Genomic DNA, 83,099 nt, shown 5'->3' on the forward strand with positions numbered 1-83,099 from the left:
GGCGGCGGCCGCGGCCGGAGGTGGCCGCGGGGTGCGGGCGGCGCGGGGGGGGGGCGGTGGCGTTCCTTAGGCATCACGTGGCTGGGGGGTGGGCGGCCGCGCCCGCCCTCCCCCATGACACACCGCGGGGCCGGACAGGACCCCCCGGCCCGTCCGACCCCGCTGCGTCCCCCCGCGGACCCACCGCCTCCCCCGAAGCAGCGGACCCCCGCTTTCCCCCCGTACCCCCCGTTTCCCCCCGCTGCCTCAGGCCACCAGCTCGCCGAAGGACTCCTCCTCGTCACGGCCGAAGCTCAGCACCTCGTCCTCGCGCAGCCGCCGCAGCGACCGCCAGATGCTCGACTTCACCGTGCCGACACTGATGTCGAGTATCGACGCGATCTCCGGGTCCGTACGGCCCTCGTAGTACCGCAGGACCAGCATGGTGCGCTGGAGTTCCGGCAGCCGCGCCAGCGCCTGCCAGAGCACGGCGCGCAGTTCCGTACCGCGCATCGCGTCCGTGTCGCCCGCCGTCTCCGGCAGCTCCTCGGTCGGGTATTCGTTCAGCTTGCGCCGGCGCCACGCGCTGATGTGCAGGTTGGTCATGGTGCGGCGCAGATACCCGCCGACCGCCGCCTTGTCGCTGATCCGGTCCCACGCCCGGTACGTCGAGAAGAGGGCGCTCTGCAGCAGGTCCTCGGCCTCGAACCGGTCGCCGGTCAGGTGGTAGGCGGTCGCGTACAGAGAGGCGCGGCGCTCCTGGACGTAGGCCGTGAACGCCACATCGGCGTCCGAGCCCTCCGTCCGGGGCCCGCGCTCCCCCGTGCCCCCTCCGTACGCGGCTCCGCCGTCCGCCCCCGCGGCCGGCTCGACCACCGTCATGCAGGACGGGTGCTGACGGGCCCCGCGGACGCACGCCCGCCCCGCCCCGAGTTCCCGGCTCCGCTCGAGCAGGGAGGTACCCACTCCGGCGGCGGGCTTCTCGGCGACCCTGCCCACGTCGTGAAGACGCGTGACAACTGCGCTCGTGGTGCTGCTGTGCAGTGCGTTCATCTCGCGCCCCCCGTCGGTGGAGTCCGTCCGTTCCCTGTGCCAATGAGCTTGCACGGGCAGTTTCATGGCGTTGTCCGCCGACTGTCACAGACCTGTCACAGGGCCTCCCACCGGTGTGCCGGAGGTATGAGAGCGCATCAAGTGTCGAACTGAGGCTCCCCCATGGGCCAGAATGACCCCCGTGCCTTTCCTGTTGCTGATCGAGGACGACGACGCCATCCGCACGGCCCTCGAACTCTCGCTGTCACGCCAGGGCCACCGTGTGGCCACTGCGGCGACAGGAGAGGACGGCCTGCAGCTGCTGCGCGAGCAGCGGCCGGACCTGATCGTGCTGGATGTGATGCTGCCCGGCATCGACGGTTTCGAGGTGTGCCGCCGTATCCGGCGCACCGACCAGCTGCCGATCATCCTGCTGACCGCGCGCAGCGACGACATCGACGTCGTGGTCGGGCTGGAGTCCGGCGCCGACGACTACGTGGTGAAGCCCGTGCAGGGCCGGGTGCTCGACGCCCGGATCCGCGCGGTGCTGCGCCGCGGCGAACGCGAGTCCACCGACTCGGCCACCTTCGGGAACGTCGTCATCGACCGTTCCGCGATGACCGTGACGAAGAACGGCGAGGACCTGCAGCTCACACCGACCGAGCTGCGGCTGCTGCTCGAACTGAGCCGCCGCCCCGGACAGGCCCTGTCCCGGCAGCAGTTGCTGCGCCTGGTCTGGGAGCACGACTATCTCGGTGACTCCCGGCTGGTCGACGCCTGTGTGCAGCGGCTGCGCGCCAAGGTGGAGGACGTGCCGTCCTCGCCGACCCTGATCCGTACCGTGCGGGGCGTGGGCTACCGCCTGGACTCGCCGCAGTGACGGCTGCCGCCGGGCGCGGCCTGCTCGCCGGACTCCGCTGGACCAGCCTGCGGCTGCGTCTGGTGGTCGTGTTCGGGCTGGTGGCCCTGACCGCCGCGGTGTCCGCTTCGGGGATCGCGTACTGGCTCAACCGCGAGGCGGTGCTGACCCGTACGCAGGACTCCGCCCTCGGGGACTTCCGGCAGGAGATGCAGAACCGGGCGGCTTCGCTGCCCCTGCACCCCACCAAGGACGATCTGCAGAACGCCGCGGTGCAGATGGCCAGCAGCAGCCCGGGCTACAGCGTGCTGCTCGTCGACACCCGTGACGGCGGCAAGCCGATCGTGGGCAACTCCGATCTGGACACGTTCACGCTCGACAACGTGCCGGTCTCGTTGCAGCGGCAGGTGAACAAGAAGCAGCGGGTGGAAGCGGGCAACAAGTACCGGTATCACCTGTTCTGGCAGCGCACCTCGATCCGTGGCACGCCGTATCTGGTGGCCGGCACGAAGATCATCGGTGGTGGTCCGACCGGCTACATGCTGAAGTCCCTCGACCAGGAGCGCCAGGACCTCAACTCCCTCGCCTGGTCGCTGGGGATCGCCACCGGTCTCGCCCTGGTCGGTTCCGCGCTGCTCGCGCAGGCCGCCGCGACGACGGTGCTGCGCCCGGTGCAGCGGCTCGGCGACGCGGCGCGCAAGCTCGGCGAGGGAAAACTCGACACCCGGCTCGTGGTGTCCGGTACCGACGAACTCGCCGATCTCTCCCGTACGTTCAACAACGCCGCGAGTTCGCTGGAGAAGACGGTCGCGGACATGAGCGCGCGGGAGGAGTCGAGCCGCCGCTTCGTGGCGGACATGTCGCACGAACTGCGGACCCCGCTCACCGCGATCACCGCGGTCGCCGAGGTGCTGGAGGACGAGGCCGACAGCCTCGACCCGATGATCGCGCCCGCCGTACATCTGGTGGTCAGCGAGACCCGGCGGTTGAACGACCTGGTGGAGAACCTGATGGAGGTCACCCGTTTCGACGCGGGTACGGCCCGGCTGGTCCTCGACACGGTCGACGTCGCCGACCAGGTCACCGCCTGCATCGACGCCCGGGCCTGGCTGGACGCGGTCGATCTGGACGCCGAGCGCAACATGATGGTCCGCCTCGATCCGCGCCGGCTCGATGTGATCCTGGCCAATCTGATCGGCAACGCGCTGAAGCACGGCGGTTCACCGGTACGGGTCTCGGTGCGGACCGACGGCGACGAACTCGTCATCGAGGTGCGCGACCACGGACCCGGTATCCCCGAGGACGTCCTGCCGCATGTCTTCGACCGCTTCTACAAGGCCAGTGCGTCCAGACCCCGCTCGGAGGGGAGCGGTCTGGGCCTCTCGATCGCCATGGAGAACGCGCACATCCACGGCGGCGACATCACCGCCGCGAACTCGCCGGACGGCGACGGCGCGGTCTTCGTCCTGCGCCTGCCGCGCGACGCCGAGGAGCTCACCCGCGCCGCGGAGACCCGTGCGGCGGAGTGCCAGGACGAGAAGGGCGACGCGACGTGATGCGCAGGAACCGCGGTACGTACCGGGCGCGCCGCCCGGCGGGGGCGCTGGCCGGTGCCGTCGTCTGCGCCGTGCTGGCCGCCGGATGCGGGATCAGGACCACGTCGGTGCCGGTCGACGCCGGGGCCGCGCCGTCGCGCGTGCCGTGCTCGATGTCCGCGGAGGACGTCAGCGCGCAGGCGCTGCTGGGCATCCCGGTCCAGATCTATCTGGTCTGCGCCTCCCAGCTGGTCACGGTGGACCGTGCGGTGCAGGTCTCCGACACGAAGTCGGACCGGGTACGGGTGGCGCAGTCGCTCCTGCACGAGCTGCAGCAGGAACCCGACGACGCCGAGCGGCAGGCGGGGTTCTCCACCGACGTACCGGCCACCCTGCAGATCAACGGGGCCCGCCGGGGCGATCCGGCGGGCGCGCTGCGGCTCAGCGAGCAGCCCGAGGACCTGCCGTCGGAGGCGCTGGCGCAGCTCGTGTGCACGTACGCGGAGAGCGAGTCGCTCGTCTCGGACGGCAGCGTGCTGCTCGGCGGTCCGGGGAACTACGCGCCGCGCGGGTATCTGTGCACCTCGGAGACGAAGACCCGGCCGAAGGCCGTGCCGACGCTCGGCGTGTCCCAGCTGTCCTGAGGTTCCCGGCCGGTCCGCGTACCGCCCTGCCGGTTTCCCCGGCGGGGGCGGAACCGATCCCGCCGGTAGTGGCGTCTTGGGAAGCGTGCGTCAAGGTTCGGACGGTCAGGCCGTCATCCGCTTCCGCGCGGCCGGGGTGTTTCTCCTCCTCGCGCATCTGCTGCTGGTCGGGTGGCTGGCGCTGCGCCCGCTTGACGTGCCCTGGACGACCGCCGCGAATCTCCGGCCGTTCGCCGGCATCAAGGCGGACCTGTCCCTCGGCCCGTCCGTGGCGGCGCACCGGATCGGTGCGGGTCTGCTGCTGCTGGCGCCGCTGGGCGTGCTGCTGCCGATGGCCGGCGGCAGGCTCTACGTCTCCCCTTGGGCCTCGCTGGCACGTACGGTCGCCGCCGGGGCGCTGATTTCGTTGGTCATCGAGCTGGCGCAGACCGGGGTGCCGGGCCAGGTCGTCGACGTCGACTCGCTGCTGCTGAACACCGTCGGGGTGGCACTGGCCCACCTGCTGGTGGTGCCGACGTGCCGGACGCGGCTGCGGCGGCGGAAGCAGCTGCGGCGGGTACCGGCGGCACCCCGGCCCAGGGACGATGCGGCTCAGGGGTCGACCCCGACGATTTCCAGGGTCGGCATCGCACCGTAGAGCGATGTTTTGCCCCTGTTCGCGGAGCCACCATGGATGCATCGGGAGCGCGACGGAGCCGCTCCCCGTCCCACGCTTCCGAAGGAGCCCACCATGGCCGCACTTGCCCGCCCACGTGACGGACGCATGATCGGCGGAGTGTGCGCAGCGCTGGCACGGCGCTTCGGCACCTCCGCGGGAACCATGCGGGTGATCTTCCTGGTCTCGTGCCTGCTGCCGGGCCCGCAGTTCCTGCTCTACCTGGCGCTGTGGCTGCTGCTGCCGGCCGAGAAGTCGCCGGCCGCCACCGCCTGGTAGCCCCGGACGCACTCGTGGGGCGGACCCCCGACCGGGTGTCCGCCCCACGGGCACGACTACGGAGTTCAGCCGCCGAGCGGGATGCCGTTGGTCGACAGTCCGCTGCTCTTCACGCCACCGGCGGGCAGCCCGCCGAGCAGCCCCTTGGCCGGGGAGGTGACGTCGTGGATGACCTTCGTCTGGCCGCTGCCGAGCAGTTCGGTGGCCGCGTCCTGGAGCGGCAGGCCCTGGGTGGCCGTCCCCAGCACGGGGCCCGCGAGGGGCAGGGCTCCGGCCGCGGTGTCGACGGGCAGCGCGGAGGCGGAGGCGGTACCGGCGGCGGCAGCGGCGAACGCGGCGCCGAGAACGGCGACACCGAGAGTCCTTGCAGCAGACTGCTTCATGTGAAATTCATCCTTGGGGAAGGGGATGTGAGCGGCTCTGCAAAGTAGCCACCCCGTCTCCCGTTCCGCAAACCTCCCGGAACACGCCGAACGGCCGGGATCTGATCATCCCGGCCGCTTGTCACAAGAACGCGAATCAGCCCGCGGAGGAAGCGAAACCGCTGGTCGTGGCGGTCTGCTCGAAGAGCCACTCGGACTTCAGCTCGGCATATCCGGGCTTGATGACGTCATTGATCATCGCCAGACGTTCATCGAAAGGAATGAATGCTGATTTCATCGCATTGACTGTGAACCACTGAATGTCGTCGAGCGTGTATCCGAATGTCTCGGTCAACCGCTCGAATTCCTGGCTCATGCTGGTACCGCTCATCAGCCGGTTGTCCGTGTTCACGGTGAGCCGGAAGTGCAGCCTCCGCAGCAGCCCGATGGGGTGCTCGGCGTACGAGGCCGCGGCGCCGGTCTGGAGGTTGGAGGTCGGGCACATCTCCAGCGGGATGCGCTTGTCGCGCACGTACGAGGCGAGGCGGCCGAGCGTCACGCCGCCGTCCTCGGCGACCTCGATGTCGTCGATGATGCGGACACCGTGGCCGAGCCGGTCGGCGCCGCACCACTGGAGCGCCTGCCAGATCGACGGCAGCCCGAAGGCCTCGCCCGCGTGGATGGTGAAGTGGTTGTTCTCGCGCTTGAGGTACTCGAAGGCGTCGAGGTGGCGGGTGGGCGGGAAACCCGCCTCGGCGCCCGCGATGTCGAAGCCGACCACCCCCAGGTCCCGGTACCGGTTGGCGAGTTCGGCGATCTCCAGGGCGCGGGCGGCGTGCCGCATGGCCGTCAGCAGGGCGCCCATCCGGATCCGGTTGCCGTCCTGACGGGCCCGGCGCTCACCCTCCCGGAAGCCCTCGTTGACCGCCTCGACGACCTCTTCCAGGGTCAGGCCGGACTCCAGGTGCTGCTCGGGGGCGTACCGCACCTCGGCGTACACGACCCCGTCCGCGGCCAGGTCCTCGGCGCACTCGGCGGCGACCCGGAACAGCGCCTCGCGGGTCTGCATCACGGCGCAGGTGTGGGCGAACGTCTCCAGGTAGCGCTCCAGCGAGCCGGAGTCGGCCGCCTCGCGGAACCAGATGGCGAGCTTGTCCGGTTCGGTCTCGGGAAGGGCCTCGTAACCGGCGTCGCGGGCCAGGTCGATGATCGTGCCGGGACGCAGACCGCCGTCGAGGTGGTCGTGCAGCAGCACCTTGGGCGCACGTCGGATCTGGTCGGGGCCGGGCACATGGAGGGTCGGGCTCATCATCTGCGCACTCTAACGCCTACGCGCGTAGAACGGGGCCTGCCGATGCGTAACAGTGACCGCGAATACGGGTGGCGTACACCTCTCCTTCTGACACTGTTCTGTCATGGCACAGCGCGCACTCCCCCTGCCTGCTGCGAGGCTGGGACGGGCCGTGAAGACGGCCGGAGCACAACCTGCGGTCAGCGGCGTGGTTCTGCTGCTCCCGGACGGCGAGGCCGACTCGCTCCGCCGCCCTTCCCCTCTGTCGTACGCGCTCCAGCTGCCGCTCGCCCGCACCCTGGCCCGCGCGGGCCAGGACGACGGGCTCGCCGCGCATGTGGTGCACTACCGCTGCCGGGGCTGGAACGCCACGGACGCGCAGTTCGCGGCGGATGCCGCGTGGGCGGTCGAGGAGGTCGTACGACGGTACGGCGACGTCCCCGTCTGCCTGGCCGGGCACGGCATGGGCGGCCGCGCGGCGCTGCGCGCGGGAGGCCATCCGGCGGTCAACTCCGTGCTGGCCATGGCCCCGTGGCTGCCCGAGGACACCCCGGACGACCCGGAGCCGGTGAAACACCTGCTGGGCCGCCAGGTGCTGCTGGTCCACGGCACCAACGACTCCCGATCCGATCCCGAGTTGTCCTTCCGGCTGGCCGAGCGCGCCAAGAAGGCCAACCGGGACACCTGCCGCTTCGAGGTCCACTCGGACGGCCACTCGCTGCGCCAGTACCGGTCCGAAGTGACGGCGCTGGCGGCGGACTTCGTACGGGGCTCGCTGTTCGGCCGGGCCTACGCGCGCCCCGTTGCCGACGCACTGGCGGCGCCCCCGCCGCTGGGGCTGCGGATGCCGCTGGCGGCGGGGTTCGGACAGACGCTGCGCCGGTGAGGGGCGAAGCCGCCGGGGGACGGCGGCCCCGCCCGCGGGCCGGGAAGACCCCCGGACCGGCAGCTCCGGTCCGCCGGCGGCTGGATCACCTGGTTCACCGAGAACACCGAGCACGCCCGCACCTGCCAGAGAGCGTTCCTCAACTGGGCCATGCAGAGCCGCCGCTGCCCGCGGCGCCGCCATCCGGCAGCAACTCCTCGAACTGCCCGCCCCCTTCGTCGCAGATGCTCTCGGCTACCACGACAAAACCACCACCAGGTCTTGCAACGAGACCGGCGGGACATGGAGCCGATACGCCTCGGGGGATCATGCAAGGTCACCAGCGGGCTGGGTCCCTCGGGAGACCGGCGACAGTTGAATACGAGAGCCCACCAGGAGCACCAGGGGCAACCTTGTTCCGACGGCCCGCTCGGCCCGGTCGTTCAGCGGGCTGTTGCGATCAGGCGTCGCAGTGCAGCGTGAGCCGGTGGGCCCCAACTGGCCTTGCCCCCAAGGCGGCCGCGGACGCCGGCCTCTCCGATGCAGATGCCGCTGAAGGCGCGCAGCATCGCCCAGCCGCGGGCGCGGCGCAGGGCCGCGGCGTCCGCGGCTGGCCGGTAGGCCGCATAGAAGCGGTCGGCGGCGCCGTCCGGCAGCAGTATCCAAGGAGCGGCGAGGTCGATGGCCGGATCGCCCGCGCAGAGGGCGCCGAAATCGATCACGCCGCAGAAGGTGCCGCCTTCGGTGAGGATGTTGGCCGGATGCAGGTCGCCGTGGAGCCACAGCGCCGGGCCCGCCCAGTCGGGCGCGGCGACGGCGTCTTCCCAGACCGCATGGACGGCGTCCGAGTCGGGGATCAACCCCAACTCGGTGGCCGAGGCGAGCTGCCTCTCGAACTGCTCGGCGCGGTCGGCCAGTGGCCCCCCGCGGCCGTACTCGTCGGCGGGTGCCCGGTCGGGGGCGGGTTGGTGCAGCGCTGTCAGGAATGCGGCCAAGGTGTCGGCCGCCTCCGCGGCGCGCGTGGCGGGGGCGCGGTCGGCGGGCTCGCCCGGCACCCAGGTGGTGACGATCCAGGGCCGCGGAAACCGCTCGGAAGGCTCACCGAGGCGCTGCGGGACGGGGATCTGCAGCGGAAGTTGCGGGGCGAGAGCGGGCAGCCAGGCGTGCTCCTTGCGCAGTAGCGCGTCCGCGGACTGCGTCGCCCAGGGCAACCGGACGGCGAGGTCGCCGCCGAGCCGCCACAGCTGGTTGTCCCAACCACGCGCGCCGAGCTTCAAGGGATGATCGGCCAGGTCAGGGTGCTGGTCACGCAGCAGATCCCGGACCAACTCCGCTGTGATCTCGATCTCGGTGTGGGTCATGCGAAGCAACCGTAGCGTCGACGACCGTCCCACTCGGGTCTGCCCTCTCCACCGAACGCTCTGGGGGAGGACGCCGTCACAACAATCCCCGTTTCACCCGAGAACTGGCGACAGTTGAATACGTGGGCTCACCAGTCTCAAACCCATTCTCCGGCGCACACCGCAGCCGGCATCCGCCCGCCGCACGGCCGTAGCCGCCGCATCGGCCTCCGCCTGCACTCGATGCGGCCGCACCACCGACCGGGAGACGGTTGCCCGGGACATGGTTCGTGCGCGGTGGGGCAAAATCAACGGCCGGACAGGGGGCAACGACAACGAGGACGGCCGCCCCGGCTCCCGGTCCGCCCGGTCGGCCACTGCTCACCGCGGCGGATGCGGGTACCCGGGTCCGGTGATCGGGGCGCCACGGCCCCGGTTCACCACGCCGGGGCGGCAGCTCCACGGATCGCAGGAGGACTTGACGTGCGGAAGCCAGTCCAGGCGCGCTCGAAGGCGAAGCGGAAGGACGTCCTTGACGCGGCCGCGCTGGTCTTCGCCGAGAAGGGCTACGCCGGGGCCACGGTGCAGGACATCCTGGAGCTCTCGGGGGTGAGCAAGGGAGCCCTCTACCACTTCTTCCGGACCAAGTCGGAGATCGCCGAGGCGGTGGTGACCGAGGGCTTCACGATGGAGGCCGCACAGCCGCAGTCGCCGCGCCTGCAGAGCGTCGTCGACGCCTCGATCGCCCTTGCCGTACTGACGCCGCGGGTGCCGGCCGTGAAGGCGGCCGCACGGCTGGCGACGGAGCCGGACCATCCCCGGTTCTTCGGCACGCTGTGGAGGGCCTACATACCCCAGGTCCAGGAACTGCTGGCCCAGGCCGAGGAGCTGGGCGAACTGCGCACCGGCGTGGACCCGGCCCCGACCGCGCAGACGTGGGTCGCCGCCTATGTGGGGGTGGACCTCATGTGCCGGCTTTCGTACGACGAGCTGCCGGCGCGGATCGCGGCCATGAACGCGGGGGTGGCGCACGGCATCGCGACGCCGCAGACGTTCGGGCAACTGGATCTCTCGGTCGACCGGGGCCTGCGTCTCGTACAGCGGTCCCGGACGGCGGCCGCCCGTCCCGGCACCGTTCAGGGGGCGGCCGGGCCCGTCTCCGTGACGGCAGGGACGGCAAGGGCGGCGAGTGATCCGATCGGCCTTGCGGACGACGAGGTGGCGCGTCTCGGCACGGTGCTCCGTTCCTGGGAGAACGGGCCGGGAACCTGACTCCGCCGGGGCGGGGACCGGTTCACACCACCGCCCCGCCGGCAGGCCGCTCCGCTTCTTCGGCCTCTCCGGTGTCCTCGGTGTCCTCGACGTCTTCGGCGTCCTCGGCCAGCAGGACAGGAATCGTCCGGTAGCCGCTGGACATGAAGGCGTCCTCCTGACGCAGCTCGCCGGGCCCCACCGCCAGACGGGACCGCGGGAAGCGCCGGAACCACTGCGACACTGCCGTGACGACCTCCGCCCTGGCCAGCGGAGCTCCGGGGCAGGAGTGGGGGCCGTGGCCGAACGCGAGGTGCCGGTGCGCCGTGGGACGACCGATGTCGTACACGTCGGGGTCGGTGTGTACGGTCCGGTCGCGTCCCGTCGCCGCGAAGTGGATCAGTATCTCCTCGCCCTCCTCGAAGGTTTCCCCGGTCTCGTCGTCCGTGAAGCGCCCGACCGCGCGGCGCAGCGGCGCGGCGGCCACGGGCGGCTGGAGCCGGAGGCTCTCCTCCAGGGCGTCCTCCCACCGCAGTTCGCCCGCGGTCAGGCGGGCGCGCTGGAGGGGGTGCGTCATCAGGTGGACCGTCAGCGTGCCGATGGCGTGGGCCGTGGCCTCCGTGCCCGCGATGACGAGAAGCATCAGCTGGTCGCGCAGTTCCTGTTCGGACAGGCCCTCCGGTGACGTGTCCGCAGCCCGGATCAGGTCGCCGACCAGGTCGTCCCCGGGGGCCGCACGCCTGCTCGCCACGAGCTGGTCGAGCAGCGCCAGGAGCGACACGAGGTGGGCGGCCAGCTCGTCCGCGGTCGCCGTGGCGTCGAAGAGCCCCGCCGCCGCCGCCGCGAACGTCGGCAGATGCCCGGCGGGCACCCCCAGAAGGCTGATGATCACCCGCTGCGGCACGCGCAGCGCGTAGGCCCGCACCAGGTCGACGACGCCCGGATCGCCGGCCAGGTCGGCGAACGCGTCATCGACGGCCTCCTCGATCAGCGGAGCCGCGGCCCCGGTCCTCCGCCGCGTGAGCAGCTCGGCGATCGGCGCCCGCAGACGCCCTTGGTTGTCGCGGGAGCCGAAGGCGTGGTGGGTGCCGACCCAGGCGGCGATCACCCCGTCGGCGGAGCGGGCGTCTTCCCGGTGGCCCGGCCGGTTCCCACGACCCTCCCGGCTCACCTGGGGGCCGGCCAGCAGACGAAGGGCCAGGCCGTGGTCGACCACGGCACGTACCCGTGCGCCGTCCGGCAGCTCGACCACCGGGGCCCGCCCCAGGGCGCGCAGCTCCCGCCCGTCCATGGCCGCGGTGTTGCCGGGCACCGCGCCGAGCCTGAACGGACAGGAGCCGGCGGGTGACGGGGACGACAGGTCTTCGTTGGCGGTTACCAGCTTCCGGGTGAGGCTCACAGGGTGCGAACTCCCTTGAATGTTGAACTAGTCATGGCCGTCGCTCCAGCCCTACGTGACGTCAGACGGCTTGGACGGCGGGGGCGTTGACCCGGTGCGGGGAGCGACGAGGCAGGGGGTGCCCCTGCCGTCCCGTCCTTCCGGAGCGAACCATGCGCATGGTTTGATTCAGCTACATGTTTCAGGTCGACTGGGGGGAAATCAACGTCCGTGGAGTGTGCGCACCTCAGGTGCGTACATCGAGCGGAGCGCGGGGGGAGGGACGTTGACACGGGGCCGGGAGCGCGAGTACCAACGGCTGCTGGAGCACTACCGGGAGAGCCGTACACGCCCGGACGTGGGTCTGGCGGTACGCCCGACGGGCAGGGGCGGCCCCCGCCCCAAGGGGCTGCGGCAGGCCGATGTCGACGAAGCCCTCCACGGAGGATCCGGCGTATACCAGAAACTGGCGACGGGCCGGCTTCACCCGTCCCCGGATCTCTTCATGCGGGTGGCACGGCTCCTGCGCTTCAGCGATCACCACCTGCGGGTGGCCCATGTGGAGCTCTACCGGACGGATCCCGTACTGCCGAGCACGTCCCCGCCGTCGCCCCACTGGCGACGCGTCGTCGACGGACAGAGCGAGATGGCCTGCGTGCTGACGCCCGCGGGATCCCTGGTCGCCTGCAACGACGCGTTCTCGGGCGGCATGTTCTCCTCGGGCCGGGCCCCGTCCAATCTGTGGCGATGGGCCCTGTTCTCGGAGGAGGCACGGGATCAGGTGCTGGTGAAGTGGGAGGAGGAATGGGCTCCGCGCATCCTGGCCGAATTCACGCTCGCCCGCGTCCGGCATCCCTCCAGCGAAACGCTGCGAGAGATTCACCTAGCTGTGCGGAACGACCCGCGCCTGCGGGAGATGGAGGAGGCCGAAACGGGATTCACCGACACCGTTCTGGCGCTGCACCATCGGCAGTTCGGCCACGGCGAAGTCCGCTTCATGAAATCGACCGCAGACGGCTTGGGTGTCGTGACCGTCCTCTTCGATCTCGCGGGTCCGGCGTCCTGAACACGCGGCGACCGGAAGCGGGAGATGCGTGCCCCGGCGGCCGATCACCCGAGGCCCCCCGCCCGGCCCCCACGGACGAACCGTTCCCTCGTTCGCCGCGCGGAAGCGGATGGCGAGGCCCGAGCACACCGGGTGGCGGCCGCACCCAGGACCTCGGCCGCCGCCGTCGACCCGCTCATCCTCAGGTCCATGACACCAACTGGCCGGTTCCCTGTGTGGTGATGGGGTGGTCGAGCAGGATGTCCTCCGAGACGCCGAAACCGGCCGCGAGGGTCAGCGCGTGCGGCGCGAGTGCGGCGACGGCCGCGTCGATCACATCGGGAAGACCCCTGACCTGATCGGCCGTCAGCCGCCCTTCCGCCAGGAGGTCCCCGCTCTGGGCGGCCACCCGGCGCAGGACGAACAGCCGGTGCAGGCCGTGCAGGAGATTCCGGGACTCGGGACCGTCGGCCTGCTCGGCCGCCTCCAGCAGCGCGGCGGCGGCCAGCCGGTGGACGTGGGCGTCGACGAGTTCGAGGGCGGGCATGACGGCCTGGTTCCACCGGTTGAGCGGGTTGCCGGGCTCGGCGGCGCGCAGGCGGGTGCGGGCGCGCTGATGCCAGATCCGCTCGGTGTCCGCGAGGAGATCCTGGAGGAAGCCGGCGTCGGTGAGCGAACGGTCCCCACCGGGGATGCCGCTGGGCGGGCTGGGCGTGAAGTGGCCCAGGAGCAGTTCCCCGGCCGCCTTGACCCAGATGACAAGGTTGTCACCCTCTGCCGTGATCGTGCCCTCGTTGGCGGCGAGCTGGCCGGCGATGCCGTTGGCGAGGAACAGCCCCTGGGCACCGCACCGCTCCCGGCACTCGGTCATGACGTCGCGCACGCGCCAGGTGAGCCAGCCCTTCGCGACTGCGGCGAGCCGTTCGGCGTCCTCCCGGCCGGCTTCCGTGACCTCCGCCCACCGGCGCACCACGGTGCGGTGCAGCAGGGTCGCCGCATAGGTGGTGGCGAGGGCGTCGAGCAGCGGGGTGTGGTGGCTGCGGTGGGCGAACAGCGGGACCGTGCCCCGCGCCGTGACACCGGCGGTCCGACGGGTGTGGGCATGGCGCACCGCGACGGTGACGGCGTGGCGTGCGACGCCCAGGCTGTACGCGCTCATGCAGAGCTTGCCGGCCGTGACCCGGCCGATGCTGCTGAGGAAGCGTTTACGGGGGCTGCCGATGGAGCTGGTGAACGCACCGTCCGGAGCGAGACGCCCGTGGTCGGCCTGGAGCAGAGCGTCGTATTCCAGCCGTACGTGCTCGAAGCTCGTCGAGCAGTGATCCACGGGGGCCGTCGCGGTCTGCGGCAGTTTCCGTATGCGCACACCGGGCAGGGGATCCCCGCAGGCGTCGCTGAGCGGGGTGAGGAACAGGAAGACGCCGCGGTCGGTGCCCTCGCCGGTGATCAGGCGCGCGGCGACGACCGCGGTCTTGGGGCCGCCCGTGGAGCTCGTGTTCGGCATGAACTTCCGGGCCGCCGGCGTGGGCGTGTGCAGGTCGAAGGTGCGGGTGGCCGGGTCGTAGGTGGCGGTGGTCTCCAACTGGGACGCGGCGTTGCCGTGCCCCGCCTCGGTGCACAGGAAGGTTCCGGTGCGCCCAAGGCCGGTGAACTCCCGCAGGTCCCGCTCGCCGCCGTCGTGATCGAGGAGGCTCCCGAGGAACAGGTTGTAGTGAATGCTGGCCACCGTCCCCAGGCCCGCGTCCGCGGGGCCGACCCACTCGTGCAGGGCGGTGAGCCGCTCCACGTCCCGCACCAGTTGTTCCGGGCTGTCGAGAGACTCGTTGACGAGCCGCAGCCGCTGATAGGAAAGAGCCGCTCGTTCTTCCGGGGCAAGCCCTTCCCGATACCGAAAGGGCTCGGTACTGAAAAGTTTGCGCCATGGCTGGTGAATTTGTTCGAACTCATCTCCGAATATGATCCTCGTGAGATCCGCAGCGGTCGAGAGGTCCTGGTCAAACGGTAGTTGAGAGGTCACGTTCCGGTACGGTAGTTCATTCGATCGTTTGAATCGGCATGATCATAAACACGATTGAAACCGCGTCAGACGTGGTAGCTGCCCACCCGGAGCCGTTTGGATGCGGGCGCGGCCGCCTTGCACTCGGGCGCCCCGAACTCACGGGCGCCGGAACGGCCGAGGCCGGGTTGCGCCCGGTCACCGCGCTTTCCCGTCGGCCCCGGCGGCGGCCCGCGCGCACTCCTCCGCCCGTCAGTCCGGCAGCAGCCGCCCCCGGCGCGACAGCAGGAACTCCTTGAAGGCAGCCACCGGGGGCGTGTCCGGGTGGCCGTCCAGCCAGGCGACGCCGATCTCCCGGGCCGCACGCGGCGCCGTGACCGTCAGTTCGACGACGCCGGGGCGGGCCACCGCGGGCGGCGGCAGCAGGGCCACGCCGAGCCCGGCGGCGACCAGTCCGCGGAGGGTCTCGGCCTCCTCCCCCTCGAACGCCACCCGGGGCGTGAATCCGGCCTCCGCGCACAGGTCGTCGGTGATCCGCCGCAGGCCGTAACCGGGTTCGAGGGTCACGAACGCCTCCTCGGCCGCCTCGGCCAACCGGATGCGCCTGCGCGAGGCGAGAGCGTGGTCCTCGGGGACGACCAGGCGCAGCCGCTGCTCGTCGAGCCGGCGGGCGACCAGGTCGGGGGCGTCCGGGACCGGCGAGGTGAGGCAGAGGTCGAGGCCGCCGGCCCGGAGCCGTTCGATCATCGCCTCGCCGTAGTTCTGCACCAGCTGGAAGCGGACCCGGGGATGGTCGGCGCGGAACGCGCGGAGCAGGGCCGGCACGGTCTCCGAGCCCATGGTGTGCAGGAAACCGAAGGCGACCTTGCCCGCCGTCGGGTCCGCGTCCGCCCGCACCGAGTCCGCGGCCCGCTCGACCTCGGCGAGCGCCCGCTCGGCGGAGCCCAGGAAGGTGCGGCCCGCCGGGGTGAGCGAGACGGTACGGCCCTTGCGGGCGAACAGGGCGACACCCAGGTCGTGTTCCAGCCTCACCATCGCCCGGGACAGTGTGGACTGCGGGACGCCGAGCTCGTGCGCGGCACGGGTGACGTGCTCGTGGCGGGCGACCGCCTCGAAGTACGCGAGCCGCGGCGCGAGGACCGCACGAATGTCTTCTTCGTAACTACTTGGTGACAGTCGAGGCTGTGAGCTGCGTTCATGCGCCATGGGATTGATTATCGCAAGTCCGTGCATTGGACGCATGAATCAGGGCGATCTACTTTTCAGGTATGCCTCCTGCCAGTACCAAGGCGTCCACCCTCACGCTGGACGCCTCAGCCCCGCCATCGCCCGTCGCACCCGTTTCCGCCGCCGACCGGCTGGAACCCGGCCGCCCCGGCTACCGCCGGATGAGCTTCGCGCTCTTCGCCGCCGGTGTCGCGACGTTCGCACTTCTCTACTCCACCCAGGCGCTGCTGCCCGCGGTCTCCGCCGGACTCGGCGCCACGGCCGGACAGGCGAGCTGGACGGTCTCCGCGGCGACCGGTGCGCTGGCGCTCTGCGTGCTGCCGATGAGCGCGCTCTCCGAGCGGTTCGGCCGGCGGCAGCTGATGACCGCGTCCCTGACGGTGGCCGTACTGGTCGGGCTGCTGGTGCCGTTCGCCCCCTCGCTCGGCTGGCTGATCGCCCTGCGCGCCGTCCAGGGCGCGGCGCTGGCCGGGCTGCCCGCCTCCGCGATGGCCTACCTCGCCGAGGAGGTGCGGCCGAAGGCGCTGGTCGCCGCGATCGGACTGTTCGTGGCGGGCAACAGCATCGGCGGCATGAGCGGCCGTATCCTCACCGGCTGGATCGCCCAGATCTGGGGCTGGCGGGCGGCGCTCGGTTCGGTCGGGCTGCTCGCCGTGGTCTGCGCGGTCGTCTTCCACTTCATGATCCCCAGGGCCCGTAACTTCACGCCCGGCACGCTGAACCCGAAGGCCCTGGCGAAGACCGTGGGCGGTCACCTCGCCGACCCGCTGCTGCGCCGGCTGTACGCGATCGGCGCGCTGTTCATGACGGTGTTCGGCGCGGTCTACACGGTGATCGGCTACCGGCTGGTCGAGGCGCCCTTCGACCTCCCGCAGGGCGTCGTCGGTTCGATCTTCCTGGTCTACCTCGTCGGTACGGTGTCGTCGGCCACGGCCGGCCGGCTCGTCGCCCGGCTCGGCCGCCGGGGCGCCCTCTACCTCGCCGTCTCCACCACCACGGCCGGTCTGCTGCTCTCCCTCGCCGACCAGCTGGCCGCCGTGCTGCTCGGACTTGTCCTGATCACAGCGGGCTTCTTCGCCGGGCACGCGGTCGCCTCGTCGTCCGTGAGCCGGACCGCGACGCACGGCCGGGCGCAGGCGTCGGCGCTCTACCAGTCCGCGTACTACCTGGGCTCCAGCGCGGGCGGCACGCTCGGCGCGATCGCCTTCCACGCCGGCGGCTGGGCGGGCACGGTGTCGCTGGGTCTGCTCTCCGTCCTGGGCGTCGTCTCGATCACGCTGTACGGATCGCGGGTCGCCAGGGCCGAGCGGCGGCAGCTCGTACCGGTGGCATCAGTACAGAACTGAGACATACACCCGCACAACCACCGACTCCCCTTCGCGCGTCTACCAGGCGTACACCACGCATGGCGCGAAGGGGAGTTGGCGTACATGACACGCGTAGGGAACATACGGGGAATCCGGGGACGCCGCGTGCTCGCGCTGGCCGTCGCCGGGCTGACGGCGGCGCCGGCGCTCGTCCTGGGTGGCACCACCACCGCACAGGCGGCGTCCTGCACGACCTCGACGGGGCCGTACCAGAAGCAGGTCGAGAACTACCTGAAGCGGCCGGTCGACGGCAGGCAGTCGGCCGCCGACTGCAAGGCGATCCAGTCCTTCCAGCGCACCTACGGGATCACCCCGGACATCGGGTACGCGGGGCCGGTCACCTGGCGGACGATGAAGACGCTCACGGCCCAGAAGGCCGCCGGCAAGAACCCGAACAAGGACAAGAAGTGCCCCACGAACAAGGGGCGCATCGCCTGTGTGGACCTGACCCGGCAGCTGAGCTGGATCCAGGACGGGTCCAAGCTGAAGTACGGCCCGGTGCCGATCCGCAGCGGGCGCAACGGGTACGAGACGCGCACCGGGTCGAAGAAGATCTACCTGCGGCACATCAAGCACTGGTCGACGCTCTACCACCTGTGGATGCCGTACTCCCAGTTCTTCGACGGCGGGCAGGCATTCCACTCGGTGAGCCTGAAGATGTGGAACCCGCCGGGCTCGCACGGCTGCGTCAACATGCGGGACGCGGACGCGAAGGCGTACTGGAATCTGCTGAAGAACGGCGACGACGTGTACGTGTACGGGCGCAAGCCCGGGACGTGACCCCGAAGCGGGCCGCTTCGGCACTTCCCACCCCCGGTGTCAGCGGCCTGCGGTAGCTTCCGAGGTGCTGAAGTGTGCGGCGTCACAGCGCAACAGGGGTGGAGCGATGAGTGATCTGAAGGCACCTGCGGACATCGACAGCCGGCTGGAGGGGCACCGGGTCGAGCTGACGGGTTACTGCTACCGGATGCTCGGCTCGGCCTTCGAGGCGGAGGACGCCGTACAGGACACGCTGGTGCGCGCCTGGCGGAGCTTCGACAAGTTCGAGGGCCGTTCCTCGCTGCGCTCCTGGCTGTACCGGATCGCCACCAACGTCTGCCTGGACATGCTGAGCGCCGGGAACAAGCGGGCCCGTCCGGTCGATCTGACGGGCCCGACACCGCTCGACCGGGCGGCGCTCAACCCGCTGCCGGAGAACACCTGGCTGGAGCCGATGCCGGACGGGCGGATCCTGCCGTCGGTGGCCGACCCGGCGGAGGCCGCGGTGGCACGCGAGTCGGTACGGCTGGCGTTCGTCGCCGCACTCCAGCACCTGCCGCCCAAGCAGCGGGCCGTGCTGATCCTGCGCGAGGTGCTGGCCTGGAAGGCGAGCGAGGTCGCGGAACTGCTCGACACCTCGGTCGCCTCGGTCAACAGCGCCCTGCAGCGGGCGCGGGCGACGCTCGCGCAGAACGAGGGCGTGATCGCCGACACCGCCGATCCGCTCGACGAGGAGCAGCGCAAGCTCCTCGAACGGTACGTGGCGGCGTTCGAGGGCTACGACATGGCCGCCCTGACCGCGCTGCTCCACGAGGACGCGGTGATGACGATGCCGCCGTTCGACCTCTGGCTCCAGGGGCACGACGACATCACCGGCTTCATGCTCTCCATCGGGGCCGGCTGCGCCGGCTCCCGGCTGGTGGCGACCGCGGCGAACGGCACCCCGGCGTTCGCGCACTACAAGCCGGATCCGGAGGGCAAGGGCTTCGTGCCGTGGGCGGTGCAGGTCATCGACATCACGGACGGCGCGATCACCGGGATGCACTGCTTCCTCGACACGCCCCGCTGGTTCCCGCTCTTCGGCCTGCCCGACCGCCTCGAAGCCGACGCGGCGTGAGGCGGTACGCGCCGGCGACGGTGGGCGGCAGCCGGTCCGGCTGAGCCGACGGAGGGGCGGGGCCCCGTCGGCTCAGCCCCGCTCCCCCAGCTCCACCACGTCGGCCAGCCCCACCAGGTCCAGCAGGTTCCGCAGTGCGGGCGGCACGTTGCGCAGTCGCAGCCGTCTGCCGCCTGCCCGGCGCGCGATCAGCCCCAGCCGCGCCACCGCCTCGACCAACGCCAGATCCGGGTGCTCCACCCCGCCCACGTCGCAGTCCACCCCGGCGTCCGGGTCGCGGACGGCGCCCCCGGAGTCGTAGAGCAGCGCCTCCAGTTCGACGCAGAGTCCCGGCACCGCGGCGCGCGTGACGCGCCCGGTGACGACGAGAACGATCGGGGTCACGGCTTCCACACCAGAGAGACCGGTCCGGCGGCCGGAACTCATCGCTGAGTGGCCCCGCGCTTCGTGAGACCGCTCGGCCGTACCGGAGAGCTCCGGGTCAGGCGATGCGTTCCCGCACCACGGGGGTGGCGGTGAAGTCCGTGCCGGCCGGGGCGATGTCGAACGAGCCGGGCAGGGCCTTCAGCGCGTACTCGAACTTCTCCGGGGTGTCCGTGTGCAGCGTCAGCAGCCGCTGGCCCTCGGTCACCGTGTCGCCCGGCTTGGCGTGCATCTGGATGCCCGCGCCCGCCTGCACCGGGTCCTCCTTGCGGGCCCGGCCCGCGCCGAGGCGCCAGGCGGCGACGCCGATGTCGTACGCGTCCAGGCGCGTCAGCACGCCGGAGGACTGGGCCGTCACCACGTGCTGCTCGCGGGCGACCGGGAGCTCGGCGTCCGGGTCGCCGCCCTGCGCGGAGATCATCCGGCGCCAGACGTCCATCGCGGAGCCGTCCGCGAGCGCCTTCTCCGGGTCGGCGTCCTTGAGTCCGGCCGCGTCGAGCATCTCGCGGGCCAGCGCGAGGGTGAGGTCGACGACGTCCTTGGGGCCGCCGCCGGCCAGCACCTCGACCGATTCGCGGACCTCCAGGGCGTTGCCCGCGGTCAGTCCGAGAGGGGTGGACATGTCGGTGAGGAGCGCGACCGTCCGCACACCGCTGTCGGTGCCCAGCGCGACCATGGTGGAGGCCAGTTCACGGGCGTCCTCGATGGTCTTCATGAAGGCGCCGGAGCCGACCTTGACGTCCAGGACGAGCGCCCCGGTGCCCTCGGCGATCTTCTTGGACATGATCGAGCTGGCGATCAGCGGGATCGCCTCCACGGTGCCGGTGACGTCGCGGAGCGCGTACAGCTTCTTGTCGGCGGGGGCGAGACCGTCACCGGCTGCGCAGATCACGGCGCCGGTGGTGTCCAGGACGTTCAGCATCTCGGCGTTCGAGAGGTGGGCGCGCCAGCCGGGGATGGACTCCAGCTTGTCGAGGGTGCCGCCGGTGTGGCCGAGACCGCGGCCGCTGAGCTGCGGCACGGCGGCGCCGCAGGCCGCGACGATCGGGGCGAGCGGCAGGGTGATCTTGTCGCCGACACCGCCGGTGGAGTGCTTGTCCGTGGTGGGACGGGAGAGCGCGTCGAAGTTCATCCGCTCGCCCGAGGCGATCATGGCGGCGGTCCACCGGGCGATCTCCGTACGGTTCATGCCGTTCAGGAGGATCGCCATGGCCAGCGCGGACATCTGCTCGTCGGCGACCTCGCCGCGGGTGTAGGCGTCGATGACCCAGTCGATCTGCTCGGGGCTCAGCTCGCCGCGGTCCCGCTTGGTGCGGATGACGGAAATGGCGTCCATGTCCTGGGAGTCCTTCCGGCCGGTACGTACGCAAGAGTCCCGAATGACTCTACGCGCATAGAGGGTGGAGACGGGTGTGGCCCTCCCGAAAGACCGGGAGGGCCACGGCAGTTCTACTTCAGGTGATCCGGCCCGAAAGCCTGCGGCAGCATCTCGTCGAGGGTGCGCAGGCCGTCCGGGGTCTCCAGGACGAGCTCCGGTCCGCCGAACTCGTACAGCAGCTGACGGCACCTGCCGCACGGGACCAGGATCTCGCCCGCTCCGTCCACACAGGTGAAGTGGGTCAGCCGGCCACCGCCGGTGGCGTGCAGCTGGGAGACCAGACCGCACTCCGCGCACAGGCTGATGCCGTACGAGGCGTTCTCGACGTTGCAGCCGACCACCGTGCGCCCGTCGTCGACGCGTGCCGCGACGCCGACCGGGTAGCCGGAGTAGGGCGCATAGGCGCGGGACATGGCGTCCCGGGCGGCGGTCCGCAGGGCGGCCCAGTCGACGTCGGCAGCGGCGGTCACTTGCCCTGGCCCTTCCGGTAGCGCATGCCGTCCGCCTTCGGCATCCGCAGCCGCTGTGCGGAGAGCGAGAGGACGAGCAGCGTGACGATGTACGGGGTGGCGCTGACGAATTCGGTGGGCACCGAGTCCGTGGTGAGGTACCAGACCAGGACGACGGCCGCGATGACCGCGCTGACCCCGCCCTGGACGAAGCTCTTGCGGTAGAGCTTCCAGGCGGCCAGCAGCGCCAGCACGACGAAGAGCAGGAGCAGCAGGGCGTGGACGGACTCGCCGCCGTTGCGCAGCTGGAGCGCGTCGGCGAAGCCGAACAGGCCCGCGCCCATGGCGAGTCCGCCGGGCCGCCAGTTGCCGAAGATCATCGCGGCGAGACCGATGTAACCGCGGCCGCCGGTCTGGCCCTCGTTGTAGATGTGCGAGGTGACCAGGGAGAGGAAGGCACCGCCGAGGCCGGCCATGCCGCCGGAGACGATCACCGCGATGTACTTGTAGCGGTAGACGTTCACGCCGAGCGACTCGGCGGCCACGGGGTTCTCGCCGCAGGAGCGCAGCCGCAGCCCGAACGGGGTCTTCCACAGGACGAAGAACGTCACGACGAAGAGGACCACCGCGAGGATCGTCAGCAGCGACACGTTGGTGACCAGACCGCCGATGACACCGGCCAGGTCGGAGACGAAGAACCAGTGGTGCTTCTCGATCGAGTGCAGCCAGTCCGACAGGCCGGGGACCGTCACCGAGGTGATGTCGTCGGCCGGCGGGGACTGCTTGGGGCTGCCGCCCTTGGCCGCCGCGTCACCGGTGTTGAACCAGAGCTTGGCGAAGTACGTGGTGAACCCGAGCGCCAGGATGTTGATGGCGATACCGGAGATGATGTGGTCGACGCCGAAGGTGACGGTCGCGACGGCGTGCAGCAGCCCGCCGGCCATCCCGCCGACGATCCCGGCCAGCACACCGAGCCAGGGGCTGGTCTGCCAGCCGGCCCAGGCGCCGAAGAAGGTACCGAGGATCATCATGCCTTCGAGGCCGATGTTGACCACGCCGGCCCGCTCGGCCCACAGACCGCCGAGACCGGCGAGCCCGATCGGCACGGCCATCGCGAGCGCCGCGCTGATCTGCCCGGCCGAGGTGACGTCCTGGGCTCCGGTGATGGCGCGTACCGCGGACAGTGCGAGCAGCGCGCCCGCGACGATCAGCAGGACGACGGGGAACGAGAGGCGGGTGCGGCCGCCCTTGCCACCGGAGACCCTGGGGGCCGCGGGCGGCGGGGTGGAAGTCGCCGTGGCGGTCACGCCGACACCTCCTGCTGGTCGGAGTTACGGGCGGCCTGTGCGGCGAGTTCGGCGCCGACCTTGCTCTGCTGGCGCTTGATTCCGTAGCGGCGGACGACTTCGTAGGCGATGACGACGCAGAGGACGATGACGCCCTGGATGACGCCGACGATCTCCTTGTCGTAGCCCTCGAACTCGAGCTTGCCGGTGCCGCGCTCCAGGAAGCCCCAGAGCAGCGCGCCGAGCGCGATGCCGATGGGGTGGTTGCGGCCGAGGAGGGCGATGGCGATACCGGTGAAGCCGATGCCGATGGGGAAGTCGCCGCTGTACTCGAAGCTGTCGTTGAGCAGCGTCGGCATGCCGATCAGGCCGGCCACCGCGCCGGAGATCAGCATCGACGTGATGACCATCTTCTTGACGTCGACGCCGCTGGCCTCGGCCGCCGAGCCGGACTGGCCGACGGTCCGCAGGTCGAAGCCGAACCGGGTGCGCGAGAGCGTGAACCAGTAGGCGACACCCGCGACGACCGCGACGACGATGAATCCCCAGACCGGGGTCGGGGTGGTCGGGAACTCGAAGAAGTGCGAGGACTCCGGCAGCGGGGTGGTGGAGATCTTGGTGCCGGCCTCGTCGAGGTGGCCGAGGCGGCCCTGCTGGAGCAGATAGCCGATGACGGCGGTCGCGATGGCGTTCAGCATGATCGTCGAGACGACCTCGCTGACACCCCGGGTGACCTTGAGGACGCCGGCGATACCGGCCCACATCGCACCGACGATCATCGCGGTGAGGATGATCAGCGGGATCTGGAGGGCGCCGGGCAGCGTCAGCGCGCCGCCGACGGCGGCGGCGAAGAAGGCGGCGAGCCGGTACTGGCCGTCGACGCCGATGTTGAAGAGGTTCATCCGGAAGCCGACGGCCACCGCGAGACCCGCGAGGTAGTACGTCGTCGCCTTGTTGAGGATGTAGACCTGGCTGTCCGACTTCACGCCGTAGTCGAACATGATGCCGAACGCACTGAACGGCTGCTTGCCGGTGGCCGCCAGCACGAGGGCGGTCACCAGGAACGCGACCACGATCGCGAGTACGGGGGCCGCGATCCCCAGGAGCACCCGCTCCTTGTCGAACTTCTTCATCGGTCCTCTCCCCCGTCCCGGGGGTCGGTGTCGTCGGCGTCCGGTCCGTCCGGCTCGGCGGGCGCTTCGAGATGGCCGGTGGCCGCTCCCGTCATCGCCGAGCCGAGCTCCTCCGGAGTGATGGTCGCCGGGTCGGCGTCCGCGACCAGCCGGCCGCGGTACATGACACGCAGGGTGTCGGAGAGCCCGATCAGCTCGTCCAGGTCGGCGGAGATCAGGAGCACCGCCAGTCCCTCGTGGCGCGCCTCGCGGATCTGGTCCCAGATCTGCGCCTGGGCACCGACGTCCACGCCCCGGGTGGGGTGCGCGGCGATCAGCAGCTTCGGGGCGTGGCTCATCTCGCGGCCGACGATCAGCTTCTGCTGGTTGCCGCCGGAGAGCGAGGCCGCGGTGACCTCGATGCCGGGGGTGCGGACGTCGTACTCGCGCACGATCCGCTCGGTGTCCGCGCGGGCGGCCTTGAGGTCGAGGAACGGGCCCTTGCTGTTGGGCCGCTCGGTGACGTGGCCGAGGATGCGGTTCTCCCAGAGCGGGGCCTCCAGCAGCAGTCCGTGCCGGTGCCGGTCCTCGGGGATGACGGCCATGCCGTCCTCGCGCCGCTTGCGCGTCGGGACCCGGGAGATGTCGGCGCCGTCCAGCGTGAGCACCCCGTGGTCCGGGTGGCGCATGCCCATGACGGCGTCGACCAGTTCGGACTGGCCGTTGCCCTCGACGCCCGCGATGCCGAGGACCTCGCCCTTGTGGATGGTGAAGGTGATGCCGTCGAGCACGGCACGCACCACCCCGTCCGGGTCGGTGGCGGTCAGCCGCAGGTCGTCGACGGTGAGCATCGGCGTATCGGTGACGGTCGACTCGCGGGTCTCCGGCGACGGCAGTTCGCTGCCGACCATCAGCTCGGCGAGCTGCTTGGGCGTGGTGTTCGCCGGGTCGGCGGTGCCCACCGTCGTGCCACGCCGGATGACGGTGATCTCGTCGGCCACCGACAGCACCTCGCCCAGCTTGTGCGAGATGAAGATGACGGTCAGGCCCTCGGCCTTGAGTTCGCGCAGGTTGTCGAAGAGTGCGTCGACCTCCTGCGGCACGAGGACGGCGGTCGGCTCGTCGAGGATCAGCGTGCGGGCGCCGCGGTAGAGGACCTTGAGGATCTCCACGCGCTGGCGGTCGGCGACACCGAGGTCCTCGACCATGGCGTCCGGGCGGATCCCGAGCCCGTACGCGTCCGAGATCTCCTTGATCCTGGCGCGGGCCCGGTCGCCGATCCCGTGCAGCTTCTCGGAGCCGAGGACGACGTTCTCCAGCACGGTGAGGTAGTCGGCGAGCATGAAGTGCTGGTGCACCATGCCGATGCCGCGCGCGATGGCATCACCGGGGTTGTGGAACGAGACCTGCTCGCCGTCCACCGCGATGGTGCCCTCGTCCGGCTTCTGCATGCCGTAGAGGATCTTCATCAGGGTGGACTTGCCGGCGCCGTTCTCACCGACGAGAGCGTGGACGGTGCCGCGGCGCACGGTGATGTCGATGTCGTGGTTGGCCACGACCCCGGGGAACCGCTTGGTGATGCCGCGGAGCTCCACGGCATGGGGACTGCTGGACGCGTTGATGGCGCACTCTCCTTGGCAGGAGCGGAGGGCGGAGGGCGGAGGCGACGGGAGAAGGCGACGGGAGCGAAAAAAGGTACCGCGCCCTGCGCACGCTACGCGCGTAGCGCCACCGAATCGTTGGCCACCCGATAACAGGTGGCCGACCGTGTGCGTGCGGCTACGCTCCGGGGGGGGGAGCGCCGTGCCGCACCTGTCATGCGACGGGGCCCGGGCGGGCGGCCGAAGCCGCTCGCCCGGGCCCCGATCGACGAGTCGGATCAGGTCGTGGTCTTGACCGTGATCGTGCCGTCGACGATCTTCTTCTTCGCCTCGTCGAGCTGCGCCTGGATGTCGCTGAGGTGGTCACCCGTGGTGGTCAGCGAGACGCCGCCCTTGGCCAGCGAGTACGTCTGGACACCGGCCAGCGGCTTGCCGTCCTTGACCGACTTGATCAGGTCGAAGACACCGGCGTCGACGTTCTTGACGACCGAGGTCAGGATCGTGTCCTTGTACTTCGCCAGTGCCGGGTCCAGGGCCTGGTCGGAGTCGACACCGATCGACCAGGCACCCTTCTGGCCCGCGACGGCCTCGATCGAACCGGCACCGGAGCCGCCCGCGGCGGCGAAGATGACGTCCGCGCCCTTGTCGAGCATGCCCTTGGCGGCGGCCTTGCCCTTGTCGGGGCTGCCGAAGCCGGACAGGTCCGAACCGGTGGACAGGTACTGGATCTGCACCTTGGCCTTCGGCTTCGTGTCCAGGACGCCCTGCTGGAAGCCCGCGGCGAACTTCTTGATCAGCGGAAGGTCCACACCGCCGATGAAGCCGACCTGACCGTCCTTCGACTTCAGCGCCGCCGCGACACCGGCGAGGTACGAGCCCTGCTCCTCGGTGAAGACGATGGAGGCGACGTTCTTCGCGTCGGAGACCGAGTCGACCAGACCGAAGTTGACCTTGGGGTACTTCGGGGCGATCTTGTCGACCGCGTCCTTGTACGCGAAGCCGATCGCGATGACCGGGTTGTAGCCGCCCTCGGCGAGCGACTGCAGGCGCTGCTCCCGGTCGGCCGGGGTCTCACCGTTCTTGGCGGTGAGCTCCTTCGTCTGAGCCTTGAACTCGGCCTTGGCCTTGTCCAGACCACGGGCGGCGGAGTCGTTGAACGAGTTGTCACCACGGCCGCCGACGTCGTAGGCCATGCCGATCTTCATCTGGCCCTTGGCGGAGCTGGTGGTGCTCTCCTCGGACGACTCGCCGCACGCGGTGGCGGTGAGCGCGAGGGCCGCGGTGACAGCACACGCAGCGGTGATCTTGGATACGCGGCGCAAGGGAAGGCTCCTTCGACCTGACCGAAGCGCCTCTTCCGGCGCTGGTTTCGCCGCGATCGTAACGCGCGTAGATGTCAGATAAAGCCCTGTACGGAAGCCGTTATCGGATCGTCGCGAACCACAGGTGTCCGTGCCGGTTACGAACGGTTGCCGTCCAGTAGCGCAGCGGCTGTGAACAGCTCCACGCCGACGGTGATCGCCTCCTCGTCCGCGTCGAAATCACCGCGATGCAGGTCAAGACGGCGGGTGTCCCCGGGGGTTCGCACCCCGAGCCGCGCCATGGCGCCGGGGACGTGTTCCAGGTACCAGGAGAAGTCCTCGCCGCCCAGGCTCTGCTCGGTGTCCTCGATCGCATACGATCCGCGGCGCCCGGCCATGGCGGCGGCCAGCAGCTCGATCGTCTCCGGGTCGTTCACGACCGGCGGGACCCCCCGGACGTAGTCGATCACCGTCTTGGCCCGGTGCATTCCGGCCACCTCGTCGATCGCGGCGTGGACCAGGTCCGGCGCCTCCCGCCACGCGGCGAGGTCCAGGCAGCGGACCGTTCCGGAGAGCTCGGCGTGCTGCGGGATCACATTGCAGGCGTGCCCGGTCTCCAGCCGCCCCCAGGTGAGCGCGAGTCCGGCCCGCGCGTCGACCCGCCGCGCCAGCAGCGCGGGCACCTCGGTGGCCACCTTGGCGGCGGCGGTGACCAGGTCGGTGGTCAGATGCGGACGGGCGGTGTGCCCGCCGGGTCCGTCGAGTGTGATCTCCAGCCGGTCGCAGGCCGAGGTGATCGCCCCGACCCGCAGTCCGATCCTCCCCACGTCGACCTTCGGGTCGCAGTGCACCCCGATGATCCGTCCGACGCCTTCCAGCACCCCGGACCCGATCGCGTCGGACGCACCACCGGGCAGCACCTCCTCGGCGGGCTGGAAGATCAGCCGCACCGGGTTCGGCAGCAGACCCTGCCGGTCCAGCTCGGCGAGCACGAGCCCGGCGCCGAGGACGGTGGTGGTGTGGATGTCGTGGCCGCAGGCGTGCGCCCGCTCGGGGACGGTGGACCGGTAGGGGACGCCGGCCTTGGTGTCCGGGATGGGGAGGGCGTCGATGTCCGCGCGCAGGGCGAGCATCGGCCGCGCGCCGGCACCCGCCCGTCCCGATGTGCCCACGTCGCACATGAGTCCGGTCCCGGTGGAGAGCACCTGCGGGCGGAGTCCGGCCTTCTCCAGCCGGGCCTTGATGGCCGCGGTGGTACGGAACTCCTGGTTGCCGAGCTCGGGGTGCATGTGCAGATCTCGCCGGAAGGCGATCAGCTCGGCCCGCAGCGGGTCGGGCAACGCGCCGGGCAGGGCGGCACCCTCGGGCAGATCGGCATCGGACTCGCGGGACATCAACTGGTTCACCTTCTGAAGAGTAGGCCCCTTGCCCCCTCAACTGACCACAGATCAACAAAAGTTCAGCCGCATAGAGGAACAAAATGCGGCGCCGGAGCGTGTGGCATGAGAGAGAGGTGGGTAAACTCACCCGTTTTCACCCGATGGCGCTCCCCGGCGACCCGTCCGCGAGCCGCCCACCGGCCCGGGGGTCCGCATCACCCTCCACGCTACGTCGCCGCGCCCGCACGGCACGGATGCGTCGCACACCTGAGCGATGGCCCGGGTGGGCAGGGGCACGACGGCCGCGAGGCGCGGCTCCGTACCGAGGCGCTGCGCACTCCGCCGCCCGGGCTCCGCCTGCTCAGACGGTCCGGCCGGGCAGCACGTGTCGGTAGCCGCTGTCGGTCCTCTCGGCGATCCAGCCGTTGACGCTGCTCAGCCCGCGCTCGTTGATCTGGGCGTCGTGTATCCCGAACGCCCGCCCGGGTCCGATCGCGTTGACGAAGTCGATGGCCTCCGCCGTCCTCAGCCACGATCCCTGGACCGGGACCAGGAGCGTCTCGATGGGCTGCCCGGGTACGTGCAGCGAGTCACCGGGGTGGTAGACCGCATCGTCGACGATGTAGCCGGTGTTCGCGCAGTCCGGTTCGCCGCCGTGGACGGGCGCGTGACGGCCGCCGACCGCCCGTACGCGGAATCCGGCGGCGGTGAACTCCTCGCCGGGGGTCACCCCGGTCACCTCCAGCCCGGGCAGGTCCGCCGCGGCCGGGGCGTAGACCGGCACACCGAGGCCCGCCAGCCTGAGGACGTCGACGTGATCGGCGTGCTCGTGCGTCACCAGCACGGCATCGGCGCCGGTCAGGGCGGCCGGCTCACTCCATGTGCCGGGGTCGATGACCAGGACGCGGCCTTCGTGTTCGAGCCGCACGCAGGAATGGGTGTACTTCGTGATCCGCATGGTGTCCCAACGTACCCGCGGCCCGGCCCCGGTCGCCCGGTCCGCGGGCGGGGACGCGGGCGCGGGGGCCGCACATGACCACGGCCCCGGTGGATACCGTTCGCACGGCCGCCCCGGGGCGATGTCATGCGGGTCGGGCCGCGGCCTACACCTCCGTGATCGCTGTCGCGCGCCACGGGGCGAGGCGCTGTACGTCGCGGGCCGTCTCCGTGACGCCGCTCAGGAACCCCTGGGCGCGCGGCGACGCGGTGTCGCGCAGCCATTCCGGGGCGATGTCGCAGACCGCGACCTTGACCTCCGTGCCGGCCAGCGCCAGCGGCAGGGTGTGGACGACGGTGGACGGGAAGCTCAGGACCGTGCGGCCGATCGGGCCGCGGCGGGCGATGAGTTCCAGCGGGAGGTCCGGGCGGACGATCTCCAGGCCGGTGGCCGCCTCCAGGGCGTGGAGCTTGTCGGCGGACTCGCGCCGGTGGGCGAAGTAGCGGGTCGCGCCGTGGGTACGGGACAGTGCGGCGACCGCCTCCAGGTACTGCTCCTGGTCGATCACGCCCGTCTCGACCAGGGACGTGCCGACCAGGTCCGCACCCTTGGTCAGGAGCGGCGGGCCGAACCGGCCCCGGGTCCAGGCGAAGGTGTTACGCGTGACCGTGACGCCGGGCGGAGCCTCGACCGGCATGGCGGTGAACACCTCGACCTCGCGGTTCGCCGACGGGGTGAAGCGGCGGCGGGCGGTGGCCGCGACCGGGGCCAGGATCAGGTCCCGCGGCCCGGAGCTGCCCCGCCGGTGCCAGCGCACGAGCCGTTCGCCGCGCGCGAGCTGGGCGACGAACTCCATCGTGGCGGTGCCGTCGTCGACCACCGTGAGACGGCGGGCGCGGACCATGGACAGCAGGAGCTGTACGTAGCGGGAGAACGGATCACCGATCACGATCCGGTCCGCCCTGCGCAGCATTCCGGTCAGGGCGCGCAGGGTCTTGAGCGGGGCGCCCGGGCCACCGCGCGCCTCCTGCCAGCGGACGTTGACGCCCTCGTCGCGGGCCAGCTCCGCCATCCGGCGCAGCTGGCCGCGCGACATCGGGTCGACCGGGGGGAGGACGACGACCGTGGTGTCCGCCAGGACGTGGTCGTCGCCTCCCTCCACACAGGCCCACTCCAGGACGTTCAGGAGCTGGACCGGGCTCTCGACGAAGGCGAGGTTCACCGGTCGGCCCGTCAGACCGCGACCGGCTCGGCGGCCGGGGCCGCCTCGGTGTTCTCGGCGACGACGCCCGCGACACGGCGGAGCTTCTTCATCGGGCCGAGCTCGGACTCGTACACCTTCTTGACGCCGTCACCGAGGGACGCCTCGATGGTGCGGATGTCGCGGACCAGGCGGGTCAGGCCCTGCGGCTCGACGGAGGCGGCCTGGTCGGAGCCCCACATGGCGCGGTCGAGCGTGATGTGGCGCTCGACGAACGCGGCGCCGAGGGCGACGGCGGCGAGGGTGGTCTGCAGGCCCGTCTCGTGGCCGCTGTAGCCGATCGGGACGTTCGGGTACTCCTGCTGGAGGGTGTTGATGACGCGGAGGTTCAGCTCCTCGGCCTTCGCCGGGTACGTCGAAGTGGCGTGGCAGAGAAGGATGTTGTCCGAGCCGAGGACCTCGACCGCGTGGCGGATCTGACGCGGGGTCGACATGCCGGTGGAGAGGATGGCCGTGCGGCCGGTGGCGCGCAGGGCGCGGAGCAGCTCGTCGTCGGTGAGGGAGGCCGAGGCGACCTTGTGGGCGGGGACGTCGAACTTCTCCAGGAAGGCGACGGCCTCGGTGTCCCACGGGGAGGCGAACCAGTCGATGCCGCGCTTGGCGCAGTGGTCGGAGATGGCCCGGTACTCGGTCTCGCCGAACTCGACGCGGTGACGGTAGTCGATGTACGTCATCCGGCCCCAGGGGGTGTCGCGCTCGATGTCCCACTGGTCGCGCGGGGTGCAGATCTCCGGGGTGCGCTTCTGGAACTTGACGGCGTCGCAGCCGGCGTCCGCGGCCACGTCGATCAGCGCGAGGGCGTTCTCGAGGTCGCCGTTGTGGTTGATGCCGATCTCGCCGGTGACGTAGACGGGCCGGCCGGGGCCGGCGGTGCGGGTGCCGAGGGTACGCAGACGGGAGGTGCTCATGAGGGTGTTTCCTTACTTGGTGGTGGAGTTGGTGGGGGTGGAGAGGTGGCCTGTGAGGGTGGGGCCGAGCAGCCAGGCCGCGATTTCGCGGATGGCGCCGAAGCCGCCGGGGGTGGTCGTGACGGCGCGCGCCGCGGCACGAACCGAGTCGTGGGCGCTCGCCACGGCGACGGGCCAGCCGGCGAGCGCGAAGCAGGGAAGGTCGTTGACGTCGTTTCCGACGTAGAGCACCCGCTCGGGGGCGATGCCCTGCTCGTCGCACCACTGCTTGAGCGCGAGGTCCTTGCGGTCGATGCCGTGCAGGACGGGGATCCTGAGCTTGTTGGCGCGGGCGGCGACGACCGGGTTCTGTTCGGTGGACAGGATGAGGAGGTCGAGCCCGGACTTGCGCAGGGCCGCGATGCCCAGGCCGTCGCCGCGATGGACGGCGACGATCTCGCGTCCGTCGGCGTCGATCAGGACGCGGTCGTCGGTCTGGGTGCCGTCGAAGTCGAGGACGACGGCGTCGATGTCGTCGCGGGTCGGCAGCGGCGACGGGTCGAGGAGCGGCGCGAGGGCGCGGGCGCGGGCCAGGTCGTGCGGGTCGTCGATCTCCAGCACCCTGGCGGGGTCGGTGGTGACCAGCGCGGTGTGGCCGAAGAAGCGGTGCCGGTGGGCACGGAACCCCGCCGCGTCCATCGCGTAGGCGGCGCCGGTCTCCAGCAGGTCCTGGGGGCGGTCCTGGCGGCGCGGGCGGACGGCCTTGTCGTGGTTGACGCCGTAGGTGTCCTCCTCGACCGCGGAGCCGTCGCGCCAGACGAAGCCGTGGAACGGGGCGACGGTGACGGCGGTGTCGGCGCCGTCGCGGGCGACCGCGGCGGCTACGCCGTCGATGTCCTCGCGGGTGACGAACGGGCTGGTGCACTGGACGAGCAGCACCACGTCGACGGTGCGCCCGTGCTTCGCCTCGTACGCGTCGAGTGCGTGCAGGACCGCGGCCTCGCTGGTGGCGGTGTCGCCGGCGATGGCCTGCGGGCGCTCGACGCAGTGCAGCCGGCCGGCTGCGCCGAGCGCGTTGGCCGCCGCCCCGGCCGCGTCCGCGATCGCCGCGTCGTCGGTCGTGACCACGACGTCCGTGACCTCGCGGGCGGACAGGCAGGCGCGGACCGCGCGGGCGACCAGCGGTACCCCGCCGACCTGGGCGAGGTTCTTGGCCGGGACGCCCTTGGATCCGCCACGGGCGGGGATCACGGCGAGCACGGTCGGATTCGGTGCCGGGGTCGGCGTCATCTCTGCTCCTGGATTCGTTGTCACAGCTCGCCCATCCGCCGGATCACCGGGGCGACCCGCTGGACGCCCTGCCGGTACGCGCCCCGGGCCGCTTCCCGTACCGCGTCGCGGACCGCGCCCCGTACCCCGCCGGTCTCGCGCGGAGCCGCGGCGCCGGGCAGTGGACGGCCGTCGGGGGCCAGGTGGTGGCGGGCGAGGATGCCGGGGAGGTAGCCCGGGGCGGTGGCGGGTGTGTAGTACGGGGCGAGGTCGGGAAGTCGGGGCTCGGCCAGCAGCGCGTCGACGCGGGCGCGGGCGGTGTCGTAGGAGGTGTCGTACGTGCCGTCGGCGGCGACGCCCTGGCCGGCCAGCCACTTCTCGTCGGGCTCCGGGTGCGAGCCGCCGTCGAGCCGGTCCCACGAGGTGAGCAGGCCCGAACCGATGAAGTGGTGGTTGCCGAGCGTCTCGCGGACGCCGAGATCGGTGAGGACCGCGGTGGGGATGCGCCGGTGCAACGACTCCAGCGCGGCGGTCGAGGAGACCGTGACCAGCAGGTCGGTGCGGTCCAGGACCTCGCCCATGTGTCCGTACACCAGGCGGAAGTTGGGGGGCAGCCCACCGGGCAGCCGCTCCGCGAGCCGCTGGTACGGAAGTTCTTCGATGTGCGTGGTGTGCTCACCGGGCTTGGAGCGCAGCTTCAGCAGCACCTCGCGGTCCGGGTGCAGCCTGGCGTGCTCGACGAGCCTGCGCAGCAGGTACGTACGGTCCGCGCGGGATGCGGGTACGGACGGCTGGGCGGCGAACACGACCGTGTCGCGGCCCTCCTGCGGGAGGTGCGGGGCGCCGCCGAGGAACGGCAGCGCGGCCTCCGTGACGGCCGAGGCGTCCGCGCCCACTCCTTCGTACACCGCGCGGAAACGCTCCGCGTCGTGACGGGAGTTGGCGAGGACGACGTCCGCGCCGTGCCGCAGCAGCAGCCCGTCGGCGAGCTTCTCGTAGACGACGCCGACGTAGCCGGTGACGACGACGGGCCTGGCGGGCAGCCGCAGGGTGGCGAGGCCGTGCAGCATCGCCTGGACGGCGCCGCCGACCAGGGCGAGGACGACGACGTCGTACCCCTCGTCCCGCACGGTGTGCAGGAACTCGACGGCCGTCACCTCGCGCACCCGGCCGGTCTCGACCCCGACGTCACCGACCTCGGCGAGCTGGCGGGCGGTCGGGGTGGCCCGGCCGCGCAGCAGCAGTCCGCTGATCTCGACCGGCCGGTCCGCTTCCCGGGGCGCGTCCGGGGACCCGGCGGTCAGGCGGCGCGCGGTGAGCGCGCCCCATTTCCACCGGGTGTCCGAGTCGGCGAGTACGGCCACTCGGAGCGCCGTGGTCCTGCTGGTACGTGGGGGCACGTCCTAGAAGTTAGGAAGGCATTTCGATTCGCGGCCCAACGTGACGGCAACAACTGGTTAACAGCCCGCCGACGCTTGGCGAATCGACTCCACAAAAGGTCCACGACCACCATGGATTCGGTCCGGTTCATCATTTCGACATTCGTCGTTCACCTGTCGTCCCTCCAGGGGCCAGGGCAAATGACGAGCACCCGCCTAGCGTGAGACGGGTGGTCAAGCTCTCCGTCGTCGTGCCGTTCTACAACGTGCAGACATACGCCCCCGACACCCTGAGAAGCCTGCGGGCCAACGCCCGCGAGGACTTCGAATTCATCCTCGTCGACGACTGTTCTACCGACGGGACCGCGGACATACTGCGCCGCGCCGAGGACGAGATTCCGGGGGTGGTCGTACGCAGACACACGCAGAACGGCGGGCTGGCCACCGCCCGGAACACCGGTCTGGACGCGTCCCGGGGCGAGTACCTCGCCTTCCTGGACGGCGACGACTGGCTCGCCCCCGGGTACCTCGCCGGGCTCCTCGCCCGCACCGAGGCGCTGGGCTGCGACTTCGTCCGTACCGATCACGTCCAGACCGAGGGCAGGACCCGTACGGTGCATCGCGTCCCGCACGGCAGGCGGGACGTGGTCATGGACCCGAGGGACGCGATCCTGCCCGCCGGGCGGACCACCTCGGTCGACTACCCGTACGCCTGGGCGGGCCTCTACCACCGGCGTCTCCTGGACCGCGGGCTGCTGCACTTCACCGACGGTCTGCGCACGGCGGAGGACCGGCCGTGGATCTGGCGGCTGCACCGCGAGGCGGATTCCTTCGCGGTGCTGGGACTTCTCGGAATTTTCTACCGGCGCGGCGTCGCCTCGTCACTGACGCAGATCGGTGATGTGCGCCAGCTCGATTTCATTCGCTCATTCGACCAAGTGGTACGGGAAACGGCGGCGGACCCCGAGGCACCGGCCCTGCTGCCCAAAGCGGTCCGCACGTATTGCGCCATCATTTCCCATCACATGGCCTCGATGGAGAGATTCGAACCCGCTGTGGCCCGTGCACTGAAGTCGATGAGTGCGGCTGCACTCAAGCGAATGCCGCAGGACGTGCTGGACGATGCCCTGGACTCGATGGACGTGCAGCGGGCGACCCTGCTGCGCCGGCTGCGCCGCCGCCCGGCCACCGCGAAGGAGGTGACGGCCGCATGAACAGCAGCCGGACCCGTACGACACAGATCTTCTTCGCCTCCACCCTCTACGGCGCGGCCACCCTCACCGCCGCGCTGGACGCGGGCGTCTTCGCGGACGCCGGCCGCCGCATCCTGCTCGTCTCGAACAACGCGGCGATCCCGGAGACGACACCGGCGCTCGACGCGATGCCCGGGTTCGACGCACTGCGCGGCCGGTTCGACGACGTGGTGTCGTGGAACGGCGCCATCGCCCCCTTCCACCCGAGCGGCTGGTCCCCGCGCCCGGACGATCTGCCGCTGTGGGAGCGGTATCTGCGCCTCGCCTGGGGGCTCGGCGACGACACCGTCGAGCTCGCGGTCGAGTCGATCCAGGTCAACCCGGCCATGGCCGTCGCCCAGATCTTCACCGGCGCCCCGATCGAGGTGTACGCGGACGGGCTGATGAGCTACGGCCCGACCAGGAACAAGATCGACCCGCTGATCGGCACCCGGGTGCGGCGGCTGCTCCATCTCGACCTCGTGCCGGGGCTGAAGCCCTTGCTGCTCACGGAGTTCGGGGTGGCGTCGCAGACCGTGCCGACCGAGGCGTTCCTGAAGGTCCTCGGTGAACTGGGCGACGCGCACGACGTGGTGGGGAGCGTGCCGTCCGTGGAGGCCCCCGCGCTGCTGCTCGGCCAGTACCTCTCCGCGCTGGGACTGATCAGCGCGGCGGAGGAGGAGAAGCTGCATCTGCGGATGATGCGCGGGGCGGTCGGACGGGGCCACACCCGGCTGGTGTTCAAGCCGCATCCGACGGCGCCCGCGCAGTGGTCGCGGGCGATGGAGGCGGAGGCGGCGGAGCTCGGCGCGGAGCTGACCGTGCTGGACTCGGGGGTGCTGACCGCGCCGGTCCTGGCCGAGGTGCTCTATCAGCGGATGCGGCCGGCCCTGGTCGTCGGCTGCTTCTCGACCGCGCTGCTCACGGCGTCCGCGTTCTACGGGCTGCCGGTCGCCCGGGTGGGCACGGAGATGCTGCTGGACCGGCTCTCGCCGTTCGAGAACAGCAACCGGGTTCCGGTGACGCTGGTGGACGCGCTGGTGCCGGACCTCGTCGACGGGGTCACGGCCGCGGACGCGGTGGCGCCGGCCGCGCTGAACGAGCTGGTCACCGCGGTCGGCTTCACGATGCAGCCGAAGATCTACCCGGAGCTGCGGGCGGCCGCGGAGCAGTATCTCTCCACCCGTCTCACGGCGTCGACCTGGCGCTACTTCAAGCGCAAGCGGCTCACTTCGCTCGGACTGCCGGGCGGGGTGCCCGCGCAGTTCGCGTTCCTGCCGCGGAGCGCCGCGGTGCGCAGGGTCGCGCGGCGGGCGAAGTCGTTGCGGCGGGTGGTGCTCCGGTAGGCCGGAGCGGCCGAGGACGGACGAAGGGGGCGGGGCGCCCGGCCGGCGCCCCGCCCCCTTCGCAGTGCCGTCAGACGCGCACGCCGCCCTGGATCACCCGGAGGTCCGCGGCGTTGGCCTCGGTGACCTTCCAGAGTTCCTGCTGCCGGCCGTGCACGTCGGCGACCGTCGCCGCGTGGTCGTCGAGCAGCCCTGCCGCGCGCTCCGCGAGCCGCGCGCCGAGGTGGCGGTCGTGGACGGAGATGCCCCACTGCGGCCGGTCGATGTCGGACAGGAAGTACGCCATCTTCGGGTGCGAGATGAGGCTGATGATCGGCGTACCGACACCGAACGGAATCATCCCCGCGTGCCCGCGCATCCCGATGACCAGCTTGGTCCGGGCGTACGTGGACCGGATCTCGTCGTTCTCGAAGTCGTACATCGGGATCACCGGCAACGAGATGCCGTGCTCGCGCCGCAGGTCGAAGGCGATCCGCTCGTCGTCCAGCGAGTGCGCCACGCACCGCACCTCGGCGTGCTTGCCGATCTCCTTGACCGCGGTGGCCATCTCGGCGAGGAAGTGCGCGTAGTCATGGCCGAAGCGGAGTCCGGACCGGTCGTAGGCGGCGTTGATCAGCACGGTGTTCTCGCGCTGCGCGGGGTCGGTCCACCCCTTCACCAGCTGCCGGGTGACCGTGGTCGGGCAGGGCTGGAAACGGACCTTGTCGTGCAGCGACGGCGGCAGCAGCTCCCGGACCTTCTCGATCGATCCGTGGTTGCGCAGCCCGAAGAACGAGGCGCGTTCGACCAGCTTCCGCAACGAGGAGAGGAACCGGTCCCGGCCGTGGCCGTAGGCCTGTCCGTCGAAGGCGTTGAACCCGACCGCGTACACCATGACGGGTACGTCGATCCGCTCCAGCAGCGCGTCGGGGACGTTCCACTGCCAGCCGCTGTTGCCGTTCGGCGCGGTGTCCGGGATGAAGAGGCCGCCGCCGCCGATGACCAGTCCGCGCCGGGCGTTGACCCGTTCCAGCGCGGCCTCGTCGAAGAGCCGGTGGGCGTGGACCGAATGCCAGCGGGCCGGCCCGGTGTCCTGGCCGAAGGCCAGCCGGACGCTCTCCGGGAGGAGCTTGTCCCCGGCGTTGCCCTGGCGGTCCATGTAGAAGGCGACATGCGCGAGCTGATCGGCGGCCGGTCCCTCCACGGGGGTGGCCGCGTCCTTGGTGCGCTTGTACATGAGGCGGTTCGCCCGGTGGGTCGGGTCGACCCCGAGCCCTTCGAGGGCGTACTCCGCGGCCGTGGCGTCGTCGCCGTGGATCCAGGCGATCTGGGCGAGCCGCGCGAAGGAGGTCGCCGCCCTGTTGGGGGCGGCGGTGGCGAGGAGGAGCTGGGCGCGGGCCTCCTCGTAACGCGAGACGCTCATCAGCGCGTGGCCGAGCACCTCGTGCGGCCAGGCGTCGTCGACCGGTATCCGGACGCCGCCGAGCAGGTCGGCCGCCTCCTGGTACTCCCCCGCGGCGATGTGCGCGGCGGCGACCCGGCGGGCGCTCTCCGGGTCGGCGGTGCGGCGGACGTGCGGGGTGCCGTAGTGCACCAGCAGGTCGTGGTGCTTGGTGCCGGGCAGCGCCACGTACGCGGCGTGGAACTCGGCGTCGGACAGCTCGAATTCACGCCAGCGGTCCTCGGCCTGCGCGTAGCCCGCCTCGCCGCCCTGCCAGGGCTTGTGCCGCCCGGTGAAGTGCAGGATCGCGGTGTCGTCGGGCACCGGGAGATCGCCGGAGAGCCGCCGCTTGACGAAGTTGTAGCGGGCGTCGAGCTGTACGAAGCCGCCGTCGAGAACGGCGTTGAGGATGCCCTGGTCGTGCTTGTCGAGCTCGTACGTCCCCTTGCGGCCGACCTCGTCGATCCGCGCGCAGAACTCGTCGCTCAGGTACTCGCGCTGGATGACCAGCAGCCCGCTGTTGAGCTTGTGCTGCCCGTAGAAGAACTGCGGCACGGCGGCCAGCCCGTCGCGCAGCTGCAGCAGTTCGCCGAGATCTCCGAGGACCACCATGTCGGTGTCCAGGGTGATCACGGTGTCGTATTCACGCACCCGGAACACGTCGAGGATGAAGTACGCCTTGCGCACCAGGTAGTTGTCCTGGTCGCCCTTGGCGTACGAGTCGTAGTGCTCGGCGTCGACCCGGCGGAAGTCGACGCGCGGGTGCAGCGCCCGGATCCGGGCGACGGAGTCGGGGCGCAGTCCGTCGTGCAGGACGAGGAAGTCCTCGCAGACACCGGGGTTGGACAGGGCGAGACTGCGCAGCAGGGCGAGGAAGCCCGGCAGGTAGTTCTCGTCCACGAAGCTCGCGAAGGCGACCCGGCGCTTGCCGGTGAGGGCGTTCGCGGGGGCGGGGGCCCGGAGTGCGGGCGCGGGCACGGTGGGCGTCGTCATCGCAGTCTGATCCTCATATCGGTGACGCTCTGGGCGCGTTCCATGACCCACGCCTTTTCGCTGGTGTACTCGTGCACGGAGGTGATGGGCATCTTCATCGCCGCGGGCAGCCGGTAGGCACCGCTTTCGTAGAAGTCGAAGCCGATCAGGTCGAGTTGCGGGCTGACGTCCAGGTGGTCCAGCAGCCACAGCATGTTGAAGCCGCTGGTGGGGATGGCCGGCCAGACGTCGGCGCCGACCTTGCCGATGTCGCGCAGCGGCCAGCGCAGCGATTCGTCGCCGAGGTACTGCTGGGCGCCCGGCACCAGCCGGTTGCGCAGCGAGTACTTCCAGTCGCCCGAGAGCCCGCCGAACACCAGCCGGGTGTGGACCTTCTGGTCCCAGTTGAAGCCGTGCTTGTGGATGGTCGCGTGGATGTCGGTGCGCCGTCCGGTGGCCGACGGGTCGATCCGGTACGAGTTGAAGCGGACGACCAGGTCGTACGCGTCGATCTCGGCCCCCATGGAACTGGTCCCGACGCGCTGCGAGTTGGCGATCAGGCAGATCGACTTGCCCGCGATGCGGTTGCGGAACTCACCGAGCGTCGTCCATTCGACGTCCCCGAAGGTGGGGTCGCCGATCGGGCCGCGCATCCGGGCCCTGCGCTGCTCGGCGTAGAGCGCGACCAGGTCGGTGAGAAGTGCCGGTCCGGTGGGGTCGGCGGGTCCGGCGGCGCCGCTGCCCGCCATTCCGCCCGCTTCCATCGCGAGGGCCAGGTACTGGGAGGCGGCCTCCTGGATCTCCGGCACCGGGGCACCGCTCCGGGCCTGCGCCATCAGGGCGCCGATCAGCCGCGGCCGGGCCGCCTGCCAGTCGCCGCGCTCCCGCAGCGCCAGACCCTCGGCCCAGGACGCGGTGACGGACCGGCCGGCGAATGCGGCGGCCTCCGGGCAGTCGCGCTCCAGCTTCCGCAGCAGCTCGTTCTGACGCTCGGCGCCCACCCGCAGGCCGGCGATCTTCGCCGCCACCCCGAAGCCGTCGTCCTCGGTCAGCGCGAGGTAGTGCTCGTACGCGTCGACGGCGGCGGCCTCCGCGCCCATCGCCTCCAGCGTCCGGGCCCGCAGCCGCCAGCCAGCGCGGGAGCGCTTGCGCTGCGTCAGGACGGTGTCGGTGATGAGGATCGCGAGCTTCAGCTCGTCCTCGTAACCGCAGTCCAGCGCCTTGTTGCCGACCGCGAGCAGCGGGTTGAGCAGGGCGTCGCCGAGGACGAGCGCGGAACCCGGTCCGCCCTTCCCTGGGCGTCGCAGCAGCGGCACCGGGGAGGCCGCGGGGGCCGACTGCTCCATGGTGGCGTGGGTGGCCAGCAGGCTCCGCAGCGCCTCCGCGAGCGCGGCGCGCCGCCGGTCGAGCCCGGCGACCAGCTTCCCGCTGTGCGCGGCGCACGCGCGCAGGCAGGTCTCCAGTTCCGCCGGCCGGACGGTGGCGAGGTGGGACGTGCCGCCTTCGGGCGGGGCCGCGTCCTCCGCGTCACGTTGCCGTGGCCAGCGGGTGCGGGCTTTCGTCATGGCGCTCCAAGCGTCTGGGTGCCCGTGGGGGGAAGGGGCGTAGGAAGGGGTACGGATGTTCGGCGACCTTCGAGGTTCCGTAGCACGTTAAGAAACCTGAACGGCCGCGAGATGAACTCGCCCTGTCAGCACGGGAAACTGCTTCCCTCCGCGCGTTTCCGGGCCTTCCGGCGTCCTAGCCTGACCCTTCGCCACCGTGGGAAGGGACGTCAGTGACCATCACACCGGAGATACCGGGCAGGACCGTCGAACGGGCTCCGGCCGGTCCGGCGCAGGACGGAATCCGGCCGCCGCGGCCCCGCGCCAGGCCGCGGCTGCGTGCGCTGGACGGGCTGCGGCTGGTCGCCGCGCTGATGGTCGCGGCGTACCACTACGGCGGCCGGGGCGGTGAGATCACGAAGGCGTGGGGGGTGTCCGCCGCCTCCCTGTTCCCCTCCGCGCACACCTGGTTCGCCTACGGCTGTCTCGGGGTGCAGATCTTCTTCGTCATCAGCGGCTTCGTGATCTGCATGAGCGGCTGGGGCCGCAGCCTGGCTTCGTTCTTCGCCTCCCGGGCCGCCCGGCTGCTGCCCGCGTACTGGGTGTCGGTGCTGCTGGTGACGCTGGTCTTCGCGCTGCCCGCGGTGGTGTACGAGGCGGTCTCCCCCAGCGACGTGCTGGTCAATCTGACGCTGCTGCAGCAGCCGCTGGGCGTGGACCGGGTGCTGGGCGTGTGCTGGACGCTGTGGGCGGAGATCCGGTTCTACGCCCTGTTCGCCGTGTGCGTCGTCCTGCCGGGGGCCGGCCGGCGGCGCATCGTGCTGTTCTGCGCCGTGTGGACGCTGGCCTCGGCACTCGGCAAGGCGTCCGGCGAGCCGCTGCTCGACGTGGTCCTGATGCCGGAGTACGCCCCGTTCTTCATCGGCGGCATCGGGCTCTACCTCGTCCACCGCAACCGGCGGGACGCCACCGCCTGGGGCATCGTCGGGGTCAGCTGGCTGCTCGGCCAGCACTACGCGGTGGCCGATCTGTGGCACCCGGCGGGTCCGCACGACTTCTCGTACCGCTCCTCGCTGGTCATCATCGCGATCGTGACCGCGGGGTTCTGCGCGGTCGCCGCCATCGCGGTCGGCGCCCTCGCCCGATTCGACCATCCGTGGCTGACGGTCGCCGGAGCGCTGACGTACCCCTTCTACCTCGTCCATGAACATCTGGGGTGGGTGGTGGTGGGCACGCTGCACCGCCGCTTCGGCATCCCCGCCTGGGAGACGGCGGCGCTCACCGTGGTGCTGATGCTGGTACTGGCCTGGCTGATGCACCGGTACGTCGAGCGTCTGCTCACCCCGCGGCTGCGTCGCGCGCTGTCGGGCGGGACGGTGGCCCGCTCCGCCTGATCGCCGCTCAGCGCACCCCGTACCGGGCCTCGATCGGCCAGGACGCGTACAACCTGGGCTGGAAGCTCGGCCAGGTGCTGCGGCACGGCGCACCTGCGGCGCTGCTCGACAGCTACGAGGCGGAGCGCCGGCCGGTCGCCGCCGGCATGCTGGGGCTCTCCACCCGTATCCACCGCGGCGAGCAGGAGCGCGGCGCGGCCGCCCAGCAGCTGGGTCTCGGTTACCGCGAGGGGCCGCTGTCGACCGGGCGCGCGGGGGCGCTGGAGGCGGGCGACCGGGCCCCGGACGGGCCGGCCGGCGACGGCCTGCGCCTCTTCGACGTGTTCCGGGGGCCGCACTTCACGCTGCTCTCCGTCGGCACGGACGCCGGGCTTCCCGCGTTCGACGACGCCATGGTCCGCGTCCACCGCATCGACGCCTACGAGGCGTACGGGAAGGGCCTCTTCCTGATCCGGCCCGACGGGTACGTGGGCTGGGCGGGCGACGACGCCTCGGGGCTCGCCGACTGTCTGGCACCGCTCGGTCTCGGCGCCACCCGCAGCTGAGTCCCCGCGGCCCGGGTCCCCTCCGGTGCGGTGTGTGAGACCGACGGCCGGCCCGCCGGTCTCACACGCTGCTGAGCGAGAGCTTCGCCGCGAAACCGAGGAACAGCACGCCCGCCGCCGAGGTCGCACCCGCCGACAGCCTCTTGCGTCGGCGGAACGCGGCGGACAGCCGGGTGCCGCCGAATATCAGCGCCGACAGGTAGAGGAAGCTCGCGGCCTGCAGCAGCGTCCCCAACAGCAGGAAGGAGAGGGCCGGATAGGCGTACCCGGGGTCGACGAACTGCACGAAGAACGAGATCAGGAAGAGGATCGCCTTCGGGTTGAAGAGGCTCACCACCAGTGCCCGCCGGTACGGCCGCTCCACCGTCCCGGACGCCGTCTTCGCCCCGTCCGGCCGGGCGGTCTCGGCCGCCAGCTCGACCATCTGCCGGTGCCGCTCGCGCCACATGGACGCCGCGGCCCGCAGCATGCCGATCGCCAGCCAGGTCAGATAGCCCGCGCCCGCGTACTTGACGATCGCGAAGAGAATGGGAGTCGTCTGCAGCAGCGAGGCGGCGCCGAGCGCGGCCAGCGTCATCAGCACGGTGTCACCGGTCCACACTCCGGCCGCCGCCACATATCCGCTCCGCACACCGCGCCGGGCGGAGACGGAGAGCACGTACAGCGAATTCGGCCCCGGCAGCAGAACGATCAGCACGAGGCCGACGAGATAGGTCGGCAGATCAGTGACACCCAGCATGAGAGCGAGTGTCGCACAGGGGTACGACAATGCGGTCGGGCGTCCCGCGTACCGGTCAGGGCCTCAGCGGCCGCCGCGACGGCCTCGTTCCGGGGCCGCCCCCACTGACCCGTCCGTGGCTGCCGGCACCCCGCGGGAGGACATCCGCGCCGGCGCTCAGAACGCGTCCGTCGGGACGTACGTCCCCCAGACCTCCCGCAGCGCGTTGCAGACCTCGCCGACCGTCGCCCGCGCCGCCAGCGCGTCCTTCATCGGATACAGCACGTTGTCCGTCCCCTCGGCCGCCTTCTTCAGCCGGCCGAGCGCCTCGTCGACCGCCGCACCGTCGCGTCCGGCGCGCAGCTTCGCCAGCCGGGCCGCCTGCTGCGCCTCGATCGCCGGGTCGACGCGGAGCGGCTCGTACGGCTCCTCCTCGTCGAGCTGGAAGCGGTTGACACCGACCACGACGCGCTCCGCGCTGTCCGTCTCCTGGGCGATGCGGTAGGCGCTGCGCTCGATCTCGCTCTTCTGGAAGCCGCGCTCGATCGCGTCGACCGCGCCGCCCATGTCCTCGACCCTGCCCATCAGCTCCAGCGCGGCCGCCTCCACGTCGTCCGTCATCCGCTCGACGACGTACGAACCGGCGAACGGGTCGACGGTGGCCGTGACGTCGGTCTCGTACGCCAGTACCTGCTGGGTCCGGAGCGCGAGCCGGGCGGACTTGTCGGTCGGCAGGGCGATCGCCTCGTCGAACGAATTGGTGTGCAGCGACTGCGTACCGCCGAGGACCGCGCCGAGCCCCTGGATCGCGACGCGCACCAGGTTCACCTCCGGCTGCTGCGCGGTGAGCTGGACGCCGGCGGTCTGGGTGTGGAAGCGGAGCATCAGCGACTTGGGGTCCCTGGCCCCGAACTCCTCCTTCATGACCCGGGCCCAGATCCGGCGGGCGGCGCGGAACTTGGCGACCTCTTCGAGGATCGTCGTGCGGGCGACGAAGAAGAAGGAGAGCCGGGGGGCGAAGTCGTCGACGTCCATGCCGGCCGCGACGGCGGTGCGGACGTATTCGATGCCGTCCGCGAGGGTGAACGCGATCTCCTGCGCGGGCGAGGCGCCGGCCTCCGCCATGTGGTAGCCGGAGATCGAGATCGTGTTCCACTTCGGGATCTCGGCCTTGCAGTACTTGAAGATGTCGGCGATCAGCCGCAGCGAGGGCTTGGGCGGGAAGATGTACGTGCCGCGGGCGATGTACTCCTTCAGGACGTCGTTCTGGATGGTGCCGGTCAGCCGGTCGGCCGGGACGCCCTGCTCCTCACCGACCAGCTGGTAGAGCAGCAGCAGGAGCGCGGCGGGGGCGTTGATCGTCATGGACGTGGAGACCTTGTCCAGCGGGATGCCGCCGAACAGGATCCGCATGTCGTCGATCGAGTCGATCGCCACCCCGACCTTGCCGACCTCGCCGGAGGCGATCGGCGCGTCGGAGTCGTGACCCATCTGGGTGGGCAGGTCGAAGGCGACGGACAGGCCCATCGTGCCGTTGGCGATCAGCTGCTTGTAGCGGGCGTTCGACTCCGTCGCCGTACCGAAGCCCGCGTACTGCCGCATCGTCCAGGGCCGGCCGGTGTACATCGTCGGGTACACGCCGCGCGTGAAGGGGTAGGCGCCCGGCTCTCCCAGCTTGTCGCCGGCGTTCCATCCGTCGAGTGCGTCCGGCCCGTACACCGGCTCGATGGGCAGTCCCGACTCCGACTCGCGCGTCATCTGCTGTACCTCCCATGAAGCTACCTACTGGTAACCAACGATCCTCGCGACGGACTGTAGCGGCGGGCGTGCGACCGGTGCAGGGGCACCTGCTGGGACCTTGCTCACAGCGTGCGCCCGGGGCCGCCGCCACCGCACTGACCATCATGCGGGGGCTTTGGCAACCGGGCAGAGCGGGAATCCGTCTTCATGGAGACCGAAGCAACCAGGGGGCCGCGATGGCAGGCATACGCAGGACCAGGATCGGTTCCGGACCGGTGCGCCGGGCAGGCGGTACGGCGGTGGCCGCCGTCACCGTGCTCGCACTCGGCATCACGACCGCGGGCTGCCGGGCCGACGCCTCCAGCGGTTCCCCGGCGCGGCACCCGTCCGCGCCGGAGGCATCCGCCCCGGCGACCGACGACGCCAAGCCCGCCGCGTCCCCCTCGCAGCCGGAGCCGTCCCCCTCGAAGTCGCCGGAACCCGGTCCGCAGAGCACGACGCTGATGGCGAGCGGTGCAGAGGGCAAGCAGGTGCGCGAGCTGCAGGCCCGGCTCCGTCAGATCGGCCACTTCGACCGCAGCCCGACGGGCTACTACGGCACGCTCACCGTCGCCGCCGTGCAGTCCTTCCAGGGCAAGCGCGGGCTGTCGCGTACGGGCAGGACGGACAGCCTCACCTGGCAGAAGCTCCTCGCCATGACGCGGAAGCCGACGGCCGCCGAGCTGAACCCGCCGACCTCACGCCCCCTCGGCAGTCCCGACCCGCGCTGCATGACCGGGCGGGTGCTCTGCATCAGCAAGAACAGCCGGACCCTGGCGTGGATGATCGACGGCCGGGTCGTCTCGTCGATGGACGTGCGGTTCGGCTCCGAGTACACCCCGACCAGGGAAGGCACCTTCTCCATCTACTGGAAGTCCCGCCACCATGTGTCGACGATCTACCACACGGCCATGCCGTACGCGATGTTCTTCAGCGGCGGCCAAGCGGTGCACTACTCGTCGGACTTCGCGGCCCGCGGCTACAGCGGCGCCTCGCACGGCTGCGTGAACGTCCGGGACGAGGGGAAGATCGCCGCTCTCTTCGACCAGGTCCGCACCGGCGACAAGGTCGTCGTCTACTGGTGAGGGGCGCGGGCGGGACCGGGGGAACGTGTCCCGCCCGCGCCTGGTGCGCCGAGCCGAAGGTACGGGGGGAACCCCGGCTCTGTGCGCGGCCGATGACCAGTCGGCTCACTCCGTACAGCGCCCTTGCGCCGAAAAGTGTCACACCCGGCGACGACACGGCCGCCCGTGCGGATCATCCGAAGGGCGAGGAGGTGTGCAGCGCGGCCGGAGACGTCGTCGTCGCAGCGGCCGTACCGCCCGGGTGAACCGGCACCGAGGGCTCCGCGGAGGCGGGACCGAACCAGAGCGAACGAACCGCGTCCGAGCTGCTGTTGCCCCGGCCCGCGCCGCCCTCGCCCTGTCCGTCCATGCCGTTGCCGCCCTGCTCGCCGTCGACCAGCCGCCGGCAGAACCGGTCCAGGCCACCGCCCCCGCCGGCCAGGGTCTCGAGCCTGCGCCTGCGCTCCGGGTCGAGCTTGCCGTCGCGGTAGTCGCGGCACGCCCGCAGGGTCCGCTCCAGCCACTCACCGGACCGGCCGGCCCGGGCATCGCCGGGCGTGCTGTCGCTGCCGGCCCCGACCGAGGCGTGCGAGCCGTCGTCCCGGCCGCCGTCGCCGTTCCTGCCGCCCTCGCCCGACCGGTCGTTCCGGTCCCCGTCGCCACCCGTGCCCCTGCGGGTTCCGTCGGCGGCGCGCGGGGGTGGTGCGGCGGTGTCCGGGGCGGTGTCCGAGCCGCGGGACGGCGGGGCGGACGGCTCGCCGGACGCGCCCCCCGAACCCAGTTGTTCGGGGACCGCGGACGCCGACACGGAGGATGCCGGCAACGGGCCGGCGTGCCCGCCGAACGGTCCGGGAAGGATGCCCGCACCCGCGGCGACGGCCACTCCGCCGAGCGCGCAGCCCGCGAGCGACGCGACCAGGCCGTACCGGACCGGCCGGCTCCAGCGCGGCGCGGGCCTGCCGCCTGACGAGGCCGCGGCGGCGCGGCCGATGCGTACCGGCCCGAGCGGCGCGGGCCGCCCCGGCCCGCCGTGCTCCGTATCGCGATCGCGGGCCGCCGGCTGTGCACCTTCCGGCCGCGCGTCCGCGGGTGCCGTCGCCCCGGCCCTTCCGCGCGCGGCGCGCGAATTCTCCCGGAACGCGGCCAGCGCGGCGGCCTCGCCCGGCAGTTCGGCGTCGGCCGGACGGGCGTCGCGGGCGGCGGCGGCCAGTGCGGCGGCGAGCCGTTCGGCGTCGGTGCGGGCGTGGCCGTCGGCAGGTTCGACCGGTTCACCGCGGAACAATCGCTCCGCGGCTTCCCTGTCGAGCCATGCATACTGCTCGTCGGCCATCACATGTCCCTCTGCGTTCATGGACGCGAATGCGTCACACCGGCGGACGCCGTCAGACCGGTGTGGGAGAGGCGCTGGGCGGGCACCGCACCGAACCCCGGAGCCTGGCCTGCCGTACTCCCGCGCGACAGGGAACCCCCTGACGCGCCGTCACCCGCACCGCTGTCCGCGCCGCTGTCGTCGCCGTCCGCGCGGAGCAGCTCCGCCAACCGCTTCAGCCCGCGGTGCGCGGCGGTCCGTACCGCCCCCGGCCGCTTGCCCAGCGTCTGCGCCGCGCTCTTCGCGTCCAGTCCGACCACCACCCGCAGCACGACGGCCTCCGCCTGGTCCTGCGGCAGCTGGGCGATGAGGGACATCGTACGGCCGGTTGCGAGGGCCTCGATCGCCTCGTCGGCGGTGTCGGACTCGGCGGGCTTCTCGGACAGCTCCGTCTCGTCGCCGCCGATCGCGGGGCGCCTGCTCCGCATCCGCAGATGGTCGAGGGCCCGGTTACGGGCGATCCGTGCCGCCCAGCCGCGGAAACGGTCGGCGTCCCCGCTGAAACGGTCGAGGTCGCGCGCGATCTGCAGCCAGGACTCGGACGCCACGTCCTCGGCGTCCGGCTCCCCCACCAGTGTCCGTATGTAGCCCAGCAGCCGCGGCTGCACTGCGCGGTACACAGAACGGAAGGCTTCCTCGTCCCCGTCCTGTGCCGCGAGCACCGCGGCGGTCAGCTCCGCGTCGTCCCCCAGCACTCCCTCAACCCGCCCTGCTGTCCTGAATCGCAGCTGGTCACCACTGCCGCGCCACCCTGCGCGACTCAGCACGCTACGTCCTCCGCGGGGGCTGCGTCCATGACTTGTACAACCCGCAACTTTCTTCGGATGCGGTCCGGTGTGACAGAAAACGCGCTCATGGCGCAGAGATGAGTACGGGGTCGTCCTGCGGCCCCGCGGAAGACGACCGGGGCCTCTCCTGTGGGGGGTGGCGGCCCCGGTCGTCCTCGTTGCTCCCGGCGTCGTTCCCCGGGAACTCTCCGGCTTCCTGCCCACCCGGCACCCGAGAAGCGCGCCGCGACCGGGCATCCGCCGCCCCGGGACCCACCGTCCGCGGTCACTCCGTGTCCGGCCCGCGCCCCCGCGCCCTGCGCGCCGTCGCCGCGCGCAGCACCCGCTGCCCCTCGGTCGAGGCGTCCAGCACCTGACGCAGACCCGCAGCTGCCGCGCCGGACTCCGCCAGCATCTCCAGGATCCGGATCTGCCGGCGCACCTCCCCTGCCACCAGCGGTCCGGCACCGGCCGGATCGCCCTCCCGGCAGCGCCGCAGCAGTTCCGCCCCGGCGCCGGGCGTCGCGTCCTGGCCGAGGTGGACCTCCAGGGCCAGGGACGAGCAGGCGTCCGCCCATGCCCGCAGCCCCGGATCCGTCCGCTCCGCAGGCGCTTCGCCGAGCAGCTTCCGTATCGCCGGTACCGCTCCGTCGGTCCCTGGCGGCAGGTCGTCCAGCGCCGCGCGGGCCTCCGCCAGACGGTCCTGCCACTCGTCTGCGACGGCGCAGCCGACCCAGAGCGGACGGAACGGGTCCTGGTCGGCGCCGTCCGCGGGCTGCGGCAGGCACCGGTCGAGGCAGGCGACTCCGCTCGCGGCCAACGCCCGCTCGTCAGCGGCGGCGATCAGTTCCAGCAGGCTCATCGGCTTCTCCCCGTCGGCCTGTCCCCGTGCGGGTCCGCACGGGGACGCGGCACTTCCCGCTGCCGCATACCGCTTTCAGCGTCGGATGGCTCGAAATCGTCACTGCCGGAGTCCGAAATAGCACCCCATGGCGATCACGCCTCCCGCCGGGCCCTGCGGGTCCGCTCCGGCCTGCCGGACGGCCGGTGGGACACCGGACGAGCGGACATCAGCAGACCGGATGGCCCAGCGCGGCCCGCTCCCCCTGCATCCGGGTCAGCTTGCGCACGAAGAGGATCGCGAGCCCCGCTGCCACCATGTCGAGCACGTCGGCCGCCAGCATGGGGCCGACGGCGTCCACGATCTCCTGGGCGTTCCCGGCATCCGAGTACTTCTGGGAGGCGTACCGGGAGAAGAACGTCGAGAAGATCCACGCCCCCCACCACAGGTTGACCGGGGCCAGGGAGACCGAGCGCCAGGTGCCGTCGGTGTTGGTCTGGGCGCTCGTGGTCCAGATGCCACCCGCGATCCGGCGCGGCAGCACCAGGTTGGCGACCGGGACGAACCACGCGCCCACCGCCCACCCGGGCTTCATCGGCTGCGCACCGGCGTCGAACACCTCGGCGTTCAGCCGCACCCGCCGGAACCAGATGATGAAGACGGCGGCGGTGGCCAGCAGCACCAGGACCTGGAGGACCCCCGTCGCCGCGTACAGGTTGTCGGCGCGACTCGCCTCGGCGCCGTCGGGCATCGCGATGCCGTTGAACAGGCTGCGGATGTTCAGCCCCGCGAGCACGGAGAGCAGGTCGGCCACGACGGCGATCACCAGCAGGACCACGACGGCCCTCGCGAGCCCGTCGGGTGAGCGCAGCCGCTGCTGCGGCGCAGTGAAGAGCGGGGCGGCAGGTGCCGGTGCCGCTGTCGCGACCGGCCCGGCACAGGAGAGGCAGCGCCCCTCCGCAGTGACCGACGGTCTGATTCGGCAGGTCGAGCACAGCATGAAGTGGAACCCCCCAGGATTCTGATCTGTCCGCAGAACACACGCATCTCTCACCGAGCGCGCGGCAAGCGGAATCTATCCCTGGCCCACTGTGCTGTCCATTGAGATCCGGTACGGCCCGTTCAGCCCGCCTTGTCGATCTTCCCGGCCAGCGACTCGAACTGCGCCCAGCTCAGCGCCGGTTTGCCCGGATCCCAGAGCTTCTGGGCGGTTGCCCGCAGCGGCATCCGGATCCCGGCCGCCACCTGCTCCGGGGTCTGCGCCTGCGGAAGGTCGCCCCAGACCGCGAACCGTCCGCCCAGGATCTGCTTGGAGTAGCGGTCCGGGACCGGCCGGGTGCCGCGCAGGACGAGCGGGGTCCACTGCTCGTAGATCCGCTTGCCCGTCGGGTAGACGAAGTTGTTGGGCTGGCCGAGGACGTAATAGAGGAACTCGTCGTTGAGGTTGACCACGCGACGCCCCTCGGCCAGGTACTCCTCCGGCGGCCGGGCCCCGTACTCCTTGCCCGTCCAGTACTCGACCTGGATGCTCTTGTCGGCCTTGACGACTCCGCCGCGGAACAAGCCGTCGTTCCACGCCTTGGTCTGCTGCCCGTGCGGACGCACCACCGCCGCGCGGTCGTTGAGCCAGCCGGTGGCGAGGTCCTTGATCCCGGCCGCCTGCCCGTACTTCTGCTGGGCGGCACGCTGGAGCTGCGGGTACGAGGCGGCCGGGTTCTGCACCGTCAGCGCGCGGTACTCGTCCCCGCCCAGATGCCAGTACGCGCCGCCGAAGAGCTCCGCGAACTCCCCGATCAGCTGGTCGATGAGTTTCGCCGCGCCCGGATTCGAGATGTCGATCGATCCGGCCGAACGCACCCCGGCCGTGTTGCGCAGCTGCAGGTCGGGGTGGGCGCGCAGGACGGCGCCCAGATGGCCGGGGGAGTCGAGCTCGGGGACCACGTCGATGTGCAGTCTGCCCGCCAGGTCCAGGATCTGCCGGACCTCGGCCTTGCTGAGGTGCTGGGGCGACACCACCTCGGGATGCGTGTCGGACTGGATCCGGAACGCCTGGTCGTCGGAGAAGTGCAGGCCGAGCTGGTTGAGCTTGAGGTCGGCCATCTCGCGCATCCGGGCCTCGATCCAGCCCACGGTGTAGTACTTGCGGGCGATGTCGAGATTGAGTCCGCGCTGCGGCCGGTCGGGGCGGTCGCGCACCTCGCCCTCGGGCATCGCACCGTCCGCGCGCAGCGACTGCTTCAGGGTGCGGGTCCCGTAGAAGACGCCGGCCTGGTCGGGCCCGGTGATGGTGACCCGCCGGTCGTGGGTCTTCAGGGTGTACGACTCGGGGCCCCCGCTGCCGGGGGCGCCGAGGGCCAGCTCCACATCGCCCGCGCGGGCCGGGACAGCGCCCCCGTAACGGATCTTCAGTTCCTTGGCGAGGAGCTGCGCCTCGTCCGCGAGCGGCTGGCTGCCCGCGGCGATCACCACGGCACTGGTCCCCTCCGGCCGCCAGCCGGGGCCGTGGGCGGGGACGTGCTCACGGACGGCCGGGATGGTGCGGGGCGCATGGGAGAGCGGGTAACTGCGGGTCGGCGAGGGTGAGGCGTGCGAGGCCGTGCCGGCCACGGACGCCTCGCTCCGGTGTCCGGTGCCGGAGCCCTCCGGCCAGACGACGACGGTGACCGCCACGGCGGCCGCGGCGGTGAGAGCCGCGCCGGTCGCAAGCGCTCGGCGTGAGGGCGACATCGGTCAGAAACCTCCGGATTACATCGAGAAATAGTCGGTCAGGGAAGAAGTGAGGAGATAGCTGGGCATTCTCCTCGAAAACTCGTCATCAGGTGTTCCGAAACTCTCCTTCCGGGTGACATTCGTGCATCCGTCGGACGGCCGTCGCCCCGCCTCGCTAGCGTTGGGCACATTCGTCTCTCCCTTCACCCTGCATCTCCCTGGCATCTCCTGCCCCTCGGCCCACGAGGCACGGATGCCGATGCCGATGATTCGAGGAGTCCCACGCTGTCCAGGCCAAGCGAGTCCCCCGCCGGCCTCCCGGAACCACCGCGGCAGCGGCGGGGCCGCCCCGCCGCGCCCGCCCGCACCCGCGGCCGGACCCCGGCCGTCGTCAGCGACCGCACCCCCGGACTCGACCGGTTCAACTCCGCGTCCACCGCAGCGGCCGAGGACGCCCTGCTCGGCTGCTTCGCGAGTGTGCGCTGGGCACAGCGGCTGGCTGCGCACCGCCCCTACCCCGCGCTGGACGCCCTTCTCGCCGCCGCCGACGAGGCGGCGTACGACCTGGCCCCCGAGGATCTCGGCGAGGCGCTCGCCGCCGAGGTCTCCCCCGGACTGCACCGGACCGCGCCGCACTCCGCACACCTCGCGCTGAGTGCAGCGCACGCCGCGTACGAGTGCCGCTTCGGCCATGTCTTCGTGATGTGCCTCGACTCCTTCCGGCCCTCCGAGCACCCGGACCAGGTGCTGGCGGGCATCCGGACCAGGCTGGGCCACGACCGGGACGAGGAGCGCGTGGTCACGGCCGACGAGATGCGCAGGCTCGCCCGGGGCCGCATCATCGAGCTGGTGACGGGCACGCTCCGAGCGGACGAACCGACTGGAATCCGGGCAGAAGCCTGGACGGAAGGTCGGACGGAAGGTCGTTTCTAGCCCGTCCGTGCCTGTTTGATTGCCACTTTGATCACACCAGAGGCCCCGGCGCGAACGAACCGACAAACCGTCGCTACGATGGCCGGGGCCGGTGGACCGTACCCGGCCGGGTCAGACCGACAGTCAAGCCGGCCGACCCCAATCCCCGCTCCCGGAGGGTTCTTCCGTGCCGGCTGGAACGCTGTACCGCGGCCGGGAAGGCATGTGGTCCTGGGTGGCTCATCGAGTCACCGGTGTCCTCATTTTCTTCTTCCTGTTCGTACACGTCCTGGACACCGCTCTCGTCCGCGTCTCCCCCGAGGCCTACGACAACGTCGTGGCCACGTACAAGACGCCGATCGTCGCGCTCCTCGAATACGGCCTGGTGGCCGCCATTCTCTTCCACGCGCTGAACGGTCTCCGCATCGTCGCCGTGGACTTCTGGGCCAAGGGCCCGCGCTACCAGAAGCAGATGCTCTGGACCGCCGTGGGTATCTGGGTCGTGCTGATGGTCGGGGCCCTGTACCCCGTCCTCGGCCACGCCGTACGCGAACTGTTCGGGAGCTGAGGCCAATGTCCACCGACTCTTCCGCCGCGATCGGCTCCGTCGAAGGCGTCAGCCTCTACGACGTGGACCACCCGGCCCCGGTCATCGAGTCCCCGCGCAAGCGGACGGGCAAGAGCCCGAAGGGCTCGCGCACCAACTTCGAGATGTACGCCTGGCTCTTCATGCGCCTGTCGGGCATCGTGCTCGTCGTCCTGGTCCTCGGCCACCTGCTGATCCAGCTCGTGCTGGACGGCGGCGTCTCCAAGATCGGCTTCGCCTTCGTGGCGGGCCGCTGGGCCTCGCCGTTCTGGCAGGTCTGGGACCTGGCGATGCTGTGGCTGGCCATGCTCCACGGCGCCAACGGCCTCCGTACAGTCATCAATGACTACGCCGAACGGGACAACACCCGCTTCTGGCTCAAGATGCTGCTGTACACCGCCACGGTGTTCACCGTCCTGCTGGGCACGCTGGTGATCTTCACCTTCGACCCGAACATCCGCTAGGCGCCGGGCCAGAGGGACCAGAGGAAATCATGCAGATCCACAAGTACGACACCGTCATCGTCGGCGCCGGCGGCGCCGGCATGCGCGCGGCCATCGAGTCGACGAAGCGCAGCCGTACCGCCGTGCTCACGAAGCTGTACCCGACCCGCTCCCACACGGGCGCCGCGCAGGGCGGCATGGCCGCCGCGCTCGCCAACGTGGAGGAGGACAACTGGGAGTGGCACACCTTCGACACGATCAAGGGCGGCGACTACCTGGTCGACCAGGACGCCGCCGAGATCCTGGCGAAGGAGGCCATCGACTCCGTTCTCGACCTGGAGAAGATGGGCCTGCCGTTCAACCGCACGCCCGAGGGCAAGATCGACCAGCGTCGCTTCGGCGGCCACAGCCGTAACCACGGCGAGGCCCCGGTCCGCCGGTCCTGCTACGCCTCGGACCGTACCGGCCACATGATCCTCCAGACGCTGTACCAGAACTGCGTCAAGGAGGGCGTGGAGTTCTTCAACGAGTTCTACGTCCTGGACCTGCTGCTGCAGGAGGACCCCGAGACCGGACTGAAGAAGTCCGCGGGCGTCGTCGCGTACGAGCTGGCGACCGGCGAGATCCACGTCTTCCAGGCGAAGGCGATCATCTTCGCCTCCGGCGGCACCGGCAAGTTCTTCAAGGTGACGTCGAACGCCCACACCCTGACCGGTGACGGCCAGGCCGCCGCGTACCGCCGCGGTCTGCCGCTGGAGGACATGGAGTTCTTCCAGTTCCACCCGACGGGCATCTGGCGCATGGGCATCCTGCTGACGGAGGGCGCCCGTGGTGAGGGCGGCATCCTCCGCAACAAGGACGGCGAGCGCTTCATGGAGAAGTACGCGCCCGTCATGAAGGACCTCGCGTCCCGTGACGTCGTGTCCCGCTCCATCTACACGGAGATCCGTGAGGGCCGCGGCTGCGGTCCCGAGGGCGACCACGTCTACCTCGACCTCACGCACCTGCCGCCGGAGCAGCTGGACGCGAAGCTCCCGGACATCACCGAGTTCGCGCGTACGTACCTCGGTATCGAGCCCTACACGGACCCGATCCCGATCCAGCCGACCGCGCACTACGCCATGGGCGGCATCCCGACCAACGTCCAGGGCGAGGTGCTGGCCGACAACACCACCGTCGTCCCGGGCCTGTACGCCGCCGGCGAGGTCGCGTGCGTCTCGGTGCACGGCGCCAACCGTCTGGGCACCAACTCGCTGCTCGACATCAACGTCTTCGGGCGCCGGTCGGGCATCGCCGCCGCCGAGTACTCCGCGAAGCACGACTTCGTCGAGCTCCCCGAGAACCCGGCGCAGCTGGTCATCGACCAGGTCGAGCGGCTGCGCAACTCGACGGGCAACGAGCGCGTCGCGACGCTCCGTCTGGAGCTGCAGGAGTGCATGGACGCCAACGTGATGGTGTTCCGTACCGAGCAGACCATCAAGACGGCCGTCGACAAGATCGCCGAGCTGCGCAAGCGCTACCTCAGCGTGTCCATCCAGGACAAGGGCAAGCGGTTCAACACCGACCTCCTGGAGGCCATCGAGCTGGGCAACCTGCTCGACCTGGCCGAGGTCATGGCGACCTCCGCGCTGGCCCGCAAGGAGTCCCGCGGTGGTCACTACCGCGAGGACTACCCGAACCGCGACGACGTCAACTTCATGCGCCACACCATGGCGTACCGCGAGGTCGCCGACGACGGCACCGAGTCGATCCGGCTCGACTACAAGCCGGTCGTCCAGACCCGCTACCAGCCGATGGAGCGTAAGTACTGATGGCAACCCCGACTCTGGACAAGGTGGAGGCGGAGTCCGCCGCCTCCCCGTACATCGCGGTCACCCTCCGGATCCGCCGCTTCAACCCCGAGGTCTCCGACGAGGCCCAGTGGCAGGACTTCCAGATCGAGATCGACCCGAAGGAGCGCGTCCTCGACGCCCTTCACAAGATCAAGTGGGAGACCGACGGGACGCTGACGTTCCGCCGTTCCTGCGCGCACGGCATCTGCGGCTCCGACGCGATGCGGATCAACGGCAAGAACAGGCTCGCCTGCAAGACGCTGATCAAGGACATCAACCCGGAGAAGCCGATCACGGTCGAGGCCATCAAGGGCCTCACGGTCCTCAAGGACCTCGTGGTCGACATGGACCCGTTCTTCCAGGCGTACCGCGACGTCATGCCGTTCCTCATCACCAAGGGGAACGAGCCGACGCGCGAGCGTCTGCAGTCCGCCGAGGACCGCGAGCGGTTCGACGACACCACCAAGTGCATCCTGTGCGCCGCGTGCACCTCGTCGTGCCCGGTGTTCTGGAACGACGGCCAGTACTTCGGCCCGGCGGCGATCGTCAACGCGCACCGCTTCATCTTCGACTCGCGTGACGAGGGCGGCGAGCAGCGGCTGGAGATCCTCAACGACCGTGACGGTGTGTGGCGTTGCCGCACCACCTTCAACTGCACGGACGCCTGCCCGCGTGGCATCGAGGTCACCAAGGCGATCCAGGAAGTGAAGCGCGCGCTGATCACGCGTCGCTTCTGACCCTTCCCGCAGGCCAGTCGTACCGGAGGCCCCGTCCCCCGCAGGAATGCTGCGGGAGGCGGGGTCTCCTGCTGCGCCGGGCTGACCGGTTCGGTACGGTCGTGCGGAGCCGGAGACCGGTTCACCGCCCGGGGCGGCGACGCGCGGGGCGCACAGGCTTGATCGAGAGCGGGGGAACGTTGAGCGATCCGAATCCGTACGCGGACGACTCATACAAGTGGGGACCGCCCCAGCAGCCGGGCAATCCGCCCACCTTCGCGGACGGCCGGACCTACGGCTACCCGGAGCAGCTGCCGGACTCCGCGGCCCGGCCGGGCCCGGCCTACGGCTACCCGGCCGTCCCCCCGCCGGTCCCGCCGACCCTGCCCGGTTACGGGTTCCCCCCGCAGCTGGGCCCGGGGCCCATGGGCGGCGGTGCGCCGATCCTGTCGCTCGGCGACATCACCGTCATGAACGACTCGATCGTGACGCCGTCCGGCACCATGCCGCTCAAGGGAGCGGTGTGGACGGCCACCGACATGTCACGCACCGAGGAGAGGATTCCGCCGGTCGCGATCGTGCTTGCGATCATCTTCGCCCTGTTCTGCCTGGTGGGGCTGTTCTTCCTCCTGATGAAGGAGAAGAAGACGACCGGATTCATCCAGATCTCGGTGATCAGCGGCGGTCGCCACCACTCGACGATGATCCCGGCGATCGGCCCGGAGACGTTCCATATGGTGATGGCTCAGATCAACACGGCCCGCTCGCTGAGCATCTGACGGCCCATCGACTACGGGGAGAATCGGGGCGGAGCCAAGAGGGCGGGCAACGCCCCTCTTCACGCGAGCGGTTCGGATCCGGGCCGCGCCCGGTCCCACTCCGCGCCGGTCCGGCCCTCCGCCACGACCATGATGCGCCGCAGCATGTCGTTGAGCACGGTGCGTTCCTCCGGCCGGAGGACGCCGAGCAGCCGGTACTCCTCGTGACCGAGGAAATCCATCGCGCCCAGCCAGGTCGAGCGGCCTTCGTCGGTGAGCTCCACGTCGACGCGCCGCCGGTCCCTGGTGGAGGGTGAGCGCCGGACGAAACCGCGGCGTTCGAGCGCGTCCAGCCGGCCGGTGATGGAGGCGGGGGCGAGATCCAGGTCGGCGGAGAGCTCCGACGGAGCCGCCTTCCCACCGCGCCCGGCGAGCTTGTGGAGCGTGTCGAACTCCTGGCGGTCAAGATCGAAATCGACCAGGGACTGTTCGCGCACCCGGCGCAGATGCACCGAGAGCTTCTCCATGCGGGTCACCGCACCCTCGACCTCGGGGTCGAGATCGGGAAGCACGGGCTTCCACCGCTCGACATGCCCGTCGGTCCAGTCGCGTCGCTCCATGAGGAAAGCCTACGCCCGGGGCTCAACTCCGTTTCCCCCTCCGGTACTTCGTTGACGAATAGTTCGTTTCCGAAATAGATTCCCGCGCATGCCACATCCTCTGCGCTCGCGCGCCTTCCGCCTGCTCTTCATCGGACGCACCCTGTCCCAGCTCGGCGATGCCGTCATCCCCGCCGCCCTCTCCCTCGCCGTCTATCTCGCCACCGGCTCGACCGGCGCCCTCGCCGTGGTGCTGGCGTGCGCGATGGTGCCCAAACTCCTCCTGCTGCCGCTCGGCGGTGTCGTCGGCGACCGCTTCAACGCCCGTACGGTGGCGCTCACGACCGATCTCGTACGGTGCGCCACTCAGCTCTTCGTCGGCGTGGAACTGCTCGGCGGCACACCCGAGCTGTGGCGGATCGCGGTCGCCGAGGTGCTCGGCGGCGCCGCGGGCGCCTTCGCCATGCCGACCGCCTCACCCCTGGTCCGGGGCACCGTGGACCCGCCGGGGCTGCTGCGCGCCAACTCCCTGATGGCGGTCGCCGCCGGCGCGACCCGGCTCGGCGGTCCCGCCGTCGCCGGGACCCTGATCCTCACCGCGGGCCCCGGCTGGGCGTTCGTGCTGGACAGTGCGAGCTTCGCGGTGAGCGCCGCGCTGCTCTCCGTCATCGAGGTCCGGCACGTGCCGATCCCGCGCCGCTCGGTGCTCACCGACCTCAAGGACGGGTGGAGCGAGGTCCGCGGCCGTGACTGGTACTGGACGAGCCTGCTCGCCCACGCCTCCTGGAACGGCGCCGCGGCCGTCCTGATGACCCTGGGCCCGGCCCTCGCGATCAGCGAGATGGGCGGCAAGGACGCCTGGATCGCCCTGCTCCAGACGGGCGCGGTGGGCCTCCTCCTCGGCTCGCTCCTGGCGGGCCGGGTACGCCCGCGCCGTCCGGTCCTGGTGGCGAACCTGGGACTCGCCACCTATGCGCTCCCGCTCGGGCTGCTCGCCGCGGACGCGCCGACAGCACTGACCGTCGCCGCGTACGGCCTCGCCCTGGCCGGCCTCGGCTTCCTCGGCCCCGTCTGGGACACCTCGGTCCAGGCCGCCGTACCCGCTCACGCACTGGCCCGCGTGACCTCGTACGACTGGCTGCTCTCCCTCGGCGCGATGCCGCTCGGCTACGCCCTCGCCCCGCTCGCGGCCGCCGCCTGGGGTGCCCAACTCCCGCTGGCCGTGGCGGCGGTGACGGTCGGCGCGGCCTGCCTGGCGACGGCGGCGGTACCGGGCGTACGGGGCTTCGTGGCACCGGAGCGGACGCCCGGCGCGACCGAGGACGAGCACTCCGGAGTCCCCTCTTGAACATGTTCAATTACGGGTCTACAGTTCATGACAACAGCTTTTGAACGCGTTCAAGGGAGGGTGGGGCATGGACCTCACTGTTGTCGCGTACGTCATCTACCTGCTGGTCAGCGTGGCGCTCACCGTCTGGGTCGCCCGCACGCTGAGCCGTAACGGAAAGGTCTTCCTCGCCGACGTCCTGCACGGGAACGCGAAGCTCGCCGACGCCGTCAACCACCTGCTGGTGGTCGGCTTCTACCTGGTCAACCTGGGCTTCGTCACGCTGTACCTGAAGAACTCCGACGCGGTCGCCGACGCCCGCGGTCTCTTCGAGGCTCTCTCGGTGAAGGTCGGCGTCGTCCTGCTCGTCCTCGGGGTGATGCACCTCGGCAATGTGTACGTGCTCAACAGGATCCGCCGCCGCGGCCTGATGGAGCGCGAGCAGACCCCGCCGGTGCCGCCGGAGGCGTGGACGGGCCCGGGCCCCTGGGCCGCGCCCGCGGCCGGCCGGTGACGGGACGATGACTGCCACCGCAGCGGGGGCACGGACACCGGTCGAGCGGCTGACCGTGCTCTACGACGCGCAGTGCTCGCTCTGTGTCCATCTGCGCAACTGGCTGATGAAGCAGCGTCAGCTCGTCCCGCTCGACCTCGTCCCGGCGGCTTCCGATGAGGCGCGCCGCCGCTTCCCCGGGCTCGATCACTCCGGGACGCTCGACGAGATCACCGTGGTCGGCGACCGGGGGCAGATCTACCGCGGAACCTCCGCCTGGATCGTCTGCCTGTGGGCCCTGGCCGAGCACCGGCCCAGGGCCCACTGGCTGGCCACTCCGGCGGGCATGCCGTTCGCCCGGGCCTCGGTGCTCGCGGCCGCGAAGTACCGGTCCGTGCGAGCCGCGCCCTGCGGCCCCGGGGATACGAGCTGCACTGCCCCGGCCCCCGGCCCCTGACGCCGGAACGGGCGGATACCCTCGGGACTGTGGCGAAGGAAGCGAAGGACGTGAAGGATGTCAAGGCTCCCAAGAGCGAGCAGACCCGCACGCTGATCCTCGAAACCGCGCTCCGGCTCTTCGAGGAACGCGGTTACGACAGGACGACGATGCGGGCCATCGCGCAGGAGGCCGGTGTTTCCGTCGGAAACGCCTACTACTACTTCGCGGGCAAGGAACATCTCGTCCAGGGGTTCTACGACCGGCTCGCCGCCGAGCACGAGGCGGCGGTCCAGCCGGTCCTGGCGGGCGACAAGGACCTGGCCGTACGCATCCGCGGGGTTCTGCTCAGCTGGCTCGACGTGGCCGAGCCCTACCACCGCTTCGCCGCACAGTTCTTCAAGAACGCCGCCGACCCGGAAAGCCCGCTCTCCCCGTTCTCCGGGGAGTCGGTCGCGGCCCGGGAGGCGGCGATCTCCATACACGAGCGGTGCCTGTCCGGCTCCAGCACCAAGACCGACCCGGACCTCGCGGAGACGCTGCCGCAGTTGATGTGGCTGATGCAGATGGGGCTGGTGCTGTACTGGGTGTACGACCGGACGGAGGGCGCCGAGCGCAGCAGGCGCCTCGTCGAGCGGACCGCACCGATCGGCGCCCGGGCGATCGCCCTCTCCCGGTTCCGGGTGCTGCGACCGCTCGTACGGCAGGTCCACGACGTACTCGCGGAGTTCCTGCCCGGTCCGGCGGCCGGGGGGCCGGCCGGGAAGGTCCAGGACCCGGCGGAGGCATGAGACGGCCGGGGCCGGCCGGAGACCGGCGCACGAGGTGCGCAGTCTCCGGCCGGCCCCGGCCACAGCTCTTCCCGGATCCGGGGATCAGATCCAGTGCAGTTCCCACAGCCGCCAGATGCCCGTGCCGTCCGACAGGTACTGCGAGCCGGAGACATCGGTCGTGCTGACGACGTAGTCCTTCTTCTGCCACAGCGGCACGAGCGGCACGTCCTCGCCGACCAGCGCCTGCAGCGCCTTGAAGTCCGTGGCGGTGCGGCTGCGGTCGCTGTACTGCAGCGTGGACGAGATCAGCTGGTCCATCTTCTTGCTGGTGTAGCCGTTGTGGAGGCTGGTGTCGCGGCCGACGAGCGGCTGGCTGAAGGTGTCGGGGTCCGGGTAGTCGGGCAGCCATCCGACGGTGTACGCGTCGTACTTGCCGGCCGCGTAGCCCTTCTGGAAGTCCTTCCACTCCACGGCCTTGACCGAGACCTTGAACAGACCGTCCGCCTCCAGCTGACGGCGGATCTCGGCGGTCTCCTTCGTGTACGCCTCGTCGGCCCGGTAGGCGAAGTTGATGTGCAGCGGGAGCTGCACCCCCGCCTCCTGCATCAGCTTCTTGGCGCGCGCCGGGTCGGGCGACGGGTAGGCGTCGAAGAACGGCGTGCTGTGCCCGATGTACCCCTGCGGGATCAGCGAGTAGAGCGGCTCGACGGTGCCCTTGTAGACGTCGGTCACCAGCGGCCCGCGGTCGATGATCGCCGCGATGGCCTGCCGGACCTTCTTGTTGGCGAGCGGTGCGCCGGGCCGCACGTTGAACACCAGGTTGCGGATCTCGGCGCTGTCCGCCTCGGTGACGCGCATGTCGGGGTCGCCGGGGTTCAGGGCGGCGAGCGTGGCGGGCGGCAGCTGCCGGTGCGTCACATCGACCTTCCCGGACTTCCAGGCCGCCAGGAGTTCGTCCGACTCCTTGTAGTAGCGGACGGTGACCGGGACACCGGTCTTCGTCAGTGCGCCCTTGTACCGGGTGTTGGGGACCAGTTCGGCCTTGCCCGCCGTGTACGACTTCAGGATGTACGGGCCCGAGCCGTCGACCTTGTTCCCGGTACGGAGCTTGTCCGCCGGGTACTCGTTGCGGTCGACGATCGAGCCGGCGCCGGTGGCGAGCTTCTGCGGGAAGGTCGCGTCGCGCGAGGAGAGGTTGAAGGTGATCGTGCGGCCTTCGGACACCACGTTCTTCAGGCTGGGGAACAGCACCGAAGGACCGACGTCCGTCTTGATCCTGATCATGCGTTCGATGGAGTACTCGACATCGGCGGCGGTGATCTTCCGGCCGTTGGAGAAGGTCAGGTCGTCACGCAGCTTGCACTGGTACGTCTGCAGCTTCTGACCGATGAACCCGCAGCTCTCGGCGGCGTCCGGCTCGGGGACGATCGCCCCGGACTTGAACGTCATGAGGGACTGGTACACGTTGCTGTACATCGCCCAGGAACCGGCGTCGTACGCGCCGGCCGGGTCGAGCGACGTCACTTCGTCCGTCGTGCCGACCGCGATCGGATCGTTCTTCACCTCGTCCGACGGAAGCAACTGCCAGGCGACGACGCCTGCGATGACCAAAACCGCGAGAATCGCGAGAATCCGTAGCCGGATCGACCGCATTGCCGTGCTCTCCCTTACCAGCCCCACCTGGGCAGATGTGCTCAGGAACGCACATCACCGCATGCTCGCGGTCAGCAAATCACACGAAATTCACATCCGGAAGAGGAAATCCATATCTCATAGCCTTTTGTTCGGCAGTTGAAACCTTCGCGGGACCGATCGACCGAAACCCGCGCGGTTGTCACGTAGTTGAACGTCCCTTTTGCGTCGTTACGCCTGCCGGGAGGCGAGTTGCACGACGGTGATGTCGGAAGGGGCGCCGACCCGGACGGGCGGGCCCCAGGCGCCCGCCCCGCGCGAGACGTACAGCTGCGTGTCACCGTAGCGTTCGAGCCCGGCGGCGGTGGGGTTGGCCAGTTCGGCGAGGTAGTTGCCGGGCCAGAGCTGGCCGCCGTGGGTGTGACCGGAGAGCTGGAGGTCCACCCCGCACGCGACGGCGTCGTCGATGACGACCGGCTGATGGGCGAGGAGGACGGCGGCGCGGGTCCGGTCCCGGCCACCGAGGGCGCGGTCGAAGTCGGGGCCCTGCCCCTCGCCCTGCCCGGCGATGTCGTTGACCCCGGCCAGGTCGAAGCCCTCGATCTCGACCCGGGTGTTCTCCAGCGGGTGCAGCCCCAGCTCCCTGACGTGTTCGATCCACGGGGCGGCGCCGGAGTAGTACTCGTGATTCCCGGTGACGAAGAAGGAACCGTGACGGGCGCTCAGCTGTGCGAGCGGCTCGACGGCCGGGCCGAGGTCGGCGACGGTTCCGTCGACGAGATCGCCGACGACGGCGATCAGATCGGGCTGGGTCCGGTTGATCGTGTCGACGATCCGCTGCGTGTGGGCGCGGCCCAGGACCGGGCCGAGGTGGATGTCGCTGACGACGGCGATCCGGAAGCCGTGCGCGGCACGGGGCAGCTTGGCGAGCGGGACGGTGACGCGCTTGACCTGGGGACCGCGCAGCACGCTGTAGGCGCCGTATCCGACGGTGCCGAGTCCGGCGACGGCCGCGGCGCCGCCGACGGCGCGCGCCACGAACAGGCGGCGTGACGGCCCGGCCGTGACGGGGGCGGCGGGGGCCGGACCTCCGTGCGCCGCGAACGGGGATACATCCCGCGCGGCAGCCTCCCGCGCGACGGTTCCGGGCCGGGACGGAGCGCTTTCGGCCGGGCCGGGCCCGACTTCCGCACCGCGGCCCTCCCGGTGCGCGAGGAACCGTCGCAGAACCGGCCGTACCGCCTCACCCACCAGCAGGGCCAGCGTCAGATACAGCAGCGCCGCCAGCCACAGGTAGCCCGGCCACGCCAGTGCCCGCTGCAGCCAGAACGGGGCGCCCACCCGCCCCGAGACCAGCGCGCCCAGGCTCAGCAGCGGCAGCAGCCAGACCGCCACCGTGCCCGCTCTGCGCGCCATGCCGCCCGGGGCCGTCGTGTCGCCCACGAAGCGGCGCCACACGTAGCGGTGCACCGCCACGAGCAGCACCAGGACCGCGACCGCCATCAGCACGAAGACCACTGCCACTTGCGCTACCCGCCCGTCTCTCCGGCCGCGTCCGGCTTCCGTGCAGCTGTGTTCCGTACGTCTGTTTCCGGTCGACGTGCGGCCGGTTACGCGCGTTCGCGGCGCAGCGCCCTGAGCCCGCGGAACCCGATCACACCGACTGCCGTCCCCAGGAGAAAGGACGTGATGGCGAGCAGCAGATGCACCCAGAAGTAAGCAGTCGGGTCACCCGCGTCATCGAAGGCGAGTCCACTGCCGTCTTTCCATAGATTCTTGGCGAAAGTGACCCAAATGACCCAGCTCCACACCCCGAAGGCGAGCAGGAACCAGGAGACGGGGCGGCTGAGCTTCATGGTTCCAGTATCGCCACCGCCCCCCGGCCGGGCCGCCCGGGGTGGGCTGTCCCGGCGGCACATGCGGCGGGTCCACCGGTCTGCACCCCTGTTCACATCATCAGCCTGTACGTTTCCGACCGTGCCTGCTCTGAAAAAGACCGTGTTGACGGTCATCTCTGCCGCCCTGTTGTCCACTTTTGTCGTCAACCCCGCGTCGGCGGTCGACAAGGACACCGCCGACGATCCGAAGCCGACCAGCCCGATGTCGAAGGTCGGCGGCTCGCAGCTCAGCCGGGTCGGCACGCAGGTCAATCTGGGGGCCGGCGCCCCGGTGCTGCCGAAGGAGCTCACCGGCCGGTCCTGGATCGTCGCGGACGCGGAGAGCGGGGACGTCCTCGCCGCGCACAACCCGCACTGGCGGCTGCCCCCCGCGTCGACCCTGAAGATGCTGTTCGCGGACACCGTCATGGAATCCCCCGAGCTGCAGCCGAAGACGCTGGAGCACAAGGTGACGAACGAGGATCTCGCCGACATCGGTGAGGGCAGCAGCCTGGTCGGCGTCAAGGAGAACCTGACCTACACGGTCCAGGACCTGTGGCGCGGCGTCTTCCTGCGCTCCGGCAACGACGCGGTGCACGTGCTGTCCCACATGTACGGGGGCGTGGACAAGGCCGTCTCCGCCATGCAGGAGCACGCCGAGGAACTTCAGGCCCTCGACACGAACGTGGTGTCGCCGGACGGCTACGACGCGCCCCACCAGGTCTCCAGCGCGTACGACCTCACCCTGTTCGCCCGCAGCGGGCTGCAGAAGGCGGACTTCCGGGAGTACTGCTCGACGGCGACGGCCGACTTCCCCGGCGAGAAGAAGAAGGGGAAGAAGCGCGAGACCTTCGAGATCCAGAACACCAACCGGCTGCTCACCGGCGCCGACGGCGTCGAGGCGTACGAGGGCATCGCGGGCGTCAAGAACGGCTACACCACGCACGCGGGCAACACCTTCACGGGCGTCGCCGAGCGCAACGGCAAGGTTCTGCTCGTCACCGTCATGAACCCGTCGTCCGACGAGGCCCACGCCGTCTACAAGGAGGCCGCGAGCCTGCTCGACTGGGGCTTCGACTCGGTCGGCAAGGTGACCCCGGTCGGCGAGCTGGTGCCCCCGAAGTCCGCGGAGACCGGTACGGGCACCGGCAAGGGCGCCCAGTCGACGCACGGGTCGGGCGCGGACACCGCGTCACCGGGCACGGGCAGGAAGGGGCCGGCCACCGCCACGGCGGCTGCCGTGGGCACCGGCGGCGTCGGGATCGCGCTGGGAATCGTCGGCGGGGTGCTGGTCCTGGTGGCCGGCGCGGTGTATCTGGTCAACCGGCGCTGGCCGCTGCCGGACCTGGTGCGTCGCCTTCCCCGCCGCTGACGTCCCGGGCGTCCTCCACCCGGATGTCCTTGCTGCTCCGCGTCGCCGTCCAGGCGGCGCAGAACAGCAGCAGCTTGGCCGTGAAGTTGATCCACAGCAGCAGGGCGATCGGCACACCGAAGGCGCCGTACATGCTCTTCGACGCGACGCTCCTCATGTAGCTGCCGAGCAGCAGCTTGAGGAGTTCGAAGCCGATCGCCCCGATCACGGCGGCCGTCACCAGTCTGCGCCGCGGCGGCGTCACACCGGGCAGCAGCGTCAGCAGGTAGAGCAACAGCAGGAAGTCGGCCACGGCGGCCACCAGCAGCGCCACGACCCGCAGCAGCACCCCGCCCGCGCCGTGGTTGGGGATGCCCAGCAGGCCGGCGGTCCAGCCGACCGCGGTGGATCCCGCGGTGGAGGCCGCGAGGGTGACGAGCGCCGCCCCGCCGAGGCCGACCAGCAGCCCGGCGTCCTTGAGCCTGCGGACGAACGGGTTGCCCTCGTCCGTGTCGTCCTTGCCCCAGACCGCGCGCAGGCAGTCCCGCATCGCACCGATCCAGCCGATGCCGGTGAAGAGCAGCAGCGCACCGGCGACCAGCCCGACCGTGCCCGCGTTGGCCACCAGGCTGTCGATGCCGAGCTGGTCGGAGATGCCCGGCACCTGCTCGGCGATCTTGTTCTCGATCTTGTCCAGCTGCTCGGTGGTGAGCAGCGCGGCGCCGATCGCCGCGCCGACCGCGATCAGCGGGAAGAGTGCCAGAAAACTGATGAACGTGATCGCGGCGGCCAGCCGGGTCCAGTGGGCGCGGTCCAGTGTTTCGTACGAGCGCCAGGCGTGCGTCGTCATGAGCCGGGCGACGAGGGGCCCGATGACGGGGAGATTCTTCAGCCAGTCCATGACGTGCGCGTACCCTCCTGGGCGCGGAGAACCGGTGTGCGGGCGCCGGCAGGCGCGCACCGGTGATGCCGGGCCCGAAGTGGTACCGGACCCTCGGTTTCGCAACCGAGGGCGGGTGTCGTGCCGGGCTTCTTCCGGCGCTCCCGGTCCTCCGGCTCCCGGAGTGAACTCTTCTGGCCGGGAACGGAAGTTCCGCGGCATGGGCGGGTGACACTCACTCAATCACCCATTTCGGTGAGTCCTGTAATAAATCCCTCAAAGGGGTTTTCTCGGGCGATACGGTCACGACCATGTCTGTCGACACCGTGTCCCTGACCGGCTGGGGCCGCACCGCCCCGACGACCGCCCTGCGGTTCCGTCCCCGCACGTACGAGGAGGCGGCGGCCGCCGTACGCGGCTGCGGACCCCGCGGTTCCATCGCGCGCGGCCTGGGCCGGGCGTACGGTGACGCGGCGCAGAACGCGGGCGGATCCGTCCTCGACATGACCGCGCTGAACCGGATCCGTACCATCGACGCCGCCACCGGCCTGGTGGTGTGCGACGCGGGCGTGAGCCTGCACCGGCTGATGGAAGTGCTGCTGCCGCTCGGCTGGTTCGTGCCGGTGACCCCCGGGACCCGTCACGTCACCGTGGGCGGCGCGATCGGCGCCGACATCCACGGCCGGAACCACCGGGTCTCCGGCTCCTTCTCCCGCCACGTCCGGGAGATGGAACTGCTGACCGCCGACGGCGGCATCCGTACGGTCCGGCCCGGCACCGCCCTCTTCGACGCCACCGCGGGCGGCCTGGGACTGACCGGGGTGATCCTTTCGGCGACGCTCCAGTTCCATCCGGTCACGACGTCACTGATGTGGGTCGACACCGAACGGGCCGTCGATCTGGACGACTTGATGGACCGGCTCACCGCCACCGACCACCGCTACCGCTACTCGTCCGCCTGGATCGACCTCCTGGCGCGAGGCAGCGCGACAGGGCGCTCCGTGCTCAGCCGGGGGGAGCACGCACCCCTGCACGTGCTCCCGGCGCGCGCCCGGCGCACACCGCTCTCGTTCCGTCCGGGACAGCTGCCCGCCGCTCCCCCGTTCGTGCCCGAGGGGCTGCTCGGCCGCACCTCCGCGGCCCTTTTCAACGAGCTCTGGTACCGCAGAGCCCCCAGGTTCCGCACCGGCGGGCTCCAGAAGCTGTCCACGTTCTTCCACCTGCTGGACGGCGTTCCGCACTGGAACCGGGTCTACGGACGCGGCGGCTTCGTGCAGTACCAGTTCGTCGTCGGGTACGGGCAGGAGGAGGCGCTGCGCCGGATCGTGCGCCGGATCTCGCACCGTCGCTGTCCCTCGTTCCTGGCCGTGCTCAAGCGGTTCGGCGAGGGCGATCCGGGCTGGCTGTCGTTCCCGGTGCCGGGCTGGACGCTCGCCCTCGACCTGCCGGCCACGCTGCCGGGGCTGGCGCGCTTCCTCGACGGCCTGGACGAGGAGGTGGCGTCCGCCGGTGGCCGGGTCTGTCTGGCGAAGGACTCCCGGCTGCGCCCCGAGACGCTGGCCGCGATGTACCCACGGCTGCCCGAATTCCGGGCGCTGCGCGCCGAACTGGACCCGGACGGGGCGTTCCGCTCCGACCTCTCCCGCCGCCTCGCCCTCTGAGCCGGCGCTCCTTCCACCCGCACGTTCCCCACCCGGCACGTCTTCCGCCGGGCCGCTCCCCATCCGGTCCGCGCCCGCCCAGCCCCGCTCCCTTCCGCCCGCCGCCCCCGCTAGGAGTGTTTCCGTGAAGGACGCCTTCGGTGCCCCGCAGTCCCTGCTCGTCCTCGGTGGCACGTCGGAGATCGGGCTGGCCACCGCGCGCCGCCTGATCGCCCGCCGCACCCGCACCGTCTGGCTGGCCGGCCGCCCCTCCCCCGCCCTGGAGTCGGCCGCGGCCGAGCTGCGCGCACGGGGTGCCTACGTCCGGACGGTCGAATTCGACGCCCTCGACTCCGAGTCCCACGAGACCGCCCTCGGCAAGATCTTCGCCGAGGGCGACATCGACATGGTGCTGCTCGCGTTCGGCATCCTCGGCGACCAGGAACGTGACGAGGAGGAGCCTCTCTCCGCGGTCCGGGTCGCACAGACCAACTACACGGGAGCCGTCTCCGCCGGTCTGGTGTGCGCCGGCGCGCTCCAGGCGCAGGGGCACGGATCGCTGGTGGTGCTGTCCTCGGTGGCGGCCGAGCGCGCCCGGCGCGCCGACTTCATCTACGGATCGAGCAAGGCGGGCCTGGACGTGTTCGCCCAAGGGCTGGGTGACGCGCTGCACGGCACCGGGGTGCATGTGATGGTCGTACGCCCCGGCTTCGTACGGTCGAAGATGACGGCGGGGATGGCCGAGGCGCCGCTCGCGACGACCCCGGACGCGGTCGCGGACGCGATCGTGACGGGGCTGCGGCGGCGCTCGGAGACGGTGTGGGTGCCGGGGGCGCTGCGGGTGGTGATGTCGGCGCTGCGGCATGTGCCGCGCCCGCTCTTCCGGCGCCTGCCGGTCTGAGCTAGGCCCTTACGGGCGCCTCAGGGGTGCAGGGACGGCTCGTCCACCGATGACCCGCCCTGCGCGGGCACGGCGGGCGTGCCGCTCTCCGCCCCGAACGGGAACTCGTTGATCTTGCGCCAGACCGCGTCCGGGCCCTGTTCGTACAGCGCGAAGGAACCGCAGAGCCAGGACGCCTCATAGCCGGCGAGCTCCTCGTACGCACGGTCCATCGCCGCTTCCGGGATGTCGTGCGCCACGGTCACATGCGGGTGGTACGGGAACTGCAGCTCACGCACCAGCGGACCGGACGCGTCCCGCACCCGCTTCTGCAGCCAGGAACAGGCCGATGCGCCCTCGACGACCTGGACGAAGACGACCGGCGACAGGGGACGGAAGGTCCCCGTGCCGGACAGCCGCATGGGGAAGGGGCGGCCGCCGGCCGCGATCGCGGCGAGGTGCCGCTCGATCGCGGGCAGCGCGGCGGCCTCCGCCGCGGTCGGCGGGAGAAGGGTGACGTGGGTGGGAATGCCGAACGCGGCAGGGTCCCCGAAGCTCGCGCGCCGCTCCTGGAGCAGGCTGCCGTAGGGCTCCGGGACCGCGATCGAAACGCCGAGCGTTACGGTCCCCACGTCGTTCTCCTCAATCTTCGAAGGGTCGGTGGCCGGCTCGCGCCGTCACCGCGATCGGTGGCCGGTTTCGAGCCGTTGCCGGAGGCTGTTCCCCACCGCCAGTGTGCCGCCTGTGACCACCGTCCCGCCAGGGTCCTTGGACTCAGTGCTTCGCGGGCAGAAAGCCCATCCGGTCATACGTCTGCGCCAGGGTCTCGGCGGCCACCGCCCGGGCCTTCTCCGCGCCCTTGGCCAGGATCGAGTCCAGTGTCTCCGGGTCGTCGAGGTATTCCTCGGTACGGGCCCGGAACGGTGTGACGAACTCGACCATGACCTCCGCGAGGTCGGTCTTCAACGCACCGTAACCCTTGCCTTCGTACTTCTGCTCCAGATCCGCGATACCGGTCCCGGTCAGGGTGGAGTAGATGGTCAGGAGGTTGCTGACGCCTGGCTTGTTCTCGGTGTCGAAGCGGATGACCGTGTCCGTGTCGGTGACCGCGCTCCTGACCTTCTTGGCCGTGGTCTTCGGTTCGTCGAGCAGATTGATCAGGCCCTTCGGCGTGGACGCCGACTTGCTCATCTTGATCGACGGGTCCTGCAGGTCGAAGATCTTCGCCGTCTCCTTGAGGATGTACGGCGCCGGAACGGTGAAGGTCTCACCGAACCGGCCGTTGAAGCGCTCGGCGAGGTCGCGGGTCAGCTCGATGTGCTGACGCTGGTCCTCGCCGACCGGGACCTGGTTGGCCTGGTAGAGAAGGATGTCCGCGACCTGGAGCACCGGGTACGTGAAGAGACCGACCGTCGCCCGGTCGGCACCCTGCTTGGCCGACTTGTCCTTGAACTGCGTCATCCGGGATGCCTCGCCGAAGCCGGTGAGGCAGTTCATGACCCAGCCGAGCTGGGCGTGCTCGGGTACGTGGCTCTGGACGAAGAGCGTGCAGCGCTCGGGGTCGAGGCCTGCGGCGAGCAGCTGGGCGACGGCGAGCCGGGTGTTCGCACGCAGCTCCACGGGATCCTGCGGGACGGTGATCGCATGCAGGTCCACGACCATGTAGAAGGCGTCGTGGGACTCCTGCAGCGCCACCCACTGGCGGACCGCACCGAGATAGTTGCCGAGGTGGAACGAGCCTGCGGTGGGCTGGATTCCGGAGAGCACGCGGGGGCGTTCAGAGGCCATGGAACTCATTGTCTCAGGTACGGAACCGATCTCCGGCAGCCGGTGTATGAAAGGTGTGAGGACGCAGGAGGGGGCCCTGCAGAGGGGTCGGAAGCGGGACCGCGCCGTCGACGACGGGGGCCCGGACCGCGCTCCCGGGCGAGCCGAGGAGCGGCCCGGAGGGCTGTCCGCAGGCCCGGTCGGCGGGCCGTCCGGGGGTCTGTACGAGAGGTATCCCGAACAGCGGTCCCGGAGCCGGGTCGAGGCACCGGCGGCAGCACCGGCCGATGACGAGGCCGCGGTGATCGCTCGTGTGCGCGCCGGAGAGCCGGAGGCATACGCGCAGCTGGTGCGCGCCCACACGGGCGTCGCGCTGCGGGCCGCGGTCGCCTTCGGGGCGGGGGCCGAGGCGGAGGATGTGGTGCAGTCCGCGTTCTTCAAGGCGTACCGGTCGCTGGGGCGGTTCCGGGAGGGCTCGGCGTTCCGGCCATGGCTGCTGCGGATCGTGGTGAATGAGACGAGGAACACACTCCGGTCGGCGGGGCGGGCACGCGCGGTGGCCGGGCGCGAGGCGATGATGCGGGGCGCCGAGCCGGTGATACCGGAGTCGGCGGATCCGGCGGTGGCGGCGCTGGCCGAGGAGCGCCGGACGCTGCTGACGGCCGCGCTCGGCGAGCTGAGCAAGGAACAGCGACAGGTCGTCACGTACCGCTATCTGCTGGAGATGGACGAGGCGGAGACGGCGCAGACACTGGGCTGGCCCCGGGGAACGGTGAAGTCCCGGCTGAACCGCGCGTTGAAAAAGCTGGAGAAGAGGCTCGGGGCCCCGGTGGACGGGCGGGAGGCGGAAGGGGATGACGGGGATGAGTGATCCGGACCGGGCCCGCCTGCGGGCGGAGCTGCTGGCGCTGGGACGCGGGATCGGCGTGCCGGGGCCGGAGGACGACGGGCTGTCGATGGCCGAACGCGTACTGGCACAGATCGTCGGGGAAGCGGTCCCGGTGCCCGTACCGGTGTTCCCGGGGCGGCTGGAGCGAGGCGTGGCCTGGGCCCGTCGGCGAGCCCGGACGCTGACCGGCCGACGACCGACCGACGATCGGCAGGCAGCCGTGCGGGACGGCGACCGGTGAGTCCGGGACGGAGGAAGGGTGCCTGAGCGGAACGGCGTCCGAGGTTCCGTCCGCCTACCGCGGGTACTGGCACCGGGCGAAGGACCCGGCAAGGCTGACCAGGTTGTTCACGGATCTCGGGCTGATGGGGAAGAGGACCGACGAGGTCGCGTACGCGAGCGTGTTCCCGCAGAGCTGGGACAACGGGAAGGTGACCGCCCCCGACCCGCTGGCCGGCCTCGCCTCGGAGCCGGAGACCTCCTCGTCCTCCCCCCGGACGGCGTCCGCGGACACCGCCGGCTCCTCCGACCGCTTCCACGGCGTGTGGTGGGCCGTGCCCGGGCTGGTGGTGGGCGCGGCACTCGCCCTGGCTCTGCGTTCCCTGGCAGCCCGCCGGGGTGACGGCGGCGGTGGCCGGGGCGGTGGCCGGGGCGGCCGGGAGGGGGGCCCGCGCCAGGAGCTCCTGGACCTCCGACTGCGCAATCGCACGGGCGCGCCGTGGATTGAAGGTTTCCTGTCCGGAGATCCGACCGACGATACAAAGTGGGCACCACCCCAGCCCACGCCGCACGACGAACGGAGATCCCGTGTCGACCACGGAAACTGCCATCGCCTCCGCCGAGGCGCACAGCGCGCACAACTACCATCCGCTTCCGGTCGTCGTCGCCTCGGCGGACGGGGCCTGGATGACCGATGTCGAGGGCCGGCGGTACCTCGACATGCTCGCGGGCTATTCCGCGCTCAACTTCGGCCATGGCAATCGGCGGCTGATCGAGGCGGCCAAGGCGCAGCTGGAGCGGGTGACCCTGACCTCACGCGCTTTCCACCACGACCGGTTCGCCGACTTCTGTACGCAGCTCGCCGAATTGTGCGGCATGGAGATGGTGCTGCCCATGAACACGGGGGCGGAGGCCGTCGAGACGGCGGTGAAGACCGCCCGCAAGTGGGGCTACCAGGTCAAGGACATCCCGGACGGCATGGCGAAGATCATCGTCGCTTCGAACAACTTCCACGGCCGGACGACGACGATCATCAGCTTCTCCACGGACCAGGAGGCACGGACGGACTTCGGCCCGTACACGCCGGGGTTCGAGATCGTGCCGTACGGCGACCTCACCGCACTCCGTGCCGCGATGACCGAGAACACCGTGGCGGTGCTGCTGGAACCGATCCAGGGCGAGGCCGGCGTGCTGGTGCCGCCGCCCGGCTATCTGCCGGGGGTGCGCGAGCTGACCCGTGAGCGGAACGTGCTGTTCATCGCGGACGAGATCCAGTCGGGTCTGGGCCGGACGGGCAGGACCTTCGCCTGCGAGCACGAAGGCGTCGTGCCCGACATGTATGTGCTCGGCAAGGCGCTGGGCGGTGGGGTGGTGCCGGTGTCCGCCGTGGTGTCGTCGGCCGCGGTACTGGGGATCTACCGGCCGGGCCAGCACGGTTCGACCTTCGGCGGGAATCCCCTCGCCTGCGCGGTCGCGCTCGAAGTGATCGCGATGCTGCGCACCGGTGAATTCCAGCAGCGGGCCGCGGAGTTGGGCGATCACCTCCACCAGGAGCTGGGGTTGATGGTGGGCGGTGGCGCCGTGGAGGCGGTGCGTGGCCGAGGACTGTGGGCGGGCGTGGACATCGCCCCGGGCCGCGGCACGGGCCGGGAGATCTCGGAGAGGCTGATGGACCGCCGGGTGCTGGTCAAGGACACCCATGGTTCGACGATCCGGATCGCCCCGCCGCTGGTGATCAGCAAGGAGGACCTGGACTGGGGCCTGGAACAGCTCCGCGAGGTACTGCGCGGCGCCCCGAGCCCCTCCGGCGACTGAGCACTCCACGACGGAGGGCGCGGGTACGGCGGCCGGGGAACCACGGGCCCGCGCGGGCCGCCCAGTAGAGTCCGCATGTGCTCTTCGGGATGGTCTGCGCGCTCGGTTCCGCGGTCTGCTTCGGTACGGCCTCCGTCCTGCAGGCCGTCGCCGCGCGGGCCGCCGCGGAGCCGGAGTCCGGGGCGGGTGTCGATCCCGCGCTGTTCCTGCGCGCGGTGCGGCAGTGGCGTTACGTCGCCGGACTCGCGCTCGACGGCATCGGCTTCGTACTCCAGATCATCGCCCTGCGTTCGCTGCCGATCTATGCGGTGGGTGCCGCTCTTGCGGCCAGCCTCGCGGTGACCGCGGTCGTTGCCGCCCGCCTGCTGCATGTGCGGCTGAGCCGCACCGAATGGGCCGCGGTGGGCGTCGTCTGCGCGGGTCTCGCCATGCTGGGTCTGGCCTCCGGCGGCGAGGGCGACCGGACCGGCTCCGCCGCCCTGCGCTGGTGGATGCTCGCCATCGCCCTCGGTGTGCTGCTGGTCGGTACGGTGGCCGGACGGCTGCCGGGGAGGACGCGCGCCCTGGTGCTGGGGCTGGGAGCGGGGTGTGGCTTCGGAGTGGTCGAGGTCGCGGTCCGTCTGATCGACGATCTCTCCCCGGCCGCGCTGGTCGCCAACCCGGCCGTGTACGCATTGCTGTTGGGCGGCGGGTCGGCGTTCCTCCTGCTCACTTCGGCGCTGCAGCGGGGGTCGGTGACGACGGCGACGGCCGGCATGGTGATCGGCGAGACGATCGGGCCGGCACTGGTGGGTGTCATCTGGCTCGGGGACCGTACGCGGGAGGGGCTCGGCTGGCTGGCGGTCACCGGGTTCGCGGTGGCGGTGGCGGGCGCGCTGGCGCTGGCCAGGTTCGGCGAGGCCCCGGAGACGGCGACGGTGGGGACGGAGACGGGGTGAGCCCGCGTCACCGGGCGCCGCGGTGCCCGGTGACGGCACCTGCCCCCGGTCCGACCGGACACCCCTCCCTCCGGAACGGGCTCTCTTCCCGGTGTGGGGGCGTCCGGCAGCGGTGGTTCAGCCGCTTGTCAGCCGCAGGACCGACGGGGAGGCCGCATTCTCCCGGGAGTCGAGGACGACGGAGGCCCCCGCCGTCACCTGACCGACGTAGGTGCCGACGGCGCCGGACTGCCGGTCACCGGCTCGGGCCGGCGGACCCCGGTCACTCCCCGGCACGCTTCCGACCGCTTTCGAGCCGCCCCTGGCCGGCAGCAGCCACCCGCCGGCGGCCACCTGACGGACCGTCCGCGCCGCCCCTGCCGCCGGCGCCTCGACAGGGACAGCGGGAGCCGGTGGCGGGGTGTCCCTACGGCAGCACCCGGCACAGCGCCTCCAGGGCACCCGCCCAGGCGCTGTCGGTCGGGGCCCCGTAGCTGATCACCAGGGCGTCACCGACCGGCTCCGCGTCCGGGTGCCGGAAGCGCCCCAGGCCTTCCAGCGCGAGCCCCTGCCAGGCGGCGGCCTGGATCACCGACCGTTCGGTGCCCTCGGGAAGTTCGAGTACGGCGTGCAGTCCGGCGGCGATCCCGCTGATGCGCAGGCCGGGGGCGCGTTCGGCGAGCGCCGCGACGAGCTGGTCGCGGCGGCGGCGGTAGCGCAACCGCATCGCGCGGACATGACGGTCGTACGCACCCGACCGGATGAACTCCGCGAGCGTCAACTGGTCCGGTGTGCCCGTCATCCAGTCGGACATGCCCTTCGCCCCGGTGACCTCCCCCACCAGTCCCCGCGGCAGCACCATCCAGCCCAGCCGGAGCCCCGGCGCCAGGGACTTGCTGGCCGTCCCCAGGTAGACGACCCGTTCCGGGTCGAGCCCCTGGAGGGCGCCGACCGGCTGCCGGTCGTAGCGGAACTCCCCGTCGTAGTCGTCCTCCAGGATCAGCCCGCCCGCCGCCCGCGCCCAGTCGACCGCCGCGGCCCGCCGGTCCGGATGGAGCGGAACGCCGGTCGGGAACTGGTGCGCGGGCGTCATCAGCACCGCGCCGACCCCCCGCAGCGCGGCCAGTCCCCCGGTCCTGGAACCGAATCCGTCGAGCGGCAGGCAGGGCGTGCGCAGCCCGGCGTCCGTGAGCAGGTTCCGGTGCACGTCGAGACCGTACGACTCGACGGCCACCTCGCGCACCCGCCGCTGCCGCAGCACCTTCCCCATCAGCATCAGAGCGTGGACGAATCCGGAACAGATCACGATGCGCTCCGGGTCCGCGTACACACCGCGCGCCCTCGCCAGATAGCCGGCCAGCGCGGTGCGCAGCTCGATGCGTCCGCGCGGATCGCCGTACCCGAAGGCGTCGTTGGGCGCGTCGGTCAGGGCGCGCCTGGCCGCCTTGAGCCAGTCGGCGCGCGGGAACGTCGAGAGGTCCGGCGACCCGGGCATCAGACTGTGGACGGGCCCGCGGCGGACCGGCGGGGAGGGGGGCGACGCCGGCGCCGGGCGGCGCGGTTCGGCCCGCTGCGCGACCCTCGTGCCGGAGCCCTGCCGGGCGGTGAGCCACCCCTCGGCGACCAGTTCGGCGTAGGCGTCGGCGACGGTGTTCCGGGCGATTCCCAGATCGGCGGCGAGGGTACGGGACGACGGCAGCCGGGTGCCGGGCGCCAGCCGCCCGGACCGGGCGGCCTCCCGCAGCGCGTCCATCAGCCCGGCCCGCAGCCCCGCCGCGCCGGTCGGGTCGATATGCAGGTCGGCTCCGAAAGTGGCCCAGGAATTCGTCATGGAAATGGACCATACCCGTGCGCCACCGAACCCGTACCGTCGTATGCATGACGACGAACGAGCACACCCACCCCACCTCCGACCGCGCCCCCGAGCACAGCCCCCGTCTGCACTGGGCCCAGCTCGCACCCGATGTCTACAAGGCCATGGTCCGGCTGGACGCGGCGTCCCGTAAGGGCCTCGACCCGGTCCTCCTCGAACTGGTGAAGATCCGCGCCTCGCAGTTGAACCACTGCGCGTTCTGCCTCGACATGCACAGCAAGGACGCGCTCGCGGCCGGCGAGTCGGTCGAGCGGATCATCCAGCTCAGCGCGTGGGAGGAGTCGCAGCACTTCTACACGGAGAAGGAGATCGCGGCGATCGAGCTGACGGAGGCCGTGACCGTCCTGACCGACGGTTTCGTGCCGGACGAGGTCTACGAGAAGGCGGCGAAGCACTTCGAGGAGGCCGAGCTGGCGCAGCTGATCGCCGCCATCACGGTGATCAACGCCTGGAACCGGTTCGGTGTGACCACCCGTCTGACTCCCGGTCACTACGCCCCGGGCGAAGCCAAGCACTGACCCGGCCGCGGCCCGGCCGCGCCCCCTGTCCCCACCCCGCCTCCTCGAGGAGCCCTGCGATGACCGTGTCCGTCCTCCGCGCGCTGCACAGCGGCCGCACCCCCGGTGACCCGCTGGTCCTCCCCGGCCCGTGGGACGCCGCGAGCGCCCGGGCCTTCGCCGACGCGGGCTTCCCTGCGCTCGCCACCCCGAGCGCCGGGGTGGCGGCCTCCCTCGGCTACGCGGACGGGGCGGTGCCTGCGGCCGAGATGTTCGCGGCGGTGGCCCGGATCGCGCGCGCCGTTCCGGTACCCGTGTCGGCGGACGTCGAGGCCGGTTACGGGCTGCCGCCGAAGGAGCTCGTGGAACGCCTTCTGGAGGCCGGAGCGGTCGGCTGCAATCTGGAGGATTCGGCGGACGGCGTGCTGTTCGATCCGCGGCGGCAGGCGGACCGGCTGGCGGAGGTGCGGGCGCTGGCGGGCGACAGCCTCTTCGTCAACGCCCGCGTCGACACCTATCTGCAGGACCTCCCGGACGGCACGGACCCGGAGGCGGAAACGATCACCCGCGCCCTGCTGTACACCGAGGCGGGAGCGGACTGCGTCTACCCGATCGCCGCCCCGCCCGAGTCCCTTCCCCGTCTGGCCGCAGCCGTCCCGGCTCCGCTCAACGCGCTGGCGCTGCCGGACGGCCCGGCCCCGCGGCGGCTCGGCGAGCTGGGCGCCACCCGGATCACCTTCGGCGGCGGTCTGCAGCGCCGGGCCATGGCGGCCGTACGGGAGACGGCCGACCGGCTGTACGCCGATTAGGGCTCTCGTTCCGATCGGGCACGCGTCACCGTGAGCCCGGCAGGCCGGGCGGCGTGGCCCGTCCGCCGCCGAAGGCGGCCAGGGTCTGCTCCAGCACGGGCATGGCCCGCACCACGTGCGGGAGCGGATCAGGGCGTCCCAGGCGGGTTCGAACTTCTTTCCCGCGGCGCGCCTGCCGGATATGCGTCCGCCCCCGGCGGCAGAGGCCACCGGGGGCGGTGAGGCTGTGCGGGAGACCCGCGGACCGGATCCGGGGCGGCCGGATCCCGGCCGGTCAGATCAGGCCGAGCTCGCGCACCGCGTCGCGCTCCTCGGTGAGCTCCTGCACCGACGCGTCGATGCGCGCGCGGGAGAACTCGTTGATGTCCAGGCCCTGGACGATCTCGTACTTGCCGTCCTTCGTGGTGACCGGGAAGGACGAGATGATGCCCTCGGGCACACCGTAGGAGCCGTCGGACGGGATACCCATCGAGGTCCAGTCGCCCTCGGCGGTGCCGTTGACCCAGGTGTACACGTGGTCGATGGCGGCGTTGGCGGCCGAGGCGGCCGAGGACGCGCCACGGGCCTCGATGATCGCGGCGCCGCGCTTGGCGACGGTCGGGATGAAGGTGTCGGCCAGCCACGCCTCGTCGTTGACGAGCTCGGCGGCGTTCTTGCCGGCGATCTCCGCGTGGAAGATGTCCGGGTACTGGGTCGCCGAGTGGTTGCCCCAGATCGTCAGCTTCTTGATGTCGGAGACGGCGGCACCGGTCTTGGCGGCCAGCTGCGAGATCGCGCGGTTGTGGTCCAGGCGGGTCATCGCGGTGAAGCGCTCGGCCGGTACGTCCGGGGCGGCGGCCTGCGCGATGAGCGCATTGGTGTTGGCCGGGTTGCCGACGACGAGGACCTTGATGTCGTCCGCGGCGTTGTCGTTGATGGCCTTGCCCTGCGGCTTGAAGATGCCGCCGTTGGCGGAGAGCAGGTCGCCGCGCTCCATGCCCTTCGTACGCGGGCGGGCGCCGACGAGCAGGGCGACGTTCGCACCGGCGAAGCCGACGTTGGCGTCGTCCGTGATCTCGATGTTGCGCAGCAGCGGGAAGGCGCAGTCGTCGAGTTCCATCGCGGTGCCCTCGGCGGCCTTCAGACCCTGCGGGATCTCCAGGAGGCGCAGGTTGACCGGCACGTCCGGGCCGAGCAGGTGGCCGGAGGCGATGCGGAAGAGCAGCGCGTAGCCGATCTGGCCGGCTGCGCCGGTCACGGTGACATTCACGGGAGTGCGGGTCATGGCGATCTCCGTTAGACAGCTGGCGGTGGGGGTCCCTGCCCCTGGTGCTGGACATCCCTGAATCTTGATGTGAAGAGATATCCAGCGATCAGGCTATCCGACCCCGGACCTCCCGGCCGCCCGCCCCCCTGTGGTGCCGCACACAACCGGTCACTCCCCGCTCACCGCGGCGCGCGCCCGCCCCCGCCCTCCGGTGGACGCACCCCGTGACCTCCGGGCGCTCCGCCCTTCGGCGGAGGCAGCCCCCGTACCGCGTCGTCGCACCGGTCCGCCGCCGTTGCGCAGCGATCACACCGTGGCGGAATGGTCACTTCCGTGCCACAGGCCACCGGCGCCCCTTGAACCCCGGTGCCCCCGTCGACGAGGCTGAAATCGGCCGGGGGCAAGACGGCTCAAGTCGCCACATTTCGGCAACACTTGCGTCCGGCGGATCCCGGCCGCGGGTGTCCGTCCCTTCTCGGGGGAGGGGACGGGCACCACGGGCGGGCGCTCACCGATCAGCGCGACGCCATCGCCTTCCGGAGGTTGACGTCGAGCGCGTCCAGGAACTCCTCCGTCGTCAGCCACGGCGCGTCCGCGGAGATCAGCAGCGCAAGGTCCTTCGTCATCAGGCCGCTCTCGACGGTCTCGACACAGACCCGTTCCAGCACGTCGGCGAACGCGACGACCTCGGGCGTGCGGTCCAGCCTGCCCCGGTGCGCGAGACCGCGGGTCCAGGCGAAGACCGACGCGATCGGGTTGGTCGACGTCACCTCACCCCGCCGGTGCCTGCGGTAGTGGCGGGTGACCGTGCCGTGCGCAGCCTCCGCCTCGACGGTCCTGCCGTCGGGGGACATCAGCACCGAGGTCATCAGACCGAGCGAGCCGAATCCCTGCGCGACGACATCGGACTGGACGTCACCGTCGTAGTTCTTGCACGCCCAGACGTAGCCGCCCTTCCACTTGAGCGCCGAGGCGACCATGTCGTCGATGAGACGGTGCTCGTAGACGAGTCCGGCCTTCGCGAAGTCGTCGCCGAACTCGGCGTCGAAGACCTCCTGGAAGATGTCCTTGAAACGGCCGTCGTACGTCTTCAGGACCGTGTTCTTCGTCGACATGTACACCGGATATCCGCGGTCCAGGCCGTAGCGGAACGAGGCGCGGGCGAAGTCGCGGATCGCCTCGTCGTGGTTGTACATAGACAGCGCGACCCCGGCGTCCGGGAACTCGTGGACCTCGGCCTCGACGGGTGCGGAGCCGTCCTTCGGGGTGAAGACCATGGTGAGGGTCCCGGCGCCGGGGATCCTCAGCTCGGTGGCCTGGTACTGGTCGCCGAACGCGTGCCGGCCGACGACGACGGGCTCGGTCCAGCCGGGGACGAGCCGCGGCACGTTCGCCATGAGGATGGGCTCGCGGAAGACGACGCCGCCGAGGATGTTGCGGATCGTCGCGTTCGGCGAGCGGTACACCGCCCTGAGGCCGAACTCCTCGGCGCGCTTCCCGTCCGGCGTGATCGTGGCGCACTTGACGCCGACGCCGTACTCCTTGATGGCGCGGGCCGCGTCCACCGTCACTTGATCGTCCGTGGCGTCGCGGTGCTCGATGCCCAGATCGAAGTACTTCAGCTCGATATCGAGGTACGGAAGAATCAGTTTGCCCTTGATGAAGGACCAGATGATGCGGGTCATCTCGTCACCGTCGAGCTCGACCACGGGGCCGACCACCTTGATCTTGACCATGTAGCGGACATCCCTCCCACGCTTCGGCGTTCGATATATCTTGATGGCAAGATACTCGACATCAAGATAAATAGCGACGGTCCACCGCCATGCCTGGAATGCCGCGGCCCCCTCGTACCCGTGGGGTGCGAGGGGGCCGGCTGCGGGTCGTGCGGCGGATCAGCGGACCGTGAAGCGGACCGCGTGCTCCAGGAAGGGGAGGTCGAGCCACGGTTTGGGCTGGGCCACGAGTGCCAGCAGCACGATCAGGACGCCCAGCAGCCCGTACGTCACCAGGTCGGTGAACCGGGAACGGACCGCCAGCATGCCCACCGAGGAGACGGTGCAGCGCAGCACCGCGCCCCCGACGAGGGCCACGCCGATCAGTATCGTGCCGATCCGGAACGCCTCGACGAAGGGGTTGAGGGCGACGATCAGCAGCCCGATCCCGGCCGTGCAGAGCACCGACAGCAGCGGCCACTGACGGGCCGGGGCGGGAGCGTCCCCGGACGCCGCCCGTCCACCGCCCTCGGGCCGGGCGGTGTCCCGGGTGAACGACGGGAACCTCCGCGACCTGCGCGGGGCGCCGTGCGTGTCGTCGTCGGAGGCACCAGCAGCGGCGGAGTCGGTGCCATGGTCGGCACCGGCGCCCCCGGAGTCGTCGGCGGGGTCCGCGCCGCTGCCCGAACCGCCGCCCGCCCCGCTGTCGGCACCGGCATCCGCACCGTCCACCGGTCCGGCAGCCGAGTCGCCGTCCCGCCGGTCGGCCGCGGTCCGGTCGGCCCCGCCGGGGGTCTCCGTGGCCGGCGCGGCACCGGCCACGGCCGCACCCTCCGTGCCGCCGGCGCCCACTCCCCCGGCTGCCCCGGTCACGTCCTCCGCGGCCGCGTCACCGCCCGGCGCGCTCTCGCCGCCGTCACCGCGCGCGCCCGCGTCCGGCGGCGCCGGAAACGTCCGGTCCGCCGCGGCGGCCGGGTCGGCCGGACTCGTACCAGCACCCATGGGGTTCCTTCCGGATCAGGTCAGCCGGCGGAGCCGGCAGCGGCGGCGGCCGCATCGCGTTCGGCCGCCTCGACCACGTTGACGAGCAGCTGAGCACGTGTCATCGGGCCGACACCGCCCGGGTTCGGGGAGATCCACGCGGCCACCTCGGCCACGCCGGGGTGCACATCGCCGACGATCTTGCCGTTCTCGTCCCGGCTGACGCCGACGTCGAGCACGGCCGCGCCCGGCTTCACGTCCTCGGGCTTGATGATGTGCGGAACTCCGGCGGCGGCGACGATGATGTCCGCCTGCCTGAGCTGGGCGGAGAGGTCACGCGTACCGGTGTGGCACTGGGTGACGGTGGCGTTCTCGGACTTACGGGTCAGCAGCAGCGGGATCGAGCGGCCGATGGTGACACCGCGGCCGACGACCACGACATGTGCTCCGTTGATCTCCACGCCGTGGTGGCGGAGCAGCTGGACGACACCCTGCGGGGTGCACGGCAGCGGCCCCGTCTCGTTGAGCACGAGCCGGCCGAGGTTCATCGGGTGCAGACCGTCGGCGTCCTTGGCCGGGTCCATCATTTCCAGGATCCGGTTGGTGTCGATGCCCTTGGGGAGCGGAAGCTGGACGATGTACCCCGTGCAGTCGGGGTCGGCGTTGAGCTCCCGTACGACGTCCTCGATCTCCTCCTGGGTGGCGGTGTCGGGGAGTTCACGCTGGATGGAGCCGATGCCGACCTCGGCGCAGTCGCGGTGCTTGCCGTTCACGTACCAACGGCTGCCCGGGTCGTCCCCCACGAGCAGGGTTCCGAGGCCAGGGTTGATGCCCTGTGCCTTGAGGGCCGCCACGCGGACGGTCAGATCGGACTTGATCGCGGCTGCGGTGGCCTTGCCATCGAGAATCTGGGCAGTCATGACCCCATCCTCGCGGATGACCCCACCTGCATACCAATTCTGGGTGCCGACGGTTGCCGTCAGGTTGCGCTTGCACAACACATACGGCAATGGACTGGACAAAAAGTCGACGTCAGGACGACGATGAGCCGCGCAGTATCGCGGGCAGTGTCGGGGGGACAGGCCGTTTCTGATTGCGCTCATTTCCTCCGCCCGGACCGCGTCGTCCCCGCATTTTCACGACGGAGGAAATCGCCATGAGCAACGGCGACCCGAACAACCCCTACGGTCAGCAGCAGCCCGGCTACGGATACCCCCAGCAGACGCCGCAGGGCGTCCCGCAGCAGGGTTACGGGTACCCGCAGCAGCAGCCCGGCCAGCCGTACGGCGGCGGTTACCCGCAGCAGCCGGGCCAGCCGTACGGCGGGGGCTACCCGCAGCAGCCCGGCTACGGCGGCGGGCCCGTGCTCGCCCACTGGGGCCTGCGGCTCGGGGCGTTCCTCATCGACGTCCTCATCCTCTGCGTCCCGTACATCCTGGTCGGCATCGGTGGCGGCATAGGCGGGACCGTGGGCGGCATCCTCGCCGTCATCGGGCTCATCGTCCTGATCGGCGCCGCGATCTGGATGCTGTACAAGGAGGGGACGACCGGCCAGACCGTCGGCAAGAAGGCCGTCGGCATCCGGCTGCTGCGCGAGTCCGACGGCCAGCCGATCGGTTTCGGCATGGCGTTCGTGCGCCGGGTCGCCCACTTCCTGGACAGCGCCGCCTGCTACATCGGCTGGCTGTGGCCGCTGTGGGACGCCAAGAAGCAGACGTTCGCGGACAAGGTGTGCTCGACGCTGGTCGTCAAGTCCTCGTGATCTGAGCCCGTTCGCCCCGGAGGCCGCGCCCGGTCACCGGGCGCGCCAGCACGGCCGTCAAAGGCCGGCGCCCCGCCGTACCGCCGCGCCGCCCCCCCGCCCTCGCGGTGGGTAGCGTAGCGAAAACAAAT

The 83,099-nt window shown here is 71.1% G+C and carries 77 protein-coding genes and 1 pseudogene; 36 read left to right on the forward strand and 42 right to left on the reverse strand.

Annotated features, from left to right (window positions below):
- Positions 1–246: 246 nt before the first annotated feature.
- Positions 247–1,032 carry a SigE family RNA polymerase sigma factor gene (locus tag ACFVXE_RS21820; RefSeq protein ID WP_389673243.1) on the reverse strand — a complete coding sequence of 262 codons (786 nt, stop codon included), beginning with the start codon at positions 1,030–1,032 and terminating at the stop codon, positions 247–249.
- Between the two features lie 181 nt (positions 1,033–1,213).
- Here ACFVXE_RS21820 and afsQ1 point away from each other — a divergent pair, with 181 nt between their 5' ends.
- The 5 genes from afsQ1 (at position 1,214) to ACFVXE_RS21845 (ending at position 4,983) form a co-directional block, all read left to right on the forward strand.
- Positions 1,214–1,891 carry a two-component system response regulator AfsQ1 gene (gene afsQ1, locus ACFVXE_RS21825; protein ID WP_389673245.1) on the forward strand — a complete coding sequence of 226 codons (678 nt, stop codon included), beginning with the start codon at positions 1,214–1,216 and terminating at the stop codon, positions 1,889–1,891.
- Positions 1,888–3,426 (forward strand): ATP-binding protein, encoded by a 1,539-nt coding sequence (locus tag ACFVXE_RS21830; protein WP_389673247.1) that lies wholly within the window; start codon positions 1,888–1,890, stop codon positions 3,424–3,426. The genes afsQ1 and ACFVXE_RS21830 overlap by 4 nt, the downstream gene beginning before the upstream one ends.
- On the forward strand, positions 3,426–4,049 hold the full coding sequence (locus ACFVXE_RS21835) for a hypothetical protein (RefSeq protein WP_389673361.1): 624 nt from the start codon (positions 3,426–3,428) through the stop codon (positions 4,047–4,049). The genes ACFVXE_RS21830 and ACFVXE_RS21835 overlap by 1 nt, the downstream gene beginning before the upstream one ends.
- Before the next feature lie 85 nt (positions 4,050–4,134).
- Positions 4,135–4,686, forward strand: a complete 552-nt coding sequence (locus tag ACFVXE_RS21840; RefSeq protein WP_389673362.1) for a VanZ family protein — start codon at positions 4,135–4,137, stop codon at positions 4,684–4,686.
- A 93-nt stretch (positions 4,687–4,779) separates the two neighbouring features.
- Complete coding sequence (locus ACFVXE_RS21845) at positions 4,780–4,983, forward strand: PspC domain-containing protein (RefSeq protein WP_389673249.1); 204 nt, start codon at positions 4,780–4,782, stop codon at positions 4,981–4,983.
- Positions 4,984–5,048: 65 nt separating this feature from the next.
- Here the strand turns inward: ACFVXE_RS21845 and ACFVXE_RS21850 are convergent, their stop codons facing one another.
- Both ACFVXE_RS21850 and ACFVXE_RS21855 read right to left on the reverse strand, forming a co-directional pair.
- On the reverse strand, positions 5,049–5,366 hold the full coding sequence (locus ACFVXE_RS21850; RefSeq protein ID WP_389673251.1) for a hypothetical protein: 318 nt from the start codon (positions 5,364–5,366) through the stop codon (positions 5,049–5,051).
- Between the two features lie 136 nt (positions 5,367–5,502).
- The gene (locus tag ACFVXE_RS21855; protein ID WP_389673252.1) at positions 5,503–6,657 is read right to left on the reverse strand and encodes an adenosine deaminase; all 1,155 of its coding nucleotides are present in this window, start codon (positions 6,655–6,657) and stop codon (positions 5,503–5,505) included.
- A 103-nt stretch (positions 6,658–6,760) separates the two neighbouring features.
- Here ACFVXE_RS21855 and ACFVXE_RS21860 point away from each other — a divergent pair, with 103 nt between their 5' ends.
- Entirely contained in the window at positions 6,761–7,522 is a 762-nt protein-coding gene (locus tag ACFVXE_RS21860) for an alpha/beta hydrolase (RefSeq protein ID WP_389673254.1), read from the forward strand.
- 422 nt (positions 7,523–7,944) lie between these two features.
- On the opposite strand, the gene ACFVXE_RS21865 is transcribed toward ACFVXE_RS21860, so the two are convergent.
- Positions 7,945–8,862 carry an aminoglycoside phosphotransferase family protein gene (locus tag ACFVXE_RS21865; RefSeq protein ID WP_389673255.1) on the reverse strand — a complete coding sequence of 306 codons (918 nt, stop codon included), beginning with the start codon at positions 8,860–8,862 and terminating at the stop codon, positions 7,945–7,947.
- A gap of 462 nt (positions 8,863–9,324) precedes the next feature.
- Between ACFVXE_RS21865 and ACFVXE_RS21870 the strand changes: the two genes are divergently transcribed.
- On the forward strand, positions 9,325–10,113 hold the full coding sequence (locus ACFVXE_RS21870; protein ID WP_389673257.1) for a TetR family transcriptional regulator: 789 nt from the start codon (positions 9,325–9,327) through the stop codon (positions 10,111–10,113).
- Between the two features lie 22 nt (positions 10,114–10,135).
- Here ACFVXE_RS21870 and ACFVXE_RS21875 read toward each other — a convergent pair whose 3' ends face one another.
- Positions 10,136–11,491, reverse strand: coding sequence for a cytochrome P450 (locus tag ACFVXE_RS21875; protein ID WP_389673259.1), 1,356 nt, complete (start codon positions 11,489–11,491; stop codon positions 10,136–10,138).
- Positions 11,492–11,756: 265 nt separating this feature from the next.
- Between ACFVXE_RS21875 and ACFVXE_RS21880 the strand changes: the two genes are divergently transcribed.
- Positions 11,757–12,536, forward strand: a complete 780-nt coding sequence (locus ACFVXE_RS21880; protein WP_389673261.1) for a sulfotransferase — start codon at positions 11,757–11,759, stop codon at positions 12,534–12,536.
- A gap of 181 nt (positions 12,537–12,717) precedes the next feature.
- Here the strand turns inward: ACFVXE_RS21880 and ACFVXE_RS21885 are convergent, their stop codons facing one another.
- Both ACFVXE_RS21885 and ACFVXE_RS21890 read right to left on the reverse strand, forming a co-directional pair.
- Positions 12,718–14,532: an acyl-CoA dehydrogenase gene (locus ACFVXE_RS21885; RefSeq protein ID WP_389673263.1), complete on the reverse strand. Its 1,815-nt coding sequence runs from the start codon at positions 14,530–14,532 to the stop codon at positions 12,718–12,720.
- Between the two features lie 231 nt (positions 14,533–14,763).
- Positions 14,764–15,717, reverse strand: coding sequence for a LysR family transcriptional regulator (locus tag ACFVXE_RS21890; protein ID WP_389673265.1), 954 nt, complete (start codon positions 15,715–15,717; stop codon positions 14,764–14,766).
- Between the two features lie 62 nt (positions 15,718–15,779).
- Here ACFVXE_RS21890 and ACFVXE_RS21895 point away from each other — a divergent pair, with 62 nt between their 5' ends.
- The 3 genes from ACFVXE_RS21895 to ACFVXE_RS21905 all read left to right on the forward strand — a co-directional run bounded on the left by ACFVXE_RS21895 (position 15,780) and on the right by ACFVXE_RS21905 (position 18,981).
- Positions 15,780–17,084 (forward strand): MFS transporter, encoded by a 1,305-nt coding sequence (locus tag ACFVXE_RS21895; RefSeq protein ID WP_389673266.1) that lies wholly within the window; start codon positions 15,780–15,782, stop codon positions 17,082–17,084.
- Between the two features lie 84 nt (positions 17,085–17,168).
- Entirely contained in the window at positions 17,169–17,885 is a 717-nt protein-coding gene (locus ACFVXE_RS21900; protein WP_389673267.1) for a L,D-transpeptidase family protein, read from the forward strand.
- A 106-nt stretch (positions 17,886–17,991) separates the two neighbouring features.
- Positions 17,992–18,981, forward strand: a complete 990-nt coding sequence (locus ACFVXE_RS21905) for a sigma-70 family RNA polymerase sigma factor (RefSeq protein ID WP_389673269.1) — start codon at positions 17,992–17,994, stop codon at positions 18,979–18,981.
- Between the two features lie 72 nt (positions 18,982–19,053).
- Here ACFVXE_RS21905 and ACFVXE_RS21910 read toward each other — a convergent pair whose 3' ends face one another.
- The 13 genes from ACFVXE_RS21910 to ACFVXE_RS21970 all read right to left on the reverse strand — a co-directional run bounded on the left by ACFVXE_RS21910 (position 19,054) and on the right by ACFVXE_RS21970 (position 33,664).
- On the reverse strand, positions 19,054–19,407 hold the full coding sequence (locus tag ACFVXE_RS21910; RefSeq protein WP_389673271.1) for an STAS domain-containing protein: 354 nt from the start codon (positions 19,405–19,407) through the stop codon (positions 19,054–19,056).
- 55 nt (positions 19,408–19,462) lie between these two features.
- On the reverse strand, positions 19,463–20,740 hold the full coding sequence (locus tag ACFVXE_RS21915; RefSeq protein WP_389673273.1) for a thymidine phosphorylase: 1,278 nt from the start codon (positions 20,738–20,740) through the stop codon (positions 19,463–19,465).
- 113 nt (positions 20,741–20,853) lie between these two features.
- On the reverse strand, positions 20,854–21,252 hold the full coding sequence (locus tag ACFVXE_RS21920) for a cytidine deaminase (RefSeq protein ID WP_389673275.1): 399 nt from the start codon (positions 21,250–21,252) through the stop codon (positions 20,854–20,856).
- On the reverse strand, positions 21,249–22,538 hold the full coding sequence (locus tag ACFVXE_RS21925; RefSeq protein WP_389673277.1) for an ABC transporter permease: 1,290 nt from the start codon (positions 22,536–22,538) through the stop codon (positions 21,249–21,251). Before ACFVXE_RS21925 ends, ACFVXE_RS21920 begins: the two co-directional genes overlap by 4 nt.
- Entirely contained in the window at positions 22,535–23,650 is a 1,116-nt protein-coding gene (locus tag ACFVXE_RS21930; protein ID WP_389673279.1) for an ABC transporter permease, read from the reverse strand. The genes ACFVXE_RS21925 and ACFVXE_RS21930 overlap by 4 nt, the downstream gene beginning before the upstream one ends.
- Positions 23,647–25,224 carry an ABC transporter ATP-binding protein gene (locus ACFVXE_RS21935; protein ID WP_389673281.1) on the reverse strand — a complete coding sequence of 526 codons (1,578 nt, stop codon included), beginning with the start codon at positions 25,222–25,224 and terminating at the stop codon, positions 23,647–23,649. Before ACFVXE_RS21935 ends, ACFVXE_RS21930 begins: the two co-directional genes overlap by 4 nt.
- Positions 25,225–25,508: 284 nt before the next feature.
- Positions 25,509–26,552 (reverse strand): BMP family protein, encoded by a 1,044-nt coding sequence (locus tag ACFVXE_RS21940; protein WP_389673283.1) that lies wholly within the window; start codon positions 26,550–26,552, stop codon positions 25,509–25,511.
- 137 nt (positions 26,553–26,689) lie between these two features.
- Entirely contained in the window at positions 26,690–27,925 is a 1,236-nt protein-coding gene (locus tag ACFVXE_RS21945; RefSeq protein WP_389673363.1) for an amidohydrolase, read from the reverse strand.
- 346 nt (positions 27,926–28,271) lie between these two features.
- Positions 28,272–28,868: an MBL fold metallo-hydrolase gene (locus tag ACFVXE_RS21950; RefSeq protein ID WP_389673285.1), complete on the reverse strand. Its 597-nt coding sequence runs from the start codon at positions 28,866–28,868 to the stop codon at positions 28,272–28,274.
- A gap of 145 nt (positions 28,869–29,013) precedes the next feature.
- Complete coding sequence (locus ACFVXE_RS21955) at positions 29,014–30,069, reverse strand: hypothetical protein (protein ID WP_389673287.1); 1,056 nt, start codon at positions 30,067–30,069, stop codon at positions 29,014–29,016.
- 11 nt (positions 30,070–30,080) lie between these two features.
- Entirely contained in the window at positions 30,081–31,016 is a 936-nt protein-coding gene (locus ACFVXE_RS21960; RefSeq protein WP_389673289.1) for an N-acetylneuraminate synthase family protein, read from the reverse strand.
- Positions 31,017–31,028: 12 nt separating this feature from the next.
- Complete coding sequence (locus ACFVXE_RS21965) at positions 31,029–32,285, reverse strand: cytidylyltransferase domain-containing protein (protein WP_389673291.1); 1,257 nt, start codon at positions 32,283–32,285, stop codon at positions 31,029–31,031.
- Positions 32,286–32,305: 20 nt separating this feature from the next.
- Positions 32,306–33,664: a DUF6716 putative glycosyltransferase gene (locus ACFVXE_RS21970; protein WP_389673293.1), complete on the reverse strand. Its 1,359-nt coding sequence runs from the start codon at positions 33,662–33,664 to the stop codon at positions 32,306–32,308.
- A gap of 209 nt (positions 33,665–33,873) precedes the next feature.
- On the opposite strand from ACFVXE_RS21970, the gene ACFVXE_RS21975 reads away from it, so the two are divergent.
- On the forward strand, positions 33,874–34,857 hold the full coding sequence (locus tag ACFVXE_RS21975; RefSeq protein ID WP_389673295.1) for a glycosyltransferase family 2 protein: 984 nt from the start codon (positions 33,874–33,876) through the stop codon (positions 34,855–34,857).
- Entirely contained in the window at positions 34,854–36,221 is a 1,368-nt protein-coding gene (locus ACFVXE_RS21980; protein ID WP_389673297.1) for a polysialyltransferase family glycosyltransferase, read from the forward strand. Before ACFVXE_RS21975 ends, ACFVXE_RS21980 begins: the two co-directional genes overlap by 4 nt.
- Before the next feature lie 70 nt (positions 36,222–36,291).
- On the opposite strand, the gene ACFVXE_RS21985 is transcribed toward ACFVXE_RS21980, so the two are convergent.
- Complete coding sequence (locus tag ACFVXE_RS21985) at positions 36,292–38,634, reverse strand: glycosyltransferase (protein ID WP_389673299.1); 2,343 nt, start codon at positions 38,632–38,634, stop codon at positions 36,292–36,294.
- Positions 38,631–40,178, reverse strand: coding sequence for a hypothetical protein (locus ACFVXE_RS21990; RefSeq protein WP_389673301.1), 1,548 nt, complete (start codon positions 40,176–40,178; stop codon positions 38,631–38,633). Before ACFVXE_RS21990 ends, ACFVXE_RS21985 begins: the two co-directional genes overlap by 4 nt.
- Before the next feature lie 212 nt (positions 40,179–40,390).
- On the opposite strand from ACFVXE_RS21990, the gene ACFVXE_RS21995 reads away from it, so the two are divergent.
- Positions 40,391–41,551, forward strand: coding sequence for an acyltransferase family protein (locus tag ACFVXE_RS21995; protein WP_389673303.1), 1,161 nt, complete (start codon positions 40,391–40,393; stop codon positions 41,549–41,551).
- Between the two features lie 38 nt (positions 41,552–41,589).
- Positions 41,590–42,096 (forward strand): annotated as a pseudogene (locus ACFVXE_RS22000) (FAD-dependent monooxygenase); the annotation flags it as partial.
- 61 nt (positions 42,097–42,157) lie between these two features.
- Here the strand turns inward: ACFVXE_RS22000 and leuE are convergent.
- Positions 42,158–42,835, reverse strand: a complete 678-nt coding sequence (gene leuE / locus ACFVXE_RS22005) for a leucine efflux protein LeuE (protein WP_389673304.1) — start codon at positions 42,833–42,835, stop codon at positions 42,158–42,160.
- A 156-nt stretch (positions 42,836–42,991) separates the two neighbouring features.
- Positions 42,992–44,572 (reverse strand): methylmalonyl-CoA mutase, encoded by a 1,581-nt coding sequence (locus tag ACFVXE_RS22010; RefSeq protein WP_389673306.1) that lies wholly within the window; start codon positions 44,570–44,572, stop codon positions 42,992–42,994.
- 218 nt (positions 44,573–44,790) lie between these two features.
- Between ACFVXE_RS22010 and ACFVXE_RS22015 the strand changes: the two genes are divergently transcribed.
- Positions 44,791–45,678: a L,D-transpeptidase family protein gene (locus ACFVXE_RS22015; protein ID WP_389673307.1), complete on the forward strand. Its 888-nt coding sequence runs from the start codon at positions 44,791–44,793 to the stop codon at positions 45,676–45,678.
- 172 nt (positions 45,679–45,850) lie between these two features.
- Here ACFVXE_RS22015 and ACFVXE_RS22020 read toward each other — a convergent pair whose 3' ends face one another.
- The 5 genes from ACFVXE_RS22020 to ACFVXE_RS22040 all read right to left on the reverse strand — a co-directional run bounded on the left by ACFVXE_RS22020 (position 45,851) and on the right by ACFVXE_RS22040 (position 51,361).
- The gene (locus ACFVXE_RS22020; protein WP_389673309.1) at positions 45,851–47,008 is read right to left on the reverse strand and encodes a hypothetical protein; all 1,158 of its coding nucleotides are present in this window, start codon (positions 47,006–47,008) and stop codon (positions 45,851–45,853) included.
- Positions 47,005–47,721, reverse strand: coding sequence for an RNA polymerase sigma factor (locus tag ACFVXE_RS22025; RefSeq protein WP_389673364.1), 717 nt, complete (start codon positions 47,719–47,721; stop codon positions 47,005–47,007). Before ACFVXE_RS22025 ends, ACFVXE_RS22020 begins: the two co-directional genes overlap by 4 nt.
- A gap of 358 nt (positions 47,722–48,079) precedes the next feature.
- A complete protein-coding gene (locus ACFVXE_RS22030) occupies positions 48,080–48,655 on the reverse strand; it encodes a hypothetical protein (protein ID WP_389673311.1) in 576 nt (191 codons plus the stop codon).
- Between the two features lie 208 nt (positions 48,656–48,863).
- Positions 48,864–49,634 (reverse strand): DUF4328 domain-containing protein, encoded by a 771-nt coding sequence (locus tag ACFVXE_RS22035; protein ID WP_389673312.1) that lies wholly within the window; start codon positions 49,632–49,634, stop codon positions 48,864–48,866.
- Positions 49,635–49,756: 122 nt separating this feature from the next.
- Positions 49,757–51,361, reverse strand: coding sequence for a glycoside hydrolase family 20 protein (locus ACFVXE_RS22040; RefSeq protein WP_389673314.1), 1,605 nt, complete (start codon positions 51,359–51,361; stop codon positions 49,757–49,759).
- Between the two features lie 267 nt (positions 51,362–51,628).
- On the opposite strand from ACFVXE_RS22040, the gene ACFVXE_RS22045 reads away from it, so the two are divergent.
- The 6 genes from ACFVXE_RS22045 to ACFVXE_RS22070 all read left to right on the forward strand — a co-directional run bounded on the left by ACFVXE_RS22045 (position 51,629) and on the right by ACFVXE_RS22070 (position 56,611).
- Positions 51,629–52,276, forward strand: coding sequence for a 2-oxo-4-hydroxy-4-carboxy-5-ureidoimidazoline decarboxylase (locus ACFVXE_RS22045; RefSeq protein ID WP_389673365.1), 648 nt, complete (start codon positions 51,629–51,631; stop codon positions 52,274–52,276).
- Positions 52,277–52,442: 166 nt separating this feature from the next.
- Positions 52,443–52,823 (forward strand): succinate dehydrogenase, cytochrome b556 subunit, encoded by a 381-nt coding sequence (sdhC, locus tag ACFVXE_RS22050; protein WP_389673315.1) that lies wholly within the window; start codon positions 52,443–52,445, stop codon positions 52,821–52,823.
- 5 nt (positions 52,824–52,828) lie between these two features.
- Positions 52,829–53,305, forward strand: coding sequence for a succinate dehydrogenase hydrophobic membrane anchor subunit (locus tag ACFVXE_RS22055; RefSeq protein ID WP_389673316.1), 477 nt, complete (start codon positions 52,829–52,831; stop codon positions 53,303–53,305).
- Positions 53,306–53,334: 29 nt separating this feature from the next.
- A complete protein-coding gene (sdhA, locus tag ACFVXE_RS22060; RefSeq protein ID WP_389673317.1) occupies positions 53,335–55,095 on the forward strand; it encodes a succinate dehydrogenase flavoprotein subunit in 1,761 nt (586 codons plus the stop codon).
- Positions 55,095–55,853 carry a succinate dehydrogenase iron-sulfur subunit gene (locus ACFVXE_RS22065; protein WP_389673319.1) on the forward strand — a complete coding sequence of 253 codons (759 nt, stop codon included), beginning with the start codon at positions 55,095–55,097 and terminating at the stop codon, positions 55,851–55,853. Before sdhA ends, ACFVXE_RS22065 begins: the two co-directional genes overlap by 1 nt.
- 179 nt (positions 55,854–56,032) lie before the next feature.
- A complete protein-coding gene (locus ACFVXE_RS22070) occupies positions 56,033–56,611 on the forward strand; it encodes a hypothetical protein (RefSeq protein WP_389673321.1) in 579 nt (192 codons plus the stop codon).
- A gap of 59 nt (positions 56,612–56,670) precedes the next feature.
- Here ACFVXE_RS22070 and ACFVXE_RS22075 read toward each other — a convergent pair whose 3' ends face one another.
- Entirely contained in the window at positions 56,671–57,210 is a 540-nt protein-coding gene (locus ACFVXE_RS22075; RefSeq protein WP_389673322.1) for a MarR family winged helix-turn-helix transcriptional regulator, read from the reverse strand.
- 88 nt (positions 57,211–57,298) lie between these two features.
- Here ACFVXE_RS22075 and ACFVXE_RS22080 point away from each other — a divergent pair, with 88 nt between their 5' ends.
- From ACFVXE_RS22080 to ACFVXE_RS22095, 4 genes are all read left to right on the forward strand, one after another.
- Complete coding sequence (locus ACFVXE_RS22080) at positions 57,299–58,537, forward strand: MFS transporter (protein WP_389673323.1); 1,239 nt, start codon at positions 57,299–57,301, stop codon at positions 58,535–58,537.
- Positions 58,538–58,604: 67 nt separating this feature from the next.
- Entirely contained in the window at positions 58,605–59,030 is a 426-nt protein-coding gene (locus ACFVXE_RS22085) for a hypothetical protein (protein WP_389673325.1), read from the forward strand.
- A 7-nt stretch (positions 59,031–59,037) separates the two neighbouring features.
- Positions 59,038–59,466 carry a thiol-disulfide oxidoreductase DCC family protein gene (locus ACFVXE_RS22090; RefSeq protein WP_389673326.1) on the forward strand — a complete coding sequence of 143 codons (429 nt, stop codon included), beginning with the start codon at positions 59,038–59,040 and terminating at the stop codon, positions 59,464–59,466.
- A gap of 29 nt (positions 59,467–59,495) precedes the next feature.
- Entirely contained in the window at positions 59,496–60,236 is a 741-nt protein-coding gene (locus ACFVXE_RS22095) for a TetR family transcriptional regulator (RefSeq protein ID WP_389673328.1), read from the forward strand.
- Between the two features lie 84 nt (positions 60,237–60,320).
- Here ACFVXE_RS22095 and ACFVXE_RS22100 read toward each other — a convergent pair whose 3' ends face one another.
- The 3 genes from ACFVXE_RS22100 to ACFVXE_RS22110 all read right to left on the reverse strand — a co-directional run bounded on the left by ACFVXE_RS22100 (position 60,321) and on the right by ACFVXE_RS22110 (position 63,706).
- On the reverse strand, positions 60,321–61,871 hold the full coding sequence (locus ACFVXE_RS22100) for an ABC transporter substrate-binding protein (RefSeq protein WP_389673330.1): 1,551 nt from the start codon (positions 61,869–61,871) through the stop codon (positions 60,321–60,323).
- 210 nt (positions 61,872–62,081) lie between these two features.
- Positions 62,082–63,368, reverse strand: a complete 1,287-nt coding sequence (locus tag ACFVXE_RS22105; RefSeq protein ID WP_389673367.1) for a metallophosphoesterase — start codon at positions 63,366–63,368, stop codon at positions 62,082–62,084.
- 92 nt (positions 63,369–63,460) lie between these two features.
- On the reverse strand, positions 63,461–63,706 hold the full coding sequence (locus ACFVXE_RS22110; protein ID WP_389673332.1) for an SCO4848 family membrane protein: 246 nt from the start codon (positions 63,704–63,706) through the stop codon (positions 63,461–63,463).
- Between the two features lie 121 nt (positions 63,707–63,827).
- Here ACFVXE_RS22110 and ACFVXE_RS22115 point away from each other — a divergent pair, with 121 nt between their 5' ends.
- On the forward strand, positions 63,828–65,099 hold the full coding sequence (locus ACFVXE_RS22115; protein WP_389673333.1) for a D-alanyl-D-alanine carboxypeptidase family protein: 1,272 nt from the start codon (positions 63,828–63,830) through the stop codon (positions 65,097–65,099).
- Here the strand turns inward: ACFVXE_RS22115 and ACFVXE_RS22120 are convergent.
- Complete coding sequence (locus ACFVXE_RS22120) at positions 65,047–65,979, reverse strand: YihY/virulence factor BrkB family protein (protein ID WP_389673335.1); 933 nt, start codon at positions 65,977–65,979, stop codon at positions 65,047–65,049. The genes ACFVXE_RS22115 and ACFVXE_RS22120 overlap by 53 nt on opposite strands.
- A gap of 290 nt (positions 65,980–66,269) precedes the next feature.
- On the opposite strand from ACFVXE_RS22120, the gene ACFVXE_RS22125 reads away from it, so the two are divergent.
- Positions 66,270–67,619 (forward strand): FAD-binding protein, encoded by a 1,350-nt coding sequence (locus ACFVXE_RS22125; RefSeq protein ID WP_389673337.1) that lies wholly within the window; start codon positions 66,270–66,272, stop codon positions 67,617–67,619.
- A gap of 124 nt (positions 67,620–67,743) precedes the next feature.
- Entirely contained in the window at positions 67,744–68,499 is a 756-nt protein-coding gene (locus tag ACFVXE_RS22130) for a decaprenylphospho-beta-D-erythro-pentofuranosid-2-ulose 2-reductase (RefSeq protein ID WP_389673339.1), read from the forward strand.
- Positions 68,500–68,519: 20 nt separating this feature from the next.
- On the opposite strand, the gene ACFVXE_RS22135 is transcribed toward ACFVXE_RS22130, so the two are convergent.
- Together ACFVXE_RS22135 and trpS are read right to left on the reverse strand one after the other, a co-directional pair.
- Positions 68,520–69,110, reverse strand: a complete 591-nt coding sequence (locus tag ACFVXE_RS22135) for a 2'-5' RNA ligase family protein (RefSeq protein WP_389673341.1) — start codon at positions 69,108–69,110, stop codon at positions 68,520–68,522.
- A gap of 142 nt (positions 69,111–69,252) precedes the next feature.
- Positions 69,253–70,266: a tryptophan--tRNA ligase gene (gene trpS / locus ACFVXE_RS22140; RefSeq protein ID WP_389673343.1), complete on the reverse strand. Its 1,014-nt coding sequence runs from the start codon at positions 70,264–70,266 to the stop codon at positions 69,253–69,255.
- Positions 70,267–70,465: 199 nt separating this feature from the next.
- Here trpS and ACFVXE_RS22145 point away from each other — a divergent pair, with 199 nt between their 5' ends.
- Complete coding sequence (locus tag ACFVXE_RS22145; RefSeq protein WP_389673368.1) at positions 70,466–71,116, forward strand: RNA polymerase sigma factor; 651 nt, start codon at positions 70,466–70,468, stop codon at positions 71,114–71,116.
- A complete protein-coding gene (locus ACFVXE_RS22150; RefSeq protein ID WP_389673344.1) occupies positions 71,109–71,375 on the forward strand; it encodes a hypothetical protein in 267 nt (88 codons plus the stop codon). Before ACFVXE_RS22145 ends, ACFVXE_RS22150 begins: the two co-directional genes overlap by 8 nt.
- A 54-nt stretch (positions 71,376–71,429) precedes the next feature.
- On the opposite strand, the gene ACFVXE_RS22155 is transcribed toward ACFVXE_RS22150, so the two are convergent.
- Positions 71,430–71,648, reverse strand: coding sequence for a hypothetical protein (locus ACFVXE_RS22155; RefSeq protein ID WP_389673345.1), 219 nt, complete (start codon positions 71,646–71,648; stop codon positions 71,430–71,432).
- A 293-nt stretch (positions 71,649–71,941) separates the two neighbouring features.
- On the opposite strand from ACFVXE_RS22155, the gene rocD reads away from it, so the two are divergent.
- Together rocD and ACFVXE_RS22165 are read left to right on the forward strand one after the other, a co-directional pair.
- On the forward strand, positions 71,942–73,168 hold the full coding sequence (gene rocD / locus ACFVXE_RS22160; protein ID WP_389673346.1) for an ornithine--oxo-acid transaminase: 1,227 nt from the start codon (positions 71,942–71,944) through the stop codon (positions 73,166–73,168).
- A gap of 89 nt (positions 73,169–73,257) precedes the next feature.
- Complete coding sequence (locus ACFVXE_RS22165; RefSeq protein ID WP_389673370.1) at positions 73,258–74,106, forward strand: hypothetical protein; 849 nt, start codon at positions 73,258–73,260, stop codon at positions 74,104–74,106.
- A 406-nt stretch (positions 74,107–74,512) separates the two neighbouring features.
- Here ACFVXE_RS22165 and ACFVXE_RS22170 read toward each other — a convergent pair whose 3' ends face one another.
- Positions 74,513–75,916 (reverse strand): PLP-dependent aminotransferase family protein, encoded by a 1,404-nt coding sequence (locus ACFVXE_RS22170; protein ID WP_389673348.1) that lies wholly within the window; start codon positions 75,914–75,916, stop codon positions 74,513–74,515.
- A 47-nt stretch (positions 75,917–75,963) separates the two neighbouring features.
- Between ACFVXE_RS22170 and ACFVXE_RS22175 the strand changes: the two genes are divergently transcribed.
- A complete protein-coding gene (locus ACFVXE_RS22175) occupies positions 75,964–76,476 on the forward strand; it encodes a carboxymuconolactone decarboxylase family protein (protein WP_389673350.1) in 513 nt (170 codons plus the stop codon).
- Between the two features lie 59 nt (positions 76,477–76,535).
- Complete coding sequence (locus ACFVXE_RS22180) at positions 76,536–77,264, forward strand: isocitrate lyase/phosphoenolpyruvate mutase family protein (RefSeq protein WP_389673351.1); 729 nt, start codon at positions 76,536–76,538, stop codon at positions 77,262–77,264.
- Between the two features lie 274 nt (positions 77,265–77,538).
- On the opposite strand, the gene ACFVXE_RS22185 is transcribed toward ACFVXE_RS22180, so the two are convergent.
- The 4 genes from ACFVXE_RS22185 to ACFVXE_RS22200 form a co-directional block, all read right to left on the reverse strand.
- Positions 77,539–78,528: a malate dehydrogenase gene (locus ACFVXE_RS22185; RefSeq protein ID WP_389673353.1), complete on the reverse strand. Its 990-nt coding sequence runs from the start codon at positions 78,526–78,528 to the stop codon at positions 77,539–77,541.
- 497 nt (positions 78,529–79,025) lie between these two features.
- On the reverse strand, positions 79,026–80,246 hold the full coding sequence (locus tag ACFVXE_RS22190; RefSeq protein ID WP_389673354.1) for an NADP-dependent isocitrate dehydrogenase: 1,221 nt from the start codon (positions 80,244–80,246) through the stop codon (positions 79,026–79,028).
- Between the two features lie 159 nt (positions 80,247–80,405).
- Positions 80,406–81,227 carry a DUF3017 domain-containing protein gene (locus tag ACFVXE_RS22195; RefSeq protein WP_389673356.1) on the reverse strand — a complete coding sequence of 274 codons (822 nt, stop codon included), beginning with the start codon at positions 81,225–81,227 and terminating at the stop codon, positions 80,406–80,408.
- A 20-nt stretch (positions 81,228–81,247) separates the two neighbouring features.
- On the reverse strand, positions 81,248–82,126 hold the full coding sequence (locus ACFVXE_RS22200; RefSeq protein WP_389673358.1) for a bifunctional methylenetetrahydrofolate dehydrogenase/methenyltetrahydrofolate cyclohydrolase: 879 nt from the start codon (positions 82,124–82,126) through the stop codon (positions 81,248–81,250).
- 236 nt (positions 82,127–82,362) lie between these two features.
- On the opposite strand from ACFVXE_RS22200, the gene ACFVXE_RS22205 reads away from it, so the two are divergent.
- On the forward strand, positions 82,363–82,968 hold the full coding sequence (locus tag ACFVXE_RS22205; protein WP_389673359.1) for an RDD family protein: 606 nt from the start codon (positions 82,363–82,365) through the stop codon (positions 82,966–82,968).
- The last annotated feature ends 131 nt before the right edge of the window (positions 82,969–83,099 follow it).

It is taken from the genome of Streptomyces sp. NPDC058231, assembly GCF_042882275.1.
Classification (GTDB): Bacteria; Actinomycetota; Actinomycetes; order Streptomycetales; family Streptomycetaceae; genus Streptomyces.

Coding starts and splice junctions, on each gene's coding strand:
- ACFVXE_RS21820 (WP_389673243.1), bottom strand. CDS start 1,032: ATGAACGCACTGCACAGCAGCACCACGAGCGCAGTTGTCACGCGTCTT.
- ACFVXE_RS21835 (WP_389673361.1), top strand. CDS start 3,426: ATGCGCAGGAACCGCGGTACGTACCGGGCGCGCCGCCCGGCGGGGGCG.
- ACFVXE_RS21845 (WP_389673249.1), top strand. CDS start 4,780: ATGGCCGCACTTGCCCGCCCACGTGACGGACGCATGATCGGCGGAGTG.
- ACFVXE_RS21850 (WP_389673251.1), bottom strand. CDS start 5,366: ATGAAGCAGTCTGCTGCAAGGACTCTCGGTGTCGCCGTTCTCGGCGCC.
- ACFVXE_RS21855 (WP_389673252.1), bottom strand. CDS start 6,657: ATGATGAGCCCGACCCTCCATGTGCCCGGCCCCGACCAGATCCGACGT.
- ACFVXE_RS21860 (WP_389673254.1), top strand. CDS start 6,761: ATGGCACAGCGCGCACTCCCCCTGCCTGCTGCGAGGCTGGGACGGGCC.
- ACFVXE_RS21865 (WP_389673255.1), bottom strand. CDS start 8,862: ATGACCCACACCGAGATCGAGATCACAGCGGAGTTGGTCCGGGATCTG.
- ACFVXE_RS21890 (WP_389673265.1), bottom strand. CDS start 15,717: ATGGCGCATGAACGCAGCTCACAGCCTCGACTGTCACCAAGTAGTTAC.
- ACFVXE_RS21895 (WP_389673266.1), top strand. CDS start 15,780: ATGCCTCCTGCCAGTACCAAGGCGTCCACCCTCACGCTGGACGCCTCA.
- ACFVXE_RS21900 (WP_389673267.1), top strand. CDS start 17,169: ATGACACGCGTAGGGAACATACGGGGAATCCGGGGACGCCGCGTGCTC.
- ACFVXE_RS21905 (WP_389673269.1), top strand. CDS start 17,992: ATGAGTGATCTGAAGGCACCTGCGGACATCGACAGCCGGCTGGAGGGG.
- ACFVXE_RS21910 (WP_389673271.1), bottom strand. CDS start 19,407: ATGAGTTCCGGCCGCCGGACCGGTCTCTCTGGTGTGGAAGCCGTGACC.
- ACFVXE_RS21915 (WP_389673273.1), bottom strand. CDS start 20,740: ATGGACGCCATTTCCGTCATCCGCACCAAGCGGGACCGCGGCGAGCTG.
- ACFVXE_RS21930 (WP_389673279.1), bottom strand. CDS start 23,650: ATGAAGAAGTTCGACAAGGAGCGGGTGCTCCTGGGGATCGCGGCCCCC.
- ACFVXE_RS21945 (WP_389673363.1), bottom strand. CDS start 27,925: ATGTCCCGCGAGTCCGATGCCGATCTGCCCGAGGGTGCCGCCCTGCCC.
- ACFVXE_RS21950 (WP_389673285.1), bottom strand. CDS start 28,868: ATGCGGATCACGAAGTACACCCATTCCTGCGTGCGGCTCGAACACGAA.
- ACFVXE_RS21960 (WP_389673289.1), bottom strand. CDS start 31,016: ATGAGCACCTCCCGTCTGCGTACCCTCGGCACCCGCACCGCCGGCCCC.
- ACFVXE_RS21965 (WP_389673291.1), bottom strand. CDS start 32,285: ATGACGCCGACCCCGGCACCGAATCCGACCGTGCTCGCCGTGATCCCC.
- ACFVXE_RS21980 (WP_389673297.1), top strand. CDS start 34,854: ATGAACAGCAGCCGGACCCGTACGACACAGATCTTCTTCGCCTCCACC.
- ACFVXE_RS21985 (WP_389673299.1), bottom strand. CDS start 38,634: ATGACGACGCCCACCGTGCCCGCGCCCGCACTCCGGGCCCCCGCCCCC.
- ACFVXE_RS21990 (WP_389673301.1), bottom strand. CDS start 40,178: ATGACGAAAGCCCGCACCCGCTGGCCACGGCAACGTGACGCGGAGGAC.
- leuE (WP_389673304.1), bottom strand. CDS start 42,835: ATGCTGGGTGTCACTGATCTGCCGACCTATCTCGTCGGCCTCGTGCTG.
- ACFVXE_RS22010 (WP_389673306.1), bottom strand. CDS start 44,572: ATGACGCGCGAGTCGGAGTCGGGACTGCCCATCGAGCCGGTGTACGGG.
- ACFVXE_RS22015 (WP_389673307.1), top strand. CDS start 44,791: ATGGCAGGCATACGCAGGACCAGGATCGGTTCCGGACCGGTGCGCCGG.
- ACFVXE_RS22020 (WP_389673309.1), bottom strand. CDS start 47,008: ATGAACGCAGAGGGACATGTGATGGCCGACGAGCAGTATGCATGGCTC.
- ACFVXE_RS22030 (WP_389673311.1), bottom strand. CDS start 48,655: ATGAGCCTGCTGGAACTGATCGCCGCCGCTGACGAGCGGGCGTTGGCC.
- ACFVXE_RS22035 (WP_389673312.1), bottom strand. CDS start 49,634: ATGCTGTGCTCGACCTGCCGAATCAGACCGTCGGTCACTGCGGAGGGG.
- ACFVXE_RS22040 (WP_389673314.1), bottom strand. CDS start 51,361: ATGTCGCCCTCACGCCGAGCGCTTGCGACCGGCGCGGCTCTCACCGCC.
- ACFVXE_RS22055 (WP_389673316.1), top strand. CDS start 52,829: ATGTCCACCGACTCTTCCGCCGCGATCGGCTCCGTCGAAGGCGTCAGC.
- sdhA (WP_389673317.1), top strand. CDS start 53,335: ATGCAGATCCACAAGTACGACACCGTCATCGTCGGCGCCGGCGGCGCC.
- ACFVXE_RS22065 (WP_389673319.1), top strand. CDS start 55,095: ATGGCAACCCCGACTCTGGACAAGGTGGAGGCGGAGTCCGCCGCCTCC.
- ACFVXE_RS22075 (WP_389673322.1), bottom strand. CDS start 57,210: ATGGAGCGACGCGACTGGACCGACGGGCATGTCGAGCGGTGGAAGCCC.
- ACFVXE_RS22080 (WP_389673323.1), top strand. CDS start 57,299: ATGCCACATCCTCTGCGCTCGCGCGCCTTCCGCCTGCTCTTCATCGGA.
- ACFVXE_RS22085 (WP_389673325.1), top strand. CDS start 58,605: ATGGACCTCACTGTTGTCGCGTACGTCATCTACCTGCTGGTCAGCGTG.
- ACFVXE_RS22090 (WP_389673326.1), top strand. CDS start 59,038: ATGACTGCCACCGCAGCGGGGGCACGGACACCGGTCGAGCGGCTGACC.
- ACFVXE_RS22100 (WP_389673330.1), bottom strand. CDS start 61,871: ATGCGGTCGATCCGGCTACGGATTCTCGCGATTCTCGCGGTTTTGGTC.
- ACFVXE_RS22110 (WP_389673332.1), bottom strand. CDS start 63,706: ATGAAGCTCAGCCGCCCCGTCTCCTGGTTCCTGCTCGCCTTCGGGGTG.
- ACFVXE_RS22120 (WP_389673335.1), bottom strand. CDS start 65,979: ATGGACTGGCTGAAGAATCTCCCCGTCATCGGGCCCCTCGTCGCCCGG.
- ACFVXE_RS22125 (WP_389673337.1), top strand. CDS start 66,270: ATGTCTGTCGACACCGTGTCCCTGACCGGCTGGGGCCGCACCGCCCCG.
- trpS (WP_389673343.1), bottom strand. CDS start 70,266: ATGGCCTCTGAACGCCCCCGCGTGCTCTCCGGAATCCAGCCCACCGCA.
- ACFVXE_RS22150 (WP_389673344.1), top strand. CDS start 71,109: ATGAGTGATCCGGACCGGGCCCGCCTGCGGGCGGAGCTGCTGGCGCTG.
- ACFVXE_RS22165 (WP_389673370.1), top strand. CDS start 73,258: ATGGTCTGCGCGCTCGGTTCCGCGGTCTGCTTCGGTACGGCCTCCGTC.
- ACFVXE_RS22170 (WP_389673348.1), bottom strand. CDS start 75,916: ATGACGAATTCCTGGGCCACTTTCGGAGCCGACCTGCATATCGACCCG.
- ACFVXE_RS22175 (WP_389673350.1), top strand. CDS start 75,964: ATGACGACGAACGAGCACACCCACCCCACCTCCGACCGCGCCCCCGAG.
- ACFVXE_RS22180 (WP_389673351.1), top strand. CDS start 76,536: ATGACCGTGTCCGTCCTCCGCGCGCTGCACAGCGGCCGCACCCCCGGT.
- ACFVXE_RS22185 (WP_389673353.1), bottom strand. CDS start 78,528: ATGACCCGCACTCCCGTGAATGTCACCGTGACCGGCGCAGCCGGCCAG.
- ACFVXE_RS22190 (WP_389673354.1), bottom strand. CDS start 80,246: ATGGTCAAGATCAAGGTGGTCGGCCCCGTGGTCGAGCTCGACGGTGAC.
- ACFVXE_RS22195 (WP_389673356.1), bottom strand. CDS start 81,227: ATGGGTGCTGGTACGAGTCCGGCCGACCCGGCCGCCGCGGCGGACCGG.
- ACFVXE_RS22200 (WP_389673358.1), bottom strand. CDS start 82,126: ATGACTGCCCAGATTCTCGATGGCAAGGCCACCGCAGCCGCGATCAAG.
- ACFVXE_RS22205 (WP_389673359.1), top strand. CDS start 82,363: ATGAGCAACGGCGACCCGAACAACCCCTACGGTCAGCAGCAGCCCGGC.